The sequence below is a fragment of the Pseudobacillus wudalianchiensis genome (genome assembly GCF_001685015.1).
Lineage (GTDB): Bacteria > Bacillota > Bacilli > Bacillales > Domibacillaceae > Pseudobacillus > Pseudobacillus wudalianchiensis.
This window is the reverse complement of the sequence record NZ_MAYT01000005.1, coordinates 1-86,382: the sequence shown is the minus strand read 5'-3', so window position 1 is coordinate 86,382 and position 86,382 is coordinate 1. Positions and strand designations below refer to the sequence as shown.

The following is an 86,382-nucleotide window of genomic DNA, read 5'->3' as shown; positions in this document are numbered from 1 at the left end:
GGATCAAACTCTCCAAAAAGATTGTTTGCATTGCACAGGATGTGCAGGCATCTGTGTTGTCACAGGAAGTGACGAACTTAACAGATGTTCCTTTGCTCTTCAATAAAATAAGAATTAACTTACTGGCATGTATTTTGTTCAGTTTTCAAAGATCAATTTAGCGTCGTTATCAGCGACAGCTATATTATAATAACATCTACAAATGATAGTGTCAACAACTTTTTTAAGAAAATCTTTTTCTCAACAACACTATTTTTAACAGCAAGAAGAACTATATCATTCTTTTAAATATGAAGTCAATCAATTTTTCCGGTCTTAATAAGAAGCATTCCAATAAAGAAAGACGCAAACACTCAAAACTCCAACTTCCCAAACCCATTAAAAAAGAACGCTCTGATCCCATCGGAACGTTCAATCTACTTTCTTTTGTAACGAACACTGAACCGCAGTGGCAGGCAAGATACTCATTTAAGTCAAACAAATTTTTACGGATAGCGTTAGCCAGTGTTAACTTATTTTTCACAACCATCATTTCCTTATTCATTACATGTTCCTGTCTCTATGATTGCCCATCTTGTATTCTTTGAGACACACAAGTTTTCAAAAAATACTGGTTAGCAAACTGTTCTTTCCTCTATGTCATGCTGCCTACACAGTTAGCTTTTTTTAATATCTCGCCGTTCATTTAAAAAATGTTCGAAAATGATTTTTAAACTTAAATGAACGTGAGAAACAGCCTTTTTTGGAGGAGAAATAACCGTTCTGAAAAGAATACCCCTTACAGCAGTCAAGTTAAATACTTTCTGTACCCCTTATTCATTAAAGCGCCCGATAATATAAGAAAGCTATTTTTAGGTAATTGGGATTTTAAGTATTATTTCCGCAAAATCTTTTCCATCGCTTTTCCCCTTGCTAACTCATCGATCAGCTTATCCAAATAGCGGATTTCCTGCATAGTCGGTTCTTCAATGTCTTCCACTCGAACACCGCAGACTACCCCTTTGATTAAAAGCCGTGAAGGATTCAGTTCGGGAGCTTCCGCAAAAAAGGTCTCAAAGTCTGTCTGTTTTTTCAGTTGCGCTTCTAACTCTTCCTGGCTATACCCTGTCAACCAACAGATGATTTCATCGACTTCTATTTTCGTACGTCCTTTTTTCTCCGCCTTTGTCACATAATGAGGATAGACACTTGCGACACTCATTGTATAGACCTTATGTTTGGTCATGGTACATTTCCCTTTCCGTCTGTTTAGTTATCGTTTTTGAACTTCCACACGCTTATCTGACCATCTAATTAACTCCATTAGTCGAAACTAATGTTAATCGCTTGAATAGCTAATTCTAATGCTTTCATTCTTCTTTCTAATAATGTTTTTTGTGGGCTGCCAGCCTTTGACTTAGCGTAAATGTTCTTAATTGATGGGAATAAACCAACAAGAACATCGCGAGCTTCTGCCAAATCTTCCTGAGTGTAAGGGTGGGGTCTTTGATTCCAAACATTTTCTAGAATGGCTAAGCCGATATAAAGAGCTTTGAGTCGTTTCTTTAATAAGGTGGTACTTGCGGCTTTCTGAGTCATCTGAGCCAGGGCCTTTTCGGATTTACTGATTGTCGATTGGAAGGACTTTATAGATTCCAATTTATCTACATTTGATACGTTTTCCATGTTAGTACTATCCCCCTTCGTCTCTAAATGACTTTGCTTGGTACTCTATAAAATTGTTACAACTCTGTTGTCGCGGCAGGAGCAGTCGTAACGAAGGATGTCCCGGAGAATACTGTTGTTGCAGGAGCGCCTGCAACAGTTTAAAAAAAATTAACAATAATTTAGAATGAGTTTAGGCACTCTTATATTTAAACGACTATATCGTTGTAAGAGCGGCAAATCATTTTGCATCAATTACCCAATACATAAAAACCCCGCTCTGCTTTTAGATCGTGGTTTTATGTATTGGGGTTTTGGAAATAAATAACTTTATTGTCATTTTACAAATTTAATCCACCTGTACATTTTTTAAATCTCTTTTGTTTATTATTGAAAAGCCTATGTGATGATTGTAACCATTGTCCTCAAAATACCTCTATTTTTTTCGTTCTTAAGCATCACAATGTTTTTGCTTTTCTGCAATAGGAGCCTTCATTCTGTTACCCCCCCTATTCAGTGTAACGCTAACTATTATAGCTATTTCCTTATAGGGCTTAAAGCAAGAATTCTTTAAATTTCTAAACGGCGATAACACTACAATATGGAAAAAATGAAAAGAGTTTGAATGTCATTGAGAGTTACCCATATACAATAACATCCTCTATCTACTAAAGTAATATTTCTAACGCCACATAGAACCCCCTCATCCCTCCTATTAAAAACCATGTTTTTTTGAGAGGAGTGAAATTGATAATTAAATTGGCCATTTCGATTTGTTTTATTCCATGTTTCTCAACAAAATTGGCAAGTGACAGAATAGAGTTCTGCCACTTGCCAATTAATACTACCTTCAATAGTTCGGTGTAAAGCTAATCCCTCCATTAGTTATGGTTATATTTTTGTGAATTTTTCCCATTAACTATAATTTCTCCGCCAACGTCGAACTTCTTAACCCCGCCGCCCTCCAACGCGTAATTCGTAACATTGTCACCGTAAGTAATAATATCACCGTGAATGGTCAAACTTTCAACTTCACCACCTGATTTAATACTTATCGCGTTTGCCGCAAGCTTTGTTATTACACCTTTAACTAATGAATTACCCACAGATCCATATGTTGTTACATCTTCTTCCACAGTCATATTTCCAATGGGTCTGCTGACTTGTATGCCTATTGAGCCGTCACCATGGGTTGTAATGGATTTAAACTTAATATTTTCAACCGTACCGTCATATTGGTTAAATCCCCTAGCACCTAACCCATATGTAATAATATCTCGTGCCGTGAAATCTTTTACCGTCCCAAAGTTTACGAATCCTATACCGCTCGGGCCATAAGATGTGATTGGATAATTGCTAATCCATTTTTCGACTTTGCCCCATGTATCCAAAACCATATCATTCACACCGTAAGTCACCAGCTCACCATGATGTTCAACTGATTTTGCCTCAACACCATAAACAATGAAAACAGCAGCAGTAATGATATCGGCTGTGCCATAGGGTAGCAGACCATTTGAATATACAGCACCCGTAGTGAGTGTTTCCAAATTAACTCTGCCGCCTTCATTGCCAAAACCACTAACAAAAATACCCGAGCCAATAACCGGGGCATTTTTAAAGCCTATGCAGATATTTGTTAACCTGCATTCAATTATACTGTTTTCATTGGGATTAAAATTATATACGGTCAGTGCCCCTTGGTATACATTCACGCCATACTTTTGCGGCTGCTCACTATAATGTCTTGAATCGCAAGAAGTGATATGTATATGATCTGCAATCAAATTTATCTTGTCTGTCCCTGACCTGGAAATAATTGAAACCTGCCCTGTAATATTCAAGTTTTCAAGGACAATATTCCCCATATCTGGAATGCCATAAACCGTATATATTGCTCGGTTAGTTTGTCTTGTCATAATGGTTAGGTTTGAGATGGTATTGTTGCGTGTCATACCAAAACCATCACTATTGTTAAAGCTCACCATACATGAACTGTTACTTTTTCCTATTAATTTGTAGCCCTCAGGTAAAGAAATGGAGTGAGGGGAAAGAATGGATGTTTCTATCTCCAAGGTTTGGGGGATATTTTCGGAAATGGCTTGCATCAATTCTAAAAGTGTAGTTACCCTTGTTATTTTCATTTTAAAATCACCCTTTAAACTCATTATCATTGAGATCGCTTTCTTCAGTTACGATCCCGTCGTCATCTACTCTAGCTTCACAGTCTTATCTGTTTAAGCACTGTAATACTGGGCGACTCAATACCTCCCTGTGTATCAGTCCATATTCCATTCAATGAGAAATTCCATTTTCTCTGTTGATGACAAAAATGTCTTCATCAGCATTTTCATTTATTATCTTTTCCGGGCGTGTAATAGTAGGGATCATTTTTATGACTTTTAATTTCGTTATCATCTATAAAGAGTGTTCCATTTTCTAAAAATGTAGCTAACATAATATCCTCTACACTTTTACCTGCTTTTTCCACCTCATTTATTAACCACTTTTGTTCAAGCCGTAGGTATTTTAAATTATGATAAATAATTTGACCATCCATGATCAACGGAATAGGAAGGTATTCTTTTTTTATCTTCAAATTTAAATCATTAGGCTGGATGGGCCGGTATTCCGACTTAGGAATTACACTAATAATTCCTGTTTCCTCCATCGTTGCCATAGCAATATACTGCGTATCCGCATACCCTTTTACTCTTAAACGCGACAATAATTCATTGATTGGCATACGTACCTTTTTCAATCCTTTTCTATCTATATCACCATTTCGAATCAACACTGTTGGGCGTTCATACAGGACCCACCTTAATTTATTATGTAAGGATAAGCGAATGAAAATTTTATATAAAATCGCGATAATTACAGCATAGGTTAAAGCTTTGCTAACACTCTCGACTTCAACGGGGGAACTAATAATATTTGTCAAGACAAAAATATATAATAAATCGAAAGAGCCCATTTGAGAAACAGCTTTTTTTCCAGTCACTCTTATCAACAAATATCCTGTCAGGAAAATAATAATTCCATGATAAAGTGTTTCCAAAGTTGCATCCTCCTAAAACCACTGCATATAAAGAAAACGTACCGTTTAATTAAAACAACAATCCTACTTTGAAGAAGATTATGAAGATGACTCCTTACAAACTTAACACCCTCTAATTAACCATCGTTATCATTCTCTCCGTTTATTTCTCATCTAATCAAACTATGCTTCAATTTTCCCCTGCCATCATATTGGTGAAAACAATATCCTTTACAACTCATTAACATGTCTTCTTCTTAGGAGAAGATTTATCCGAAATGATAAATCTTTAATAAAGGATAAGGAAGCCAATTCAAAATCCAATTATTAGCGCAAATGTAAAGCATTAAATAATGCCCACCTAACAACTAGGCAGGCATCATTTGGGCTTACGTTCACTTCAATCCGAGTTCCACCTGCTTAACAGTGATAGCCTTCATTAGTTCCTTATCATTGACAATGGTAACGTCCGGGTCCCACTGTTCGCCTTGAGGCAGCTCAAATTGGAATTTCTCTGCATACGGAGCCGGACGGTTCATCATATACTCAACGATTTCTTGTTTGATGAACTCCCTTGCTTCTTCCGGTGTCCGTTTGCCGGTCACAATATCATACATCATGTTGATGGAAAGCGTATTGGCGCCTTCATTATCGCAATGGACAGACACTTCACCTTTTGTTCGGTCGATCACTAAGCTGCCTTCCAGTCGGGCAACAAGTCCCGCTTTGTCGGCTGGTACATGACAATCAATGACTTGCTCGAGCACATCGGTGTGCGATTCTGGGAAATCATGCGGCACTCCATCACAGAATGCGATTGTCCGTTTCCAAGGCCCGTTATTAAACCAGATAAGGTAACTCGGTGTTGCTTCATTCGGAGGCCCGTAAAATTTGATGGTATTTTTGGCAGCCATCTTGGATGTGGCAGGCCACTCCTCGATGATACTTTTCACAGAATCTAAATCGACAAAATGAGTCGCCTTCCTCTCTTCCCTTCCGGTCGCATGCAGTTTCTTGTTTTCAGCCATGGCGGCTGCCGCCAATTTTAGGCGCTCTTCGCCAGGTGCTTGTTCTGCTGCAGCCTTTTTCAAACCTTTTGTCATCGAATCATCCTCCTTAAATCATTGAACTCTGACCTTACACTTTCCTCTTCCCTGCCCGTTTTTCTCACAAGCCTTCAGAGGGTTGCGGTACAAAAACCTTTTACATTCTTTCTCTATTTTCAATATAAAAATGATTTCATCATTTACAATAAAATGACGGTAATGTTCGCTTTAATTATAGTGATCAAACAAATTAAAAGTTTGTCTAGATGACAGAACTTTGATAATACACCATAACACTGTCGGAATACTAATAAAATTGAAGAAAAGAAGTTAAAATTATCTCAAAAGAGGAACCATTGAACTTGTTGTTTCATACGGTTGCGAAAAAAAACGAAATGGAAGCAACTCTTGAAGAGAGGCATAACGGTAAGAATTTAATGAATATTTAGATTCAACAGGCCATGGTTTTCGTGATGGTAGAGATAGGGGTATTGGACAGCTTACATCTTCGACTATTTTAGATGTTAAAGATGCTACCAAAACAATCATCGAAGAATTAAAGAATAATAACCTCCTTCATGAAAAGATTGCGTATTTAAATCTTGAAGGAAGAAAATTTGATCTAATAGAAAAGAACATTGAGATCTCTCAATGTTCTTTTTATTTACATAGTCAAATAGTATTGGAATCTATAAAAGGATGTTCCATACACGAATCATTTTAGCTGCTTATTAAATTATAGTTCCTCGTTACTTCATTTACTTCGTAAATCCAAATAAAAAGCCCCCCATAAAACATTAAAAAAATTTAAGGCCTGCTTCTCTTGCTGCCTCGAAGCTTTCTCTAGCAAACTCAAACGGATCCATTCCAACATTCTCCCAGTGCATGTACATTAACCGCGGTTCTTCAAACAGCCAGTGGTTATGAAACGCCGTTACGATCATTCCTCTTCTTCGCAATGCATCAAGCATTGGATTAACTTCTCTTTGAAGGAGTACAGTTTCACCTAGGTTAAGACCATTATTTTCAAAGGATAACATAAATGGAAGCGCTAGCGGGGAACGAGTTCTGCGGCCTAAAATAGTTGCTTCAATATCTCGAAGGCGCATAACTACACAAACAGGAGCCGCTTGAACAACTTCACCACCGATAATATCCGCCAGTCTTTGACAATTGGACAAATTTATTCCTCCTTTCATTATGTTCTACTACAGCTTATGCAGAATATGGAAAGCTTGTCTAGGCAGATCAAATAAAGGTTTCAATAAAATATAAAAAAATTGAATAAGAGGAAGTAAAACATCATGGGACAGCAGCAGAAAAATGTAGATTTATTATGATAAGCATTTCGATACACGTCCTGTGAGGAATGATAAAGTCTAAAAAAATAAAAAAGCCAACTTTCGGGATAGTTCGCTGCTTAATTTATTTACCCCCAGCTCCATGACTAAATATTAGGAAAAAATCTAAAAAAGATTGAGGATATTCCTTCACCTGTTACAAAGAATACCTTCAACCTTTTTGTAGATCACTTGTCATCCATGCTAAATAGCAGGGTAAAATTAATAAATACTACATATCCTCATTTTCTTCCTGTATTAAATGTTTGGCAATGGTGTATCCAATTAGGTATGCAGGTGCAGATGTATTACCGTCAACAGTAAAAGGTATGATCGATGCATCCGCAACAATTAGATTGTCGACTCCATGCACTCTCCCATAACGATCGACTACACCGCCTCTATTGACAGGGGCCATTCGGAGTGAGCTTTGTTGATGATGATTATGATCAAAGTTTTCTTTAATAAAGATTTCAAGATCTCTATCATTATCAATTGTTTCGGGTGACGGATTTATAAGCTGATAATTCGGGTCAATTTCTGAAAGTTTTTTCGCAATGTCTTTAATATAAACCCTATAAATCGCTTTAATGGCTTCCATGTCATATCGATTTTCTAGAAAACCTTCATCTGCCAGCACAATTTTCAATGGATCATTGCTTTGTATTTTGATGGATCCTCGGCTTCTAGGCTGCAAAAACAAAATGGCTATCGTTAATTTGTCTTCTGCCACAAATCCAACCAATTGTACACCCCGGCGCCGGTTGTTGTTCCTTGCAAGAGGGTTAGGTAAGAAAGCCCCCCCTGTATAAAGAGAGAACGGATCATTTTGCAGTTCAGGAATATCCCTCGGATTAACAGTAAACGTAGCCGTGTTTAAGGTATGATTAGTCAAAGACTTTCCTACATTAGGATTATTAAAAATCATTGGGATACCCGCCTGACGCAGCTCACTTGAAGGCCCGATTCCAGATAACATTAAAAGGTGGGCGCTGTTTATGCCTGCTGAAATGATCACTTTCTTACGGGCAAATGCTCGTACCTTTTCCCCTTCTTTAAGAAATTCGATGCCAATTGCTCTTTTACCCTCAAATAGAATGCGAAGGGCGGTTGACTTATAAACAACCCTTAATTTTCTCCCATCTATCCCCATTCCATTAGAAGTCATAATATCTGAAGATAAAAAGGCCGTGGAAGAACTTTCCCGCTGTCCACCGGTTTGTTGAAATAATTGCCAACGGGTAAAAGGGCCAATGGGGGTTCTCGGATCATTATAATCAAGAATTTCATCAAAGCCTGTTGCCAGCTCCATGGCAGAAACTAATTTTTTTGTAAGGCCAGGCGGATCGGCAGGAGCTTGTCTGATATCCAGACGACCGCTAAAACCATGAAATTCTGGGCTATTCGTTTCCCCATGATAATTTTCTAACTGCTTAAAGTTCTTTATCGCCTGTGCAGGTGACCACAATGAACCTAGCAGCCTTTCCCATTGTTCTAAGACAGCTGGTGTAGGTCTGACATACTGCTCTCCATTAATTGAAGACCCTCCACCAGAAAGCCGGCCTGTTGTCCATTCAAAAGATCTGTCGTCCACCTCTGGTTGAGGCACGCCTTCTCCTTGCCAAAAATATTCAGGAAAAAATAATTCCTCTAGTTCCAGAGCAAATCTAGAATCCCTGATTGGCTGGTCTCTATCATCATTCTCTCCCGCTTCTAAGAGTAAAAGAGATGTTTGTTTATCATCCGTAAGTGTCTTAGCTATCACCGCACCAGCTGGTCCAGTTCCCACAACAATAAAATCAAAGATATTTTTTGACTCGTGTTGATCCATTTTGCAACCCCCTTTTTATTTATCTTATGAATAAATAAAAGAGAAGGAACATGTGTCCATCAACATATTGATAATCATCAGAAGGTCTATCTTTTAATTTAAACAACTGCAAAGTAAGCGGAATGTTTTATGTCAGTATTATAAAAATTTACAGGTAAAAAAACGGTGTACTGTAAAAAGACAATAAAGTAATTTAATTTAAAAAGACAAACAAGCATAAACCCGTCACGAATTTAGGACGGGGTAAAAATATAGTTGTTTAATTTTAATATAGATACTTCTTTATATTAAAAGATATAATAATTAAGTCGTTTAAAAACCTAAGGTTTATTCAACAATAGCACCCTTTAATGAAATAAGTAAAATATTACCTCTGTCTTAAATAAGTTAATATAAAAAATAGTAATTTAAATCGCTCATAAATAGCCCAATTTCTTGAGGTCCTTGTAAACTATCCAAGAGAACATTTTTCTTCCCTCTCTGTTTAAATGATCTGGATCGATAAAATAATCCTTGTTGTCTGCGAATCTTTGATCTCTCATATAATTTAAAAAAGGGACATCTAATTTAAGAGCTTTTAAGTACTGAAAAACAAGTCTATTCATTACTTCTTCATTGAAATATTCTTGATAAGACTGATGTACCGGCTCCATGGTTAATATTACTCGGTAGCCTTTCTCGCTGCAATACTCTACAATCTGTCTTAACTGCTTCACATTTTGTTGAATGTTATTGTTTTCAACCGCTTCTCTGTATTGTGCTTCTACTTTCTCATATTTTCTTCCTGAATAGTTTTTACCGTTATTTGCCCAAGGCTGATGAGAATTCCATTTAAAGTTTTTCAATTTACCTGAGAGCGCAGAATTAAAACTCCCACTATTTGTCCCAGGCAAGTACAAATAACTGTAATAATCAATTAAACGAAACGGTTCAATTTCGGTACGATCCAAAACTTTATAATAATTTCCTATGTGCTTGGCCTCAGAATTTGCGAAAGTAATTTGAGAGATGGAAACGATAACTACACCACCAGGTTTAAGGTACTTGCCATACTCTCTCAACAATTTAAAGTCGTACTGAATCGTCTGAGCAGGAAGTGCTAAGTCCAGATGGGACAAACCAGTAGGCTTAAAATAATAACCATACATTGAATGAGATGCACCTAGATTGATGATATCAACTGGATATGGGTGTTTCTTAAACGCCAGTATTGCATGGTTTATGTTGTAATCATAAGAATGCTTTACAAAGTTATTTACTGGCATAAACAGTAGTAAAACAACAGTAACGATAATTGTTAACTTAATGAATAAATGTCCCATAGCAAACCCTTTCAATACAGTGCTTCTTTTACTAAAATTACTCAATGGCTCACGAATAAAACGCAACCAAATTTCCCGTGTAATTTGGTTTTAGATTAAAATCCACCATAAACAAACCCATTTCCTGAAACACCGAATATAAGGACTGAAACAATAATAAAAATATAAAATGCAAACCTAGCGAATATCGAGCGCTGCGCTAGCCATTTCCATGTTGAAGCATTTTTTCTTTCGATATACTGAAATAGTTGTACAATTATAAAGAAAAAAACGAAAATCACTAAATCTAGTAGCGGAAATATTTCAAATGCTTTAACAATTCCCGATGGTCTCCAGGAGTTAATTGTTAAGAAAAGCTGTGCATTTTCAAATGCATGTGTTACGGAATCCGATCGAAAAAAAACTCTAGAAAAGCAAACTAGCAGGAAAGTTATTGCGATTTTCACCCACTTATGCAGCACTGGACTTCTATCCAATTGAATAAATGAAGCCACTTTTTCACGAAAATGTTTTGTATAATCTCCAAACACGCGATAAAACCCATGAATTAGACCCCATAAAACAAAAGTCCAAGCGGCCCCGTGCCAAATACCACTTACTAAAAAAGTAATCACAATTGCTAAATAAATTTCACTTCTCTTCTTTTTCCCCTTACATAACGGGAAAAAGATATAGTCCCTTAGCCATGTAGAGAGCGTTATATGCCATCTGCTCCAGAAATCCGATATCGAAACTGCAAAGTGCGGCTGCTTAAAGTTTTCTGTTAAATTTATCCCTAGCATTCTTGCACAACCGATGGCAATATCACTGCATGCTGAAAAATCAGCGAACAATTGTACCGAGAATAGAATAGTAGCTAGTACGATTTGTGAACCAGTCGGGTTAGGACTATCGAAAACACTAGATACAATTGGAGCTAGTCGATCTGCAATTAACGTCTTCTTAAAAAAACCCCATGCAATTCGCTTCATCCCATAGTTTAAATTTTCATAATTTAAACTATGTTCAACTTTAAATTGCGGAAGCAATTTCCTAGCCCGTTCAATCGGCCCAGCAACCAATTGTGGGAAGAATGCAAAAAATATTGAAAAATAGCCGTAATGTCTTTCTGCCTTTTGCTTTCCATAGTAGATATCCACAAGATAGCCTACTGCCTGAAATGTATAAAAAGAAATGGCTAATGGCAGGACAATTTCTTGGTAGGGTACGGTATAATTCCAATTCATGTATTTTGCAATCGCTCGAAGTGAGTCATTTACAAAATTAAAATATTTAAACCAGCCGAGAAAAAACAATAATACGGAAATACCAACTAGCATGACTTTTTTCTTCTGTTTTTTTGTCTCCTGTTTTTCAATTATGATTCCAGTAAAATAAGTAAGAGCTGTGCTTGCAAGTAGTAACGGTATAAATTGGATACTTAAGATAGCGTAAAAAATGTAACTTGCTGCTAATAAAAGAATCCATCTCAATCGATGCGGGATTAAATAATAAGTAAAAACAATTATTGCGAAAAATAGGAGAAACTCAATTGATATAAAAGTCATCCAATCACCTGATAAAAAATAAACTTAAGATTTTTCATAAAACGAGGCAAAAAATAACACTAAAGCTGTCCAAGTTACGTGAAACCCTGAAATATGTCGACGAAACACTTAAGAACTAATAAACTATGTACTAATGTAGGATTCACGTTATTTCAATGTTTCACCTAGAAGGTGGCACCCTCAGTTTTAGATCTCAGTATTTAAGGTTTTGTCACGTATATCAAATTTCCTGTCAAGGGTTCAGGTGACTACAAATTATCCATATTTAGGTAAATCAGAATAGAGGATTTTTCCAAAATGATTACGTGGGATTTCCTCAATTCTCATAATCTTAAAGCCTTTTAAGTTTAATTTTTCCTTGATTATTTTTTTAATTTGAACATAATCTTCTTTTAATGTGTAAATATACATTTGGTCATCCGTCCCAGCACAGATACAATCATGACCATGCTCATTTAAAAGCTCTTCAACTTCATCAAGGCTGATACGGTTTCCATAGAGTTTAATCATTCTTTTGATTCGGCCAGATATAAAAAAATACCCATCCTGATCAAAGTAAGCGATATCACCTGTATGTAAAATACCGTTGTTCTCATCTTTTTTCGAAAGATCGAAAAACGACTCAGCATACCCTAAAGAAACATTTGCTCCTTTGTATATCAATTCGCCCGTGACATTAGGCTCTATAATTTTGTTGCCATTGTCATCTTGCAGGATCAGTTCTCCACCTGGAATGGGAATACCAATACTTCCGACTTTATCAAGATTTTTTTCACATGGTAAATAGGTCATCCTCGCCGTTGCTTCGGTTTGACCATACATGGTAAAAAATTGAATTCCTTTTTGGTTACATAATTTAGCAAACTTGCACGATAGAATTGGGCTTAATTTTCCACCTGCTTGAGTTAGTTTTTTTAAACTTGGAAGATCAAACTCTTCAAACTTTAGCCTATTAAGCATCTCATACACGAAAGGAACTCCTCCAAAAGTTGTTACTCTCTGCTCTCTACACAAGTCCCAAAACTCTTTTTTCATGATAGATGCATCCGTTACAATTATCGTCGCCCCGCATATCAAATGACTATTGATAATAGAAAGACCATAGGAGTAATTCATTGGAAGTGTTGTTATAGGTTTATCGTCTGCATGGATATCAAGGTACTTTGCTATTGATTCAGCATTTTTGAAAATATTTTCATAACTTAAGCGAACAAATTTGGGACTTCCAGTACTTCCAGAGGTTGTTAAAAGGAGCGCAAGATTTTCATAAAGATCATGTTGGAAAAATGTCGGACATCTAAATAATGTATAATCCCCAAACACAAATGAACTATCCATTGTTTTTAACAGGTGTCGATTTTCACTACTCGCCCAAATATAGTTAGGCTTATATAGGTTAATTAGTCTGCGCAACCGATCAATATGGATGGATGCATCCAAAAGTACAGGTACAACACCACCTCTAATAAAGCCCACATAGCCAAATAAAGACTCTTTATTATTTGAACATAAACAAAAAACGAGTGTTCTTTCACCTACTTCACCGCAGATAGCGTCAGCAATTTCTAACATTTCAGAGTAAGAATATTTTCGTTCAGCATATACAGCGGTTCGGTTCCCAAACTCCTCAAATTTTTTGAAGCTATTCATTAATAAAGTCCACTCCCAACCGTTTCAATAGCTCCATTCCTGACAGGTAAGAATTGAACTCTGTAATCCATTCAGAATCTAAAGAGACATCAAAAACATCCTCAATCTCAGAAATGAGTGCCATATGTCCAATTGAATCCCATTCACTTGTTACTCCAAGCTCTAAATCTTCACATACATCATCTTCCTCCAAGTCCAGTACATTGATAAATGCATTTCTATATTTTTCGATATTTCTCATCATTTACACCCTTTCAATAATTACTTTCTCCTGTATCTGTGTGAAGAGCTTGTTAGCTCAAAAAGCTGCTATATCCGACAAATTTTTTAGGGTTCAGCATCCACATCTTAAATATGATACACCTGAAATTCACGGTAACCTAATCCATATTTATGTCTGAAGTTATACTTTTTTGTCGAGGATAATGCAAACTTTAACTCACTTTCTTAAGTACTGAAAAAAACTCTAGCTCGAAGAAAAATTTTTAAAATATCGTTGGAAGAAATAATAGACAAAATGCGCAGCCATTATCGATTACTCAAATCAATAATTCTGTTATTTTTCATCGAGACACCACTTATCAGCACATTTTCATTTCCTTTTGCTGATAACGATAATCATTTTCACATATGATTCTAGCATATCACTTTTCAAAAGGTCAACAACTCACGTAATATTTTGTTTTATGATACTTTCTGTAAACGAGATCAATGAATCTTTTACGATATTCGTAATGCTTTCCATTTCGTAAACAACTACTTTTTGGATAATCTTAGAGGAACATTCATCAATGAAAAACAATGTAAATACTACAGTCATCAATAAGAGAGACAATCCTTTCAACGAAAATCCCCCATCTGAATAATTAGACAATTTTATCTCGAATAAACGTACATATATATTTATATTCAATTATTAAATTAACCTGCTCTGTTAGTTTAAGTGCATTTCTTCACAATATCTGCTGCAATTTAACATAAATCCCCCATTCATTAACAAGTGTTATTCAACAATCTGGCCCGATTGTTGAATAACATGACTGGCGTTTTTTAAACAACTTTATTATGTTTTAAACGACTTTATTGTAAATTAAAGAGCTGTATTGTTTCTGTACATTAATTTATTTTAACTTCTAGCCCCAAGATTCAATATTATGAGAAAATCCTAAAAAAATTGGCGCTTAATTTTCTCCTATTAACCCAGTTCCATTAGAAGTCAAATAAAGACAAAGAAACGGTGTGCGTCATGCCTTATAAAAAAAGCATTTCATGAAATATTCAATTTAAAGATATCATTCTACATAATAGAAGGGTGTATTTTTATTTAGAAGCAAAACATAGTTAGATTAGCAGGGCATAATTTCATCTATTTATTACCGCAGCATGCTGCCGGTCGATTTTTAAATCATAGTTCCGTCTCTAATCAATAGTTAATATATTGTATCTAAAAGCCATTATGAATGAGGTGAACGTATGTATTTTTTTAAGTCAATCTCAGATGATGTTCGATTTGCCCAATTAGAATTTCGTAAACATACCAAAACGATGAGGCTTGCTTTTGGTGCTTTTCTCGTCTGTATAGCTGCTGCACTTCAGGCAGCAGGCGGCGTTTTACCAGGGGTCGGTTATTTTATCAGCCCATTTGCCACTTTACCCATTTTGATTGGTGCCATGTTTTCCCTTCAGATGGGCGTGATGTCTTATTTTCTTACGATCTTGCTGCTATTCATTCTGTTTCCAAGTGAACTAATGGTTTTTCCTTTTACAACAGGGTTGATGGGGATTGGTATAGGCATAGCTTTTTCTTTTTTTAAGAAGAGATTTATCATTATTTCTGTTGGGGCTATTCTCTTAACGATAGGCATTATGATTCTACTATATGTTTTCTCCTTTCCTGTTCTTGGCCCAGCCGTATCCAGTTCTTTTTCACTCCTTACAGCAGGAAGTATTTTTTTATTTTCTTTCCTTTATAACTGTCTGTGGGTTGAAATAGCTTTATTCTTTTTTAAAAAATTAAAGACCTTTATAACTTATTGACTCTTCAAATCAACCCGGCATTTGGAGAGTCATCGTTGCGGCAAGCCGCATTCTATTCATTGCAAAAATATCATTGTTCTCGTTTCTGTATTTATGGTGGATATTCGGCGGCCGACTCGTGGTGCTGGTTTGCCGCCGGTCGTATCGGAAGCCTCACTGTCAAATTTCTCAATCATAACTTCTCGCGATAAGCAGGATCGCTAACAGGATTGCTAACAGGAGAATGGCACTCGTCCATATTTGTGCCTTTACTGTTTCAGGAAAAAGATTTTGGATTTTAAAACTTTCTCCCCTAAGAGGAGTATACAAATCGGGATAGAAGAACCATCTAGAATGATTGCTCTCTCGTTTGTTTTATATTTAGATTCAATTAAAGTCGATAAAGAGATTTATCTGATATTAATTCGAATTTTATAGTTATAAATCATGGAACAATTTCAAAAATAGTACCTTGGTTAAAATCAGTCACCTTCATAGAGCCATAAACCCCTAAATATAGGCTGGTTTGATCCATATTCGTTCCCAAACTAACATAATAAGCCGATTGAGTTCCAAAATTATAATCGGTTTCAATCACGCTAAAATCAGCTGGTTTACAATCTGTTCTTACCCTTGTATAAGCTAACACCCCTCTAACAGAAGATGGAGACTCTTTATGACGGGCAAGATCGGTAAATATAATGCTACCCGTTAAATCGGGGATTCCTTGACCCATATATGGCTGGACTCCTGTCAGTGCAGTCCCTCCAAACTTATCAGGTCGGGGATCTTTATGAAAATAACTGGTTAAAGGCTGAAGACGCCTCGCTGAAGTTTTTACTGCTTCATCGTAATAAGCAATTATTTTCTCTTCCAAAGTCGAATTTACAGAGCAGCTCCTTATAAACGAAGTAGGAAAAGCACCTTCCCACCCTCGCCAACCGAAGTTTATGCATTCTTCTTGGTCAGGTTCAGATGTCATTAAAGAAGCTTGAACAAGCTGAGTAACCGGTATAGGCTTATAAGAACCAAATGAAAAAATCGATTCTGCCAAGTCCTGTCCGACATTTCCTGCGTATTTGATATACTGATTATAAAATCTTTGATATGAAATGCCCGGTATATTGCGAACCCCTTTGGCCATTACCGTAAGCGATTCCTGAATAGGTACGGGAAGTTCATTAAAACGTGTAACTACGGGTGGATTATAGATAAATGGAGCCTTCCCTACATCAATTTCAATTATTTTACCGGCTATCTCCATATCATCCTGACTTAAGTTAAAAGGATCATAGCCTGATCCACCATCTCCGGTTGTTAAAACAAGTTTTCCTGTTTCAGGTGAGAAGTTTAAGCTATTAACACCATTATGATTAAAAAATGGCCTTCTTAGGTTAAGTAATGTTCGTCGTTTTTGAGGTTGGCCGTTCGATTGTAAAATCCATTCTTCCACTGTATCAATATGATCATATTGAGCCTCTCTATTTATCCACTTTGAATTTAAAGTTTTAGGATTACACGGATTAGGTTTAAAAGATTCAGAAAGAGCACCGGGTCCTTGTGTTCCAGCTACCGAATAATGAAGATAAAAGAGACCGTTATAATAAAAGTCAGGATGAAACGCTAGTCCTAGCAATCCCCGTTCATCATACCCACCACTAGAAACACCCAGCTTTATGATTCGTGGGCGAATATCTAAAAAAGTCCTTAACATTTCGTTTCCTATGTAAAAGATTTCTCCTGCTTGTGTTGCAATAAACAGCCTCTCCATTGAGTCACCAGGCAGTATAGTTGTTTTCAAAACAGTAGGTAAATTTATCTTACTTACAATGGGTCGTAAACGAACCTTCACTTTTTTCAACTAATTTCACACTCCCTTCTATTATTTTCTTTTATAAAAATATGATTAAATTTATTGTATTAGTACCAAATCAGGGCCGAAGTACATCATGCAGCCTTCACTTTTTATGTCCAAATTATCGATTCACAATATGAAAGGATCAACAAAAAGCAACATGCCTCTCAAGCCAAGAAAATAAAAAACCTGACAACATAAATAGAATGTTGTCAGGTCGATTGAAAGTTCAGAAAAGCGGTCTAATCATGTTTTTTCTCGTAATCAAATTCAAACTCAATTTCTTCAAGTTTAACGTACTTTGTTTTTTTGATAAATTTATAACCGAACCATAAGCAAAGGAAAAGCGGAATACCTAAATAAGCAGCTACTACATTGCCCCAATCCACTTTATCGTTCATAAAAGCTTGGAAGTTTTGGGCGATGATCACAACTAAACCACACCCGATTGCAAAAATCGGTCCAATTGGATACCATTTTGCTCTATACGGTAATTTGTCCAGTGAATAACCTTGAGCGATAAAGGCTTTACGGAAACGATAATGACTGATTGAAATACCGAGCCAGAATATAAACCCTGTAATACCAATGGCATTCATTAACCAAATGTAGACAACCCCATCACCAAAGAAAGAAGCCAAGAAGGCAAGCGTACCGACTGCACATGTTAAAAGCATTCCAGCTACAGGTACACTGCGTTTATTAAGTTCCCCAAAAATACGAGGGGCTTGTCCTTCTTTAGCCATTGAATACAGCATACGAGTTGACGCATATAAACTAGAGTTCCCCGCTGACAGTACAGCTGTTAAAATAACTGCATTCATAAGCGAAGCCGCAAAGGCGATTCCAGCTTTTTCAAAGATGAGAGTGAATGGACTAACCATAACATTATCACTTTGTAAATTTGGATGTGTATAAGGAATAATAAGGCCGATAACAAGAATGGCTAATACGTAAAAGAGAAGAATTCTCCAGAATACACTTTTAATAGCTTTTGGAATATTTTTGGCCGGATCTTCGCTTTCACCAGCTGCTACACCGACAATCTCTGTACCTTGAAAGGAAAAACCTGCTGCAATAAAAACAATAAAAACACCCAAAAGACCACCCGAAAAAGGCGCTTCACCCATGGTAAAGTTTTTAAACCCTATTTCTTCTCCACCCATAATACCAAAAATCATCAGTACGCCAACTACAATGAAAATAATAATAGCACTTACCTTAATCAAGGAAAGCCAATATTCCCCTTCTCCATATCCTTTAACAGATAAATAGTTTAATAGAAAAATAAGAGCTAAGAACGAACCACTCCACAACAATGATGGACTGTCGGGAAACCAGAATTTCATGATCATCGTCGAGGCAGATAACTCAGCTGCAATCGTCATCGCCCAGTTAAACCAGTACGTCCATCCAATTGCGAAGCCAAAGGCTGGATCTACGAATTTTGTGCCATACGTACTGAACGAACCACTTGTTGGCATAAAAGCGGCCATCTCTCCTAAACTCGTCATCACAAAATAGACCATCGCGCCCACTAAAATATAAGCCAGTAAAGCCCCGCCTGGTCCAGCTGTGTGAATGGCTGCACCACTGCTAAGGAACAGTCCTGTACCAATAGATCCTCCAATAGAGATCATCGTTAAATGCCGAGCTTTTAAGCCCCTTTTTAATTTCTGTGAAGGCTCTGGCATGTGGTTTTTTTCTTGCGCTAGCATACAGTATCAATCCTTTCTTTGCTGTCTTGATTAATAGCTTGGATTTTTTGAATAATAGTGGTTTTAGGTAAAAACGCTTTCAAACTATTCCATTGTTATAAATAAGGCGGACAACGTTGATGTTTTGGGCTATCAGGATCATTCATTCCTAGTAGTGAAACAAGGAATAGTCAAGATGAGGTTGCGAAAGTTCCTTGTAACATTGCCAATATTTTATTGATTTTTCCGGGTCTGTAAAGAAAGAAGAGAAACCTCTTCTTAAAAAAGAAGTAGAAAATAAATACAATAACCAATATGAACAAAATTAATAGAATGGTGAGACCGGAAAATGGAATATTTCACTCTTGTTGTTTTCCTTTATAAACTCCTTCTCCTTTCGACTAATTCATCTATCTCGTTTAAATCTTCAAACAAGATTTAATATAAAAACTATAATAATACGTAATGGTACACTTGAAAATGCAAAGTTTTCCTACACTGCAAAACCCTTTTGCATTTTTATATATGTTTTTATGTAATTTAGAAAAAATATTAGACATATCAGTTTTACTTATTATTTCATAAAAGGTTTAAAAAGTAATTTTTTAATTAATGGACGGTTTATAAACGTCTAATTTTACTAAAATCTCCATTAAAAAATCATTCATCACGGGAATTCACCTTCGTTCCATCTGTCCATTATTAAAAAAATTAATTCCTCTAGCGTCTCTTACTTTAAAAATGTTTCTACTGCTATTAAACCTGTATTTAGACTCCCTCTCTTCAACACTTCAAACACAAAACCCTAATGTCTTTCACAATAGTTTCTTTTAGCTCTAATTGACTTTATTTCTGCTTGAAGCGTATGCTATCTATCATTGCTCAAGTGAGATCATGGACATTAGTTAACATTGAAATTAAAATTTAAAAGAGGAAGGGTAATGTACCCTTCCTCTTTTATGCAATAGCTTATACGTAATGCAAAATGAGACGTTTGTGTATCGGACAGCTAGGTGCCCAAGTCCACTAATGCCTTGAATAGCAACAAGATTGCCGGACCGCGCTCTGCTATTTCCTAGTGCACTAAACGTTGTTTCACCAGCACACATACCTTCATACTTTTGCCGAAGTTATTGTATTGAAAAGCCCAATTTCATAAAGGCTGATTATTTAAATTCAGAATTTCAAAAACTGCCGTTTCAGCTGACTGAAGTGCCCCTTCCAGATGACCACCAAATTGTGAATTAGTCTCAGTACCGGCAAAAATAACTTTCTTTTCCCAAATCCCTGCCTCTGTTGGTGGTCCGTAACTCGGAAAGTCTCTATGCGGCTCCAAGCCGTTCTCAACCGCCGTTTCAGAATCCTTGGCCCAATCCTTATAAAGGATCGCCCTTACATTTTGAGCTTCAGGTCCAAAGAGCCTCTCCAATTGGTCAATAACCAATTTTAAAGTTTCCTCCTCACTGAGTTCTTGGCGTACCTTTGCTGGTGTCCCAAGGAAACCAAATAATGCACCAGAACCCGTTTCAGGAGAAGCGTCATGGATTTCTTGCAAAGATCCAACCCAGCTTGATACGAATCCTTTTTTACACAATTATATGATTGCACCGTTTATAAAAACAATTCTCTTTTTATTTTATACTTTTTACTCAAAGCCAAAGATATTGAAGTTTTTATAAAATAGATCTTTTCACTAGTTTTTTAAAATTAACTAACTATATTTGAGAGTCATTATTAAGCAATTGAAATACCAGCTTGCTCTCCCTGCTCAAATTCCATCTATAAGTGGTCTTTATTCAATGGCTGTTTAAGGATGTGTATATATTTTCACCCCAAAAAACACCTATACCCGAAGATGCTAGACGGTTTTTTGGTTGTAAATGAGCTAGCTCCTCTTTGCAGCTGTGTTCATCATTGTTTAAAAGTAAATTTCTCTTATACATTTCTTTTTCTAATAGATTTATAAAACCTTCTGGCAGCTTTTGTGTTTTATCAAGTTTTACGGCTTTTTTATATGCATCAATTAGCATTTCATCTGTTAAGTGTTCCATTCTCTACAAATCCTCCTTAAATTTGAAAACTCAATAAATTACATACAAACGTGTATAACAAACTTAAGCCACCCTTTCCCCGTTGGTATTCCTGGCTGGAAAGAGTGGCTTTTCAGTTGGCGAATCAAGACTTATTCTTTACGAGAATTATGAACTACGCTTAATTTTGTAATATTTCCATCACTTGTCTAACCGAATTGACAGACCTGTCAAGCGCTTTCTTCTCTTCAACAGTAAGCGGCAATTCAATAATACTTTCAATTCCCTCTCCTCCAAGGATGGTCGGGACACCTAAGTATAAGCCCTGATAACCGTACTCTCCCTCAAGAAAGGCAATAGATGGCAGGATTCTTTTTTTATCTCGGATGATGGCTTCCGCCATTTCAACGAGGGCTGCTGCTGGAGCATAATAGGCACTTCCATTCCCTAGCAGGTTGACGATTTCGCCTCCGCCTTTTCTCGTTCTTTTCACGATTGCTTCAAGCCGGTCGCTCGGGATAATCTTTTCTAAGGGAATTCCGCCTGCATACGAATAACGAACAAGAGGAACCATATCATCTCCATGTCCGCCGAGAACAAATCCGGAAATATCTTCTACAGAAACTCCTAGTTCTTCCGCAACAAACGTGTTGAACCTGGCTGTATCGAGTACTCCTGACTGTCCGATAACCCGGTTTTTGGGGAATTTAGTTGTTTGATAGCAGACATATGTCATCGCATCGACTGGATTACTTAATACTAAAATGAAACTATCCGGGGCATAGTCTTTCACCTTCTCTGAAATGGAACGCATGATTTTGGCGTTCGTTGAAACAAGATCATCACGGCTCATTCCCGGTTTTCGGGCAATGCCAGCCGTAATGATCACCATATCTGCCCCTTGGATGTCTCCATAGTCAGCCGTTCCTTTAATCCGTGCATTAAATTTTTGTACCGGCCCTGCTTCAAGCAGATCTAGTGCTTTTCCTTTCGTAGGATTGCTTTGCTCTGGTGTATCTACTAGAACAATATCCCCCAAATCTTTTTGGGCAAGCAGTAGAGCCGTCGTTGCGCCGGTAAATCCTGCCCCGATCACAGCAATCTTCGGTCGCTTAAATGCCATTGAGCTTGCTCCTTTCTAACTTACTGTTCTTCTCCCTCTTTGGGCATTTGATCCGTTTTTTTTCGATTTGAGCGATTAGAAGCCGTTGCGGCCTTGGCAGTTTGTTTCTCCTCTGCTGCAGATGTTTGAGTCAGCTGTTTTGGCTTTTGAACAATCGTATAGGTCTCCTCATCAATACGAGGAATCACATGAGCAGAAACTAACTCTCCGACACGCTTAGCTGCCTCTCTTCCTGCTTCAACCGCCGCTTGGACAGCTCCGACATCTCCCTCTACCAAAACAGTAACAAGTGCCCCATCAATTTTTTCCTGGTTCACCAGTTCCACGCTCGCTGCTTTTAACATGGCGTCTGCTGCTTCAATCGAGCCGATTAATCCGCGCGTTTCAATCATTCCAATTGCCCTTGGCATCTTCTTCACCTCTTTCTACTGTTGTGCAATTTCCGTGGAATCGACAATTCCTATAATGACGGCATCAATCGGAAGAGGGTTATCCGGCATAATAAACCTTGCTGACCCGCCTTCTGTAATAATGACCTGATCTCCTATTCCTGCTCCAATTCTGTCAGCTGCAATAATAGGCGTATGGACAGGTGCCCCATCCGGGCGGATAGGCTGCACAAATAACAGCTTTAATCCGGTCAGCCCTTCTTCTTTTCTCGTTGCCCACACATTACCAATAACGGTTCCCATTTGCATTTCCTCACCGCCTTACTCGTCGATCACTTCGATTTTCTTTCCTAATTCACGCGCTGTATCTTTGGCAAGCGGTGTAACAATGGTTGTTTTTCCAACACGGATAACCGGTCCATCCAGTTGTTTCACTTCATGCTGTGATAAAAGCTTTCCTTCAAATAACGGGATGATCGTTTGCTTTTCTTCTATTAAAACAGGGGAATGACAAGTAGACTGTGTCTGTCCTGCCGAAATGATTTCACCTGTCTGTCCAGTGCGGATAAAGCCGGAATTCGCCTCATCCGTATCAATATGCATTTCAAGGCGGTAGGAAGGCGACACACGGATCCGAACTCTTTCAAATGTTATTGGACGTTCTGTTTCTGCTCTAACCTGAACATACTGGCCATCCTCTACTCCGAAACGTCTAGCGTCATCGGGAGCCATATGAATATGCGCCTGCGCAATAATTAACCCTTCATTTAAGTAAACACTGCCTTTGGGACCGATGATTGTTATTGGAGAAGACCCCTTAATATCACCGGATTGCCGAATAGGTGGGGTGAGTCCTAATTTGAATGCATCCGTCTGACTCACCTCTACCTGTGTCAAATGCCGGGAAGGCCCGAGCACGCGGACGCGCTCAATCGTGCCTTTCGGACCTGATAAAATGACCGTTTCCTCTGCAGCAAATTGATTCGGTTGCGACAGATCGCTTTTCTTCTTTAATGTATAAGACTGGCCAAATAAAATAGCCAAGTGCTGTTCAGATAGATGAACATGACGGGCCGATACAGCAAGAGGAACCTGATTGGGCTTTTGCACCGCCTCTTTCCTGCCTAACTGTCGGACCACTTCCTCCACAATGGATTGAATCCATTCTGGTTCCATAAGCGCTCACCTCTCTTTTTACGATTCTTTGCTTATTCTGTAAACTCAGGTGCTTTTGGCAGGATGGACTCTAATTCGTTATGCGGACGCGGGATAACATGAACAGAATTTAATTCTCCAACACGCTGAGCTGCTGCTGCTCCAGCATCTGTCGCTGCTTTTACTGCTCCAACATCACCACGCACTAATACTGTTACAATTCCGCCGCCCACATGTACTTTGCCAACTAAGTGAACGCTTGCCGCTTTTACCATTGCGTCTGCTGCTTCAATTGATGCCACTAATCCTTTTGTTTCAATCATTCCTAATGCTGTCATTTCTCTTGCCATTTTATATTCCTCCTAATTTTTATTTGCTATATTGTTCAATTACTTTATTTACAAGCTCGGCTACTTCCTTTACATCAACTTGTCCGCTTTTTCCCATCGAAGCAATCACGCTTTTAACAACCTGTTCAGTATCCGTGTTGTTCACTTTTAAATCGGATGATGTCTGGTATGTTCCTTTTCTTGGAATACTGACTTCTTTGATGCCGTAAGCCATCCGTTTAATGTTAAGCAAATGACGGGCTGTAATATTGTCAGAGGTGATGTTCCCTCCGAAGGATCCGCAGCCAAGTGTCATGGATGGTGCAAGTCCTGTCGTACCACCGACCGCTCCGACTGAAGATAATGTATTCACTAAGATTCTGGACACCGGCATCTCAACAGCAAATTCCCGTGCCACCTTGTCATCTTCTGTATGGATCGATAAACTATGCCCCCGGCCGCCAAGATCGAGTAGACGGCTGCATAATTGTTTTGCTTCATCCTTGTTCTCTGCCGTATATAAGGCAAAAATCGGTGAAAGCTTTTCCAAGGAAAACGGAACATCTTTGCCGATTTTCGTTTCCTCTGCAACGAATAAACGAACCGAGTCATCAATATCAATGCCAGCCAGACTAGCGATAAAAGCTGGGCTTTTGCCAACGATTTTAGGATTGACTTTACCAGGTACAGGTGAAATGACCTTTTCCATACGAATCTTTTCTTCCTGATTCAGTAAATAAGCTCCGTTCTTCTTCAGCTCTTGCAAGGTGATGGATAAAATGTTTTTATCTACGATGATGGCCTGCTCTGTTGCGCAAATGGTGCCATAATCAAAGGACTTACTGTCTACAATCATCGAAGCGGCCTTTTGTATATTGGCTGTTTTTTCGATGTATACAGGCACGTTTCCTGGCCCAACACCATAAGCTGGTTTTCCGGAGCTGTACGCAGCCTTCACTAAGCCGCCTCCCCCCGTTGCCAAAATTAAATGGACATCAGGATGCTTCATTAGGGACTGCGTCGCTTCCATAGAAGCATATGACAGCCATCCGATTAACCCTTCTGGGGCTCCTGCTTCCACTGCCGCTTTTTCACAAACCTTCAATGCTTCAATGGTGCATTTCACAGCGTAAGGATGCGGGCTCACCACAATTGCATTGCGTGTTTTCAAGGCAATTAATGTCTTAAAAAAAGCAGTGGATGTTGGATTAGTCGTTGGAATAATAGCGGCTACCACTCCAAAAGGCGCGGCAATTTCTACTATTTTCTTTTCTGTGTCTTCCCTAACGATACCGACAGTCTTTTCATCTTTAATAGATTCATATACTGCTTTGGATCCTACTTCATTCTTTATCTTTTTATGCTCTGCTACGCCCATGCCGGTTTCTTCTACTGCCATAACAGCCAGTTCATAAGATTTTGCATAGGCAGCATCCGCGACAGCTTTGACAATGTGGTCCACTTGCTCCTGCGAATAAGACAGATAGCGCTGTTGAGCTTCTTTGGCTTTTCTAACTGCTTCCCGCATTTCCTGAATAGCAAGCAAATCGCGGTCGATTACTGCAGTCATACTTTCACACTCCTTTAAGACTAATACTGCTCCATCTCTTAATAACGAAGCGGGTCTTTTATCAATTCGATGATCGTTTCACGAAATGCATCCGCAGCTGCCTGGCAAGCTGATTGACTTCCCGTTAACAAGCCCCCGCCATAGTTGGTTTCCGACGGCGGTTCGAACAGCTGGCAAATCTCCACGTCTGCTGCTTTCAAGGCTGCATCCAGCCCATAAACCGATTCGAGAGGTGGAGCAATTAAATAGGCGAGCGAATCCCCTTCCTTGATTCCTGCCAGAGAAGAGAGATAGCTTCCGGTCCTCGAAACAACGTGAGCGTATAAAAGATGGCTTCCTTCTTCATTTAACGCTTCAAAAAAAGCCCCAGATTCAACAATGGTCTCTATGGCTTCCAATCCACTTCTCACTTGCTCAGGTGTTGCTCCCGCAATAATCCCTATCATCTCTCCTGAGAGCGGACCCGAGGAGTAATTGGCTCCTGCATAAAACGATTTGGCATACACAACATCGACATCCGCATATTTTGTCGCTTCATCAAGTGCTGTGTAGCCGACATCATCACTTGTTACGGTAAACATTCCGAGACTGCGATGGCTGTCTTTCAACTTCAACTTTTCTGCCAAGCCTTGGTCAACATTTGGAATCACCCGCATAGCGAGGATGTCAGCTTTTACATGAGGTAAGGGCATCTGTTATTCACCTCTCTAGCTTTCTTTTTGAACAAGCGATACACCGCTAGCCTGGTATTTTAGAATTTTTTGAACGATTGTTCCAAGATAGGCTCCTGCTTCAACCGGCGGAATACCGCCTTTATGGATATTAGAGACGACCATCCGGTCCGCTTCGATGACTCCTTTTCTCGGCTTGTAGCACATATACGCACTTAGTGACTCAGCGCTGACAAGTCCCGGTCGTTCACCGATTAACATGATGACCACATCCGGTGTCAAAATTTCTCCAATCTCATCCATCAATGCCACGCGGCCTTTATCGACATAAAAAGTAGTCCCCATGTCGATCTTTAAGTTATTCAGCGACTGTTGTAAAGATAGATACACGTCTTCTATATTGGCTTCAACAGCCTTCGCGCTCAAGCCATTAGAAATGACCACTTGGACGGTGGGTGAATTTTGGCACCGATCTTTAATAATTTTTCTCGATTCATCTGACAGCTGGCGGCCGCGATCAGGGCGGCGGATGTACTCCTCTTTGTCCTCCACACGGGTATGGACAGTGAAAACCCCGAGATTCTCCAGTACATCGGCAGATACTTCCCCATATACAGCATCAACTGCCGCAGCATGATCGTAACGGAACTGAAGCCACGTATTGGTTTTAGGGCGGCTGCCGGCCCGGCCAACCGCAATTCGTGAAGGTGTTTTTTGACGAAGCTCTTCCAGTTGCTGTTCCTTCTTTTCTAATTTCAAAGAATCACTGCATGTCCTGGATTGATGAGTCTTCTGTTCTTTTCTCTGTATAGCTTCTTGTCGAACTGGTTTAAGCTCAATCCGTTCCAAATTCTGTTCAGTTGCCTCAACGGGTGCAGGGTTCTTTGGGGACGCGCTCCATAAAGCCACTTCTGGTTCTTTAGGCGGCTGCTCTTGGTTAAGTTTTTCTATCACAAGCTTCGTAATCGAAGCAATCAGTTCTTTTTCCATGTTTCAGCCTCCTATCTTGAAAATAGTGTTGGATCGCCAGCATATTTGCTGAGCCGTCCATTTTCCCAAATGCCCATTTTCTCAAGCCACTCAGCAAATTCTGGAGAAGGAGATTTCCCCAGCGTTTGCCGCAGGGTAGCAATATCGTGGTAGCTCATAGACTGATAGTTCAGCATACAGTCATCTCCCATTGGAGTAGCAATAATAAAGTTTACTCCAGCAGCGGTTAACAGCACTCCGAGGTCTTCCATATCATTCTGATCTGCCCGAATATGGTTCGTGTAGCAAATATCTACTCCCATCGGCAACCCATGCATTTTCCCCATGAAGTGGTCTTCAAGGCCAGCCCGAATGACTTGCTTACTATTGTATAAATATTCCGGACCAATAAAGCCGACCACGGTGTTCACAATGTAAGGGTTGTAGTGCCTGGCAAATCCATAGTTTCTAGCCTCTAGCGTCATTTGATCTATTCCGTAATGCGCTTCTGCAGACAACTCTGAACCTTGGCCTGTTTCGAAATACAGACGTTCAGGGCCACTGCTTGTGCCAAATTTTTTCGCCAACTCAGCTGCCTCGTGAAGCAACGGAGCAGAAATCCCAAAGGAACGATTCGCTTTCTCTGTACCTGCAATACTTTGAAAAATCATGTCAGCCGGTGCTCCTCTTTCAACGGCTTTCATCTGAGTGGTTACATGAGCTAATACACAATTTTGGGTCGGTATCGCCCATTCTTGAATAAACTCGTGGCTCGCTTCTAAGAGCCTCTTCACACTCTCTACTGAATCATCGACCGGATTAATGCCGATAACCGCATCCCCAACCCCATAGGACAAACCATCTTTCAATGAAGCGATCATCCCTTCTACATTATCAGTTGGATGATTGGGTTGAAGTCTTGAAGCAAGCGTTCCTTTTTGCCCGATCGTAATGTTGCATGTCGACAAGATTTCGATTTTACTGGCGGCATGAACAAGGTCAAGGTTAGACATCAGCTTTGCTACTGCTGCGATCATTTCGCTCGTTAACCCTTGGCTAATACGTTTTAGGTCTCGGTCACTCGTCTCATTGTCTAAAATGTATTCACGCAATTCAGCAACGGACCAATTTTTTAACTGCTCGTAAATAGGTTCGTTTATATCTTTTTCAATAATGAAAGATACTTCATCTTTTTCTGCTTCAATGAGCGGGTGATTGCGAATATCAGCTAAGGTAATGTCACTTAAGACCGACTTAGCTGCAATTCGCTCTTGCACCGTTTCGGCGGCGATGCCAGCCAGACGGTCTCCGGACTTTTCTTCATTTGCTTTTGCGAAAAGATCTTTCAAATCGTTAAATTGAAAGGTCGTTCCGCCCATCGTTGTTTTAAGATTCAACTCCGCCTTCCTCCTTGCTTTATGAGTGAAAAGTGAGGGTTTTTATGACTACCGGCACTACTCCGGACTGAAGAACCTGGCCGATGTCCATGTAGCCCCCTTGCTCGATATCGATTTGATCAATGCACAGTATGCTCTGCTCTGGCTCCAAAGCCTGCAATGTCTGCCCGAGAACTTTCGCATGATCGCTCTGTAAAACAATAATAAATGGCTGAAGAGGATCGGGCTTTAGTCGCCGACAGGCAATTAGCTTTTTAGCAATCGACTGGATATCCCTAAACTTGAGATAGGGGATATCCGTCAAATAAAGCACAAAGTTTTGTCCTTCTCCCCCTGGATCATAAATCGCAATCGCTTCTTCTACGCTGCTTTGCAATTTAGCCAGCCCTACAGCGGTTTCATATTCAAACGAAACCTCTACGACGGGCAGGTTTTTCTGTGGCAGTTGGCTGCTCTCTACCTGAATCGTGGCTCCACTAATATTTGTCGTTTGGGTGCCGGCCCCGAGAACCGTTGCTCGGACTGTTTCATTTGGCTTTTTCCATTCATAGTGCTGCAAACCCGGTTCCCGTCTCAACGCAGAGGCGAGTTCTATCCCAATGTCATCGTAGACAGCCAAAGAAGCATTTTCCTCTTCTAATTGATAAATACATTCCGATACGCCGCCTGAAAAAACAATGACGTCAACGTCTCCACTCCATTGTGGAGGATGGCCTAATAAAAGTACTTCATCCTCCATTGTCATTGACTTTGATAAAACATTTGCCATCACTGTGGCCATGCGTCGTGTGATTTTCTGAACGTCCGGATGATATTTACTATCACCTATCTGCACTGTCCAGCCTTCCTGACGGATAAGCTTTTCCACAGGAGGAGAAATGCTTTTGATCTGTTCATCTTCAAATTCAATGAGCCTACCGCCTACATGAAGTGTACATGTGCCAGTCAGCCTGCCGTCTTGGTACACCGCAATATTCGCTGTACCACCGCCGATATCGACATTCGCCACCGACTTGCCTGTTTTTTTAGAATAACCATAAGCTCCAGAACCCTTGGCTGCGATGATCCCTTCTAAATCCGGCCCTGCTGCAGCAACTAAAAATCCTCCGGCATGTTCGGATAAATGATGAACCATTTCCTCTGCGTTTTGCTTCGTGGCCGTTTCTCCCGTAATAATAACGGCTCCTGTTTGGATTTGGTCCGACGTCACGCCTGCCTTCTCATATTCACTTTTTACGATATCATCGACCGCAATCATATCAATCGTTGTGGCGGATAATAACGGAGTTCTAAAAATTGGGCTGCGATATAAAATTTCTTTGTCAATGATTTCAATTCTTGGTACATGTGTTCCTCCGGCTAAATTCATGAGTGAAAATCGGCTGATGACCAATTTTGTTGTGCTCGTACCAATATCGATTCCGGCACTTAATAACGTTTCCACACGGGATGCCAGGCTTTTCACACTTCTGCACCACCTTAAAAAGCAAAAAGACGCCTCCGGGAATCGATTATCATCAAATTCCTCAGAGGCGCCTTTGCCTGTTTCTATACTTTTGTAAATATAATAATCTAAATATAACGAATAAACATCATTTTGTAAAGGTTTTCACCTAAAAATAAAATCATACTGCCTACGTACTGCTGCATACTCTTTTAGTTCCTGTAAGGAATTACAGGCAGCAAGGTCCCGCAATAGTTGAATTCCTTTGCCAGTAATGGACGAGGTCACTACAATGGGTCCGTCCGTTACAGCTTGCTTTAATTTTTGGATGGTTCTTTCTATATCGGCATCAGGATGATCAGCCTTTGTCACAACACCGACCGACAATTTCGGAATGCCAGAGCTAAATCCCGGGGGAAACACCATTTTGTCCCCTGTGGCATCCTGAATATAAAAAACGTGTGTGACTTCTAAAGCTGTTGCCATAATATTTTTATAAAACAAGGGATTTTCTGTATATTCGCCCGGTGTATCCACAATCCAGTCATGATAAACAAGAGACTGTGTCTTGACTGCTTCTACTTGTTTGCCTAACAAGGCATTGGTTAAAGTGGATTTGCCCGCTCCAATGGAACCAATTAACATAACTCGATTCATCATGTTCTGCCTCTCCTTATGATTTTGTTATTTTCGAAGAGGTATAGCCCAGTTGCTCAGAAAGAAAACGATTAATTTCAATCATGGCCATCTCCACTTCCGAGACGCTTCCGACAATAACCAAACTTCCGGTAAAACGGTCAAGAAAACCAATCGACACACTTGCTGCTTTTGTAGCGAGGTCTCCCGCAATAATGACTGTCTCACTTGGAGTCAGTGTCAATATTCCAAGTGCCCCTGCTTCCTGAATGCCAAGTTTTGTATACATATCCGGATCAGGATTGGCAATTAAATGACTAAGTGTTATTTGCTTGCCAGGAACGAATTCCTGAATAAACCGCTGTTTCTCTTCACTCATCCTTGCACCTCCTTTTGTACCGTTTCTCGTGCTTGTATGTTCTCTTCAGCTATAGGATCCCCTTCCTCTAAATACTCCCCAGGACGGATGGTACCATTTGCACGATCTTCCTCTTCAAGCCGAAGAGCCGTCGGCACGGACAGCCAGTAAGCAAGACCAATGGCAATAACTCCTGCGGAAATCTTCCCAATGAGGACAGGCAAAATTAGGTTAGGCTGAAAATTAGCTGTAAAGGATAAATGGTCACCCAACAGAAAAGCTGCACAGACAGCAAAAGAAATGTTAATAACTTTATCTTTTGGCCTCATATAACGAACAAGCTGGAACATAGCCAGTATATTCGCAATGGTAGCAAGAAGACCGGCACTCCCTGTTGAACTAAGACCAATTTTTCTGCCCCCTGCCTCTAACGGTTTTGCCGCATACTTACGAAGCAAGTAAACCATTGGAAATGCACCGGCCAGCATAATGCCAATATAGCCGGCTGTTTCTAAGGCCCGGAACTGGTCTTTCTTATCCGCCATAATGGGATCGAAGCCCCATGCGCCAAACAAACTGGAGAAGGCTCCTGTAAAAATCTCCACAATCGAAAAGACCAGCACTAGCTTAATCGCTGCATCCATCACTTTCCCAAAAATCATAAAGCCTTGAATCATCATTTTCGGGAAGAATTTCAGCCCTGCTGCAATCGCCACTACGAAAATAAGCAACGGCAGTAAATTCACCATAATTTTGCCGTAGGATAAAGCAAACTCATATGTTGAGTCACTCGTTGTATTAATGACATTACGCACTTTCGTATTAAATAAAAGAGTTAACACACTCGCAATGAATGCACCAATCGGAATCGTTAATACACCTGACATCACGCCTAGCGCCATGTATTTGTGATCTCTTTTGTCCAGCATGGCCAGTCCCATAGGAATCGAAAACACGATGGTCGCACCGGCCATATAGCCGACAATCATGGCCATAATCCATCCTTCATATGTTTCTTTTAATACATTGGCTAATTGGTAACCGCCCATATCTGTTGCTAAAATAGCGGTAGCTGCAATGGCCGGATCAGCTCCGACGGAGTTAAAAAGCGGTCCAATCACTGAATCAATAAACTGTGACAAAAATGGAATGGACGCCATGATCCCCGCTGCCGGGACAAAGATGTGACCGACCGTATGCAGGCCATTCATAAATTCCCTTCCTAGACCTTCCTCAGGATTGCGGATCGCCGCAAAAGCTCCTAAAACTGCACATGTCATAATGATATACACAACAATATTGCCAATCATGCTCATATAACCCTCTCCTTTTTTCATTAATTTAAGTATAAAATGCAATAAAAAAACAGACTCCTCCCGGTGGCTTTGTACCATCGTTAAGCGTCTGTGCTTACTTACTATTCACTTGTTATTTAGGATTCTTTATATTTAGCAATCACTTTCTCAGCTGTCTGATTCATAGATAGCCGATGCTTCATGCTGAATTTTCTCATCTTCTGATAAGCTTCTTCTTCAGAAACAGCCAGATTCTTTATAAGCAGTCCTTTCGCTCTTTCGATGAGCTTTCGCTTTTCCACCTGCTCATTCGCCGCTGTAACGGCTTCCTGCATTGATTTCATTTTAGCGGCCTGATTCAGTGCCACTTCGACAGCTGGCAGCAAATTCGCCTCAGATACCGGTTTGACAAGATAGGCCACTACATTGGCCTGCTTTGACTTTTCTACAAACTCTTTCTGACTATAAGCCGTCACTAAAATAATAGGGGCATCAAGCTTGCTGGAAATGATTTTCCCTGCTTTCAACCCATTTAATTTAGGCATTTTAATGTCCATAATGATTAAATCTGGCTTAAGCGCAAAGGCAAGCTCTACTGCTTTCTCCCCGTCGCCCGCTTCTCCTACTACTTCATATCCATTATCCTGTAAAATGGAGGAAATGTCTAAACGGATCAGCGACTCATCTTCCACCAGTAAAATCCGCTTCCTCATATTCCTTCACTCCCTCCTGCTCTAATGTAAATGACACGATGACAGTCGTTCCGGTTGAGGAAGATCCGATATAATATTCGCCGGATAAATCATGTTCAATTAAGTTTTTTACGATATCTAATCCAAGCGACCGCTTCACTTCTTTTCTCATCCCTGTCCCATTATCGCTCACTGATAAAGTGACATCGCTTTCCTGTCTCGTAAACCTCACATCAATTACCCCAGAGGACCGATGTTTAAATGCATGTTTGATTGAATTTTGGACAAGTTCATTGACTACGAGTGCAATGGAGACTGCTTTTTTAGAATCAGCCAATATTTGCTCCCCATGACACCGCAATTCAAGCGCAGTTTGCTCACACCCGCCGTTTTGAATTAGCATTTGTGCGATTTTATTAGATAGGCCGACGATATCCACCTCGTCATTATCCACATTGTCGCTTGCTAAAATAATTTCATAAACGGAGGCGATGCTCATGACCCGGTTTAAGCTATCCGTTAAATAACCCCGGCTTTCTTCAGATACACCTTTTCTGATCTGCAGCCGCAGCAAGCTGGCTACTGCTTGCAAATTATTTTTCACCCGGTGGTGAATTTCCCGGATTACCACAGATTTAACAACAAGCTCTCTTTCCTTCATACGCAGATCTGTGACATCACGGATTAGAATCAGCATGCCTTTTACTTGATCCTGCTTATAAATATCCACCTTTTTGACTTCCAGAAAAAATTTAGCTACCTGAATTTCTTCAATAACCAGATCCTTATTAGAATGAATTACCGGCTTAATAAAAGGCAGTGCTTCCTCTGCAGGCTTTCCTTCACAACCGTCTATGTTGTACACCTCGGCAATGAAAGTTTTAGCCGATGGGTTTGCATAGACAATATTTGTGGAGGCATCCACCAAAATAAAATGTTCTTTCATAATATCCGATAGAGCGGGCCGCTCATGGTCAGTAAAGAAAAATAATTCCCATAACATTTCGGTTGCCGGGGAAAGCGATTTCATTCTTTCCATCTCTCTTGGTTCATTCTCTTCCTTAATAAGCATGCCAATTACCTGACCATTATCGTTCTTAATGGGGGTGACACTTTGTTTAACGAAAATACCCCGTTGTGTTACTGCTTTATTAAAAAGAACACTTTTTCCTGTTCGAAGAGAGAGAAAGACGCTTGGTTCAAATTGCTCATACACGACTGTTCCAACATACGGCTCGTGATAAAGCGTTTTACCGGTAGAAGGAGAAGCTTCCGCCACGACAATGGCATTGGTAGAATCTTTTATCTGGCAATCTATAAAGACATTGGTCCCCGTTAAATCGGCAATCAATTGAAGTTGTCTAGAAACTTCCTTAATCTTCTCTATCTCTTGTTTATCCAATGAAGTATATTCCCGGCACAAAGAGTCAATTTGAGCACAATTTAACACTAGTCCACAACCCTCTATTCTTCATTAATCTTTTTAAAATTGCAAATAATTATCCAAATTATAATTTAGAAACAGAACCAGTGTCAATCTTTCAAGTAAAAAACTGAGGGTTCATTTGTCTATCAGCTAAATAGATTTTTCCACTTATTTCTAATGAACAAGTGAGATACTTGCCTGATCACTGTCTTCATGAATTGCTTATTTTGGCTAGTAAGATCTCAATCCTTGCCGCCCTTCATGACTTTTAACTCCATCCTATTTGCTTCGCCTCTTTGATGCCTTCTTGATTCAATCGATAACCGAACGATTCTTTTTAAGAGTTCCTCATCCAGCAGCTGGTCTTTCTCTTTATCTCTTCTCGTTATAAATTTTGGCCATGTAAATTTGAGCTTTCTCCACATCGTTAACTCTCCTTTTATCCATTCCTTAATTAGCGGATTTTCAAAACTCTTACTTTTTAAATCTCGTTTATAAAAGAGCCTTAGTATTGATAAACCTTTTGTTCCTTTCTTACAAGCATGGACGAATACCATCCTGTTGGTTTCCTAAAGCCCTGTATCCCTATTCTCCTATTGTAGCGAAAAAAGACTAGAAAAAACTGTCGAACACCGTCGGTGATTAGACAAATTTTTCGTGTTTTGACTAAAAGTAATTCCTACACAAGTGCCCCTGCCAATTCACTAGGCAGGGGCACTTATGCTAATTGATAGATCTGTCTTCTCGCCTATCCACGCTCTTTCTGTCTCTTGCTCTATTGATTTCCCCAGTTTGATGGGACTAGAATAAAAAACGCTTCTCTTTCTACCTTCAGCAAGATAAAAGTCCTGTCGGAAGTGCTCTATCCTTTTCTCGTCCGGCTATTTCTTTTGAGAGATCCAGCTTTCAAATCATGTGCAACTATACAGGAGGATTCCTTCTAATCAAAAGGAACGCTGTCTCTCATGATCACATCGATCCTTTGAGCTTCACTTTTAGAAATTCTTTTCGGGATCACTCAAAAACAGCTAACAACCTGCTGGACAGCTCGTAATAAACTATAAAATAAGGGTTCTACATGAGGACGAAGACTGATTCTATAAAGATCGACTTTTGCCGATAAATTAATTTACTTTACTTGTGGATCAACATGATACTATTCATTACCGCAATCGAGTCAGTTTAGGGTTGTTATCGCTGTCGGCTTCGATTAATGATCTACGCTGGCCTTCACTTCTTTTAAAGAGTCCTTTGCTTGCTTCTTCCAGAACAATGTAATAACGATTCCTAGAGACAGGATCACAGTCGCAAAGTAATAAGGATAATTAATATTTATATCAAATAATATCCCCCCTAGAATGGGTCCGCTAATATTTGCTAAGCTTGTAAACATAGAGTTCATTCCACCAACGAAGCCTTGTTCGTTCCCAGCAATATTTGAAAGATAGGAAGTAATGGCTGGTCGAAATAAATCAAATCCAACAAAAACAGTAAATGTAACAAGCAGGATAGAGAAATATGAATGAACAACAGTCATTAAAAAGACAAGTAGGGCCGATAATATTAAGCTATATCGAATCAGTTTAATTTCGCCCCAAATTCGTGTAATCCTATCAAACAGGATGACTTGCGAAACTGCTCCAAAAATCGCCCCACCTGTAATAACGATCGCTATATCGGATGGTGTAAACTGAAATTTATGGTCTACAAAGAGACTAAAGAACGATTCAAAAGCTGCTAAACCAAATGAGGCAATAAAAATTAAAATAAACGCAAGGAAATATTTTGGGTTAATAATACGTTTGAAGCCAGTCGTACCATTTAAGGTTTGTTCATTATTATCTTCTTTACGGTTCGGCTCAGTTAATAAAATAATGGAGAGTATAGCCGCAATTACACCAAGAGCTCCTGCAGAGAAAAAAGGGATACGCGTGCCAAATTCCGCTAAGAATCCACCAATACCTGGACCAATGATAAACCCGGTGCTAATGGCAGCTGACATATAACCTAGCGCCTTTGGGCGATTATCCAGATTTGTAATATCAGCAATAAAAGCTGTAACAGCTGGCATAATGAACGCTGCACTAATTCCGCCCAAAATACGGGAAATAAATAGAATTTCGATTTCTCTGCCCATCCCAAATAAAAATTCTGAGATGCCAAAAATAAATAGACCTATCACAATCATAATTTTTCTACCCGATTTATCTACCGCTTTCCCTGCAAATGGTGAAACAATCAATTGAGCAATGGCAAATGCTGCGGTTAAATAACCAACTGTTGTTCCAGTAATGCCTAATTCATTCATCAGCGTAGGCAAGACTGGAATGACAAGGCCAATTCCCAAAAAGGCTATAAATAAATTCATTAATAGTAATCCTAAGGTGACTTGATAAGTCCTCATCTTTTACCTTCTCCTTAACAAACTAATTGTCGTGATCGCAAACTAACTTGTTTTGTTTTTTTACAATTCCTATCCTAGTGTATATAGTAACTATATAGTCAAGAATGGAGCTGTAAAAAATGAATAAAAAAAATGTAAAATATTTAACTACAGGGGAATTCGCGAAGCTTTGCAAAGTAAACAAACAAACACTCTTTTATTACGATCAAATTGGGCTTTTCTCTCCGGAGCATAAAAACGAAAAAGGTTACCGTTATTATTCAATTCGCCAGATAGAGCTATTTTTTGTTATCGATTTATTAAAGGACCTTGGCATGTCACTAAATGCTATTCAACAATATATGCAAAATAAATCCCCTGAAAGGTTTTTATCCATCATGTATCAAAAAAAAGAAGAGATTATGAAAAAACGCCAGGAGATCGAAACGAAGGAAAAAATTATCGATACAAAAATCGCATTGATGGAAGAAGCATTACATCTTGATTTACATCAAATTATGCTTGAACAATTACCAGAAGCAACGCTTTATTTAAGTAGAAATATCGAAAACATAACTGATGAGGAATTTGTAGAGGTCGTTTCAGATTTTGTTAATGAATTGGACATATTACAACTTGATACAGGTTATCCGATAGGCGGAATAACGAAACGGGAGCAAGTATTAAAAGGAGAATTCACTAATTATAGCTATTTATATATCGAGCAGCCGAATCCCAAGGAAGGATATCCATACTTTAAAAGTGTAAAGGGTGAGTTCCTCAGTGGATATCATATAGGGGATGAGAGCACCATACATAAGACATATAAGCGACTTTTCTCAGAGATGGATCGCTTGAATTTAACCTTAGGTGAGTATGTTTTTGAGGAGTATATTTACGATACAGTTGTAATGAATCGCAAGGAGCATTATGTCACAAAAATTATGATACAAGTTAATCAATTAGAGAGTTAATTTACAAAAATATTTGTATAGGGGAAACTGGAAAAGTCCCCTTATACTTTTGACTTTAATCGGCTTTTTAGTCTTGTCTATGGATGGTTTCCCATCCACTCGACATAATACTCATCCTTTTTTAATAAAGCTGTACCCTTTATTGCATTAAACTGTCCATTAGTTTAAGCGAGCTACTTTACAGAGTTTAAAAAAACCAGACAACAAAGGAGAGAATATGACTTCTCTCCCCTCAATTAAATAAAAGAACTTATTTTCCCTTCTTAACTTCATGAAGCAAATTCGGGAAGTTTGTGAACATTCCTGTAACGCCCCAGTCAATTAACAACTTCATTCTTTCTATATCATTTACTGTATATGGATGGATTTCAAGCCCATTGTTAACGACCTTTTGTACATATTCTTTGTTTAAATATGTATGGTTAGGACCTACTCCAATCGCATACTCTTTAATGGCTGCTACTTCTTCATCTGTTATTGCCGCATTTGTTTTATAAGATAGCAATTGAATTAGCTTAACGGATGGATCGAGTTTATGCATAATTTCCAAGCTTTGTGGGCTGAAAGATTGAACAAGCAGTGTCTCTTTATCTATACGGTATTTATCAATAAGGCGTAAAAGTTCTTTTTCCATGCCTGGGTAAATGTCTGGTGACTTTGTTTCAATATAATATTGATTATTTTTCCCGAATTTACGGAAGATTTCTTCAAGAGTCGGTACTTCTAATCCTACATAATCTGGATTAGCGTATTGGGGATATTTTTCGTTAAACCAGCTTCCTGCGTCTAATTGCTTAATTTCCGCTAATGTGTAATCTTTAACAAAGCCTGTCCCATCCGTTGTCCGATCCACTTTTTCATCGTGCATGGCGATTAATTGTCCATCCTTGGTCATCTGTAAGTCAATTTCAATATAGTCCCCATGCATTTTTTCTCCCATTTCATAAGATACTAGAGTATGCTCTGGAGCATACCCTGAAGCACCACGATGTGATACATTTAAAATATCCTTATGTTTTTCTTTCGCAGAGGCCATCCCTCCTCCAGTGATAACACTGAGTCCTAATACAAGAGCACCAAAAGCAGGTAACCATTTTCCTCTCAATCTACACCTCTCCTATTCTTTCATTTATTTGAATAGATTACCTATTAAACATAGCAATCGAATATTAATTTTTGAAAGGATAGATGTAAAAAGAATATAAAGTTTTGTATGCTTTATTACTTATAGTTCCTGAAATACTTTTCACCAAAATAACGGAAGACCCAATTTGACTCGAGGGTGCTACCAAATATTGAAAAAGACAGTCAGCTCCCTATTTTTATATAGGAAACTAACTGTCTTTTTTAATTATTTGAAGCTCCGGTTTAGGAATGTTCTCGTTCGTTCAAACTGCGGGCTCACAAATAGCTTATCCGGATGGGCAGTTTCGACAATTTCTCCATCATCCATAAAGATTACCTTGTTTGCTACCTCCTTAGCGAATCCCATCTCGTGTGTGACCACAATCATCGTCATTTGATCTTTTGCAAGGTCCTTCATGACTTGTAATACTTCCCCTGTTAATTCTGGGTCCAAGGCAGATGTCGGTTCATCAAATAACAGAATATCGGGGTTCATCATTAATGCTCTTGCAATGGCGACTCTTTGTTTTTGTCCACCAGAGAGATTCGCAGGATAAGAGGCTGCTCGATTAGAAAGCCCGATCTTTTCTAGGAGTTCGGTGCTTCGTTTTTGAATATCTTTGGATGACTCTTTTTTTACTAATCTTGGAGCGAGCTCTAAATTTTCTTTAACCGATAAATGCGGAAAAAGGTTGAAATGTTGAAAAACCATCCCCATTTTAGAGGTGATTCGCTTAATTTCCTGTGGTTTCGAATAGATCCCATCCTGTACTAGGCTTTCGCCGCCAACACGGATACTTCCACCATCTATTTTTTCTAAATGTACTAAGCTTCGGAGCATCGTACTTTTCCCTGAACCCGATGGGCCGATCACTGCCACTACATCATTTTTATTTACATCGAATGTAATCTGTTTAAGTACCTCTTGTTTCCCAAATGATTTTTTAAGGTTCTGTATTTCAATAATAGCCACTTTCACCATTCCTTCTATTCAAATTTGAATCGCTGTTCAAGCCATTTAAAGAACATCGTTAATAAGAGTGTCATGATTAAATAAATAATTCCAGCGACCAAGAAGGGCACAATGGTAAAGTCACGGTTCACTGCAGTTTGGGCAAAGTGTAACAATTCTGGTACGGCAACTGCATAAAGAAGAGCAGTATCTTTTACTAATGTCACCGATTCATTCGCAACAGCAGGAAGTGCAATTCTAAACATTTGCGGCAGAATAACACGTGTCGTTGTTTGCCATTTATTCATAGAAAGCACTTGCGCTGCCTCATACTGGCCTTTATCAATCGCTAAAACACCGCCGCGGAAAATCTCAGCAAAATAAGCGGCATAATTCAAAATAAATCCTATGCAAGCAGCAACAAAGCGATCAAATACTAAGTATTCACCTACTACTGGAAGCATTGGTAACCCAAAGCAGATAAATAAAAGCTGCAGCAGCAAAGGTGTTCCCCGCATAACATAAATATAAGTATGAGCCATCCAAGATAGTGGTTTAATGCTGCTTCTTACAGCAAGCATTAATAAGAATCCTAATGGAATTGAAATGACAATGGCGACCAAAAACAAGAGGACTGTCATTTGTGCCCCCTCTAGCATTGGCCCTAAAATTGAGAGAATATAATCAATAGACATAAATAAGCCTCCAAAAACAAAACAGGGTTCCCAAAGGAAATCCTGTTTTGCTTACTATTCCTTATTGTTTTAAAACTTTGTCCTCACCAAACCACTTTTTAGAAATTTTAGCAGCCGTTCCATCTTCATTCATCTCATCGAGCGCTTTTTGAAGCTTTTCTAGTAACTCTTCATTTCCTTTTTTAACACCGACTCCATATTCTTCAGGCGCAAGAGACTCTTCAAGTACCTTAAAAGAACCTTTTTCTTTCGACATATAATAGTCAGCAACAACCTCATCAATTACTACAGCATCTAAACGTCCACTTCTTAAATCCGTTAACGCCATCACATTATCGGAAAACTCAGTAACTGACTTAATTTTAGATTTAATTGGGTTGGCATTTAATGCGTCAGAAGCAGAGGAAAGCGATTGAAGTCCGACTACTTTTCCTTCTAAATCATTTATTTTCGTTATTTTTGAATCCGCTTTTGTGACAATAACCTGCGCATTTTTTAAATAAGGCTTCGTGAACAAGACCTTCTTTTTACGCTCGTCTGTAATGGTATATCCATTCCAGATAAGATCAATCCGGCCACTGCTTAGTTCAGATTCCTTTGTTGCCCAGTCAATTGGTTGAAATTTAACCTTTTCTCCCATTTTCTCAGCTGCAGCTCTGGCGTAGTCAATATCAAAACCAACAATCTCATTTTGTTCATCTCGGAATCCCATAGGGGCAAATTTATCGTCCACACCTATTACTAACATTTTTTCGTCTTTGTTTTCTTTTCCAGCCGTCTCTGACCCTGAATTTGAGCAAGCTGAAAGGAGTAAAAATACCGCTGCCACCATCAGTAATCTAGAAAATAATCGTGTCATGCCAAAAACCACCTTTAATAAAGTATATTGTTGCGTTAAGTCACTGCCACCAATTAGTAGTCTATTATCCTACTAAAACTTTAATACGATAATGTATTATAGTAGTAATGTAATAAATAAAGTTTATACAAATCAAATAAGCATGTCAAAGGTTTTTTTAGTGTATTAGCGAACTAAAGGATTTAGGCCAAAAATACAAGCTCTTTTTAGTCCAGACAGGCATAAAACAAGCTGGCGAAAAGTTGGCCTTTTACCTTTTTTTGGTAGGTTAGCCTATGAAGTATCATAGAGGCCTTCAGTAGAACTACATTCATTTAATTCAAAATTGAAAATTCTCGTAAGTCCATAAAAAAATCCTTTATACTGGATAGACAGGTAGTTTCTTCCTAATCGCAATATAAAGGAATACATGATGGATTATTTTTATTACTAATAAATTTTTACTCTTAGTGAAACGCCTCAAAGTCTCTATGAAGACCGGGAGATCAAGCATTCTCATACCCCAGCTCCATTCCGCATGGCCTGCACCAACATATCCTATGTACCAGGTTCCCGCCAATGGGAGCTTTATTTTATTACCAGCTAAAAGTTTTTACAGTTTTATAGCCGTTTAATTTTTGTAAACTCGGGTTTAAATAACCATATGGTTCAATAATGTCAGGAATCACTTTTTTGTATGGTTTTACTGTAAATGTATAAAAGGTTGAATTGGCTCCGTAGAAATAGGATTGCCACACTAATTCTGAACAATAAAGATATGTCCGATCTTTAGGATTAGATGTTACCTTATATGACCGATTCTTATACGTTCCGACTATGTAACTATTATAAGCGTATTTTCCAGCTTTATTAGCGATCGTGCTGCTATTTGATCTAACTACTTTGGTTTTGGGGTACTTTGTTAACCAAGTGGATATACTCATTTTATGTGGCTTGCTCTTATTGTAACTTGGATGAGAATGAACGATATTTTGCCCATCACTTGCTACAATTCCTGCATGCCCAGTAACACCTCTACTACTTGTATTCTTTGTAATGACGATATCTCCAGGTTTAAAATTGAATCCTTTGTAAGTAGCTGCCTGAGCGCTATAAGTAGAAAAAAGGCAAAATACAACGAAACAAGCTACAAATACAGATACTATAGTTCTAATTGTTTTCATTTGTTTACTCCTTTCCCAATTGATGAAATCCATAGTATACTTTATAGCATCGTTTCTTTTTGGTAAATATTTCAATAGTCGTATTCTTCCATTAGTAAAAACGCACTATGCTTTGTTGTGTATAGAGTGTCCTCAAATACAAAAACCAGCATAACATCTGCCTCCCTACTTAACTAGCTACCTTTTAAAGACGAGGGAAAATCCCTCTTTTTAGTGCCTCTCCCCCAGGTTTTAATTATAAAAATGGCAGATCAAGAAGAAAATACTCTTTAGCCGCCTAAAATAAAATCAGTTAATGGATTTGATAATTTTTATTGAAAGAAGTATATTTTTTTGCTGCATAGGAAGCTAAAACTTCACAAAGAAAAATAAAAGAACTAAAAAAGATATATTCTTCCCTCTAGACAATTGTCTTTTCGGAAGAGAATTTGTTAAGAGCAAGTATGCATTTTCTTCTAGGCGAGGAGCCACTTAATTCCATAAAACAATCGGAGCTCTCTCTTTGATTCATAAGAAAAACCCCTGTGTCACCTAACACAGGGGTTTCATTGGGCATACTCTTAACTAAACAGATCTTTATCTAATTATGATTCTTTTGCGGCTGCCGAAATTTCTGACTGCCAATCTTCTCCTGGCTCTTCATCCAGCACAATGTTATAAATCTTCCATTTACCGTCTGATCCTTTTTTCAAGTAAGCTGCTCCAGAAGCGTCTACATTAACAGAGAATGACAGGTCTGGTGACGTAAAAGAAACTTTATATTTCAGATTATCGATACGCACTTCTGCTAGCCGTTTATGAACCGCCACTGCTTTAAGGGAATGAACGCCGATCGGTTCCATCGAGAGCGTGCCATCTAATTCCTCCATGTCACCGCCCAGTGTCATGCTGCCCAATGAATAAGACAAGTAATAGCCCGTTGTGGTTTCACGGTACAGTGCTTCCAGTGCCGGCATGTTTTCTTCTTTCATCAGTCGAATCTCTTCCTGAATGTTGCGGTCTACTACTTGTGTGACAGCTTGTTTATCTTCCGGCGCACCTGCTTCCTGATTCATAGCGCGGTCGAGAATCGCAATCGCTTGTCCGCGAGTGGCAGGATTTTGCGGCTTAAATGTATCGCCGTATCCTTGAATAATCCCATTGGCTGCCAGTTTCACAACAGCCTCATAGGCAAAGCTTTTAGCCGGTACGTCCTTGAAAGTCTTGATGGATGTCGGAAAAGCTACGCTTCCTTTAAACGCCCGGTAAATCATAACTGCCATTTGATCACGCGTGATATTTTCATCTGGATAAAATTTTCCGTCAGAGCGTCCCGTGATAATGCCTTGACTGCTGGCAATGCGGACGTAGTTATAGTACCACTTAGCTGATTTTACATCAGAGAATTCTTTGACCTTTGCTCCCTCTTTCAGCGACAAGGCGTTCACTAAGATTTTCGTGAACTGCGCCCGTGTTACTTTCTCATCCGGACGAACTGATACATATGAATCCTCATATACTTCGCCATCTTCCTCATATGTCTCCGTTTCCACGTATCCATCAATAATATCTGTATAAATAAAGCGTTCAATAGATTCGTAAAACCGAGGGTCCGGACTGACATCCCCGATATCATAACGTTCAATCGGCTTGACGGCTGCTAACGCTGGCGTCGCAGCAAACAAGCTGACTGATAAACATAAAGCTAATAAGACCCGAAATCCCTTCAAATTCTTTCCTCTTTTCTCTATAAATTTAATAATATGAAATCTATTATAACTTATGAAGAAACAAGAAAATAGACTAGTTTTACAGGTATTTAATTTATTTTTTTACAATTAAAGTAAATTGTTTGATAAACTATAGAGAAACCTATAAGGGGCTGCCTCCAAGAGTATTTTGCAACAGATCCACAAGAAACTAAAAGGTGAAAAGGTTTTATCTTAGCTCCTTATGACAGTTGGTTTAGTTATCGAGATTAAAAAAAGGCAAAATCACTTTAAAGAAATTCTCAAAATCACTTGTAGGCGTATCTAGTAATAAAGGGACCACTCTTACCATTATCATCCTTAAAAAATGGATATGCACTGGCCCCCTTACATTACGTCATCCCTATGCAACAAAATTGATGGAAGAGACAAACGGTCTCCGCCTTCTCATGAGGCAGCTTGGATATACACCTGCTGCAACAGCAACACTTTACTCTAATGCGGAACAGGAAAAAGCTAAACAAGCCGCTCGCCTGCTTGGAAACAGACGAGAGCACGGCATAGATTAAACGGATCTGTGCCGTGCTTATTTTTATTCTAGTTTGTATATATGATTATTATATGAATAGCTCACCTTTACTCATCATTCAGAGGACTATCGGAAAATCCTGATTGATAAATATCTTGTCCAAATAACTTCGAGGTTTATCTTTTATTACTCGGTGCGAACCAGCCGATCAAAGCGATACCGATTAGTACTCCATAGAAGATGAGAGTCCAAATGGTACTATGAGGAAAATGAGGATCTAAGATACCAATATCATTATGGGCAAGTGTAATGACAGCAAGTTTGACACCGACCCAGGCAACAATGGCATAGGCTGTTGTTTCCAAGGCTGGACGTTTGCCAAGAAGTTTTACAAACCAGGTTGCTGCATACTTAATTAAGATAAGGCCAGCAATACCTCCAAGAAGAACAACAATAAACTGTCCCCCATCCATGCCGCCGAAATCCCCAAGCGGTGAATCTGGAAGGCCAAGGGCAAGAGCAACTGCAGCTAGAATTGAATCAATGGCAAAAGCGAGGTCGGCCAAAGCAATCTTTCCTACTGTGGGCCAGAAGCCTTTCCCCGAGGCTTCCTTTTGATCATCCTTATGGACGTTCTCATGTTGTTTCCCGAACCGGGCTTGAATGATATGCTTTAAACCTAAGTAAAGAAGATAGGCTGCTCCTATAGCCTGTACTTGCCAGACGTTTGCGATAAAAGAAATCGCAAAAAGAGCAGCAAATCGGAAAGCGAAAGCCATGATGATTCCGTAATTTATAGCCCTTCTCTTCTGATTTTCGGGTAGGTGCTTGGCTATAACAGCGAGTACAAGGGCATTGTCAGCGGATAATAGTCCTTCTAATCCAATTAAAATTAACAATGCCCAAGCATATTCTAGCCAGAGGGACTCCATCTACTTTCCTCCTTTCTAAAATAAAAAATTTTCTGTAAAGGTTACGTTAACAATAGGATGGACAAATCCGCCACAAGTTATCCTAAAGAATAGGCCTTTAATTAAGGAGACAGTTGCTCCCCTCGTCTCCTTTGTCAGCATATCAACAACAAATAGGCCTTAACAGTTAATTAAGAATTATGAGGGTACTGCATTAACTAGACCATATATTAACAATTCATCGCTGCCTTATAAATTACGCTCTACTTATGCGCTACATTGATGAAAGTAATAAACGCTATCCTTCTTTCTGTCAGTCCACTTGACTGCGGCAGCGGCTAGGCGATGGACAAAATAAAAGCATGGATTTACTTAATCCATGCCTGTTTTGTATTTTTTCTACTTTAATGTGATGTTTACTTTTTAATAAATTTCTCAACCTTATGATATAGCAAGTTTCTCAAGAATCCAAACATAAACCACTAATAGAGTGATTGCTGATTAGGAAGTTCATTTATTGCCTTTTGATGATTAAAGGTTATCTCGGTTTGAATATTCGCCTCTTAGTAGTCATCGATGACTGCAAGAAGATCATCTAATGGATAATCTTATGTTGGGTGAGTTGTTTGTTTCCATCTTTTTGTTTACTCAAGTAGGTACGGGCCAACCAAACCCATCCGTATACAAACAAAAAGATGCCTAATAAATAAAAAGGACTCGTTAATGTTATAATTCCTTTGCTTAGTATAAGAATAAAAAAAGCGGAACCGCCTACGAGATAAGAACTCAACAGCATTAACTTAATCAGGAACTTGCCGGGAAATTTCACAAACCAAACCTCCTGTACTTTAGAATAATGATGCATTGATTACTATATTCATGATGAAAGAACTTAGTTTTTATACGTTCTACAATTGAAAAAGTTTCATCAATAAAAATGGATCGCTACTTCTGTTAAAAATATAACTCTCTTCCCATGAGTATTACGGGTCACCAAGCTGCGCCACTTTAAAAAGCCGGCTCCTTTGCATTCAGGAACCAGCTTGCCGATTGATTTATAAAGCTCTCTTTCAATATCGCTAAAAACATTTGATCCTCGACTAACGTGATCTTTTCATTTAAAAAGTTCTATCCTGAAGTAGTGGATTCTTTTTTCTATTCATTTTCTACTTAAAATGCGCCAAACAAGAAGTTGGCGCGAACTTTATAAAAAGAGAACATCACCCTTTTCAAAAAGTAACTGTTCGGCAATAAAAATGAGGTTATGTGTCTTGAAATCATATCAAGGTATTTAGCGCAAAGATTACATGAACATTGGTTATTAAAAAATGTAAAAAACAGTTTCTTTGTAAATTCCTTAACACCCAGAGAGAGCGAGGTGTTGTGCTACGTGAAGAAGGGATACTCTAATAAACAAATTGCAGACATACTGTTTATTAGTGCGAATACTGTGAAAAAACATATTCAAAGCCTCTACGAAAAGTTTGATGTTAATAATCGTACAAGCCTCTGTTTCAAGGTACATAATGTTGAAAGTTTAAACAATACACGAAGCTAATATGATTAAAGGTTAAAAATAACCTAATTATGAGCGGATCTAAATTCCGGACCCTCCTGAGGGAACTTAAAGAGAAGTTCCTTATAGTCTGGAAAGATGAAAATAGACAATTACCAACTTGTTGTCAAATCAATAAAGGCATGGGATTAAGTAAATCCATGCCTAAGTTATTTAATAATAGTTAAATGTGTATTGTATAAAGTTTATTGACTCAGGATTCAGCTCTGAGAGTTTTTTCGATAGGAGTGCTAATGAATCATGCCGACTAATTCATCAAATGCGATCTTGCCTGTTACAAAATCGACGGTCGTATCCGCTGTTTTCTCGAAAATATCTTTATATAGGGACTCGCCTGAGACGATTGTCCAATAGTATGGACTCTTTTACTTCAATTGAAGTTTCAGTAAATTAGATAAATTATTAGTAAACATACCGAAGAGGCGCTTTCACTTTACATAATATTGTTATTTAAAACTGTGATCAGACAGTGAAAAAATGAATCATCTATTTACTTTAAACCCCATAACCAGCGCCCAGTATCTGGTTCATTTATAGAAAACAGAGGCTAAACAATTTTCTCCTAACACGAGCCATGCTTATCGGTCAAACGCCAAAACCTTGTTTCATTTTTTAATTGATATGAAGATTACTAATCATTATTTGATCGCTACCTATTATTTTACACACAGCCATTCTTAGAAAAGCACATTAACTACTTCTATGTTAAATGCCTTCCTAAGATAATGGCTGCCATCCTCTTCTTATCCAACACTACTCTTCATAAATCATTTTCTTTGTCATACCGCCATCGATCACTAAATTGTGTCCATTAATAAAATCATTCTGCTCGTCTGCCAAAAACAAGCAGGCGTTAACAATATCCCGCGGAATGCCGACACGGCCGGATGGATGCTGGGCATGGTCTTTATTTGTTAATTTTTCGTATCCTTCTGTTTGTATCCAGCCGGGGCTTATCGCATTCACAGTGATCGGCCTGTCACCAAGAGACACCGCCAATGTGTTCGTTAAGGAAACGATCCCTCCTTTTGACGAGCCATATGCTTCCCAGCCGGCTTCATTTTGGTTCCATCTTGTGGAAGCAATATTAATAATTCTCCCATAGTCCTGGCCACTGTTTGCCTGTATAAACTTTTTCGCACAAATAAAGCTGCCTCGTAAATTAACACGGATCACAGCATCAAATTCGTCAATGGAGATGCTAGAGATAGGTTTAGAGAACGCTGAAATGGCTGCATTATTAATAAGTACGTGCACCGCACCGTATTGAGCAGTGATTTGCTCAAATGCGCTTTGAATATCTTCCGGTATGCTGACATCCGTTTTGATAAAATCGATAGTTTCAGGCAAGGACTTATGCAGCTCCTTGTCCAGTGCAATTACTTGATATCCTGCCTCATGAAACCCTAACGAAAGATGATACCCAATTCCGCCAGTTCCGCCCGTGATCACGCACACTTTTTTATTGATTGGTTTGTTCATCTGCTTCTATTCTCCTTTTTATCTTTTATCAATAAAAGATTGTAAAAACAACAAGTATCCCATCTTTTTAGCAAATTCTATTATGACTATAACGCTGTTCTTCCCATACGTTCAAATGAAACGGTTGGATGTTAAAAAATGTTATTCAGTTGTCGTGAAAGCTTAGGAGATTTTATCAAGTGCAACTTTGAAGGTATTTAATGGAAGGGAGAAGTACATATGCAGGGTTCTATAAAATTGTCAAAGAAGCCATACTTTTTATGTCTTCGTTTTAAACAGTAAAAAAGGAGCTGATCATCCAGCCCCTTTTTCTTATTAAACCAGTTTTATCTTTGTGACTGTCTATACAATTGATGGTCGATTTCAAATATAAAACATTCCATCTATTATCGAAGTACATTCTCTTTTTCTTTTATATTTTCTTCCTTATAGAGAACACTATTCTTAATATAATGAAGCGCCCCATCTTTTAGATTCTTTACTTCTTCTGATGTAAGTTTTCTAATGACTTTTGCAGGGACTCCGGCTACTAAACAGCCTGGCTCGATGATCTTCCCTTCTGGTACGAGCGCACCCGCAGCAACTAAGGCTCCTTTTCCACTTACTGCACCATTTAAAACCGTTGCCCCCATGCCAATTAACGCCCCGTCTGCTACTGTGCAGCCGTGCAAGACTACGTTATGCCCTATCGTAACATGTTCTCCAACATCAACCGGATAACCCGGATCTACGTGGACAATGGCTCCATCCTGAACGTTTGAGCCTTTCCCAATCACTATTTTTTCGTTATCTCCTCTTAACACAGCGTTGAACCAAACAGATGTGTCTTCCATAAGTTCTACGCTGCCGATTAATTGAGCTCCCGGTGCTATATAGGCAGTAGAATGTACATTCGGGTAATCCCCTTTAAACTTAAATAGCATTTCCCACTCCCCCTATTAAATGACTGGTAATTGATCATAAGATAGCGTTAAAAAGAAAGAACTTTTATTTCATACCTAGAAGGAAATCGTTCCTGTAAAAACTCCTACAATTATATATATGGCTACAATTCCTACCGCCCACTTCGCAGTATGCTTATGAAGATCTCCTAAGCTGATACCCGTGATCTGTATTAACAAATACACAGAGGCTACTAATGGACCCATTACTCCAAAAGGTGTTCCATACAATGAAGCCGTTCCAATAGCAAGAGGATCGATACCATAAGAAGCCGCTGTTTCTGCCAGTATGGGAAGAATACCAAAGTAAAAGCCATCAGGTCCTAATAGAAAAATTCCCGGTGCACTAATAATGGCCGTAATGATAGCCATAAATTGTCCAAGCTTATCAGGTATAACAGCCACTAATGTTTTGGCCATCTCTTCAGACATTAAAGTACCTTTGAAAATACCTGCAAATATACCCGCTGCTAAAACCATACTTACCACTGCTAATGCAGTAGGAGCGTGGGACGCAATCCGTTCACGCTGATCCGTTAATTTTGGGTAATTAATAAGCAGGCCTAATGAAGTACCGATGATAAATAATACTGCAGAAGGCAGCCATTCCAACACAATTGCCACCATAATCGCAGCCGTTAATAAGAAATTAAGCCAAATTAATTTTGGACGTTTGCTGGCGAAGTCCTGGTCTGTAAGATTTCCTACGGAAGCATTGTCAACGGCCGCATCTTTGATTCTTGCATTAGAAGAAGGAAGTATTTCTTCTTTTCTGCATCTGGCACGTTCTCTTAGCCCAATAAAGTAAGCAACTCCTACTACATAAAGTAAACTAATGAGCATTCCAGGAAGCATTTTTAAATATAATGTGGTCGGATCAATATTTAATACGCTCCCGACTCGACCCGCAGGCCCTCCCCACGGAACAAGCGTTGTTATACCAATCTGCATAATCGTAATAGAAGCTAAAATTACCGGGCTAATCCTTAGCTTTTTATAGAGAGGAAGAAAAGCGGTTACACAAATCATCATCGTCGTGGAACCATCACCATCAAAGCCTATTATTCCTGCTAATATTGCGGATCCTACAATAATCTTTAATGGATCTCCTTTAGCTAACTGTATAATCTTTGTTGTCATTGGATCGAATAACCCTGTATCTAACATAATTCCAAAATACAATATGGCAAACAGTAATAGCACGGCTGTAGGTGCCACGTTTTGGATGCCCTCCATCATAAACGTTCCTAACTCTTTGCCAAATCCCCCGATGATCCCGAATACAATCGGAATAATTGTTAATCCAACGAATGGCGACACACGTTTTGACATAATCAGACACAGGAAGGTTATGACCATCATATAACCTAAAATAGACAACATAGATTTAATCCCCCTAAGGTATAGAATTGGTATCGCTTACAAAACATTGAGCGATCGTAACAGCACTGTTTTTGAATTCTTAAAGTTACACTAAGGAGAAATGTGACGTACAGCTAACTTATTAGAAAATTGCCTAGTAATCTTGTTCTCTCTTTCACCTGCATTTCCAAGTCAGCTAAAAGGGATACTCCGTCAAGAACAATTGATTTGTCAATGACAAAGAATCTACCATAATAAAGAGCTCTATTTTTGTCCGCTTAATTTCTTGCCAAGAATTTCATCGTTATGCTGTCCTAAAGAGGGACCTATCCAGCTTATTTCCCCAGGAGTTTCGGAAAGTTTAGGAACAATTCCAGGTACTAATACGTTTTCTCCGTCTGGAAGGGTAACAGTTTGCAGCATATCACGAGCCTGAAATTGTTCATCCTGTACAATATCTTCAATACTGTAAATAGGGCCTGCCGGCACGCCCGCCTCATCTAACATTTGTTGGACTTCTTTTTGAGTATGCTGCTTTGTCCACTCTTCAATCACCTCATCTAAGTATTCTGAGTGCTCTGCCCTGCCCTGATTGTTAGAGTATGCGGGGTTTTCTGCTAAATCAGCATGGCCCATTACAAGGGCAAAACGTTTAAAAATGTTATCACTATTTGCAGCGATGACGATATACTTTCCATCCGAGCACATGTACGTATTGGACGGGGCAATCCCTTCTAAAGTAGCACCTGTTCTTTCTCTTACAATTCCTGTTAAATCATACTCCGGAAGCACCCCCTCTAATAAGGAGAAAACAGATTCCGTAAGCGCAACATCTACACACTGTCCTTTTCTCGAGGGGTCGATATCTCTAGCTCTTAAAGCCATAAGTGTACCGGTCACCGCATAGAGCCCTGCTATAGAATCCCCAATAGCAAGACCAACACGAACTGGAGGCCGGTCAGGAAATCCTGTTAAATAACGAAGGCCACCCATTGATTCAGCTACACTGCCGAACCCCGCCTTATCTCGATAGGGGCCTGTCTGGCCGTAGCCAGAAATTCGCGTCATAATAATACTTGGATTCACTTTCTTCAAGTCTTCGTAGCCTATTCCCCACCTTTCTAAAGTTCCGGGGCGAAAGTTCTCAATTACCACATCTGCTTCCTTCGCTAACTCGCGAACTAACTCTTGGCCATCCTGTTCACGCAGGTTAATGGTCACTGACTTTTTATTCCTTGCATGTACATACCACCACAATGAAGTGCCCTTGTGTACAATACGCCAATTGCGCAATGAATCCCCGTTCTTCGGATCTTCCACTTTAATCACTTCGGCCCCGAATTCACCGAAAATTTTCCCAGCAAACGGAGCTGCCACAAAGTTCCCCAATTCCAATACCTTAATTCCTTCTAAAGGTTTTTTCATATAGTTAACCACCTTTTATAAAACTGAATATTCAGATAATGTATACAAAATAATGCGCTTTGCTTACTTTTACTCTTATTTGTGCTCACTGACCTTTTTTACTCATTGTTTTTATTTTACCGCTTCCTTACTCTTTAGTAATTCAGGAAATTCACCATCAAATTTCTTTAATGTGTCTGCTTTTAATCCCGTTTCGATTCCTTGCTGTTCTAAGAAATCTACTACACGGCTCGCTTGAATATTTCCTGGGGAACCCGGAGCGTAAGGACAGCCGCCTAACCCTGCTTGAGCGACATCAAACATGTTAATGCCCGCCTGTATTCCTGCTAATACATTTGCTAATCCATATCCATAGGTATCATGAAGATGGAGGCTTATTGGAATGTCCGGAAACTTTTCCGACAGCCGGCTGCAATATTCATAAACCATTCTTGGCGTTGCTTTGCCAATCGTATCTCCTATCCCTAATTCCTTTACCCCATATGCCACTAATCGTTCAGCCACTCTCTCTACTTCCGAATATGGAACGACTCCTGCATACGGACAAACAAATGCTGTAGCGATGCCGCCGAAGGTCCCTCTTCCGTGATAATTTGTTTCACTAATTAACTCTCTTGCTTCTTCTAATGACTCATTTGTACTCTTATTAAGATTCGCCTGGTTATGATGGGTACTAGCAGAAAGAAAAAATACGGCATTATGAATATTCGTTTGCAAAAATCGTTCTAAACCACGTCGATTTGGAACTAGTGCATCATATTCCACGCCAGGTAATAGAGGTAATTGTTGTGCTAGATCATCAGCATCCTGAAGACATGGTACCCACTTTGGATGAACGAAGGATGTTACCTCTAGACGTTGAAAGCCTGAATTAATTAATCCCTCCAGCCACTTTAGCTTTTCATCAGTTTCCACAAATACTGGTTCATTCTGCAATCCGTCTCTTAATGTTACATCACGGATGATCAAGTTCTCTGGAAATATCATCGATTCTCCCTCCATTTATATCGAAATCCTACAGCTTCCTCCTGCGAGCCTACTACTTTTATTCTTTCTGATCATTCTTCTCTGTTGTATGGCGGTATTCAGAAAGATAAAATTGATAATCCTTTTGAATATGCTCTCTCATCAATTGTTCTGCTGTTTTCCCATCTTGCGTCTGGATTGCCTGCCATATACCATAATGCTCCTTAGCACCCTCTTCAAGCCGGTGAGGAATATTGAGAACAGCATTTCGGTAAAAAGTAATTAAAGAATTTAATTGGTTCATCATTTTGATTAAATAAGGGTTTCCGCTTACTTCTAAAATCATCCGATGAAAATGGCTGCTCAGCACTTTCAACTGATCAATTTCCTTCTTTTTCACTGACACCTCCATTTTGTCTACTAAATCTGCCAGCTGGTTTTTTTGCTTTTCATTAATTTTTAAAGCCGCATAATAAGCTGCCGTTGGCTCTAGGCTTAAACGGCATTCATACAAATGCTTAAAGTCTGAAAACGTGGCACGATATACTCTCACCCCTCCTCGCGGACTGACTGTGACTAACCCTTCACTTCCCAACCTGCGGATAGCTTCGCGTATCGGACTGCGGCTGATCCCTGTCTCCTGAGAAATTCTTTCTTCCACAATTCTCTGCCCAGGCGGGATAGCTCCGCTTATAATCTTGTGATGCAAGTAGTCATACACTTGGTTTTGAAGAGTCTGCGATTGAATAATTCTTGAATTAATTTTGATCTCCTCCCTAATAGTCATAATTATCAGATAATGTATACAAAATAAATGATAAGTTTGAACTTTCAAAATATTTTATGTTATCGTACAACATTTATCTTTATTTTGCTAGTCCTAAATGAAAAATTTTTCATAAATTTATTCTCCCGCTTAGTTTAGAAAGGAAAACAATGGATAAATAAAGGAATCTCTCCTGATTTATTGTACAAGTGTTCTCAGTAAAGTAACCATTCCTTGCTAGAAGTCGCGTATGTGTTGAACTTTATACTCCCCTTTTATATCAATATCCACTTCAAAGGCTCCTTTTCTAGATAAGAAAACAGCATAAGCCGTACTGCCAACCTTATCATCGTTAATACTTGTGATAGCGGAAAAAAACTTTGGAATAAAATAATTGACGTCTTGTACGGAATAATCGATTTCTCGTATTAAAAAATTTCGCAGCTGCGGCATTTCTTTATGAGGAAAGGTTTTATAAAAGAAACTTAAAGAATGACTTTTTTGAAAATGGTCATTTGATGAAAAATAACAGGCAAAGGGATCATACTTATTTTTAAAACCCCCGAAAAGAAAAATCGTATCAAAGCTTTGTCCGACATGTTCTCTCTTAATTTCATCTAAGGCGATGCTAAATAAATTCCGCGCCTTTTCTATGATTTCTTCCACTGACTTTTCCGTTGATGCTAATTTTTTTAAATCCACGATACACTTGTCCATGATGTTTTTCACACCAGCATAGGCAAATAAGAGATTTTTATTTAACATGATAATCTTTTTTTCGTCATCGGTAAATTTATTGATCCCACGATACGTCACTCTTTTGTCTGCCATTATTAATATTCCGCTTTCTAATACTTTTCCTACTATTGCAGTCATAATCGTTCTCCTCTTTATTTTTTCAAAAAGTTCATTATCCGTTTTATGCAGGTAAAAAACTTTTTCACAATCAAACTCCCCCCCGCAAATGTTAAAAATAAACAATATGTGCGTGCTTAAATTTTATCACAAAATCATCCCGTTTATTCTATGGGACCATGCTATAGAACTACCCCAAAGCATGATCTATAAAGCTTGTCTGTTCTACTCGTTCGCCGCTTAATAGACAAGTAGGAGATGTCTAAAGTCGCAGCTATAGCAGCAGTTAAACCCCCACTTTAATGCGGTAAAATACTGATGCCTAAAAGAAAAAGCGCGTTAAAGTAAGTATTTGCGCGATAAATTTTTATGTATTAAGATGTGAGACATTAAATGCTCTTATTTTTGAAAATTCTATCTTTTCAAAGAAATTATAGAGGAGTGGAGAAAATGTTTGTGTCAGAAAAGAGAACAAACAAGGACATGGAAATTCAATTTCCTGTCCTGCAAGTAGTGAACAAAGATGGAAAGCTTGTAGATGAATCTTATAAAAATGAGATCACAGAAGACTTAGTGCGAACTTTCTATCGTCAGCTTGTTTGTATGAGAACATTAGACCGCAAAGCAAAAAACTTACAGCGTCAAGGCCGATTGGGGACTTATCCCCCATTTGAAGGTCAGGAAGCTGCACAAGTTGGCAGTGCCTTAGCGCTCGATGAAGATGATTGGATGTTTCCAACCTACCGTGACCACGCAGCAAGCATTACCTTTGGAAAGTCCTACTCCATCCTATCCTCATGGAATGGCCGAGTTGAAGGCAATCTTCCGCCTGAAGGGAAAAAAATATTGCCGCCGTCCGTTCCGATCGCTACCCAGCTCCCCCTTGCAACCGGGGCTGCGATGGCCGCAAAATTCAAAGGTTCCAAGCAGGCAGCGATCGCTTATTTTGGTGATGGCGCTACATCTGAAGGCGACTTTCATGAAGGATTAAATTTTGCCAGTGTGTATCAGGCACCTGTCGTTTTCTTTAATCAAAACAATGGTTATGCGATTTCCCTCCCCATTTCAAAACAAATGAATTCAAAAACAATTGCTCAAAAATCGATCGCTTATGAAATTACAGGTGTTCGTTTGGATGGAAATGATATATTTGTCGTTTACTTTGAGACAAAGAAAGCGCTTGAACGAGCACGCAACGGTGAAGGACCAACACTCATTGAAGCAATAACTTGGCGGTACGGTGCTCATACGACTGCTGATGACCCTACTAAGTACCGGGATCAAAAAGAAAGTGAAAAACGACGAGAAAATGATCCTATCAGCCGCCTAGAGTCTTTTATGAAAAGAAACGGTTATTGGGACGACGCTTGGATTCAAAAAGTGCATGATGAAGCTATAGAAGAAATTGAAGCAGCAGTCAGGGCAATGGAAACGATGCCCCCTCCAGATGTGAATGACATCTATGATTATATTTTTGAAACACCTACATGGACCATTCGAGAGCAAAAGGAACAATATATGAAACACTTGCGAGGTGAAGAGTAAGATGTTAACTGCGACAAAAACAAAAGAGCTGACACTCATTCAAGCGATTAATGACGGGATGCGTACGGTGCTTAGGGAGAAGGACGAGGTTATTATTCTTGGAGAGGACGTGGGTAAAAACGGAGGAGTCTTCCGCGCAACCGATGGCCTTCAACAGGAATTCGGTGAAAAACGCGTGTTTGATACCCCTTTAAGCGAAGCAGGAATTATAGGTACCTCTATTGGCATGGCCATGAATGGGCTCCTTCCCATTGCAGAAATTCAATTTTTAGGCTTCATCTACCCGGCTTATGAGCAAATTATGACTCATGCGACACGTATGCGCTATCGCTCAAAAGGGATATTTACAGTGCCTTTAGTCATTCGAGCGCCGTATGGAGCGGGTGTTCATGCACCAGAAATTCATTCCGACAGTGTCGAAGCCTTGTTTACTCATATGCCAGGAATTAAAGTCGTTTGCCCTTCTACTCCCTATGATGCAAAAGGTCTGCTCATTTCAGCAGTTGAAGATCCGGATCCGGTGTTGTTTTTAGAATCACTGCGATCCTACCGCTCTGTCCGTGGAGAGGTTCCTGAAGAAAAATACACAATTGAAATCGGCAAAGGCAAAAAAGTGCGTGAAGGAGAAGATGTAACCATCATTTCCTGGGGTGCCATGATGCCGGTTGCCATGAAAGCAGCAGAAGAAGCGGAAAAGGGCGGTGTGACATGCGATGTTATTGACCTGCGCACACTGTATCCGATTGACAAAGACATCATCGCAGAATCCGTTCAAAAAACAGGCCGATGTGTAATTGTTCATGAAGCACATGCTACAGGCGGATTAGGCAACGATATTATCTCCATTATCAATGATACATCCTTTTTATACATGAAAGCCCCAATTGAGCGTGTAACAGGAGCAGACGTTCATGTTCCGTTTTGGGCTTTAGAAAACCATTATTTGCCGACTCCGGCTCGAGTGCAAAAAGCCATTCACAATGTCATCAATTTTTAGGAGGAAGAACATGATAGAAGTGAAGTTACATGATATCGGTGAAGGAATGACAGAAGGAGACGTTCTTACCTATTTGGTCAAGAAAGGTGATCCGGTTGACGTGGACCAGCCATTGGTGGAAGTGCAAACAGAAAAAATGGTAGCGGAATTGACGTCTCCCGTCACAGGCATTGTTAAAGATATTCTGATTGATACAGGAAAAACCATTGCTGTTGGTACAACGGTCATGACAGTGGAAGCAAAAGAAAATGCGAATCCCTTTAGTCATAATGAAAGTATGAAAGAAAGTGCCCCAGCTGCTGAAACCATCATTCAAACTGATAAAACACACTTAATGGAAAAACCTAAACACAATAGAATTGCCGATAGAGTAAAAGCCGCTCCATATACTAGAAAAATTGCCAGGCAACATCAAGTTGATCTCAAGTTAGTGAAAGGGACAGGCCGTGGAGGAAGGATTACCGTTGAGGATGTCTACCGCTTTATTGAAAATAGAGACAATACTGGGCTTGATCCCTCTGCAGCAGCCAACTTAGTTATAGATTCTCAAACACCAATCGAAAAAAGACCAGAGGCAGAACAAACAGATGTGATTCCATTTAAAGGGCGCCGTAAACAAATTGCTATCAAAATGGCGAAATCCCTTTATACCATCCCGCACGTCTCTCATTTTGAAGAAATTGATATGACCAACTTGCTCGACTATCGCAAAGAATTGAAAGCATTGAATGTAAATATATCCGCTGTCGCCTTTTTTTTAAAAGCTCTCGCCCTATCATTAAAAGACTACCCTGTTTTCAACGCAAAGCTTGATGAAGAAAAAGAAGTGATTAAGCTCGAAAAAGAAGTCCACATGGGACTGGCAACTGATTCTGATGAAGGATTAATCGTACCCGTTTTGCGAAATGTGGAGAAAAAATCATTGCGAACGATTCACGATGAGATGAAAGAATTAACAAAAAAAGCGCAGGAAAACAGATTAACCGTAAAAGAAATGACTGGAAGCACCTTCACCATTAGCAATGTGGGTCCGATGGGCAGTATCGGAGCAACGCCTATTATCAACTTTCCTGAAACCGGATTAATGGCCTTTCATAAAACGAAGAAAATGCCGGTTGTGAATGAACAGGATGAGATTGTAATCCGCTCCATGATGAATGTAACGCTGGCATTTGATCATCGGGTGGCAGACGGCGGAACGGCTGTTGCCTTTACAAACCGGTTTAAATCATTAATCGAAAATCCAAAGTTGCTCACATTAGAGCTCGTGTAAAGGTTTCAGCCAAGCATTCATCACCTAATATGGTGATGAATCGCTTTTACTATATTTTTACCAAGGAGGCGAAAGGACGGAAAAGATGGAGAAAACAGCAGATTTCCTTCGTGTCATAAATAACAGGGATTTATAATGAGAACTGCCTTGCTAGTGAATTAGGCTACTTTGAATAGATATTTGCTCATAATAGATTCTTATCTAGGTGATTTCCATCTCAGTTTCATAAAAGATAGGATCTCCCATAATCGATCCGTTTCTAGAATAAGGAAGTAAAGAGAACTCCTGGCGTGCATGATCATTCTGGGATTGTTATTAAATACGATTGTTGTGCGGCAAATTCCATTTAAAATGGACTGATAAAATTCTAAAGAAAACGATTGCAGTTAATAAGATAAATGTGGAATATGATCCGCGTACCCAACCTAAACCGATAGCAAGACCTGCTAATGCTGCCCATAAGGCATAAATTTCCGAACGAAAAATCATCGGTTTTCGACCAGCAAACACATCTCGGATCATTCCGCCGCCCGCTCCCGTCATAGTAGCTGCAACGATTGCGACAATTAATGGCGCTCCAATTGACACTGCATAGTTCGCACCTTGAATGGCGAAAGCGGCCAAGCCAACGGCATCAAAAATTATTTCAAATTTCCAATATTTGATTACTATAGACGGCAATAAAAAAACAATAAGGATTGCAAAAAAAGCAATTTCAAATAAATGACCTTGAGTCCAAATCGTTTCAATAGGAATTCCAATTAATAAGTTGCGGACCGCACCGCCACCAAATGCTGTGGTTAACCCTAAAACACAAACACCCAATATATCATAGTCTTCTTCCATCGCAATAATGGCACCACTTACAGCAAAAGCTATAGTACCAATAATATTAAGTAGTTCCCATATCAAATACATCTCCCCTCTCTTCCAAAACAGTATAATTTTGAGATCCGCCTTTATTGTATTTTTTTAAATGAATACTACAAAAAAGGCGGGACGTTGAGCAGAGGCTTCTTACGCTTTTTGAACTGCTTAAGCTTAATAGCTAAAAACTCCTCCACCCAACCAATTTGACTGCTGAAAAAGATTTTTTGAAGTTTTCTTCACTCTACTTCAAAGTAGCTGCAAACCACTTGTCCAACAGCCTTTGCAGCTACAAGAAGTGCATCTTCATCAATATCAAATTTAGGATGATGGTTAAAATAAGGTTTTTCTACCCCTTTTGGTGAACAGGCAATATAAAAGAAGCAAGCGGGAAATTTTTCAGCATAATAAGCAAAGTCTTCAGATGGCGGTAATGCCGGGAACTCCTTCACTTCTTTAATCTCTTTATCATTCATGCTTCTTAAACTTTCTGCAACCTTTGCGGTAAGCTCAGGGTTATTATATAAAGGCGGATAATCTGGAGTGTACGTAAGCTCGCAGGTTACACCAAATTCTTCTTCAATTCCTCTTACAATCCGTTTTATCTCTTTCTCGATCTTTTCTTTTGTTTCCATGGTCATATAACGGATATCCCCTTCGAGCTCTACGCTGTCTTTAATAACGTTAAATGTACCTTTACCATCAAATGATCCGATTGAAATAACGCCCACTTCGAAAGGACTTAATCGGCGGCTAACAATCGTTTGAGCAGCCGTAACAAAGAAAGAACCAGCAACAATGGCATCATTCGCTAGATGAGGGGAAGAACCATGTCCACCTCTTCCTTGAATTTTCAGCTTCATATATGCTCTTCCGTTGAATGAATAGCCAGCATGATAGCCTACTGTTCCTGCAGGTCCCATAGGTAACAAATGAATGCCATAGATGGCATCTAAGTCGTCGATTAAGCCTGACTCCACAATGCTTTTTGCTCCACCTGGCGGAACCTCTTCTGCATGTTGGTGAATGACCTTGATTGTTCCTGCAATCGAGTCTTTTAATTGAATTAGACAATCTGCTAAAACTAACATGTAGGCGGTATGTCCATCATGAGCACACGCATGCATAACCCCTTCATTCTTCGACTTAAACGGCACGTTCGCTTCCTCCGTAATAGGAAGTGCATCAAAATCAGCACGAAGACCGATTGTTTTCCCCGGTTTCCCACCTTTGATGGTTACGATAATGCCATAACCGTTCCCAACATTCGTTTGTATTTCCACATCTTTTCCTTTATAAAAATCGGTTATAAATTGAGCTGTTTTTTTCTCTTCAAATGATAACTCGGGATTTTCATGTAAATAACGACGAATTTCTATTATTTCATCTTTACGTGATTCTAACATCGTCATTAATTCACTTCTCATTATTTTTCTCTCCTTCTTTATGGAGCATAGAAAATGATCCTCCATTCTATGCCCAAATTAGTTGGTAAAACTTTGACTCTTATCGCTTCTTTTATGCCTTTCAGTTAGTGACTTTCGGTTGGAATCGGAAAGCGTCTTCTTATCGATGGATCATCTGATGTTTTGCCGGCATCTTTTGGAACCATAAATATAATAGAAAGAATGGATAGCACACCAAATATAACGTTTACGCCAATTCCTACTGTAGCTGCTGTTTCAAGACTTCCATTTGCTGCAATGGCACCGTAAACAGTGGCAGAAATCGCGACACCAAATGCACTGCCAAGGGAACTAGCCATTTTGTAAACTCCAGCTGCTTCACCAACTTTATCAGCAGGAGCATTCGATACAGAAGTATCTGTTGATGGAGTTGCATAAATCCCAAGGCCAAGACCGAACAAAGCAAATCCTATGAATACTACAACAGTGTAAATTAGACCAGGCAAAAAAGTGAATCCCATAACCGCTACACCAATAGTTGTAATAACGGCACCCCACACCATTGGCAGTTTTGCACCAACCCTTTGTAAAATCTTCTCACCAACTCGAATCATCGCTAGTACTGCCACTAAATATCCAAGGGATAGCATCCCAGATTGGAATGAATTAAATCCACGGCCAACTTGTACATACGTATTTGCTACAACGAGAGTACCAGCTATTGCATTTAGCAAGAAGTTAGAAAGAGTCGCGCCAGTATAAGGCTTATTTTTAAAGACAGCGAAGTCAATCAGCACGATATCTTTACTTTTTTCTACTTTGATGAAACCGATTAACCCAATGATAGCAATAATAATGACGCCAATAGTAAGCGGGCTTGTCCACCCTAAATCTGCCCCGTAAGTAATGAAAATATTCAAAGCTAGCATGGTGATAATAAAAATGACTAATCCGATGTAATCAAATTTAAAAGCACCTGTAGATTCTTGTTTACTTTCTGGCGTATCCTTCAGTAAGAACATACCAAGAAGAGCAAAGATGATAGAAAAAATGAAAATCCATCTCCATCCCATATATGTTGCGATTGCACCACCGGCAAAAGATGCAATACCTGACCCTCCCCATGAACCGATAGACCAGAAACTAAGAGCACGCTGGCGTTCCTTCCCTTCGAAATAAGCTTTCATTAAAGCAATAGTTGAGGGCATAATACACGCTGCTGACAGTCCTTGAATAACACGCCCAATAATTAACAAGGCAGACCCTTGAGCTAAAACGAGGAAAAGTGAGCCGACTACGCTTAAAATAAAACCAATATTGGCAATCCTTTTACGCCCTATTTTATCTGCTAACCCTCCAGCCGCAACAATAAACATTCCTGAGAATAAGGCCGTTAAACTAATCGCTATATTTAACGTTCCTAGGGAAATGCCTAAATCTGACTGTACAGCCGGAACCACATTGACCATTGCTTGAGCAAAGAGCCAAAACGTAATAACTCCAAAAACAATACCTATGATCATTTTATTTGTACCTTTATAACCCGTCTCCATGATTTCCCTCCTGATGTTATGCTCTAAAAAGGGACACTACCTAACCTTCCCTAAGCTTTCATTAATGAATTCTTACAATTATTTTTTACAGAGCATATCTTTTTAACGTGGTAATATAGCCCATCACTTCTGCGATAAGCAGTCGTATCCTTTTGAGCCAACTATTGTGAAAGGCATCCTTTTCTTTCTACACCATCATTATAAAAATAGCCCCCTATAAAATGAGTCATTAATGATGTAGTTTGATGCTTTAAAAAGTGAAATTTTTAACATTTAGGAGGTTGAGGTAAAAAACGGCGGTTACTTTTTTACGAAAATAAAATAGGTCTGAATTATGCCACCTCTGTATACAGAGAGCAAATTCAGACCCATTTTACTTTACCTTTACTAAGCCTCTTTGTATGAAAGTTTTTCGAATTTCAAAAAATAAATAATGTTACTCGCCATGTACAAATAAAATGACCTTTTTCCTTCGATCGTTTTATACCATAAAATATTTTTGCTATTATCAGGCTTCTATTTATAAGTTTTACCATCCTATTCTCGTATCATGAACCAGATGCCTTACTTACCAAAGAATAAAAATCTTGAAAAATCGGATTACTTAGGTTTTTCGTAAGCGCAATGAGTTTAATCGGAACGTTTGATGAGTATGTTTCCAAAATAGTGACAGTCTCTGATGCGATCTCTTTTTTAATTCTGCCTGTCGCAATAATTCCGAGATAGGGCTGGTTAAGAACGGCACTCTTAATCCCTTCATCACTATCACAGTGTATAGCATTTGGAAACTGGGCTCCCTTTTTTAATACTTCAAATTTTATAAAGGGGGCTCTATGATCCAATAGAACTGGAAATTTTGTTAGATATTCTTCTTTTTTAGAAGGATCATTAGCCAACTCACTTGAAGCAAATAGCACTAAATCATCATAATCAATACAGTGGTAAGAAATATCAGAGGGCAAAGGCCTGCCGCTAATAATGCCAAAATCCGCTTCGTTATGGATGACCTTTTTCAATGTATCATCACTGCTATTGACGGAATACACCTCTAATAAAACATTTTTATTCTTTTTTTGAAAGTGTACGATTTGTGGCAGGAAAAATCGGTCACAATAATCGTCTAATCCACAAACGCGGATAATTTGTTTTTCCCCCTTATTTTCCTTAACTTTCTTTTGCAGCGTATACAGTTCATTTAAAATATTTTTTGCATGCTCATAAAGAATTTCACCCGTTTTGGTTAACTTTTTACGATTGTCTACTTTTTCAAAAAGAGGCAATCCAATCTCTTCCTCTAAATGCTGCAGGTGTTTTGTCACAGTAGGTTGTGAGTAATTAAGACGCATCGCTGCTTGTATTAGATTTTGCTCTTCTACTACGATTTGAAATGTCTGAAGGTGTCTAATTTCCATTAAAAACAGCCTTTCCTTTTTATTTATCGTTGAAGCTATCTATCTAGTGAAATAATCATTTAAAACTTGCTTATGAAGGACTCATCAAATTATTTGAATAGAATTATAACTTAGAGCATTTAAAATTGTAATACTCATTATTCCATTATGGAATATCAGCGGCTAGGAATGAAGATAAAATGAAAGCGTTGACAAGTTTAAATATTTGCTAAATTACAAACAAAATATGATTGAAATTAGAATATTTAAGAAGTCAATTTATATTCAAAAGAACTTGCTTTTAGTAGAAATCATTAAGGAGGATTAAATTTGAATACTGCTAAACAATTAAAGAAAGTAGAAAGCTCTGCAACAAATAACAAGAAAAAAGGAGGTTTAAGTGCCTATGTTCTCATGTTTTTCATCATTGCTGTTCTCACTCTATTGACGTACGTGGTCCCTGCCGGTAAATACGAGCGATATGAGGAAAATGGCAGAACCATGATTGACCCTGCAAAATTTGAATTTGTAAAAAACACACCTGTAGGGTTGCTGGACATGTTTAATGCTTTTCACCAGGGGATGGTAAACGCTGCTCCCATTATCTTGTTTGTTTTACTATTTGGCGGTGCTCTTGGGATGATGCAAGCTACCGGAGCTATTGATGCGTTAATAAGATTTACTGTTCAAAAATTTGGTGCGAAGAAAAAACTGATTATTCCGGTTATGGTCCTTATTTTTTCATTACTTGGGACTCTTATTGGATCGGCTGAAGATTCATTGGTTTATATTGCCATCATTGTACCGATGACAATTGCATTAGGTTTTGATGCATTAACAGGTCTAGCGATTGTTTTTCTGGGGATGCTAGGTGCTGGATTTACCGCAGGAATTACGAATCCTTTTACGATTGGTGTTGCTCAAACAGTTGCTGAGCTTCCTATGTACTCTGGAATTGGCTTACGGATTGCAATTTATGTTGTGTTTTATATTTTGTCAGTAGTCTATATCATGCGGCACGTTAACAAAATTGAAAAAAACCCCGAACTTGCTGTATATGGGAAGTTTAATCCAAATGACAGTATTCAGTTTGATAACGACTATAAGTTGAATAAAAAACACGCGATTTCACTTTTCGTCTTTTTAGGATGCTTTGTTGCTCTTATCTATGGGGTTATTAGTCTTGGATGGTATATCAGTGAAATTGTAGGCGTTTTCTTACTAGGGGCCATTATTATGGGACTCATCGGGAAACTTTCAGGAAATGAAATGACAGATGCCTTTCTAAAAGGATGTTCTGAAATGATACCAGGCGCCATGATTATCGGCGTCGCCAATACCATTCTTGTAGTTCTCACAGCCGGCGGCTTATTAGATACCATTTTATATTCTGCTTCTGGTTTGCTAGACGGTCTTCCTCCTAGCATTACTGCCATAGGGATAGCGGTTGTCAATTTTTTCATCCATTTCCTTGTTCCTTCCGGAAGCGGACATGCCTCCTTGGTTATGCCTATTATGGCGCCGTTGGCTGATCTAGTCGGTGTAACAAGACAAACAACTGCGTTTGCTACTGTCATGGGCGGCGGCGTTTCCAATTTAATTATTCCAACGGGGGGCCTGTTGCTTGCGGCTCTAGGAATGATGGGCATTCCCTATGCACAATGGGTGAAATGGGTGCTGCCATATGTTCTTATCCAGGTTGCAGTTGTTTTGATCTTCTTAGTCATTGCTCAAGCAATTAATTATGGTCCATTTTAATAGAAAGCAAGATTTAAGCCGAGGGGGTGTCCCCTCTTTACATTTCTGAAGAGGTGAATAAATTGAATTATCGTGATATTTTATCAAAAACTATTGAGGAAAAAAGACAAAAATTGATCTCTGTGAGTGACCAAATTTGGGATTACGCTGAAACAGGCTTTGAAGAGTTTCAATCCGCAGAGCTATTATGCAAAACTTTAGAAGAAGAAGGGTTTAATGTTGAAAAAGGTGTAGGAAATATCGAAACAGCCTTTATCGGCAGTTTCGGGACAGGAAAACCAATTATTGCTGTTTTAGGTGAATTTGATGCCTTGTCTGGTTTAAGCCAAGTTGGTGGAGAAACGAACTATAATCCCGTCAAAGCAGGCGGCAATGGTCATGGCTGTGGACATAACTTACTAGGAACAGGTGCATTAGCAGCCGCTATTGCCATCCGTTCTTATTTAAAAGAAAACAACCTAGAAGGAACGGTTCGTTACTACGGATGTCCTGGAGAAGAAATTGGCAGCGGAAAAACCTTTATGGTCAGAGAAGGATTATTTAATGATGTAGACTATTCTGTATGCTGGCATCCATGGTCCCGAAATGCCGTATGGTCTATGGGGTCTCTTGCCTGCTATGAAGTTTCGTTTAGATTTAGCGGAAAAAGCGCTCATGCCGCTGACAGCCCACACCTTGGAAGAAGTGCGCTCGATGCCGTTGAACTTATGAATGTAGGCGTTAACTATTTACGTGAACATATTATCCATGAAGCGAGGATTCATTACGCCATAACCAACTCAGGCGGATTCTCGCCAAATGTCGTACAAGAAAAGGCAGACGTGCTATATTTTATTCGTGCACCTCGTGTATCACAAACAGAAGAAATCTATCAACGTGTTTGCGATATTGCAAGAGGCGCAGCTCTCATGACCGGAACACAAGTAGAAATAGACTTTGCTTCCGCTGCCTCTAATATTTTGCCAAACAATACATTGGAAAAAGTAATGCATGATAACTTTGTTGCTCTAGGTGTTCCTCAATATGATGAAAAGGAACTACAATTTGCGCAAGCGATTAGAGCTACTCTGCCTGAGGCAGATAAACGAGCAGATATACAGATCAATAAAGAACTAGCAGGAAAAGATTTAGCGGATGTCATCGATCCATTTATCCCATCTAATGGGGTAATGGCAGGGACAACCGATGTCGGCGATGTCAGCTGGATAGTACCTACTGTACAATGTTTAGTAGCGTGTGAACCAGTAGGTACTCCGCTTCATACTTGGCAGGTGGTTTCAACTGGAAAAACCTCTATTGCTCATAAAGGTATGCTTCATGCTGGTAAAGTCATGGCAGCCACAGCCATTGAAGTCCTTCATAACCCTGATATTCTTGAAAAAGCAAAGATGGAATTGATTGAGCAGCGAGATGGTGAAGAGTATATATCACCAATTCCACCGGAAGTTAAAAAGTATAATCTTCAAACAATATAAATAGGTTTTTAATTACAACATTAAACGCCACCATTCTGGAAAACTCTGTATTAACCGCTATTTAAGTAGAAACATCACATACTAGATACATCCTGGAACTACCATGCTTTGTATGGGGCATCCTGCATGATCGCCTAGGTTGGCGAAGCCAATTGGTTACATAGCTGAATCCCATAGAGGCTCCGTATTAAGTTTTTAAATGCCACGCTGTGCTTTTGGTTTAGTCAAAAGCACAGCGTGGCATTGCCATTGGAGGTGCATTCGCACTTGAGAAACGACTTTCTTTTATCACTAAAAAAATGTATCAACAGTAGAAAGCTTTGTAAAATCACAAATACCCGGCTAACTGAAAAAACCTTTGCCATACTAAAAACGCCTTCCTTTAAAGAAAGACGTCTTAGTTAGTGGCCTTATTTTTAAATCTATTGCTTAAAAGGCCGCTGTCCCACCGATAGCGGCGACTGTTTTTTTACTCAAATGACTTTTAGTTGACTGTTGCATCCAGTTATTTATGTTGGGCTTTTAACCATTCCATCGCCACATTGGCATGTAAAGCCGCACCGTACTTGAACATATTCTCATTTTGATGCATGCGGGGATTGTGGACAGGCGGCTCCCCCTCTTTGCCAGTGCCTAAAACAACAAAGGCTGAAGGAACTGCTTGAGAAATATGGGAGAAATCTTCCGACCCGCCTAATGCCCCCAGATCGCTAATATTTTCTTTCCCCATCACAGCTTCTAATGCAGGTATAATTTCGTCAATAAAGTCTGCATCGTTATGGGTCGTGGGTGTATGGAAATCCACCATGTTATATTCTCCGCGCCATGCTTTCACAACGTGATCAATCATTTCTGGAATCCGCTTGCACATATGATCTCTTGCTTCTTGGTCAAAGCTGCGCATATTTCCTTGTAAAACAGCTTTATCCGGAATGATATTCGTCACCGTCCCACCGCTCATGGCCCCGATAGAGAAGGTCACGTTCGCCCGCGGATCTACTTCACGAGTATAAAGCAGGTTTAAGCTTGTATATAACTGATTCATAATCATATTCGCATCAATTGTTTTATGCGGCTGGGAGCTATGACCGCCATTGCCTTGAATCTCAATAATATACGTATCCATCGCTTGAGTGAGTGTCCCTTTGTGGACAGACAGCGTACCAGCTTCTTGGTCAGGCATAATGTGAATGCCAAATGCTGCGTCTACTTTAGGATTTTGCAGTAATCCATCGTCGATCATTAACTTTGAGCCATAGCCCCACTCTTCACCCGGCTGAAACATTAATTTAACGGTTCCCTGCAGTTGATCTTCATGATCCTTTAACATTTGGGCAGCACCTAATAGCATAGCAACATGTGAATCGTGACCGCATGCATGCATCTTACCTGGACTTTTCGATTTATATTCGGATTCATATTCTTCTTCAAGCGGCAGTGCATCCATATCGGCACGAAGGAGAATACACGGCTCGCCTTTTCCAATGGTCGCTACTACACCTGTACAATGTTCATGAACACCAAAGCCGGCTTTTTCATATTTTTTCGTGATTTCTTCCGGCACGATGCCGCATGGCTTATTTTCGATTCCCATTTCATCTAATCGCTGGCGAATATACTTTTGCGTGTTTGGAAGGTCGAATCCCAGCTCCGGATGCTGATGTAAATACCGGCGATCTTGAATGATTTGTTCCTCGTATTTCTTTGCTTCCTTAAAAAAATCAACCCTATTGATAAAAGTCTTAGTCATGATATTGATTCGTCCTCTCTCTTTTGAAATTCCTAACTGAAAGGCAAGATAGAATGGTTTTAAAATATTTTTGTCTTCTTTAGAACACTAAAGCTACATAGCATTTTTTTCTGCGATGTCTGAGTTCGCATTAAATTGTGGTTTTGATCTGATAGCGATGAAAAATAATACAAACTCCACAACCGCAAGCACAATTAACATCTTGATCAACAGCCCATAGGAATGATTAATATTGTAAATTAATCCCGCTACTATTGGAGCCAAGGCCGCCCCTAATGAAGTAAATAAAGAGATTGTTCCGTATTTCGAACTGTACTCTTTCTCGCCAAAAAGCGCGGCTGTAAGATAGGCCGGTGTGACCGTAACAGCTGTTGAGCCTAGTGCTGAAAATACGGTAAAAAGGATGCCCGGAATTAATAAATTTCCTTTCATTAAAAACAGAAAGCAGATAATATCTGATGCCACGATAAACGTTAACGTTTTGATTAGCCCTAGCTTGTCATACAATCTTCCGACTAAAAGCTTCGCCACGATAACCATAGCGGAGGCTAGTGATAACAGCAGGGCAGCCTGCTGGGCTGGAGTGCCGATATCCGTTAAATAAGGGACCAAGTTAATAATCATACTGTTGACAACGATTCCCCCTACGAGAATCCCTGCGCAAAGTGTCCAAAACGAGACGGATTTGAATGCTTCCTTTTGGGTGACTCCCGCTAATTCTTTCTGTACAGCCTTATCCAAAGCTTCTTCTTCACCTAGCGGCAATAGACCTTTATCAGCCGGGCTTAATTTTATAACAAACATAATCAATGGAACGATGACCGCCAATATTAAAATCCCGATTACAAGATAAGCCGTTCTCCATCCATGAGCTGTGATGATCCAAGTAACTAAAGGACTTAGAATCATGCTCCCGAAGCCAGTTCCGGATAAAGCAATTCCTAAGCTCAATCCGCGTTTGGCATTAAACCAGTTGGTGATTAGAACGGAGACAGGTATCAACCCAGCTCCTGCTAGAGCCATCCCCATTGGCACTGCAAATAACAGAAAGTGAATGAGTTCAGTTGCAAAAGAAAACCCTATGTAAGCCCCTGCTCCTAGGAGGGTAAAGATCGTCATGTATACTCTTACATCCAACTTTTTCATTAATCTTCCAGCGATTGGTGCTATAATCATAGCGGTTGTTGCCATGACGGTGTAGTACATCGTAAATTCTGCTCTGCCAAAGCCAAGCTCTTCTGTAACAGGCTTCGTGAAGAGTGAGACTAGGTTTGCAATAGGTGCATATAAGAACGTCATAATTAGGAAACCCGACAGCAATATCCACCATCCGTAAAAAATACCACCCTTTTTCTCCATATCACTTTATCCCCCATTTTCTTTTAAGTTTTTCTTGCATAGAAATCATTAAAGCCTTTAACCCAAACTAATAATTCATGTAATTTATACTTTTAATAAGTTTTCAGCTCGGCCTGTATTTCATAAATCTCATGAGTCGTCAAACAAACACCCCCTTCATTCCAAATAAACTAAAGAAACTTCAAAAAATGATTTATAGATAATAGTGCTTTCTAAACTTTTGAAAAAGGCTTTCCCACAGCTAGATGAAACAAAGAGAAATCAATTGCTTATAGAAATCGCTTTCAAAAAGTTATTTATCCATGTTTGTGAACCTTTTTTACTTATAAGCAAATTCCATGCCAACTTCACATTACCTTTACCCTCCCTTTCTTCAAGAAGGGTATACAAAAAAAAGAGGGATATTTTTTTACCAAATGGGTAAAAATTTTCACCCCCCTTTTTTATTATCTAGCTTTGTTATTAAAGCGAACAGACCGATGCAATTCGTTTTATTTAAGTGGAAACATTATCAGCCCGACATTAGTTTTTTAACAGTAAGATGGTACTTACGGTACAACTTAAGCCTGCCTGACATAGTGGAGATGATGGAGGAACGTGGCTTATTCATTGTTCACACAACGATTATGCGTTGGGTATATCAATATGGTCCTGAGTTGGATAAGAAAATCCGTCGCCATCTCAGGCAAACGAATGACTCAAGGACGGTTGATAAGACCTGTATCAAGATAAAAGGGGAATAGATGTATCTGTATTGTGCAGTAGATTCCGAAGGAAACACCATTGACGTTTATCTTAGAAAAAATAGAAATGCCTAATCAGCCAAGTGCTTTTTCAAAAAAGCCTTGGCTTCATTTATAATATAATCAAATTAAAGAACTATTAAGGAGGTTTGTTTTATGAAAATTCGAAACTTAGAATTACGAACTTCTAAACTTGAAGAAATGAAAGCATTCTATACTGAATTATTGGAGCTACCACTAGCAAAAGAAACCAAAGAACAATTCTCTGTGACTGCCGGAGAAACTATACTAACATTTACGGGTGACCACCATAACAATAGTCATCAATATCATTATGCGTTTAACATACCTAACAACAAACTAGAAGAAGCAGCAGAATGGTTATCTTCAAAAGTTGAACTTATTACCTATAAAGGTCATCCTATCATTCACTTTGAAAGTTGGAATGCTCATTCTCTTTATTTTAGAGACCCCTCTGGAAACATTTTAGAATTCATAGCCCGTCACAATCTGGTGAACGAATCACAAGAAAAGTTTTCATATAAGAGCATCATAAACATAAGTGAAATCGGGCTTCCTGTAACAGACGTTTTAGATACGGTCGATGCTTTACAATCTTCTTTTGGATTATCCGCATGGAGACCTCCTCATGAGAGTTTCTCAACGATCGGAGATGAAGAAGGGCTCATTATTGCTGTTTCTAAAGGGCGAACTTGGTTTATGTCAGATATTGTTGCCGATTTTCATCCTATAAAAATTAAAATTGAAACAGGCAAGAATGCTGACCTTATACACGAAGGTTATCTTTTTAGATCGTTCTAATGATGAAAAACTACTTAATTAAAGAGGTGATATAATGGAGTCAGAGGCTTTTAAAACATTAGAAGGAGAAACTTCTTTTTATAAGGCTTATGATAATTCCATGTCCTTATGGGATGTACCTTTTGAATCTAACTTTATTGAGACTGAATACGGACGGACTCATTTTGTTACAGCTGGACCGGAGACAGGGAAACCCCTAATTCTCCTTCATGGATTTGGTTTCGGCGCTCCGATGTGGTACCCAAATGTAAAGTTACTAAGTAAAGATCATAGAGTTTATGCATTGGATGTAATAGGAGAATTCAATAAGAGTGTTATATATAAATCAATTAGAGAAAAAGACGATTACGCTCTCTGGCTTTGCGAATTTCTAGACTGCCTCGAGATCAGTAAGGCTACTTTTATCGGGCACTCTAATGGCGGGTGGCACACCCTTAATTTTGCCTTGTATGCACCCGAGCGTGTAGAAAAAATTGTACTATTGGCACCAGCTGCATCTTTTATTCCTTTTAGTAAGCAATTTGGTATTAGATTAATAGCTATTAATGTTATAAAATCTAAGAGTTTTATTAACAATTTCTTTGCCAAATGGCTTGTGGCTAATGGGAATTTTGTACACGATAACCTTTTTGAACATTTTTACCAGGGACTTCTTCATTTCCAGTGGAAACATAAAATTCTCATCCCTTCCGTGTTTACAGAAAAAGAACTTTCACGACTGGCTGTACCCGGACTATTTATCGTAGGAGATAAAGAAGTTATCTACAATCCTTATAAGGCACTAGAGAAAGTACATAGTATCCTACCCCACATGAGAACAAAGCTTGTTTCTAATGCAAGTCATGCACTTTCAATTGAAAAGGCACAAGTTGTTAATGAAGAGATTTTGGCGTTTATTACATAATCTTCCCTATGTAACATAGAACACCCTGAGGACTATGAGGAGATGGACGTCTAGAAGTATGTAAGTGTAGAGTCAGAACAGAAAACGACGGGCATGTGGGTACAGAAATCTTTGTACCAAAGCTGCTTACTAAATTTTTTCAAATTACTCCTCCTATTAAAGTTAGCTAAAGAAGCATTAAATGCTGAACTTTGTCTGATACACATTATTACTTACAAACTGAAAGGCCTTATAGTTGGTCTGTTAAGCCTTCGGGATCAAGAATGATGAATAGTAGACGCAAAATATGCAATAGAATGATCTAGAAAATGTGATACTTCATTAAATAAAAAAAGCATTAATCAGACTTACCGATTAATACCAAACGTAATAAGGAAATATGTTCGCAGATGAGGGCTCTTAACTGAGCATCTTTACATCTATTTAATTCACTAAGTAAATGATTTAATTCTCTTGCGAAGATTAGACGCTCGCTCTCACTTACCATAGTGACACTCCTTCTCACAGTAAAAAGACTGTGAAAGGCAAGTTTACCAATAATACCACTTTTCTACAAGCGGCGAATCTCTAAATAATTGTGATGTTATGTGAATCGGAAATGCATATGAAATTCTTTCTATTGTATACCATTCTCAAAAGGTTCATAAAAGGTTTCTTCTACTGAAAGGGCAAGTTAGTTATACAATGGATTAAAGTATACAGAAGCCCTGAGTATCTTTTTTTGTAAAGCTGTTTTTACGTTTATAATGTGTATTGATAATTATCTGAATATAGGTGGAGTAAAGATTGTGCCGCATAGTACTATCTTGTGATATGTTTTTAAAGGTACTAGAAATAAATACGTTCTTTCGGAGGAGAAAAATTAATGGAGAAAGAATTAAAGATTCTTGGGGAAGCAATATTAGAAAAAAAGTATGCTATCGCAAAGAGGATTCATGAAATTAGATTATCTAAAGCTACGGATAAACAAAAACAGATCATCGCTCAGCTGGAAGAAAAAGAAGTAATAAATATTAGAGCCGATTTTATATCTCGTTTTGGAGAAGCCCTTATAAAAGGTGTAGAAAAAGAAAATGCATATAATGATATAGAAAAGTGGAGTAAAGAAACAGGGGAATTCACGTATAGTTTAGGAGTGTCACTAGATGAGGCACTTGAAGATACAGCCTTATATCGAGCTTTTATAAATGAAGCCTTAGAAGCAGAAGTGATAAAACATAACATGTCAGCTAAAACAGTGTTTGCAGCTGCCAGAGTTATTGATCCTCTACTTGACCATGCTGTTTATTGCTTTAGTTTGACTTATGTCCATTTCTATAAAAAAACCCTTGAAAATGCAAAAACAGAATTTCTAGAATTATCAGTCCCAGTCGTTCCCTTAGCAAAAGGTATTGCTGTTTTGCCTTTGATTGGGAGCATAGATACAGAAAGAGCTAGACTATTGATGGAGGAAACATTAAAAGAAGCTATAAGGTTACGCTTATCGTATTTGGTGCTTGATTTGTCTGGTGTAGCAATGATTGACACAATGGTCGCAGATCAAATTTTTAAAGTAATGGATGCGTTAAAGCTGCTTGGTGTACAAACTATTGTAACAGGAATTCGCCCTGAAATTGCACAAACCGTATTAAGTCTTGGCTTAGATTTCAGTAAACTAATAATTAGAGCAAATCTTCAACAGGCATTGATGGATGTACATCTATTCCATAATTAATTTGTGATCAAGATTCTTTGTATGATTTATTCCCAGCGCTGGAATAATTCAGGAACATTAACATATAACCAAAAAGGTATTCAACCTTTTTGGTGTTTTGAAATAGAGAAAGAGTATAATAGGTTTCTGCCTCCGCTGAAGGTGCGGGTCAGGCAAACCCTGATAAAACCATAGGGATGCAAAAAGCCTGCCATATCTCCCTTGCGCTTCCCGTGACATGCTGGGAACATTACCTTTAAATAAAGGAACGCGCAAGGGACATCCAACTACTTCTCACGTTATTACCGTTTTGTTAGGTTTCCTGACTGTCACCATAAGTGATAGTAAAAAACCTATGCTCTCCTTTCCCTCTTTTAAAAAGATACCATTTTGATTTGCGATTCTGTTGCCAACACTAAGCCAAATGAATTCTCCTTTTGAATTTCCATCACTCCTGTATCGTAGATATACACGACTCTGTACGTCTCCTCGTTATACTGCACTCGATCTCCTATTTTGATCATAACTTCCCTCGCTTTCTTATAATTTAGAATAAAAAAGCCGTCCAAGTGTACTTGAACAGCTTTTAGTATCGAGAGGGTGGAGTCTCGATGATATTTTTTGTTTTCCCATAGTAGTGCGTTTAAAACATTATATTTTATTATCCTTATTTACAATTGCATGGCATTTGTCATCTTTAATTTTAATAATAAAACAATCATAACAGCTTTCTCTAATTCCTGTATAAGTGGCAGAAAGTTCTTTTTGGCTATTCATCTTTTTAAAACCCAACTCTTGATAGACCATATGATTAACTCTATCATCATCACTCTAACAGTAAAATGTCCAATAACAATTCTTTAATACCGAAATTATCACTTCTGAAGTAATACAGAAATTCAACACCAATGGTTGGACGACCATAATAATAACTTCGTTAACACTTTTTCATTAATGGATTTAGATTTTTCTATGCATTTTTTTATAATACAAAAAATCCAAAATACCGATAGTTCATTAAAAGAGGTTGACAGGATTAAGGATTGAATTACAGACAGAGAAGATTGATCCCCTCCATGTATATTAATAATCTCCATGTTATGATAGTGAGGTAAACCAAAACTTGTCAGCGGAAGGGAGAAAAACTAATCTCCAAGCCGCAAATCAGATATATAAAAAGAGGAGGAATCGTAAGGTGATTATACATCCAATCAAAGCCTTTTCTGATAATTACATATGGTGCATTCAAGAAGAAACAGAGGCAGTTGTCGTTGATCCAGGAGAAGCAAAAGGTGTCCTTGATTACCTCGAAGAAAAGCAACTTCGTTTGGCGGCCATTCTTTTAACGCATAAGCATGAAGATCATACCGGCGGGGTACAAGAGATTGTAGCGAGGCATCCGGAAAGTCAGGTTTATGGTCCGAAAGAAACGGAGGCCTTTGCGAATCGTATTGTAGAGGAAGGGACCTCCTTTAACTTGTTAGGCCAAACTTTTCAAGTCTTCGAAACGGGAGGTCATACGCATGGCCATATTAGTTTTTTAATGGGAGATGCTCTCTTTTGCGGGGATGCCTTGTTTTCAGCAGGATGCGGTCGGGTTTTTACCGGCGATTACGAAGCTCAATATGAAACCTTGCGGAAATTTAAGCGCTTAGATGATGATATAAATATTTATCCCGGTCACGAGTATACCGAAATTAATTTACGTTTTGCATACGACATGCAGCCGAATAATAAAAAAATTTCCAAAGCATTGGAAGAAGTCCGGGAATTGCGTGCAAAAGGACAGCCAACACTTCCGACAACGATCGGCAGGGAGAAGGAATTTAACCTCTTTCTGCAAGTGGAAACATTGAAGGAATTTATCGAATTGCGCAACGCCCGTGATGACTTCTAAAGAATTTCAAGTCGGAGTGTAGAAAAGGAGTTCCGAACAATTACTGGGTTGCTTTTTGCCGAATGATAAATAGCGAAAATTGAAAAGACAAGAATTATAAAAAAGCAAGGTATCGAAAAAGTGACAGCACCTTTCCGGAAGAAATCGAATCGAAGTAAAAGCAGACGGCACACCAATAATTCATTATCGGTTTGTGACTCCTAATATGGCATAGAGGCAAAAAGTTTAAGCTTTCTTGCCTCATTTTTTAACTTTTGTACACTTAAAATATACCCTTTCCTTTTCTCCCGCTTTTTGCTCTTTTTTCTTCAAAAACACACGTTTTTTCCCGCTTTTTTCAAAGTTTTTTGCGGTTTAAAATAAAGTTTTTCACTTACACTTTTTTCACAAATGTTGATAGAACAGCCCTGAAAGGCTGTTCTATCAACATTTGTGCATAATCTTTATTTTAATTGTCGAGCGGAAAGTAAAATGTTTGTTTTAATAGTGAAAAGGATTAAATTTTAGTTATAATCTTAAAACAAGCCGCGCAACACATTTTACATGAATGAACTGCTCCTAACATCGTATCATTTTCTAATAATGCGATAGATACTTATAATGTATGTCGGAATTAAGATACTGTTTTAAATCAGTAACAACCATTTTAAATAACAATTAACTTTATTGAATCGAATCAAATGTACTTATATAGTATCTATGATAAGATAAAATCAATAAAATTACGGAGGATGATATAATGGACCAAGTGCTCGTTGAAATTTGTTTACGTGTTAGAGACATTGATGCTACTTTAGATTTTTATACTGAGCTTTTTGATTTTGAAGTAGCCAGTCGCAGAGAATTCCCTGAAGATAAATTTGATTTAATCTATCTGAATTCACCAGGTTCTTCAGTACAAATAGAACTTACTTACAATTATGATGCAGATCCATATGTTATAGGAGATGGTTTCAGTCATTTAGGCGTAACAGTAAATGATTTAGAAGAAATGCATAAAATTTGTAAAGCTTCTTCTTATGAAACAGGTGAATTGAGAGGACTTTCAGGTGGAACACCTTCTTACTTCTTTGTTACTGACCCTGACGGCTATAGAATCGAAGTAAAGCGTAAGAAATAAAACGTTCTAAATACAAAAATGATTATAAAAAGATTTAACCCTCGACCCTCTAATTACAAAATAGAGAAACGAGGGTTAGGCTTTTATTGTAATGTCGTGTCATTTCTCGTTAGGCGAGTGACTGTTTCAATATGTCCAGCGTGTATGCGGCAACATAAGGGTGCTGGTGAGATCACACTCATTAAAAAAATACTTCGTTAGAGAAAGATATCCTTATTCTTTATCAAACATAGCCTTTTTAAATAAATGTAGTGATTTAAATTCATTATTAAAGAAATATGCTTCTGCTGATTTTCCAATCGCCCATGTACCGGTTGATGCAATAGCGCCAGAAATTGCTAATCCTCCAACAGGAATGATTTTAACAATTTGTCGGAAAAACTGCCGTGAACCATATCCCACACCCAAATCTATCCCTGCTGCAGTTAAGTATTCAAATGCAGTTTCTTTAGTAGCAGTTCTTCCTGATAAAGCCCCAATTATACTAATCATTAATAACTGCAGAGGAACCAAAATTGCAATATCAGCAACCTGAATTGGTGTTATACCTACACCACCAACTATAATTGAAAATCATTTAGTCAAACCACAAGATAGTCTTTTAAGTGGTTCTTTTCTTTTCTTTTCTGTGCCTGATAAAAATCTAACCTAGCTGAATCATTTCTACCATTAAGGTTACGACGCTTTTTAGCGTATAAAACTCCCCTCCGCCTTTGCCTTCATTTTCCGCAAATTTACCGAGAAGATACTCATACACACGCCCTAATACGTCTTTCTCCCTTGCTACACTGCCACCTACATCTCAGAGAAAAGTTTAGTTTGAGATTAATAACGATGGATCATATTATAAATAGATGATAAGCTAAATATTAGGAATACTTTTATACCGTGAGTATGATGGAGTTAATAAATAGATATTAGGAGTGTTGAGATGACAAAATGGGAATTACCAAACGTGTGGCAGTGGGAAGAAGAGAATTCGAATAGAGGCGGTAATCGTCCGACAGCCGGTGAACGTTTCGAACAAAAACTACCAGTCGGAGAGGCACCGTTTCAACTCTATTCACTGGGAACGCCGAACGGTATTAAAGTGACGATTATGCTGGAAGAATTAAAAGAGTTGGGTGTCGATGGTGCAGACTATAATTTGTATAAAATCAACATTGGAGCCGGCGATCAATTTGGTTCAGATTTTGTCAAGATCAATCCTAATTCTAAGATCCCAGCCCTAGTCGATCAAAGTCAAAGTCCACGTGTGGAAATTTTTGAATCAGGGTCGATTCTGCTTTACTTGGCTGAGAAATTTAATAAACTGATCCCGACAGATATTCATGGACGGACAAAAACCCTTAATTGGCTATTCTGGCAAATTGGGTCAGGTCCTTATGTTGGTGGAGGGTTTGGTCACTTTTTTGCTTATGCGCCAGAGCCTATGAAATATCCAATTGATCGTTTTACTATGGAAACGAAACGTCAATTAGACTTACTGGATAAAATATTAGCTCAGCATTCTTATATCGCTGGGGATACCTATACTATTGCAGATATTACGATATGGTCTTGGTACGGGCGTTTAGCTTTAGGAAAATTGTATGAAGGCTCTTATGAATTTTTAAACATGGATGAATATACTTATCTCTTGGAATGGGCTCATCGCATTGCGAAACGACCAGGCGTTCAAAAAGGTCTTGTAGCAGAGTATCAATCGCTTGGGGAGTAGTTTCAAAAAAACAATGTATTGATGTTTTTCTCCTTTAATCACCTTCGCAGTATTATTAAAGAGCCTTTCCATTTAGAAAAGGCTCTTACTCACTGTTACATCCCTTATTTATCTTTCCTAACGAGTAGTGAACAGCACTCCACATGTCCAGAGTGTATATCGCAACATCTAAGATATACGCGAAAAATAGTAGAAAGAGTCTTTAACCCTTTACTATTTAACCACAACGTTATACCTTTTTAATGCCGCTTTACCGAACAAATTGAATACTCTATCCATCGTGAACCCCATTAGTCCAAGAATAACAAGACCAACAAAGATCCAATCCGTTTTAAAATATAATCTAGAATTCCAAATCATGTATCCGATTCCCTCATTTGCAGCCACCATCTCAGCCCCAATGATGGCCATAAAGGATGATCCCATTGCTAATCTAGCTCCTGTAAAAATATACGGAAGAGATCCCGGAATAATGACATGGAGCATTATTTGCCACTCGGAAGCCCCCATACTTCTGGCAGATCGAAGTTTATCTTCTTCAAGTGCCTGCACACCTGTAATCGTGTTAATGGTAACGATAAAAAAGGTGGCATACATGATTAAAAAAATTTTAGATTGCTCCCCAATACCGAACCACAGCATAAATAACGTGATAAATGCCAGTGGAGGGATAAAGCGAACAAAATTGATAACCGGATCAAATAATGCTCTTAGTAATGAAATTCTTCCAATTAGTAAACCAATTGGGATCGCTGCTAGATTACCTAATATCCAGCCAGAAATCACCCTTAAGAAACTAACCGAAATGTAAAGGGAAAGTGACCCATCTTGACTAAGATCAATTGCCCCTTTCCAAACCGCTAATGGACTCGGTAAAAACTGTGGATCAGAGACACTCGAAGCGATACTCCATATCAAAAACACGAGAAGCCAGGCAACGACTCCACTGTGTATTAGTTTTTTAAGAAAACCGGTTGGCTGTTTGCTTTTTTGAAAAGCCTCTTTCCGATCGATTACTTTATTTCTTACTCCCCCCATTTGTTCCCCTCCTCTTTAATCAAAATGTGATTGAACCTTATGATATAAGAGACTAAATTCTTTGTCGGAAAAGCTTCTTGGATAAGGTAAAGATATGTCATAAATGGTTTCAATGTTTGATGATGGGCCTACAGACATGACACCTACCTTTTGACCAAGCAACAACGCTTCTTGGATATCATGTGTCACAAAAATAACCGTTTTATTCGTTTCCTTCCAAATTCGGACCAACTCAGTTTGCATCGTTCTTCTGGTCATAGCATCCAGAGCACCGAAGGGTTCATCCATTAATAAAATGTCGGGATCATTGGCTAACACACGGGCTAACTGAACCCGCTGCTTCATCCCCCCAGAAAGCTCTCTTGGAAATTTTCCTTCATGCCCTTGCAGCCCCACTACATTGATATAGTGAGCAGATGCTTGTTCACGGGTGTTTTTTGGCACTTTCTTCATTTTCAATCCAAATTCAACATTTTCTTTTACGGTAAGCCACGGAAAAAGAGCCGCATCTGCTTGTTGAAAAACAACCCCTCTATTCCTCCCAGGTTTATGAACCTCTTCCTCGTCCACTGACATCTCTCCGGCAGATTTTTCAATAAAGCCGGATACAATGTTCAATAAGGTCGACTTGCCGCAGCCACTCGGACCAAGAAGGATAAAAAACTCACCACGTTGAATCGATAAATTCACATTTTCCAAGACATAGTAATCGGTGTTAGCAAATGACTTTGTCAATCCTGATATTGAAATAATTGGTGCAGATTCCGTCACCGGTTTCTTTACTGTCCTCACTGTTATCCCTCCTTATTATTCAACTGTTACTAACTGTGAAAAGGTATTTTCAAGCGGATCCAGATATAGTTTGTCTTTTAGTTCATATGAATCTTTTAATATACCTTTTTCTTCAAGCCACGTTTTCATATCCTCCAGATGTTTTAAATCCTCTGCAGTGAAACCTAGTACATAGTTCTGTCTTTCAATGTCCTTTAAAGCATCTTTTTCTGGTACTTTTAATTGTTGAAAAGCAATTTTTGCCGTTTCTTTATGATGATGGTTTACATAATCGATTCCTTGAGAAAGAGCCTTTAAAATTGCCTCCACTGCTTCTGGATGTTCCTCAACAAAAGATCGCTTTGCTAGAAGGTAGCTGTCTATCGTAACACCAGCACTTCGTAAATCATCCAATTGTGTAACGCCTTCTATGCTTTTGAATTTATCTAATAATGCTCCTGCACTCCACACTGCGTCAATATCGCCTTTTTTCACCCCGACAATGGCTTCATCGGGTGTACTATACGGCACATAGGTAATGTCTTTTTCACTGATTTGATACGCCTCTAAATATTTTGCCCAAACATACTCTGTTACTGTTCCTTTAGGTACACCTAACTTCTTTCCTTTTAAATCTGCGGGACTCTTGATATCGCCCCGAACAAGAAGCTGATTTTCTTTTAAAGATTTTTCATGGCCCCTTGTCAGAGTTGAGATGACCACCATATCTCCTTTTCCCAAAGAGTTTAATAGAGCATAATCAGCGGCAAGACCTGTATCTGCCTGCTCTGTTAAGATGGCGTTAACCGTATCAATTCCATAAGCAAAATTCGATAGTTCTGCGGCCACACCATTTGAATCAAAATATCCTTGCTGTTCGGCCATACGGAATTGAAAAGAGCCTCCAGCTGCTGTATCAATTGCCAATCTTACTATAATGTTGCCTTCTGAGCTGTTAACACTGTTATTTGTATGAGTGGAGCACCCTGTTAAAAAAAGAATAAAACTGATGGAAAGTGTAGTTATCAATAATCCTATTTTTTTCATAGTCGTTTCCCCCTGTTTTAATCTGCAAATTCTTTATTCCTTATTTTTTTCTTTTTTCAATTCATCAATGGTCGCTACACAAAATGCTCCGTCTTCAGAAGCAGTCGTTCCAGCAACAATCACAACCGAATCTGTTCCTGAATGGGCGGCATTCGGCACCCTAAACTCTGCAATATTTAAAGGAAAAATTTCTTTTTCTTCTGGCTTTTCTAACTGTGGCACCCATTCATACGGAACACGATAAGCACGATATACCATGTTCGAATTTCTTTTGTTTTTATAAGGAGAGATATACTCCCAAACCAGCTCATGCTCACGAGTTACCTCAAAGATCCTTCCATCTGCCCCCTCTGTAATCAAGGTGTTCCCATTAGGCAGTCGTTGTGCTGAACTAATATACGGGCTGTAAAAACGGTAAGAATCAAGCGGTGCCTGGAAACCTGCTTCTGTAGGAGTGTATTGCCATTCAATTTCAAGCGTAACAGGGTTGATTTCTAGTATTCTCGAATGATCTCTTAACGCGTTCTTTAGTCCATTTGGAGAACTTGGATTCGGAAGTCCATAACCAGCCCAGCCGCCATTATCAAATACAAGCAAGTTCCCTTCCCCAGGCAAACCCTTTGGAATAATGTGGGCGTGGTGCTGACCGATAATCCACCCTAAATGTTTCACATCCGCGGTCGAATAATCTGGACCCAGCTTCCAAACTATTTTTCCAGTCTTTTTATCAATAATCGCAATAATATTCGTTTCTCTTGCATCCCAGATAATATTATCAGGATGGAATCGCTCATCACCTTGCTCGTAAAACTTATTTGGGCCTACTAAAGACATGGAATTGATATGCATCCAGTCTCCAGCAGCATTTCCAAAGAAACGTGTATTAGGATCTCTGAAAAGAACATTTTTAGCGCTTTTATCAAAACCAAGCTCATCAAAATGATCACTGACCGCCCATTCCCAAAGAATGTTCCCTTCCCAATCTACCTCAATAATGACATCATCTAATAATAACTTGTCAGAGATCTCAGGCTTATGAACATTCTTATGGGCTAAAATTAATGTAGTGCCATCAGTTATTTTGGGTTCTTGACCAGGGGAATAATAGCCTACAGGACTTCCTTGACGTTGGTAATCATGGTGGGCCCTCGCCATCCACTGCGGATCATGACCCGGGTCTTCTATATATTCATACCGACTAAATTTCCAGACAATATTTCCCTCCCAATCTACTTGAACTAAGTCCACTTCGTCTTGAAATCCATATTTCGGATCCCTTTCTGCTGTACTGCCTATTACGTATCCTCCTGGCAGCAGTTTATTAGGAAAGCCGCGCAATCCTTTCCACAGGTGTACCTCCTTTCCGTTCATATCTATTAATAATGTCCCTAAGCCGGCGGCCTGATAGATCGTATAGCCGCTGCTTGCCTTTTCTGGATTAAAAACAGTTGCTCCTGTTGGATAAATCGTTGGGTGTCCCATACTTTTTCCACTCCTCTGTTCTTCTTTTTTGTAAAATAAAAAGCCCCCTTTAGTTATTGTTCTTTCATGAACAGTTAACTAACAGGAGCCTTCGGTGGTCCGATCGGCATATTTTCATTTTTTCTACCTAGTATTTCGTGAGCTCTTTTGTAATGGTAAACGGTATTTTTCTAATTTATCAATTTGTGTTACCTGTGAATCATGAACCGTTATTTGAACTGTTCCATAGTCTAAACTCTCTAATAATGACTTTACTTTTTCAAGTATCTGCTGATCAATTCGTTCTTTTGAATCCAAGCAGATCATCCCCTTTTATAAAAGTTAGTCGATTTTCCAATAAATCTTCGAGAGTCGTTTGATCAAGCACATAGGCAATCGTATCTCTTACAAGTGACCAGAGTGGCTTAAGTTGACAAGTCGGTTCTAATTGACAAGCTTTATATTTGGTAATGGATGCGCATCCCATAGGGGAAAGCGGTCCCTCTAACACTCGTATTACTTCACCGATATTTATTTCACTTGTGTTCCTTTTTAGAATATATCCTCCATTTGTTCCTCTTTTACTTTCTAAATAACCCAGTTTTTTTAATTTCAATAAGATTTGCTCCAAATAATTAACAGTAACCAACGTTCTTTCTGAGATCTCTTGGATTGATACTACTTTTCCATGATTTTCTCCAAGAACTAGTAATGCTCGCAACGCATATTCTCCTTTACTCGAAACCTTCAATTTATAGCCCCCCTTTAAATGTTGACTCCTTTAGTCAACATTTAATCAAAAAAGATCATCTAATGTTGAGTCTTTTAGTCAACATCTTGCCGTAAAACATTAATTGTCGAGCGGTTTAGTCGACTTTAGTATCTGACTGAAGACGGCCATAGAGCTTTTAAATGGTATTACTGATCAATCTCATTCAAAGACTCATTTGCTTTTGTGTTTGTATTTCTTATCTTAGCTACGGTAAAGATAATCGCTCCCAACCATAAAATAGCGATTCCAATATAGATAAACGGATAGATGGCGCTTTGATCAATCCATGTAGTTACGATGGTTCTGACATTCACTAAAATGATAAATCCGCCTACTAAGACACCCATTAATCGGGCATGAACTTTTCGTACTAACCAGGCTGCAATGGGCGCGGCAATTAATCCTCCTAGCATTAGAGCCCCTACCCACAGCCAACTGACTTCCTCCCAGCCCAGTGAGATTAAAAACCCAACAGTTGCAGAAACAGCAATAGCAAATTCACTTGTATCAACCGTTCCGACAACTTTGCGTGCACTTACTCCTTTTTGGGATAACAATACAGGTGTGGCAATCGGTCCCCAGCCCCCTCCTCCAGTTGCGTCAGCAAACCCTGCAAATAAACCTAAAGGGATAGATTTTTTCCTTGAAAGGTCAATACTGTCTTTTTCTTCCCCAATTTTAAACATAAATAAGAATCTAACTAGAACATATACACCAAGAGCTAATAAAAAGATAGAAATGTAAGGCTTCGCAAGGTCTCCAGGTATATTGCTTAAGAAGGCAGCTCCCAAAAAGGCCCCAATAGACCCTGGAATGATAAGTCTTTTGACGGTTTGCTTATCTACGTTCCCAAACCTGATGTGAGAAGCTCCAGATGCAGCTGTTGTTACCACTTCTGCTAAATGGACAGAGGCTGATGCAACTGCCGGTGCAATTCCAAATGCAAGCAGCAACGACGATGACGTCACCCCATATGCCATTCCCAATGCTCCGTCTATTAGCTGTGCAAATAACCCAATAAACGCAAAAATAATTAACTTTCTCATTGTACCCCCCTTGTTTCTACAGAAACGTAATGCCAATTCCTCCATTGGGCTTAAGTTTCTTGATATTGTTGCTTTACTATATTACATGTTATATTCAAATTTCCTAATATGGTTACTTCACCATATAAAATATTATTCGCATTGGTAAACTAAGAATTAAAAAAGAATGGATTAAAAGAATGAGAAAAGACAGATTTGAAAACGCCCAGACCATTCTCACAAAAATAAAATTCATTATACTGGAACTGAAATAAAAAAAGATGGAAATAGTCAGGAGTGTATGCAATCTGGTAATGGCATGTATGAGGAAGATATAGAGTCTTGCGGAAGTAAGTAAAAAAACTTATAGAGTGAGGGTAATAAATATTAATTAGGCTGCGTGAATTCCTATATAGTATTTTATGTAAATCAAGAACATTCTTTAATATACGCAAAAAAGGCATCTAACCAGATGCCTTTTTATCATTTACACGCCTTAGCAGGGGCGCCTCTTCAACCTCTTGAGTGCCTCCCTAAGNGCGACCGATCGGTTAACAGCCGATTGCTCTACCACTGAGCTACTGCGGAACAAAGTGGGCCTGAATGGACTTGAACCATCGACCTCACGCTTATCAGGCGTGCGCTCTAACCAGCTGAGCTACAGGCCCATTTATAAACTAAATGGAGCGGGTGATGAGAATCGAACTCACGACATCAGCTTGGAAGGCTGAGGTTTTACCATTAAACTACACCCGCATATGTTTCTGAAGGCAGTAATCGGATTTGAACCGGTGATAAAGGTTTTGCAGACCTCTGCCTTACCGCTTGGCTATAGCCCAATAGTAATATAATTTATGGGGCGATCGAGGGG

77 protein-coding genes, 3 tRNA genes and 4 pseudogenes are annotated in these 86,382 nt (G+C 38.9%); 17 read left to right on the top strand and 67 right to left on the bottom strand.

The window, feature by feature from the left end; all coding sequences use genetic code 11:
- Positions 1 to 271: 271 nt before the first annotated feature.
- The 3 genes from A8F95_RS06575 to A8F95_RS06565 form a co-directional block, all read right to left on the bottom strand.
- Complete coding sequence (locus tag A8F95_RS06575) at positions 272 to 544, bottom strand: hypothetical protein (protein WP_065409818.1); 273 nt, start codon at positions 542 to 544, stop codon at positions 272 to 274.
- 330 nt (positions 545 to 874) lie between these two features.
- The gene (locus A8F95_RS06570) at positions 875 to 1,225 is read right to left on the bottom strand and encodes a DUF2200 domain-containing protein (RefSeq protein WP_065409817.1); all 351 of its coding nucleotides are present in this window, start codon (positions 1,223 to 1,225) and stop codon (positions 875 to 877) included.
- A 77-nt stretch (positions 1,226 to 1,302) separates the two neighbouring features.
- Positions 1,303 to 1,665 (bottom strand): hypothetical protein, encoded by a 363-nt coding sequence (locus tag A8F95_RS06565; protein WP_065409816.1) that lies wholly within the window; start codon positions 1,663 to 1,665, stop codon positions 1,303 to 1,305.
- 60 nt (positions 1,666 to 1,725) lie between these two features.
- On the opposite strand from A8F95_RS06565, the pseudogene A8F95_RS21625 reads away from it, so the two are divergent.
- Positions 1,726 to 1,835, top strand: a pseudogene (locus A8F95_RS21625) (sugar O-acetyltransferase); the annotation flags it as partial.
- Between the two features lie 690 nt (positions 1,836 to 2,525).
- On the opposite strand, the gene A8F95_RS06555 reads toward A8F95_RS21625, so the two are convergent.
- The 10 genes from A8F95_RS06555 to A8F95_RS22370 all read right to left on the bottom strand — a co-directional run bounded on the left by A8F95_RS06555 (position 2,526) and on the right by A8F95_RS22370 (position 14,264).
- Positions 2,526 to 3,812 carry a hypothetical protein gene (locus tag A8F95_RS06555; protein ID WP_218060664.1) on the bottom strand — a complete coding sequence of 429 codons (1,287 nt, stop codon included), beginning with the start codon at positions 3,810 to 3,812 and terminating at the stop codon, positions 2,526 to 2,528.
- Between the two features lie 182 nt (positions 3,813 to 3,994).
- The gene (locus A8F95_RS06550) at positions 3,995 to 4,705 is read right to left on the bottom strand and encodes a DUF421 domain-containing protein (RefSeq protein WP_065409814.1); all 711 of its coding nucleotides are present in this window, start codon (positions 4,703 to 4,705) and stop codon (positions 3,995 to 3,997) included.
- 374 nt (positions 4,706 to 5,079) lie between these two features.
- Positions 5,080 to 5,787 (bottom strand): hypothetical protein, encoded by a 708-nt coding sequence (locus tag A8F95_RS06545; protein ID WP_077247247.1) that lies wholly within the window; start codon positions 5,785 to 5,787, stop codon positions 5,080 to 5,082.
- Between the two features lie 740 nt (positions 5,788 to 6,527).
- Complete coding sequence (locus tag A8F95_RS06540; RefSeq protein ID WP_245671163.1) at positions 6,528 to 6,911, bottom strand: DUF1259 domain-containing protein; 384 nt, start codon at positions 6,909 to 6,911, stop codon at positions 6,528 to 6,530.
- Between the two features lie 391 nt (positions 6,912 to 7,302).
- Complete coding sequence (locus A8F95_RS06535) at positions 7,303 to 8,901, bottom strand: GMC family oxidoreductase (RefSeq protein ID WP_065409812.1); 1,599 nt, start codon at positions 8,899 to 8,901, stop codon at positions 7,303 to 7,305.
- Positions 8,902 to 9,317: 416 nt separating this feature from the next.
- Positions 9,318 to 10,238: a hypothetical protein gene (locus A8F95_RS06530; protein ID WP_245671161.1), complete on the bottom strand. Its 921-nt coding sequence runs from the start codon at positions 10,236 to 10,238 to the stop codon at positions 9,318 to 9,320.
- A gap of 80 nt (positions 10,239 to 10,318) precedes the next feature.
- Positions 10,319 to 11,770 carry an MBOAT family O-acyltransferase gene (locus A8F95_RS06525; RefSeq protein WP_065409811.1) on the bottom strand — a complete coding sequence of 484 codons (1,452 nt, stop codon included), beginning with the start codon at positions 11,768 to 11,770 and terminating at the stop codon, positions 10,319 to 10,321.
- A gap of 255 nt (positions 11,771 to 12,025) precedes the next feature.
- Positions 12,026 to 13,420, bottom strand: coding sequence for an AMP-binding protein (locus tag A8F95_RS06520; protein ID WP_065409810.1), 1,395 nt, complete (start codon positions 13,418 to 13,420; stop codon positions 12,026 to 12,028).
- The gene (locus tag A8F95_RS06515) at positions 13,413 to 13,664 is read right to left on the bottom strand and encodes an acyl carrier protein (RefSeq protein ID WP_245671159.1); all 252 of its coding nucleotides are present in this window, start codon (positions 13,662 to 13,664) and stop codon (positions 13,413 to 13,415) included. The genes A8F95_RS06520 and A8F95_RS06515 overlap by 8 nt, the downstream gene beginning before the upstream one ends.
- A 423-nt stretch (positions 13,665 to 14,087) precedes the next feature.
- Positions 14,088 to 14,264: a hypothetical protein gene (locus tag A8F95_RS22370; protein ID WP_176713640.1), complete on the bottom strand. Its 177-nt coding sequence runs from the start codon at positions 14,262 to 14,264 to the stop codon at positions 14,088 to 14,090.
- A gap of 629 nt (positions 14,265 to 14,893) precedes the next feature.
- Here A8F95_RS22370 and A8F95_RS06510 point away from each other — a divergent pair.
- Together A8F95_RS06510 and A8F95_RS22040 are read left to right on the top strand one after the other, a co-directional pair.
- On the top strand, positions 14,894 to 15,457 hold the full coding sequence (locus A8F95_RS06510; protein WP_065409809.1) for a hypothetical protein: 564 nt from the start codon (positions 14,894 to 14,896) through the stop codon (positions 15,455 to 15,457).
- Positions 15,458 to 15,478: 21 nt separating this feature from the next.
- Positions 15,479 to 15,661, top strand: coding sequence for a hypothetical protein (locus tag A8F95_RS22040; protein WP_141676235.1), 183 nt, complete (start codon positions 15,479 to 15,481; stop codon positions 15,659 to 15,661).
- A gap of 220 nt (positions 15,662 to 15,881) precedes the next feature.
- On the opposite strand, the gene A8F95_RS06505 is transcribed toward A8F95_RS22040, so the two are convergent.
- The 21 genes and pseudogenes from A8F95_RS06505 to norA all read right to left on the bottom strand — a co-directional run bounded on the left by A8F95_RS06505 (position 15,882) and on the right by norA (position 36,876).
- A complete protein-coding gene (locus A8F95_RS06505; RefSeq protein ID WP_065409808.1) occupies positions 15,882 to 17,297 on the bottom strand; it encodes a PQQ-dependent sugar dehydrogenase in 1,416 nt (471 codons plus the stop codon).
- Positions 17,298 to 17,533: 236 nt separating this feature from the next.
- Positions 17,534 to 18,985, bottom strand: coding sequence for an amino acid permease (locus A8F95_RS06500; RefSeq protein ID WP_065409824.1), 1,452 nt, complete (start codon positions 18,983 to 18,985; stop codon positions 17,534 to 17,536).
- A 1,156-nt stretch (positions 18,986 to 20,141) separates the two neighbouring features.
- Positions 20,142 to 20,582, bottom strand: a complete 441-nt coding sequence (locus tag A8F95_RS06495) for an FAD-dependent oxidoreductase (RefSeq protein ID WP_065409807.1) — start codon at positions 20,580 to 20,582, stop codon at positions 20,142 to 20,144.
- Between the two features lie 202 nt (positions 20,583 to 20,784).
- A complete protein-coding gene (locus A8F95_RS06490) occupies positions 20,785 to 21,039 on the bottom strand; it encodes a sporulation histidine kinase inhibitor Sda (RefSeq protein WP_065409806.1) in 255 nt (84 codons plus the stop codon).
- A 160-nt stretch (positions 21,040 to 21,199) separates the two neighbouring features.
- The gene (gene mdh, locus A8F95_RS06485; RefSeq protein ID WP_065409805.1) at positions 21,200 to 22,141 is read right to left on the bottom strand and encodes a malate dehydrogenase; all 942 of its coding nucleotides are present in this window, start codon (positions 22,139 to 22,141) and stop codon (positions 21,200 to 21,202) included.
- Between the two features lie 20 nt (positions 22,142 to 22,161).
- Complete coding sequence (locus tag A8F95_RS06480; RefSeq protein WP_065409804.1) at positions 22,162 to 22,551, bottom strand: BMC domain-containing protein; 390 nt, start codon at positions 22,549 to 22,551, stop codon at positions 22,162 to 22,164.
- Between the two features lie 15 nt (positions 22,552 to 22,566).
- Complete coding sequence (locus A8F95_RS06475) at positions 22,567 to 22,839, bottom strand: EutN/CcmL family microcompartment protein (RefSeq protein WP_049661843.1); 273 nt, start codon at positions 22,837 to 22,839, stop codon at positions 22,567 to 22,569.
- Between the two features lie 237 nt (positions 22,840 to 23,076).
- Positions 23,077 to 23,706: pseudogene (gene pduL, locus A8F95_RS06470) on the bottom strand (phosphate propanoyltransferase); the annotation flags it as partial.
- 32 nt (positions 23,707 to 23,738) lie between these two features.
- A complete protein-coding gene (gene eutM, locus A8F95_RS06465; RefSeq protein WP_049661841.1) occupies positions 23,739 to 24,035 on the bottom strand; it encodes an ethanolamine utilization microcompartment protein EutM in 297 nt (98 codons plus the stop codon).
- 19 nt (positions 24,036 to 24,054) lie between these two features.
- Positions 24,055 to 25,584: an aldehyde dehydrogenase family protein gene (locus A8F95_RS06460; RefSeq protein ID WP_065409802.1), complete on the bottom strand. Its 1,530-nt coding sequence runs from the start codon at positions 25,582 to 25,584 to the stop codon at positions 24,055 to 24,057.
- Between the two features lie 38 nt (positions 25,585 to 25,622).
- Entirely contained in the window at positions 25,623 to 26,276 is a 654-nt protein-coding gene (gene eutL / locus A8F95_RS06455; protein ID WP_065409801.1) for an ethanolamine utilization microcompartment protein EutL, read from the bottom strand.
- 15 nt (positions 26,277 to 26,291) lie between these two features.
- Positions 26,292 to 27,245 (bottom strand): ethanolamine ammonia-lyase subunit EutC, encoded by a 954-nt coding sequence (gene eutC, locus A8F95_RS06450; RefSeq protein WP_065409800.1) that lies wholly within the window; start codon positions 27,243 to 27,245, stop codon positions 26,292 to 26,294.
- Positions 27,246 to 27,256: 11 nt separating this feature from the next.
- The gene (locus A8F95_RS06445; RefSeq protein WP_095407453.1) at positions 27,257 to 28,603 is read right to left on the bottom strand and encodes an ethanolamine ammonia-lyase subunit EutB; all 1,347 of its coding nucleotides are present in this window, start codon (positions 28,601 to 28,603) and stop codon (positions 27,257 to 27,259) included.
- Between the two features lie 37 nt (positions 28,604 to 28,640).
- On the bottom strand, positions 28,641 to 30,086 hold the full coding sequence (locus A8F95_RS06440) for an ethanolamine ammonia-lyase reactivating factor EutA (protein WP_065409798.1): 1,446 nt from the start codon (positions 30,084 to 30,086) through the stop codon (positions 28,641 to 28,643).
- 144 nt (positions 30,087 to 30,230) lie between these two features.
- A complete protein-coding gene (locus A8F95_RS06435; RefSeq protein ID WP_065409797.1) occupies positions 30,231 to 30,725 on the bottom strand; it encodes a EutP/PduV family microcompartment system protein in 495 nt (164 codons plus the stop codon).
- 13 nt (positions 30,726 to 30,738) lie between these two features.
- Positions 30,739 to 31,080: an ethanolamine utilization microcompartment protein EutS gene (eutS, locus tag A8F95_RS06430; RefSeq protein ID WP_065409796.1), complete on the bottom strand. Its 342-nt coding sequence runs from the start codon at positions 31,078 to 31,080 to the stop codon at positions 30,739 to 30,741.
- Positions 31,077 to 32,375 (bottom strand): ethanolamine utilization protein EutH, encoded by a 1,299-nt coding sequence (gene eutH, locus A8F95_RS06425; protein WP_065409795.1) that lies wholly within the window; start codon positions 32,373 to 32,375, stop codon positions 31,077 to 31,079. The genes eutS and eutH overlap by 4 nt, the downstream gene beginning before the upstream one ends.
- Before the next feature lie 116 nt (positions 32,376 to 32,491).
- Complete coding sequence (locus A8F95_RS06420; RefSeq protein WP_065409794.1) at positions 32,492 to 33,067, bottom strand: ANTAR domain-containing response regulator; 576 nt, start codon at positions 33,065 to 33,067, stop codon at positions 32,492 to 32,494.
- On the bottom strand, positions 33,036 to 34,496 hold the full coding sequence (locus A8F95_RS06415; RefSeq protein WP_065409793.1) for a sensor histidine kinase: 1,461 nt from the start codon (positions 34,494 to 34,496) through the stop codon (positions 33,036 to 33,038). Before A8F95_RS06415 ends, A8F95_RS06420 begins: the two co-directional genes overlap by 32 nt.
- A gap of 218 nt (positions 34,497 to 34,714) precedes the next feature.
- Positions 34,715 to 34,897 (bottom strand): hypothetical protein, encoded by a 183-nt coding sequence (locus A8F95_RS22035; RefSeq protein WP_141676233.1) that lies wholly within the window; start codon positions 34,895 to 34,897, stop codon positions 34,715 to 34,717.
- A gap of 785 nt (positions 34,898 to 35,682) precedes the next feature.
- Positions 35,683 to 36,876 carry a multidrug efflux MFS transporter NorA gene (gene norA, locus A8F95_RS06405; protein WP_065409791.1) on the bottom strand — a complete coding sequence of 398 codons (1,194 nt, stop codon included), beginning with the start codon at positions 36,874 to 36,876 and terminating at the stop codon, positions 35,683 to 35,685.
- A gap of 119 nt (positions 36,877 to 36,995) precedes the next feature.
- Between norA and A8F95_RS06400 the strand changes: the two genes are divergently transcribed.
- Entirely contained in the window at positions 36,996 to 37,829 is an 834-nt protein-coding gene (locus A8F95_RS06400) for a MerR family transcriptional regulator (protein ID WP_065409790.1), read from the top strand.
- A gap of 250 nt (positions 37,830 to 38,079) precedes the next feature.
- Here A8F95_RS06400 and A8F95_RS06395 read toward each other — a convergent pair whose 3' ends face one another.
- From A8F95_RS06395 to A8F95_RS06365, 7 genes are all read right to left on the bottom strand, one after another.
- Positions 38,080 to 38,934 (bottom strand): glycerophosphodiester phosphodiesterase, encoded by an 855-nt coding sequence (locus tag A8F95_RS06395; protein ID WP_065409789.1) that lies wholly within the window; start codon positions 38,932 to 38,934, stop codon positions 38,080 to 38,082.
- Between the two features lie 246 nt (positions 38,935 to 39,180).
- Entirely contained in the window at positions 39,181 to 39,927 is a 747-nt protein-coding gene (locus A8F95_RS06390) for an amino acid ABC transporter ATP-binding protein (RefSeq protein WP_065409788.1), read from the bottom strand.
- Between the two features lie 14 nt (positions 39,928 to 39,941).
- Positions 39,942 to 40,601, bottom strand: a complete 660-nt coding sequence (locus A8F95_RS06385; RefSeq protein WP_049661812.1) for an amino acid ABC transporter permease — start codon at positions 40,599 to 40,601, stop codon at positions 39,942 to 39,944.
- A 61-nt stretch (positions 40,602 to 40,662) separates the two neighbouring features.
- Positions 40,663 to 41,460, bottom strand: coding sequence for an amino acid ABC transporter substrate-binding protein (locus tag A8F95_RS06380; protein WP_065409787.1), 798 nt, complete (start codon positions 41,458 to 41,460; stop codon positions 40,663 to 40,665).
- A gap of 575 nt (positions 41,461 to 42,035) precedes the next feature.
- Positions 42,036 to 42,623, bottom strand: a complete 588-nt coding sequence (locus tag A8F95_RS06375; RefSeq protein WP_176713639.1) for a YiiX/YebB-like N1pC/P60 family cysteine hydrolase — start codon at positions 42,621 to 42,623, stop codon at positions 42,036 to 42,038.
- A 584-nt stretch (positions 42,624 to 43,207) separates the two neighbouring features.
- Positions 43,208 to 44,332 (bottom strand): S-layer homology domain-containing protein, encoded by a 1,125-nt coding sequence (locus A8F95_RS06370; protein WP_065409785.1) that lies wholly within the window; start codon positions 44,330 to 44,332, stop codon positions 43,208 to 43,210.
- Positions 44,333 to 45,016: 684 nt separating this feature from the next.
- Positions 45,017 to 45,772, bottom strand: a complete 756-nt coding sequence (locus A8F95_RS06365; RefSeq protein WP_065409784.1) for a TerC family protein — start codon at positions 45,770 to 45,772, stop codon at positions 45,017 to 45,019.
- Between the two features lie 1,243 nt (positions 45,773 to 47,015).
- On the opposite strand from A8F95_RS06365, the gene A8F95_RS23380 reads away from it, so the two are divergent.
- Positions 47,016 to 47,309 (top strand): response regulator transcription factor, encoded by a 294-nt coding sequence (locus A8F95_RS23380; RefSeq protein WP_077247244.1) that lies wholly within the window; start codon positions 47,016 to 47,018, stop codon positions 47,307 to 47,309.
- 771 nt (positions 47,310 to 48,080) lie between these two features.
- Here A8F95_RS23380 and A8F95_RS06355 read toward each other — a convergent pair.
- The 7 genes from A8F95_RS06355 to A8F95_RS06325 form a co-directional block, all read right to left on the bottom strand.
- Positions 48,081 to 48,809, bottom strand: a complete 729-nt coding sequence (locus A8F95_RS06355) for an SDR family NAD(P)-dependent oxidoreductase (protein WP_065409782.1) — start codon at positions 48,807 to 48,809, stop codon at positions 48,081 to 48,083.
- A 386-nt stretch (positions 48,810 to 49,195) separates the two neighbouring features.
- Positions 49,196 to 49,732, bottom strand: a complete 537-nt coding sequence (locus tag A8F95_RS06350) for a gamma carbonic anhydrase family protein (protein WP_065409781.1) — start codon at positions 49,730 to 49,732, stop codon at positions 49,196 to 49,198.
- A gap of 75 nt (positions 49,733 to 49,807) precedes the next feature.
- Positions 49,808 to 51,133, bottom strand: a complete 1,326-nt coding sequence (locus tag A8F95_RS06345; protein ID WP_065409780.1) for a CitMHS family transporter — start codon at positions 51,131 to 51,133, stop codon at positions 49,808 to 49,810.
- A gap of 243 nt (positions 51,134 to 51,376) precedes the next feature.
- Entirely contained in the window at positions 51,377 to 52,537 is a 1,161-nt protein-coding gene (locus A8F95_RS06340; protein WP_065409779.1) for a CaiB/BaiF CoA transferase family protein, read from the bottom strand.
- Positions 52,538 to 52,648: 111 nt separating this feature from the next.
- A complete protein-coding gene (locus tag A8F95_RS06335; protein WP_065409823.1) occupies positions 52,649 to 53,524 on the bottom strand; it encodes a hydroxymethylglutaryl-CoA lyase in 876 nt (291 codons plus the stop codon).
- A gap of 58 nt (positions 53,525 to 53,582) precedes the next feature.
- Complete coding sequence (locus A8F95_RS06330; RefSeq protein ID WP_065409778.1) at positions 53,583 to 54,290, bottom strand: GntR family transcriptional regulator; 708 nt, start codon at positions 54,288 to 54,290, stop codon at positions 53,583 to 53,585.
- 216 nt (positions 54,291 to 54,506) lie between these two features.
- Positions 54,507 to 55,250: an Ntn hydrolase family protein gene (locus tag A8F95_RS06325; protein ID WP_141676231.1), complete on the bottom strand. Its 744-nt coding sequence runs from the start codon at positions 55,248 to 55,250 to the stop codon at positions 54,507 to 54,509.
- Positions 55,251 to 55,607: 357 nt separating this feature from the next.
- On the opposite strand from A8F95_RS06325, the gene pdhA reads away from it, so the two are divergent.
- From pdhA to A8F95_RS06310, 3 genes are read left to right on the top strand one after another with little or no spacing between them, the layout of a single operon-like run.
- The gene (gene pdhA / locus A8F95_RS06320; protein ID WP_065409822.1) at positions 55,608 to 56,669 is read left to right on the top strand and encodes a pyruvate dehydrogenase (acetyl-transferring) E1 component subunit alpha; all 1,062 of its coding nucleotides are present in this window, start codon (positions 55,608 to 55,610) and stop codon (positions 56,667 to 56,669) included.
- 1 nt (position 56,670) lies between these two features.
- Positions 56,671 to 57,666, top strand: a complete 996-nt coding sequence (locus A8F95_RS06315) for an alpha-ketoacid dehydrogenase subunit beta (protein WP_065409776.1) — start codon at positions 56,671 to 56,673, stop codon at positions 57,664 to 57,666.
- A 10-nt stretch (positions 57,667 to 57,676) separates the two neighbouring features.
- Positions 57,677 to 58,939, top strand: coding sequence for a dihydrolipoamide acetyltransferase family protein (locus A8F95_RS06310; protein ID WP_176713637.1), 1,263 nt, complete (start codon positions 57,677 to 57,679; stop codon positions 58,937 to 58,939).
- Between the two features lie 315 nt (positions 58,940 to 59,254).
- On the opposite strand, the gene A8F95_RS06305 is transcribed toward A8F95_RS06310, so the two are convergent.
- The 4 genes from A8F95_RS06305 to A8F95_RS06290 form a co-directional block, all read right to left on the bottom strand.
- Positions 59,255 to 59,851, bottom strand: a complete 597-nt coding sequence (locus A8F95_RS06305; protein WP_065409775.1) for a trimeric intracellular cation channel family protein — start codon at positions 59,849 to 59,851, stop codon at positions 59,255 to 59,257.
- Between the two features lie 194 nt (positions 59,852 to 60,045).
- Entirely contained in the window at positions 60,046 to 61,233 is a 1,188-nt protein-coding gene (locus tag A8F95_RS06300) for an amidohydrolase (RefSeq protein ID WP_065409774.1), read from the bottom strand.
- A gap of 104 nt (positions 61,234 to 61,337) precedes the next feature.
- The gene (locus A8F95_RS06295; protein WP_245671166.1) at positions 61,338 to 62,768 is read right to left on the bottom strand and encodes an MFS transporter; all 1,431 of its coding nucleotides are present in this window, start codon (positions 62,766 to 62,768) and stop codon (positions 61,338 to 61,340) included.
- A 545-nt stretch (positions 62,769 to 63,313) separates the two neighbouring features.
- The gene (locus A8F95_RS06290; protein ID WP_065409772.1) at positions 63,314 to 64,177 is read right to left on the bottom strand and encodes a LysR family transcriptional regulator; all 864 of its coding nucleotides are present in this window, start codon (positions 64,175 to 64,177) and stop codon (positions 63,314 to 63,316) included.
- Positions 64,178 to 64,486: 309 nt separating this feature from the next.
- On the opposite strand from A8F95_RS06290, the gene A8F95_RS06285 reads away from it, so the two are divergent.
- Positions 64,487 to 65,914, top strand: coding sequence for a YfcC family protein (locus tag A8F95_RS06285; RefSeq protein ID WP_065409771.1), 1,428 nt, complete (start codon positions 64,487 to 64,489; stop codon positions 65,912 to 65,914).
- A 62-nt stretch (positions 65,915 to 65,976) separates the two neighbouring features.
- The gene (locus A8F95_RS06280; protein ID WP_065409770.1) at positions 65,977 to 67,389 is read left to right on the top strand and encodes a M20 family metallopeptidase; all 1,413 of its coding nucleotides are present in this window, start codon (positions 65,977 to 65,979) and stop codon (positions 67,387 to 67,389) included.
- Positions 67,390 to 67,894: 505 nt separating this feature from the next.
- Here A8F95_RS06280 and A8F95_RS06275 read toward each other — a convergent pair.
- Both A8F95_RS06275 and A8F95_RS06270 read right to left on the bottom strand, forming a co-directional pair.
- Entirely contained in the window at positions 67,895 to 69,139 is a 1,245-nt protein-coding gene (locus A8F95_RS06275) for a M20 metallopeptidase family protein (RefSeq protein WP_065409769.1), read from the bottom strand.
- Positions 69,140 to 69,232: 93 nt separating this feature from the next.
- Positions 69,233 to 70,498 carry an MFS transporter gene (locus tag A8F95_RS06270; protein ID WP_065409768.1) on the bottom strand — a complete coding sequence of 422 codons (1,266 nt, stop codon included), beginning with the start codon at positions 70,496 to 70,498 and terminating at the stop codon, positions 69,233 to 69,235.
- A gap of 479 nt (positions 70,499 to 70,977) precedes the next feature.
- Here A8F95_RS06270 and A8F95_RS06265 point away from each other — a divergent pair.
- The 4 genes and pseudogenes from A8F95_RS06265 to A8F95_RS06250 form a co-directional block, all read left to right on the top strand.
- Positions 70,978 to 71,313 (top strand): annotated as a pseudogene (locus tag A8F95_RS06265) (IS6 family transposase); the annotation flags it as partial.
- 84 nt (positions 71,314 to 71,397) lie between these two features.
- On the top strand, positions 71,398 to 72,063 hold the full coding sequence (locus A8F95_RS06260; protein ID WP_065409767.1) for a VOC family protein: 666 nt from the start codon (positions 71,398 to 71,400) through the stop codon (positions 72,061 to 72,063).
- A 34-nt stretch (positions 72,064 to 72,097) separates the two neighbouring features.
- Positions 72,098 to 72,967, top strand: coding sequence for an alpha/beta fold hydrolase (locus A8F95_RS06255; RefSeq protein WP_065409766.1), 870 nt, complete (start codon positions 72,098 to 72,100; stop codon positions 72,965 to 72,967).
- Positions 72,968 to 73,832: 865 nt separating this feature from the next.
- A complete protein-coding gene (locus A8F95_RS06250; RefSeq protein ID WP_065409765.1) occupies positions 73,833 to 74,681 on the top strand; it encodes an STAS domain-containing protein in 849 nt (282 codons plus the stop codon).
- 353 nt (positions 74,682 to 75,034) lie between these two features.
- Here the strand turns inward: A8F95_RS06250 and A8F95_RS22360 are convergent, their stop codons facing one another.
- On the bottom strand, positions 75,035 to 75,184 hold the full coding sequence (locus tag A8F95_RS22360) for a hypothetical protein (RefSeq protein WP_176713636.1): 150 nt from the start codon (positions 75,182 to 75,184) through the stop codon (positions 75,035 to 75,037).
- A 671-nt stretch (positions 75,185 to 75,855) separates the two neighbouring features.
- Between A8F95_RS22360 and gloB the strand changes: the two genes are divergently transcribed.
- On the top strand, positions 75,856 to 76,557 hold the full coding sequence (gene gloB, locus A8F95_RS06245; protein WP_065409764.1) for a hydroxyacylglutathione hydrolase: 702 nt from the start codon (positions 75,856 to 75,858) through the stop codon (positions 76,555 to 76,557).
- Positions 76,558 to 77,296: 739 nt separating this feature from the next.
- Positions 77,297 to 77,677: a lactoylglutathione lyase gene (gloA, locus tag A8F95_RS06240; RefSeq protein WP_065409763.1), complete on the top strand. Its 381-nt coding sequence runs from the start codon at positions 77,297 to 77,299 to the stop codon at positions 77,675 to 77,677.
- Positions 77,678 to 77,890: 213 nt separating this feature from the next.
- Here gloA and A8F95_RS06235 read toward each other — a convergent pair whose 3' ends face one another.
- Together A8F95_RS06235 and A8F95_RS21610 are read right to left on the bottom strand one after the other, a co-directional pair.
- Positions 77,891 to 78,169, bottom strand: a complete 279-nt coding sequence (locus tag A8F95_RS06235; protein WP_065409762.1) for a hypothetical protein — start codon at positions 78,167 to 78,169, stop codon at positions 77,891 to 77,893.
- A 160-nt stretch (positions 78,170 to 78,329) separates the two neighbouring features.
- Positions 78,330 to 78,458, bottom strand: a pseudogene (locus tag A8F95_RS21610) (N-6 DNA methylase); the annotation flags it as partial.
- Positions 78,459 to 78,608: 150 nt separating this feature from the next.
- Here A8F95_RS21610 and yghU point away from each other — a divergent pair.
- Positions 78,609 to 79,397 carry a glutathione-dependent disulfide-bond oxidoreductase gene (yghU, locus tag A8F95_RS06230; RefSeq protein WP_065409761.1) on the top strand — a complete coding sequence of 263 codons (789 nt, stop codon included), beginning with the start codon at positions 78,609 to 78,611 and terminating at the stop codon, positions 79,395 to 79,397.
- 213 nt (positions 79,398 to 79,610) lie between these two features.
- Here the strand turns inward: yghU and A8F95_RS06225 are convergent, their stop codons facing one another.
- The 10 genes from A8F95_RS06225 to A8F95_RS06175 form a co-directional block, all read right to left on the bottom strand.
- Entirely contained in the window at positions 79,611 to 80,435 is an 825-nt protein-coding gene (locus A8F95_RS06225) for an ABC transporter permease (RefSeq protein ID WP_077247242.1), read from the bottom strand.
- 15 nt (positions 80,436 to 80,450) lie between these two features.
- Positions 80,451 to 81,233: an ABC transporter ATP-binding protein gene (locus A8F95_RS06220; RefSeq protein ID WP_425414974.1), complete on the bottom strand. Its 783-nt coding sequence runs from the start codon at positions 81,231 to 81,233 to the stop codon at positions 80,451 to 80,453.
- Positions 81,234 to 81,242: 9 nt separating this feature from the next.
- The gene (locus A8F95_RS06215; RefSeq protein ID WP_065409760.1) at positions 81,243 to 82,253 is read right to left on the bottom strand and encodes an ABC transporter substrate-binding protein; all 1,011 of its coding nucleotides are present in this window, start codon (positions 82,251 to 82,253) and stop codon (positions 81,243 to 81,245) included.
- Positions 82,254 to 82,286: 33 nt separating this feature from the next.
- A complete protein-coding gene (locus tag A8F95_RS06210; RefSeq protein WP_065409759.1) occupies positions 82,287 to 83,735 on the bottom strand; it encodes an aryl-sulfate sulfotransferase in 1,449 nt (482 codons plus the stop codon).
- A gap of 123 nt (positions 83,736 to 83,858) precedes the next feature.
- Positions 83,859 to 84,032 carry a YezD family protein gene (locus A8F95_RS06205; RefSeq protein ID WP_065409758.1) on the bottom strand — a complete coding sequence of 58 codons (174 nt, stop codon included), beginning with the start codon at positions 84,030 to 84,032 and terminating at the stop codon, positions 83,859 to 83,861.
- A complete protein-coding gene (locus A8F95_RS06200) occupies positions 84,010 to 84,465 on the bottom strand; it encodes an RrF2 family transcriptional regulator (RefSeq protein ID WP_065409757.1) in 456 nt (151 codons plus the stop codon). The genes A8F95_RS06205 and A8F95_RS06200 overlap by 23 nt, the downstream gene beginning before the upstream one ends.
- Before the next feature lie 167 nt (positions 84,466 to 84,632).
- Positions 84,633 to 85,598: a sulfite exporter TauE/SafE family protein gene (locus A8F95_RS06195; protein WP_425414973.1), complete on the bottom strand. Its 966-nt coding sequence runs from the start codon at positions 85,596 to 85,598 to the stop codon at positions 84,633 to 84,635.
- Between the two features lie 507 nt (positions 85,599 to 86,105).
- Positions 86,106 to 86,179, bottom strand: a tRNA-Ile gene (locus tag A8F95_RS06185).
- 14 nt (positions 86,180 to 86,193) lie between these two features.
- Positions 86,194 to 86,267: transfer RNA gene (locus A8F95_RS06180), tRNA-Gly, on the bottom strand.
- Positions 86,268 to 86,278: 11 nt separating this feature from the next.
- Positions 86,279 to 86,349, bottom strand: a tRNA-Cys gene (locus A8F95_RS06175).
- Positions 86,350 to 86,382: the final 33 nt, after the last annotated feature.

Bases quoted from the DNA above. Each gene is read 5' to 3' on its own strand.
- A8F95_RS22035 (WP_141676233.1), bottom strand. From the start codon at position 34,897: ATGTGGAGAAAGCTCAAATTTACATGGCCAAAATTTATAACGAGAAGA.
- A8F95_RS06490 (WP_065409806.1), bottom strand. From the start codon at position 21,039: ATGGAACACTTAACAGATGAAATGCTAATTGATGCATATAAAAAAGCC.
- A8F95_RS06400 (WP_065409790.1), top strand. From the start codon at position 36,996: ATGAATAAAAAAAATGTAAAATATTTAACTACAGGGGAATTCGCGAAG.
- A8F95_RS06345 (WP_065409780.1), bottom strand. From the start codon at position 51,133: ATGTTGTCTATTTTAGGTTATATGATGGTCATAACCTTCCTGTGTCTG.
- A8F95_RS06435 (WP_065409797.1), bottom strand. From the start codon at position 30,725: ATGATGAATCGAGTTATGTTAATTGGTTCCATTGGAGCGGGCAAATCC.
- A8F95_RS06215 (WP_065409760.1), bottom strand. From the start codon at position 82,253: ATGAAAAAAATAGGATTATTGATAACTACACTTTCCATCAGTTTTATT.
- A8F95_RS06335 (WP_065409823.1), bottom strand. From the start codon at position 53,524: ATGATATTTCCAGAGAACTTGATCATCCGTGATGTAACATTAAGAGAC.
- A8F95_RS06355 (WP_065409782.1), bottom strand. From the start codon at position 48,809: ATGAACAAACCAATCAATAAAAAAGTGTGCGTGATCACGGGCGGAACT.
- A8F95_RS06385 (WP_049661812.1), bottom strand. From the start codon at position 40,601: ATGTCTATTGATTATATTCTCTCAATTTTAGGGCCAATGCTAGAGGGG.
- A8F95_RS06565 (WP_065409816.1), bottom strand. From the start codon at position 1,665: ATGGAAAACGTATCAAATGTAGATAAATTGGAATCTATAAAGTCCTTC.
- A8F95_RS06350 (WP_065409781.1), bottom strand. From the start codon at position 49,732: ATGCTATTTAAGTTTAAAGGGGATTACCCGAATGTACATTCTACTGCC.
- A8F95_RS06315 (WP_065409776.1), top strand. From the start codon at position 56,671: ATGTTAACTGCGACAAAAACAAAAGAGCTGACACTCATTCAAGCGATT.
- A8F95_RS06575 (WP_065409818.1), bottom strand. From the start codon at position 544: ATGAATAAGGAAATGATGGTTGTGAAAAATAAGTTAACACTGGCTAAC.
- A8F95_RS06260 (WP_065409767.1), top strand. From the start codon at position 71,398: ATGAAAATTCGAAACTTAGAATTACGAACTTCTAAACTTGAAGAAATG.
- A8F95_RS06535 (WP_065409812.1), bottom strand. From the start codon at position 8,901: ATGGATCAACACGAGTCAAAAAATATCTTTGATTTTATTGTTGTGGGA.
- yghU (WP_065409761.1), top strand. From the start codon at position 78,609: ATGACAAAATGGGAATTACCAAACGTGTGGCAGTGGGAAGAAGAGAAT.
- A8F95_RS06570 (WP_065409817.1), bottom strand. From the start codon at position 1,225: ATGACCAAACATAAGGTCTATACAATGAGTGTCGCAAGTGTCTATCCT.
- A8F95_RS06500 (WP_065409824.1), bottom strand. From the start codon at position 18,985: ATGCCAGAGCCTTCACAGAAATTAAAAAGGGGCTTAAAAGCTCGGCAT.
- mdh (WP_065409805.1), bottom strand. From the start codon at position 22,141: ATGGCATTTAAGCGACCGAAGATTGCTGTGATCGGGGCAGGATTTACC.
- A8F95_RS06375 (WP_176713639.1), bottom strand. From the start codon at position 42,623: ATGAAAACAATTAGAACTATAGTATCTGTATTTGTAGCTTGTTTCGTT.
- A8F95_RS06515 (WP_245671159.1), bottom strand. From the start codon at position 13,664: ATGATGAGAAATATCGAAAAATATAGAAATGCATTTATCAATGTACTG.
- A8F95_RS22360 (WP_176713636.1), bottom strand. From the start codon at position 75,184: ATGATCAAAATAGGAGATCGAGTGCAGTATAACGAGGAGACGTACAGA.
- A8F95_RS06300 (WP_065409774.1), bottom strand. From the start codon at position 61,233: ATGAGAAGTGAATTAATGACGATGTTAGAATCACGTAAAGATGAAATA.
- eutC (WP_065409800.1), bottom strand. From the start codon at position 27,245: ATGGAAAAAGAACTGATTGCTTCGATTACGAAGCTTGTGATAGAAAAA.
- A8F95_RS06525 (WP_065409811.1), bottom strand. From the start codon at position 11,770: ATGACTTTTATATCAATTGAGTTTCTCCTATTTTTCGCAATAATTGTT.
- A8F95_RS06210 (WP_065409759.1), bottom strand. From the start codon at position 83,735: ATGGGACACCCAACGATTTATCCAACAGGAGCAACTGTTTTTAATCCA.
- eutL (WP_065409801.1), bottom strand. From the start codon at position 26,276: ATGCCCTTACCTCATGTAAAAGCTGACATCCTCGCTATGCGGGTGATT.
- A8F95_RS06380 (WP_065409787.1), bottom strand. From the start codon at position 41,460: ATGACACGATTATTTTCTAGATTACTGATGGTGGCAGCGGTATTTTTA.
- A8F95_RS06340 (WP_065409779.1), bottom strand. From the start codon at position 52,537: ATGAAAAAACCTTTAGAAGGAATTAAGGTATTGGAATTGGGGAACTTT.
- pdhA (WP_065409822.1), top strand. From the start codon at position 55,608: ATGGAAATTCAATTTCCTGTCCTGCAAGTAGTGAACAAAGATGGAAAG.
- A8F95_RS06480 (WP_065409804.1), bottom strand. From the start codon at position 22,551: ATGCCAAGGGCAATTGGAATGATTGAAACGCGCGGATTAATCGGCTCG.
- A8F95_RS06545 (WP_077247247.1), bottom strand. From the start codon at position 5,787: ATGACAAAAGGTTTGAAAAAGGCTGCAGCAGAACAAGCACCTGGCGAA.
- norA (WP_065409791.1), bottom strand. From the start codon at position 36,876: ATGAGGACTTATCAAGTCACCTTAGGATTACTATTAATGAATTTATTT.
- A8F95_RS06460 (WP_065409802.1), bottom strand. From the start codon at position 25,584: ATGACTGCAGTAATCGACCGCGATTTGCTTGCTATTCAGGAAATGCGG.
- A8F95_RS06225 (WP_077247242.1), bottom strand. From the start codon at position 80,435: ATGGGGGGAGTAAGAAATAAAGTAATCGATCGGAAAGAGGCTTTTCAA.
- A8F95_RS06290 (WP_065409772.1), bottom strand. From the start codon at position 64,177: ATGGAAATTAGACACCTTCAGACATTTCAAATCGTAGTAGAAGAGCAA.
- A8F95_RS06475 (WP_049661843.1), bottom strand. From the start codon at position 22,839: ATGCAAATGGGAACCGTTATTGGTAATGTGTGGGCAACGAGAAAAGAA.
- A8F95_RS06420 (WP_065409794.1), bottom strand. From the start codon at position 33,067: ATGAGGAAGCGGATTTTACTGGTGGAAGATGAGTCGCTGATCCGTTTA.
- eutS (WP_065409796.1), bottom strand. From the start codon at position 31,080: ATGAGTGAAGAGAAACAGCGGTTTATTCAGGAATTCGTTCCTGGCAAG.
- A8F95_RS06445 (WP_095407453.1), bottom strand. From the start codon at position 28,603: ATGGGCGGAACGACCTTTCAATTTAACGATTTGAAAGATCTTTTCGCA.
- A8F95_RS06235 (WP_065409762.1), bottom strand. From the start codon at position 78,169: ATGATTAGTATAATTGGGGCTTTATCAGGAAGAACTGCTACTAAAGAA.
- A8F95_RS06520 (WP_065409810.1), bottom strand. From the start codon at position 13,420: ATGAATAGCTTCAAAAAATTTGAGGAGTTTGGGAACCGAACCGCTGTA.
- A8F95_RS23380 (WP_077247244.1), top strand. From the start codon at position 47,016: ATGTGTCTTGAAATCATATCAAGGTATTTAGCGCAAAGATTACATGAA.
- A8F95_RS06365 (WP_065409784.1), bottom strand. From the start codon at position 45,772: ATGGAGTCCCTCTGGCTAGAATATGCTTGGGCATTGTTAATTTTAATT.
- A8F95_RS06555 (WP_218060664.1), bottom strand. From the start codon at position 3,812: ATGAGTTTAAAGGGTGATTTTAAAATGAAAATAACAAGGGTAACTACA.
- A8F95_RS06270 (WP_065409768.1), bottom strand. From the start codon at position 70,498: ATGGAGAAAAAGGGTGGTATTTTTTACGGATGGTGGATATTGCTGTCG.
- A8F95_RS06275 (WP_065409769.1), bottom strand. From the start codon at position 69,139: ATGACTAAGACTTTTATCAATAGGGTTGATTTTTTTAAGGAAGCAAAG.
- eutH (WP_065409795.1), bottom strand. From the start codon at position 32,375: ATGAGCATGATTGGCAATATTGTTGTGTATATCATTATGACATGTGCA.
- gloA (WP_065409763.1), top strand. From the start codon at position 77,297: ATGGACCAAGTGCTCGTTGAAATTTGTTTACGTGTTAGAGACATTGAT.
- A8F95_RS06330 (WP_065409778.1), bottom strand. From the start codon at position 54,290: ATGACTATTAGGGAGGAGATCAAAATTAATTCAAGAATTATTCAATCG.
- A8F95_RS06250 (WP_065409765.1), top strand. From the start codon at position 73,833: ATGGAGAAAGAATTAAAGATTCTTGGGGAAGCAATATTAGAAAAAAAG.
- A8F95_RS06310 (WP_176713637.1), top strand. From the start codon at position 57,677: ATGATAGAAGTGAAGTTACATGATATCGGTGAAGGAATGACAGAAGGA.
- eutM (WP_049661841.1), bottom strand. From the start codon at position 24,035: ATGGCAAGAGAAATGACAGCATTAGGAATGATTGAAACAAAAGGATTA.
- A8F95_RS06255 (WP_065409766.1), top strand. From the start codon at position 72,098: ATGGAGTCAGAGGCTTTTAAAACATTAGAAGGAGAAACTTCTTTTTAT.
- A8F95_RS06510 (WP_065409809.1), top strand. From the start codon at position 14,894: ATGTATTTTTTTAAGTCAATCTCAGATGATGTTCGATTTGCCCAATTA.